The 109,476-nt window shown below is 72.3% G+C and carries 115 protein-coding genes, 1 pseudogene and 2 riboswitches (1 of these 118 only partly in view); of the genes and pseudogenes, 58 read left to right on the top strand and 58 right to left on the bottom strand.

The window, feature by feature from the left end:
* Positions 1-572, top strand: a 572-nt coding sequence (locus ACCP09_RS11225) for an AMP-binding enzyme (protein WP_433745584.1), incomplete at its 5' end; no start/stop codon positions are given.
* A gap of 41 nt (positions 573-613) precedes the next feature.
* Here the strand turns inward: ACCP09_RS11225 and ACCP09_RS11230 are convergent.
* A pseudogene (locus ACCP09_RS11230) lies at positions 614-967 on the bottom strand (GtrA family protein); the annotation flags it as partial.
* A gap of 217 nt (positions 968-1,184) precedes the next feature.
* Between ACCP09_RS11230 and ACCP09_RS11235 the strand changes: the two are divergent.
* The 10 genes from ACCP09_RS11235 to ACCP09_RS11280 are packed head-to-tail and all read left to right on the top strand — an operon-like array spanning position 1,185 to position 10,791.
* Entirely contained in the window at positions 1,185-2,378 is a 1,194-nt protein-coding gene (locus ACCP09_RS11235) for a DUF6801 domain-containing protein (protein ID WP_433745586.1), read from the top strand.
* A gap of 1 nt (position 2,379) precedes the next feature.
* A complete protein-coding gene (locus ACCP09_RS11240; RefSeq protein WP_027935402.1) occupies positions 2,380-3,162 on the top strand; it encodes an MlaE family ABC transporter permease in 783 nt (260 codons plus the stop codon).
* A gap of 37 nt (positions 3,163-3,199) precedes the next feature.
* Positions 3,200-3,994: an MlaE family ABC transporter permease gene (locus tag ACCP09_RS11245; protein ID WP_051363153.1), complete on the top strand. Its 795-nt coding sequence runs from the start codon at positions 3,200-3,202 to the stop codon at positions 3,992-3,994.
* Positions 3,991-5,172 (top strand): MCE family protein, encoded by a 1,182-nt coding sequence (locus ACCP09_RS11250; protein ID WP_433745589.1) that lies wholly within the window; start codon positions 3,991-3,993, stop codon positions 5,170-5,172. The genes ACCP09_RS11245 and ACCP09_RS11250 overlap by 4 nt, the downstream gene beginning before the upstream one ends.
* Positions 5,169-6,173: an MCE family protein gene (locus ACCP09_RS11255; protein ID WP_433745592.1), complete on the top strand. Its 1,005-nt coding sequence runs from the start codon at positions 5,169-5,171 to the stop codon at positions 6,171-6,173. Before ACCP09_RS11250 ends, ACCP09_RS11255 begins: the two co-directional genes overlap by 4 nt.
* Positions 6,161-7,162: an MCE family protein gene (locus tag ACCP09_RS11260; protein ID WP_433745595.1), complete on the top strand. Its 1,002-nt coding sequence runs from the start codon at positions 6,161-6,163 to the stop codon at positions 7,160-7,162. The genes ACCP09_RS11255 and ACCP09_RS11260 overlap by 13 nt, the downstream gene beginning before the upstream one ends.
* Positions 7,162-8,163, top strand: a complete 1,002-nt coding sequence (locus ACCP09_RS11265) for an MCE family protein (protein WP_433745598.1) — start codon at positions 7,162-7,164, stop codon at positions 8,161-8,163. The genes ACCP09_RS11260 and ACCP09_RS11265 overlap by 1 nt, the downstream gene beginning before the upstream one ends.
* Positions 8,160-9,182 (top strand): MCE family protein, encoded by a 1,023-nt coding sequence (locus tag ACCP09_RS11270; protein WP_037323124.1) that lies wholly within the window; start codon positions 8,160-8,162, stop codon positions 9,180-9,182. Before ACCP09_RS11265 ends, ACCP09_RS11270 begins: the two co-directional genes overlap by 4 nt.
* Positions 9,183-10,235 (top strand): MCE family protein, encoded by a 1,053-nt coding sequence (locus ACCP09_RS11275; RefSeq protein WP_433745601.1) that lies wholly within the window; start codon positions 9,183-9,185, stop codon positions 10,233-10,235.
* 13 nt (positions 10,236-10,248) lie between these two features.
* Complete coding sequence (locus tag ACCP09_RS11280) at positions 10,249-10,791, top strand: hypothetical protein (protein ID WP_433745604.1); 543 nt, start codon at positions 10,249-10,251, stop codon at positions 10,789-10,791.
* A gap of 38 nt (positions 10,792-10,829) precedes the next feature.
* Here ACCP09_RS11280 and ACCP09_RS11285 read toward each other — a convergent pair whose 3' ends face one another.
* Together ACCP09_RS11285 and ACCP09_RS11290 are read right to left on the bottom strand one after the other, a co-directional pair.
* Positions 10,830-12,134 carry a PucR family transcriptional regulator gene (locus tag ACCP09_RS11285; protein ID WP_123685791.1) on the bottom strand — a complete coding sequence of 435 codons (1,305 nt, stop codon included), beginning with the start codon at positions 12,132-12,134 and terminating at the stop codon, positions 10,830-10,832.
* 235 nt (positions 12,135-12,369) lie between these two features.
* Entirely contained in the window at positions 12,370-13,605 is a 1,236-nt protein-coding gene (locus tag ACCP09_RS11290; protein WP_051362993.1) for a PucR family transcriptional regulator, read from the bottom strand.
* A gap of 106 nt (positions 13,606-13,711) precedes the next feature.
* Between ACCP09_RS11290 and ACCP09_RS11295 the strand changes: the two genes are divergently transcribed.
* Entirely contained in the window at positions 13,712-14,458 is a 747-nt protein-coding gene (locus tag ACCP09_RS11295; protein ID WP_378336060.1) for an SDR family oxidoreductase, read from the top strand.
* A gap of 36 nt (positions 14,459-14,494) precedes the next feature.
* Here ACCP09_RS11295 and ACCP09_RS11300 read toward each other — a convergent pair whose 3' ends face one another.
* The 9 genes from ACCP09_RS11300 to dinB form a co-directional block, all read right to left on the bottom strand.
* Entirely contained in the window at positions 14,495-16,324 is a 1,830-nt protein-coding gene (locus ACCP09_RS11300) for a LamG-like jellyroll fold domain-containing protein (RefSeq protein ID WP_433745609.1), read from the bottom strand.
* 199 nt (positions 16,325-16,523) lie between these two features.
* Positions 16,524-16,724 carry a DUF3072 domain-containing protein gene (locus tag ACCP09_RS11305; RefSeq protein ID WP_027935413.1) on the bottom strand — a complete coding sequence of 67 codons (201 nt, stop codon included), beginning with the start codon at positions 16,722-16,724 and terminating at the stop codon, positions 16,524-16,526.
* Between the two features lie 55 nt (positions 16,725-16,779).
* A complete protein-coding gene (locus ACCP09_RS11310; protein WP_433745614.1) occupies positions 16,780-18,501 on the bottom strand; it encodes an aminotransferase class V-fold PLP-dependent enzyme in 1,722 nt (573 codons plus the stop codon).
* Positions 18,501-19,265 carry an amino acid ABC transporter ATP-binding protein gene (locus ACCP09_RS11315; RefSeq protein ID WP_123685794.1) on the bottom strand — a complete coding sequence of 255 codons (765 nt, stop codon included), beginning with the start codon at positions 19,263-19,265 and terminating at the stop codon, positions 18,501-18,503. Before ACCP09_RS11315 ends, ACCP09_RS11310 begins: the two co-directional genes overlap by 1 nt.
* Position 19,266: 1 nt before the next feature.
* A complete protein-coding gene (locus ACCP09_RS11320) occupies positions 19,267-20,178 on the bottom strand; it encodes an amino acid ABC transporter permease (RefSeq protein ID WP_051362994.1) in 912 nt (303 codons plus the stop codon).
* Entirely contained in the window at positions 20,165-21,109 is a 945-nt protein-coding gene (locus ACCP09_RS11325; RefSeq protein WP_378362378.1) for an ABC transporter substrate-binding protein, read from the bottom strand. The genes ACCP09_RS11320 and ACCP09_RS11325 overlap by 14 nt, the downstream gene beginning before the upstream one ends.
* Positions 21,110-21,193: 84 nt before the next feature.
* A complete protein-coding gene (locus ACCP09_RS11330) occupies positions 21,194-21,976 on the bottom strand; it encodes a polysaccharide deacetylase family protein (protein ID WP_433745618.1) in 783 nt (260 codons plus the stop codon).
* A gap of 91 nt (positions 21,977-22,067) precedes the next feature.
* A complete protein-coding gene (locus ACCP09_RS11335) occupies positions 22,068-23,576 on the bottom strand; it encodes a glycosyltransferase family 39 protein (protein WP_433745621.1) in 1,509 nt (502 codons plus the stop codon).
* Positions 23,577-24,005: 429 nt separating this feature from the next.
* Positions 24,006-25,196, bottom strand: coding sequence for a DNA polymerase IV (dinB, locus tag ACCP09_RS11340; RefSeq protein ID WP_084022892.1), 1,191 nt, complete (start codon positions 25,194-25,196; stop codon positions 24,006-24,008).
* A gap of 58 nt (positions 25,197-25,254) precedes the next feature.
* Between dinB and ACCP09_RS11345 the strand changes: the two genes are divergently transcribed.
* From ACCP09_RS11345 to ACCP09_RS11365, 5 genes are read left to right on the top strand one after another with little or no spacing between them, the layout of a single operon-like run.
* Positions 25,255-25,827: a DinB family protein gene (locus ACCP09_RS11345; protein ID WP_027935421.1), complete on the top strand. Its 573-nt coding sequence runs from the start codon at positions 25,255-25,257 to the stop codon at positions 25,825-25,827.
* Positions 25,828-25,856: 29 nt separating this feature from the next.
* Positions 25,857-26,255, top strand: a complete 399-nt coding sequence (locus ACCP09_RS11350) for a MerR family transcriptional regulator (RefSeq protein ID WP_020423349.1) — start codon at positions 25,857-25,859, stop codon at positions 26,253-26,255.
* Positions 26,252-26,593, top strand: coding sequence for a thioredoxin (trxA, locus tag ACCP09_RS11355; RefSeq protein WP_027935481.1), 342 nt, complete (start codon positions 26,252-26,254; stop codon positions 26,591-26,593). The genes ACCP09_RS11350 and trxA overlap by 4 nt, the downstream gene beginning before the upstream one ends.
* Before the next feature lie 49 nt (positions 26,594-26,642).
* Positions 26,643-27,053, top strand: a complete 411-nt coding sequence (locus ACCP09_RS11360) for a DUF2243 domain-containing protein (protein WP_433745981.1) — start codon at positions 26,643-26,645, stop codon at positions 27,051-27,053.
* Positions 27,031-27,558 (top strand): cytochrome c oxidase assembly protein, encoded by a 528-nt coding sequence (locus tag ACCP09_RS11365; RefSeq protein ID WP_433745983.1) that lies wholly within the window; start codon positions 27,031-27,033, stop codon positions 27,556-27,558. The genes ACCP09_RS11360 and ACCP09_RS11365 overlap by 23 nt, the downstream gene beginning before the upstream one ends.
* Here the strand turns inward: ACCP09_RS11365 and ACCP09_RS11370 are convergent.
* Together ACCP09_RS11370 and ACCP09_RS11375 are read right to left on the bottom strand one after the other, a co-directional pair.
* The gene (locus ACCP09_RS11370) at positions 27,453-27,887 is read right to left on the bottom strand and encodes a limonene-1,2-epoxide hydrolase family protein (RefSeq protein ID WP_433745626.1); all 435 of its coding nucleotides are present in this window, start codon (positions 27,885-27,887) and stop codon (positions 27,453-27,455) included. The two genes, ACCP09_RS11365 and ACCP09_RS11370, sit on opposite strands and share 106 nt — an antisense overlap.
* A 16-nt stretch (positions 27,888-27,903) precedes the next feature.
* Complete coding sequence (locus tag ACCP09_RS11375) at positions 27,904-28,839, bottom strand: TauD/TfdA dioxygenase family protein (RefSeq protein ID WP_027935424.1); 936 nt, start codon at positions 28,837-28,839, stop codon at positions 27,904-27,906.
* A gap of 144 nt (positions 28,840-28,983) precedes the next feature.
* Between ACCP09_RS11375 and ACCP09_RS11380 the strand changes: the two genes are divergently transcribed.
* Positions 28,984-30,642 (top strand): FAD-dependent oxidoreductase, encoded by a 1,659-nt coding sequence (locus ACCP09_RS11380; RefSeq protein WP_027935425.1) that lies wholly within the window; start codon positions 28,984-28,986, stop codon positions 30,640-30,642.
* Positions 30,639-32,063: an ATP-binding protein gene (locus ACCP09_RS11385; protein WP_027935426.1), complete on the top strand. Its 1,425-nt coding sequence runs from the start codon at positions 30,639-30,641 to the stop codon at positions 32,061-32,063. The genes ACCP09_RS11380 and ACCP09_RS11385 overlap by 4 nt, the downstream gene beginning before the upstream one ends.
* A gap of 324 nt (positions 32,064-32,387) precedes the next feature.
* On the opposite strand, the gene ACCP09_RS11390 is transcribed toward ACCP09_RS11385, so the two are convergent.
* The 4 genes from ACCP09_RS11390 to ACCP09_RS11405 form a co-directional block, all read right to left on the bottom strand.
* Positions 32,388-32,825 carry an ATP-binding protein gene (locus ACCP09_RS11390; RefSeq protein ID WP_027935427.1) on the bottom strand — a complete coding sequence of 146 codons (438 nt, stop codon included), beginning with the start codon at positions 32,823-32,825 and terminating at the stop codon, positions 32,388-32,390.
* An 84-nt stretch (positions 32,826-32,909) separates the two neighbouring features.
* On the bottom strand, positions 32,910-35,063 hold the full coding sequence (locus tag ACCP09_RS11395; protein ID WP_433745632.1) for an ATP-binding SpoIIE family protein phosphatase: 2,154 nt from the start codon (positions 35,061-35,063) through the stop codon (positions 32,910-32,912).
* A gap of 83 nt (positions 35,064-35,146) precedes the next feature.
* On the bottom strand, positions 35,147-36,181 hold the full coding sequence (locus ACCP09_RS11400) for an LCP family protein (protein ID WP_433745635.1): 1,035 nt from the start codon (positions 36,179-36,181) through the stop codon (positions 35,147-35,149).
* On the bottom strand, positions 36,178-36,699 hold the full coding sequence (locus tag ACCP09_RS11405) for a SigE family RNA polymerase sigma factor (protein ID WP_027935429.1): 522 nt from the start codon (positions 36,697-36,699) through the stop codon (positions 36,178-36,180). The genes ACCP09_RS11400 and ACCP09_RS11405 overlap by 4 nt, the downstream gene beginning before the upstream one ends.
* A gap of 103 nt (positions 36,700-36,802) precedes the next feature.
* Between ACCP09_RS11405 and ACCP09_RS11410 the strand changes: the two genes are divergently transcribed.
* Complete coding sequence (locus ACCP09_RS11410; protein ID WP_433745639.1) at positions 36,803-37,564, top strand: phosphodiesterase; 762 nt, start codon at positions 36,803-36,805, stop codon at positions 37,562-37,564.
* 177 nt (positions 37,565-37,741) lie between these two features.
* On the opposite strand, the gene ACCP09_RS11415 is transcribed toward ACCP09_RS11410, so the two are convergent.
* Genes ACCP09_RS11415 through ACCP09_RS11425 form a run of 3 tightly spaced genes read right to left on the bottom strand, consistent with a single transcriptional unit; the run spans position 37,742 to position 40,843 of the window.
* Positions 37,742-38,911, bottom strand: a complete 1,170-nt coding sequence (locus ACCP09_RS11415) for an acyl-CoA dehydrogenase (protein ID WP_433745642.1) — start codon at positions 38,909-38,911, stop codon at positions 37,742-37,744.
* Positions 38,908-39,888: an alpha/beta fold hydrolase gene (locus ACCP09_RS11420; RefSeq protein WP_378336042.1), complete on the bottom strand. Its 981-nt coding sequence runs from the start codon at positions 39,886-39,888 to the stop codon at positions 38,908-38,910. Before ACCP09_RS11420 ends, ACCP09_RS11415 begins: the two co-directional genes overlap by 4 nt.
* A 1-nt stretch (position 39,889) precedes the next feature.
* Positions 39,890-40,843, bottom strand: a complete 954-nt coding sequence (locus ACCP09_RS11425) for a VOC family protein (RefSeq protein ID WP_027935433.1) — start codon at positions 40,841-40,843, stop codon at positions 39,890-39,892.
* A gap of 117 nt (positions 40,844-40,960) precedes the next feature.
* Here ACCP09_RS11425 and ACCP09_RS11430 point away from each other — a divergent pair, with 117 nt between their 5' ends.
* The 4 genes from ACCP09_RS11430 (at position 40,961) to ACCP09_RS11445 (ending at position 45,805) form a co-directional block, all read left to right on the top strand.
* Positions 40,961-41,917 (top strand): helix-turn-helix domain-containing protein, encoded by a 957-nt coding sequence (locus tag ACCP09_RS11430; protein ID WP_433745646.1) that lies wholly within the window; start codon positions 40,961-40,963, stop codon positions 41,915-41,917.
* 366 nt (positions 41,918-42,283) lie between these two features.
* The gene (locus ACCP09_RS11435) at positions 42,284-44,524 is read left to right on the top strand and encodes a xanthine dehydrogenase family protein molybdopterin-binding subunit (RefSeq protein WP_433745649.1); all 2,241 of its coding nucleotides are present in this window, start codon (positions 42,284-42,286) and stop codon (positions 44,522-44,524) included.
* Between the two features lies 1 nt (position 44,525).
* Positions 44,526-44,996 carry a (2Fe-2S)-binding protein gene (locus ACCP09_RS11440; RefSeq protein ID WP_017983258.1) on the top strand — a complete coding sequence of 157 codons (471 nt, stop codon included), beginning with the start codon at positions 44,526-44,528 and terminating at the stop codon, positions 44,994-44,996.
* Entirely contained in the window at positions 44,993-45,805 is an 813-nt protein-coding gene (locus ACCP09_RS11445) for an FAD binding domain-containing protein (protein ID WP_027935436.1), read from the top strand. The genes ACCP09_RS11440 and ACCP09_RS11445 overlap by 4 nt, the downstream gene beginning before the upstream one ends.
* Before the next feature lie 33 nt (positions 45,806-45,838).
* Here ACCP09_RS11445 and rraA read toward each other — a convergent pair whose 3' ends face one another.
* Positions 45,839-46,309: a ribonuclease E activity regulator RraA gene (gene rraA, locus ACCP09_RS11450; protein ID WP_027935437.1), complete on the bottom strand. Its 471-nt coding sequence runs from the start codon at positions 46,307-46,309 to the stop codon at positions 45,839-45,841.
* On the bottom strand, positions 46,306-46,605 hold the full coding sequence (locus tag ACCP09_RS11455) for an ArsR/SmtB family transcription factor (protein ID WP_027935438.1): 300 nt from the start codon (positions 46,603-46,605) through the stop codon (positions 46,306-46,308). Before ACCP09_RS11455 ends, rraA begins: the two co-directional genes overlap by 4 nt.
* A gap of 46 nt (positions 46,606-46,651) precedes the next feature.
* Here ACCP09_RS11455 and ACCP09_RS11460 point away from each other — a divergent pair, with 46 nt between their 5' ends.
* Positions 46,652-47,257 carry an HAD family hydrolase gene (locus tag ACCP09_RS11460; protein ID WP_433745655.1) on the top strand — a complete coding sequence of 202 codons (606 nt, stop codon included), beginning with the start codon at positions 46,652-46,654 and terminating at the stop codon, positions 47,255-47,257.
* A gap of 11 nt (positions 47,258-47,268) precedes the next feature.
* Here the strand turns inward: ACCP09_RS11460 and ACCP09_RS11465 are convergent, their stop codons facing one another.
* Positions 47,269-49,068: a sigma-54-dependent Fis family transcriptional regulator gene (locus ACCP09_RS11465; protein ID WP_378362395.1), complete on the bottom strand. Its 1,800-nt coding sequence runs from the start codon at positions 49,066-49,068 to the stop codon at positions 47,269-47,271.
* A gap of 140 nt (positions 49,069-49,208) precedes the next feature.
* On the opposite strand from ACCP09_RS11465, the gene ACCP09_RS11470 reads away from it, so the two are divergent.
* From ACCP09_RS11470 to ACCP09_RS11515, 10 genes are all read left to right on the top strand, one after another.
* Entirely contained in the window at positions 49,209-49,454 is a 246-nt protein-coding gene (locus ACCP09_RS11470; protein ID WP_027935441.1) for a hypothetical protein, read from the top strand.
* Between the two features lie 67 nt (positions 49,455-49,521).
* Complete coding sequence (locus ACCP09_RS11475; RefSeq protein ID WP_123685807.1) at positions 49,522-51,171, top strand: methane monooxygenase; 1,650 nt, start codon at positions 49,522-49,524, stop codon at positions 51,169-51,171.
* A gap of 58 nt (positions 51,172-51,229) precedes the next feature.
* The gene (locus tag ACCP09_RS11480; protein WP_433745660.1) at positions 51,230-52,270 is read left to right on the top strand and encodes an NADH:ubiquinone reductase (Na(+)-transporting) subunit F; all 1,041 of its coding nucleotides are present in this window, start codon (positions 51,230-51,232) and stop codon (positions 52,268-52,270) included.
* Between the two features lie 12 nt (positions 52,271-52,282).
* Positions 52,283-53,452: a toluene hydroxylase gene (locus tag ACCP09_RS11485; protein ID WP_027935444.1), complete on the top strand. Its 1,170-nt coding sequence runs from the start codon at positions 52,283-52,285 to the stop codon at positions 53,450-53,452.
* Between the two features lie 8 nt (positions 53,453-53,460).
* The gene (gene mimD, locus ACCP09_RS11490) at positions 53,461-53,820 is read left to right on the top strand and encodes a propane 2-monooxygenase effector subunit MimD (protein WP_027935445.1); all 360 of its coding nucleotides are present in this window, start codon (positions 53,461-53,463) and stop codon (positions 53,818-53,820) included.
* Between the two features lie 33 nt (positions 53,821-53,853).
* Entirely contained in the window at positions 53,854-54,891 is a 1,038-nt protein-coding gene (locus ACCP09_RS11495; RefSeq protein WP_027935446.1) for an amidohydrolase family protein, read from the top strand.
* Positions 54,888-55,604, top strand: a complete 717-nt coding sequence (locus ACCP09_RS11500) for a metal-sulfur cluster assembly factor (protein ID WP_027935447.1) — start codon at positions 54,888-54,890, stop codon at positions 55,602-55,604. Before ACCP09_RS11495 ends, ACCP09_RS11500 begins: the two co-directional genes overlap by 4 nt.
* Positions 55,601-56,626, top strand: a complete 1,026-nt coding sequence (locus ACCP09_RS11505) for an NAD(P)-dependent alcohol dehydrogenase (RefSeq protein ID WP_027935448.1) — start codon at positions 55,601-55,603, stop codon at positions 56,624-56,626. Before ACCP09_RS11500 ends, ACCP09_RS11505 begins: the two co-directional genes overlap by 4 nt.
* A gap of 28 nt (positions 56,627-56,654) precedes the next feature.
* Complete coding sequence (groL, locus tag ACCP09_RS11510) at positions 56,655-58,346, top strand: chaperonin GroEL (RefSeq protein ID WP_433745665.1); 1,692 nt, start codon at positions 56,655-56,657, stop codon at positions 58,344-58,346.
* A 25-nt stretch (positions 58,347-58,371) separates the two neighbouring features.
* Complete coding sequence (locus ACCP09_RS11515) at positions 58,372-59,064, top strand: GPR1/FUN34/YaaH family transporter (protein WP_433745667.1); 693 nt, start codon at positions 58,372-58,374, stop codon at positions 59,062-59,064.
* Positions 59,065-59,119: 55 nt separating this feature from the next.
* Here the strand turns inward: ACCP09_RS11515 and ACCP09_RS11520 are convergent, their stop codons facing one another.
* From ACCP09_RS11520 to ACCP09_RS11530, 3 genes are read right to left on the bottom strand one after another with little or no spacing between them, the layout of a single operon-like run.
* A complete protein-coding gene (locus ACCP09_RS11520) occupies positions 59,120-59,389 on the bottom strand; it encodes a DUF6510 family protein (protein WP_017983242.1) in 270 nt (89 codons plus the stop codon).
* Between the two features lies 1 nt (position 59,390).
* Entirely contained in the window at positions 59,391-60,122 is a 732-nt protein-coding gene (locus tag ACCP09_RS11525; RefSeq protein WP_378336039.1) for a ferredoxin reductase, read from the bottom strand.
* A gap of 1 nt (position 60,123) precedes the next feature.
* On the bottom strand, positions 60,124-60,723 hold the full coding sequence (locus ACCP09_RS11530; protein ID WP_433745672.1) for a sulfite oxidase-like oxidoreductase: 600 nt from the start codon (positions 60,721-60,723) through the stop codon (positions 60,124-60,126).
* A gap of 80 nt (positions 60,724-60,803) precedes the next feature.
* On the opposite strand from ACCP09_RS11530, the gene ACCP09_RS11535 reads away from it, so the two are divergent.
* A complete protein-coding gene (locus ACCP09_RS11535) occupies positions 60,804-61,646 on the top strand; it encodes an LLM class F420-dependent oxidoreductase (protein ID WP_433745674.1) in 843 nt (280 codons plus the stop codon).
* Here the strand turns inward: ACCP09_RS11535 and ACCP09_RS11540 are convergent, their stop codons facing one another.
* Together ACCP09_RS11540 and ACCP09_RS11545 are read right to left on the bottom strand one after the other, a co-directional pair.
* Positions 61,647-62,156: a CGNR zinc finger domain-containing protein gene (locus ACCP09_RS11540; protein WP_433745677.1), complete on the bottom strand. Its 510-nt coding sequence runs from the start codon at positions 62,154-62,156 to the stop codon at positions 61,647-61,649.
* A gap of 13 nt (positions 62,157-62,169) precedes the next feature.
* A complete protein-coding gene (locus ACCP09_RS11545; RefSeq protein ID WP_400984969.1) occupies positions 62,170-62,535 on the bottom strand; it encodes a DoxX family protein in 366 nt (121 codons plus the stop codon).
* Between the two features lie 59 nt (positions 62,536-62,594).
* On the opposite strand from ACCP09_RS11545, the gene ACCP09_RS11550 reads away from it, so the two are divergent.
* The 5 genes from ACCP09_RS11550 to ACCP09_RS11570 all read left to right on the top strand — a co-directional run bounded on the left by ACCP09_RS11550 (position 62,595) and on the right by ACCP09_RS11570 (position 67,294).
* A complete protein-coding gene (locus ACCP09_RS11550; protein ID WP_027935456.1) occupies positions 62,595-63,416 on the top strand; it encodes a class I SAM-dependent methyltransferase in 822 nt (273 codons plus the stop codon).
* Between the two features lie 107 nt (positions 63,417-63,523).
* Positions 63,524-64,300 (top strand): sulfite exporter TauE/SafE family protein, encoded by a 777-nt coding sequence (locus tag ACCP09_RS11555; protein ID WP_027935457.1) that lies wholly within the window; start codon positions 63,524-63,526, stop codon positions 64,298-64,300.
* A 19-nt stretch (positions 64,301-64,319) separates the two neighbouring features.
* Positions 64,320-64,395: riboswitch (S-adenosyl-L-homocysteine riboswitch) on the top strand.
* 13 nt (positions 64,396-64,408) lie between these two features.
* Complete coding sequence (locus ACCP09_RS11560; RefSeq protein ID WP_378336036.1) at positions 64,409-65,041, top strand: MOSC domain-containing protein; 633 nt, start codon at positions 64,409-64,411, stop codon at positions 65,039-65,041.
* Positions 65,031-65,212: riboswitch (cobalamin riboswitch) on the top strand. (Overlaps the previous gene by 11 nt.)
* 64 nt (positions 65,213-65,276) lie before the next feature.
* Positions 65,277-66,260, top strand: coding sequence for an ABC transporter substrate-binding protein (locus ACCP09_RS11565; RefSeq protein WP_433745683.1), 984 nt, complete (start codon positions 65,277-65,279; stop codon positions 66,258-66,260).
* Positions 66,257-67,294: a FecCD family ABC transporter permease gene (locus ACCP09_RS11570; RefSeq protein WP_400984974.1), complete on the top strand. Its 1,038-nt coding sequence runs from the start codon at positions 66,257-66,259 to the stop codon at positions 67,292-67,294. The genes ACCP09_RS11565 and ACCP09_RS11570 overlap by 4 nt, the downstream gene beginning before the upstream one ends.
* A 76-nt stretch (positions 67,295-67,370) precedes the next feature.
* Here ACCP09_RS11570 and ACCP09_RS11575 read toward each other — a convergent pair whose 3' ends face one another.
* The 7 genes from ACCP09_RS11575 to ACCP09_RS11605 form a co-directional block, all read right to left on the bottom strand.
* Complete coding sequence (locus tag ACCP09_RS11575; RefSeq protein ID WP_027935461.1) at positions 67,371-67,604, bottom strand: hypothetical protein; 234 nt, start codon at positions 67,602-67,604, stop codon at positions 67,371-67,373.
* A gap of 369 nt (positions 67,605-67,973) precedes the next feature.
* A complete protein-coding gene (locus ACCP09_RS11580; RefSeq protein ID WP_231960810.1) occupies positions 67,974-68,927 on the bottom strand; it encodes a hypothetical protein in 954 nt (317 codons plus the stop codon).
* Between the two features lie 78 nt (positions 68,928-69,005).
* The gene (locus ACCP09_RS11585) at positions 69,006-70,394 is read right to left on the bottom strand and encodes a vWA domain-containing protein (RefSeq protein ID WP_378362404.1); all 1,389 of its coding nucleotides are present in this window, start codon (positions 70,392-70,394) and stop codon (positions 69,006-69,008) included.
* A complete protein-coding gene (locus ACCP09_RS11590) occupies positions 70,391-71,266 on the bottom strand; it encodes an AAA family ATPase (protein ID WP_433745689.1) in 876 nt (291 codons plus the stop codon). Before ACCP09_RS11590 ends, ACCP09_RS11585 begins: the two co-directional genes overlap by 4 nt.
* A 77-nt stretch (positions 71,267-71,343) precedes the next feature.
* Complete coding sequence (locus ACCP09_RS11595) at positions 71,344-72,105, bottom strand: maleylpyruvate isomerase family mycothiol-dependent enzyme (RefSeq protein ID WP_433745692.1); 762 nt, start codon at positions 72,103-72,105, stop codon at positions 71,344-71,346.
* A gap of 77 nt (positions 72,106-72,182) precedes the next feature.
* Positions 72,183-73,118, bottom strand: coding sequence for an anti-sigma factor RsbA family regulatory protein (locus tag ACCP09_RS11600; protein WP_433745695.1), 936 nt, complete (start codon positions 73,116-73,118; stop codon positions 72,183-72,185).
* Positions 73,115-73,954, bottom strand: a complete 840-nt coding sequence (locus ACCP09_RS11605; RefSeq protein ID WP_433745698.1) for an MEDS domain-containing protein — start codon at positions 73,952-73,954, stop codon at positions 73,115-73,117. Before ACCP09_RS11605 ends, ACCP09_RS11600 begins: the two co-directional genes overlap by 4 nt.
* A gap of 148 nt (positions 73,955-74,102) precedes the next feature.
* Between ACCP09_RS11605 and ACCP09_RS11610 the strand changes: the two genes are divergently transcribed.
* Complete coding sequence (locus ACCP09_RS11610) at positions 74,103-74,480, top strand: STAS domain-containing protein (RefSeq protein WP_027935467.1); 378 nt, start codon at positions 74,103-74,105, stop codon at positions 74,478-74,480.
* 12 nt (positions 74,481-74,492) lie between these two features.
* On the opposite strand, the gene ACCP09_RS11615 is transcribed toward ACCP09_RS11610, so the two are convergent.
* Positions 74,493-75,203, bottom strand: coding sequence for a TetR/AcrR family transcriptional regulator (locus ACCP09_RS11615; RefSeq protein ID WP_433745701.1), 711 nt, complete (start codon positions 75,201-75,203; stop codon positions 74,493-74,495).
* Positions 75,204-75,275: 72 nt separating this feature from the next.
* Here ACCP09_RS11615 and ACCP09_RS11620 point away from each other — a divergent pair, with 72 nt between their 5' ends.
* A complete protein-coding gene (locus ACCP09_RS11620) occupies positions 75,276-76,778 on the top strand; it encodes an FAD-dependent monooxygenase (RefSeq protein WP_433745704.1) in 1,503 nt (500 codons plus the stop codon).
* Between the two features lie 359 nt (positions 76,779-77,137).
* Here ACCP09_RS11620 and ACCP09_RS11625 read toward each other — a convergent pair whose 3' ends face one another.
* Positions 77,138-77,725: a DUF4291 domain-containing protein gene (locus ACCP09_RS11625; RefSeq protein ID WP_433745707.1), complete on the bottom strand. Its 588-nt coding sequence runs from the start codon at positions 77,723-77,725 to the stop codon at positions 77,138-77,140.
* A 37-nt stretch (positions 77,726-77,762) separates the two neighbouring features.
* Between ACCP09_RS11625 and ACCP09_RS11630 the strand changes: the two genes are divergently transcribed.
* The gene (locus tag ACCP09_RS11630; protein WP_378362412.1) at positions 77,763-78,338 is read left to right on the top strand and encodes a winged helix-turn-helix transcriptional regulator; all 576 of its coding nucleotides are present in this window, start codon (positions 77,763-77,765) and stop codon (positions 78,336-78,338) included.
* A gap of 331 nt (positions 78,339-78,669) precedes the next feature.
* On the opposite strand, the gene ACCP09_RS11635 is transcribed toward ACCP09_RS11630, so the two are convergent.
* Genes ACCP09_RS11635 through ACCP09_RS11660 form a run of 6 tightly spaced genes read right to left on the bottom strand, consistent with a single transcriptional unit; the run spans position 78,670 to position 84,732 of the window.
* Positions 78,670-79,815, bottom strand: coding sequence for a M20/M25/M40 family metallo-hydrolase (locus ACCP09_RS11635; RefSeq protein WP_433745710.1), 1,146 nt, complete (start codon positions 79,813-79,815; stop codon positions 78,670-78,672).
* Positions 79,812-80,798, bottom strand: a complete 987-nt coding sequence (locus ACCP09_RS11640; RefSeq protein WP_037322064.1) for a ketopantoate reductase family protein — start codon at positions 80,796-80,798, stop codon at positions 79,812-79,814. The genes ACCP09_RS11635 and ACCP09_RS11640 overlap by 4 nt, the downstream gene beginning before the upstream one ends.
* Positions 80,791-81,549, bottom strand: coding sequence for an SDR family NAD(P)-dependent oxidoreductase (locus tag ACCP09_RS11645; protein WP_433745714.1), 759 nt, complete (start codon positions 81,547-81,549; stop codon positions 80,791-80,793). Before ACCP09_RS11645 ends, ACCP09_RS11640 begins: the two co-directional genes overlap by 8 nt.
* On the bottom strand, positions 81,549-82,835 hold the full coding sequence (locus ACCP09_RS11650; RefSeq protein ID WP_400984989.1) for an MFS transporter: 1,287 nt from the start codon (positions 82,833-82,835) through the stop codon (positions 81,549-81,551). Before ACCP09_RS11650 ends, ACCP09_RS11645 begins: the two co-directional genes overlap by 1 nt.
* A complete protein-coding gene (locus ACCP09_RS11655) occupies positions 82,832-83,728 on the bottom strand; it encodes a polysaccharide deacetylase family protein (RefSeq protein ID WP_123685826.1) in 897 nt (298 codons plus the stop codon). The genes ACCP09_RS11650 and ACCP09_RS11655 overlap by 4 nt, the downstream gene beginning before the upstream one ends.
* Complete coding sequence (locus ACCP09_RS11660) at positions 83,725-84,732, bottom strand: Lrp/AsnC family transcriptional regulator (RefSeq protein WP_378336716.1); 1,008 nt, start codon at positions 84,730-84,732, stop codon at positions 83,725-83,727. The genes ACCP09_RS11655 and ACCP09_RS11660 overlap by 4 nt, the downstream gene beginning before the upstream one ends.
* Before the next feature lie 200 nt (positions 84,733-84,932).
* Here ACCP09_RS11660 and ACCP09_RS11665 point away from each other — a divergent pair, with 200 nt between their 5' ends.
* The 4 genes from ACCP09_RS11665 to bdeA all read left to right on the top strand — a co-directional run bounded on the left by ACCP09_RS11665 (position 84,933) and on the right by bdeA (position 90,016).
* The gene (locus ACCP09_RS11665; RefSeq protein WP_027928563.1) at positions 84,933-85,313 is read left to right on the top strand and encodes an STAS domain-containing protein; all 381 of its coding nucleotides are present in this window, start codon (positions 84,933-84,935) and stop codon (positions 85,311-85,313) included.
* A gap of 70 nt (positions 85,314-85,383) precedes the next feature.
* Positions 85,384-86,223: an SAM-dependent methyltransferase gene (locus ACCP09_RS11670; RefSeq protein WP_433745720.1), complete on the top strand. Its 840-nt coding sequence runs from the start codon at positions 85,384-85,386 to the stop codon at positions 86,221-86,223.
* A gap of 353 nt (positions 86,224-86,576) precedes the next feature.
* Positions 86,577-89,063: a LuxR C-terminal-related transcriptional regulator gene (locus ACCP09_RS11675; RefSeq protein WP_378336718.1), complete on the top strand. Its 2,487-nt coding sequence runs from the start codon at positions 86,577-86,579 to the stop codon at positions 89,061-89,063.
* An 83-nt stretch (positions 89,064-89,146) separates the two neighbouring features.
* Positions 89,147-90,016: a bis(hydroxyethyl) terephthalate hydrolase gene (bdeA, locus tag ACCP09_RS11680; protein WP_123685830.1), complete on the top strand. Its 870-nt coding sequence runs from the start codon at positions 89,147-89,149 to the stop codon at positions 90,014-90,016.
* A gap of 20 nt (positions 90,017-90,036) precedes the next feature.
* Here bdeA and ACCP09_RS11685 read toward each other — a convergent pair whose 3' ends face one another.
* The 3 genes from ACCP09_RS11685 to ACCP09_RS11695 are packed head-to-tail and all read right to left on the bottom strand — an operon-like array spanning position 90,037 to position 91,451.
* Entirely contained in the window at positions 90,037-90,207 is a 171-nt protein-coding gene (locus ACCP09_RS11685) for a hypothetical protein (protein ID WP_191248858.1), read from the bottom strand.
* Positions 90,208-90,235: 28 nt separating this feature from the next.
* The gene (locus ACCP09_RS11690) at positions 90,236-90,703 is read right to left on the bottom strand and encodes an MOSC domain-containing protein (RefSeq protein ID WP_378362419.1); all 468 of its coding nucleotides are present in this window, start codon (positions 90,701-90,703) and stop codon (positions 90,236-90,238) included.
* Between the two features lie 7 nt (positions 90,704-90,710).
* Positions 90,711-91,451 (bottom strand): IclR family transcriptional regulator, encoded by a 741-nt coding sequence (locus ACCP09_RS11695; protein WP_027928568.1) that lies wholly within the window; start codon positions 91,449-91,451, stop codon positions 90,711-90,713.
* A 106-nt stretch (positions 91,452-91,557) separates the two neighbouring features.
* On the opposite strand from ACCP09_RS11695, the gene ACCP09_RS11700 reads away from it, so the two are divergent.
* Both ACCP09_RS11700 and dhaL read left to right on the top strand, forming a co-directional pair.
* Positions 91,558-92,556 (top strand): dihydroxyacetone kinase subunit DhaK, encoded by a 999-nt coding sequence (locus ACCP09_RS11700; protein WP_123685833.1) that lies wholly within the window; start codon positions 91,558-91,560, stop codon positions 92,554-92,556.
* A gap of 11 nt (positions 92,557-92,567) precedes the next feature.
* Positions 92,568-93,164 carry a dihydroxyacetone kinase subunit DhaL gene (dhaL, locus tag ACCP09_RS11705; RefSeq protein ID WP_433745727.1) on the top strand — a complete coding sequence of 199 codons (597 nt, stop codon included), beginning with the start codon at positions 92,568-92,570 and terminating at the stop codon, positions 93,162-93,164.
* A gap of 302 nt (positions 93,165-93,466) precedes the next feature.
* Here the strand turns inward: dhaL and ACCP09_RS11710 are convergent, their stop codons facing one another.
* From ACCP09_RS11710 to ACCP09_RS11725, 4 genes are all read right to left on the bottom strand, one after another.
* The gene (locus ACCP09_RS11710; RefSeq protein WP_433745730.1) at positions 93,467-94,354 is read right to left on the bottom strand and encodes an oxygenase MpaB family protein; all 888 of its coding nucleotides are present in this window, start codon (positions 94,352-94,354) and stop codon (positions 93,467-93,469) included.
* Between the two features lie 37 nt (positions 94,355-94,391).
* The gene (locus ACCP09_RS11715; RefSeq protein WP_433745733.1) at positions 94,392-95,870 is read right to left on the bottom strand and encodes a CoA transferase; all 1,479 of its coding nucleotides are present in this window, start codon (positions 95,868-95,870) and stop codon (positions 94,392-94,394) included.
* Positions 95,857-97,626, bottom strand: coding sequence for an acyclic terpene utilization AtuA family protein (locus ACCP09_RS11720; protein ID WP_433745736.1), 1,770 nt, complete (start codon positions 97,624-97,626; stop codon positions 95,857-95,859). The genes ACCP09_RS11715 and ACCP09_RS11720 overlap by 14 nt, the downstream gene beginning before the upstream one ends.
* A 63-nt stretch (positions 97,627-97,689) precedes the next feature.
* The gene (locus ACCP09_RS11725; protein WP_400985005.1) at positions 97,690-98,310 is read right to left on the bottom strand and encodes a TetR/AcrR family transcriptional regulator; all 621 of its coding nucleotides are present in this window, start codon (positions 98,308-98,310) and stop codon (positions 97,690-97,692) included.
* Between the two features lie 76 nt (positions 98,311-98,386).
* On the opposite strand from ACCP09_RS11725, the gene ACCP09_RS11730 reads away from it, so the two are divergent.
* The gene (locus tag ACCP09_RS11730) at positions 98,387-99,205 is read left to right on the top strand and encodes an oxygenase MpaB family protein (protein WP_378336727.1); all 819 of its coding nucleotides are present in this window, start codon (positions 98,387-98,389) and stop codon (positions 99,203-99,205) included.
* Here the strand turns inward: ACCP09_RS11730 and ACCP09_RS11735 are convergent.
* Complete coding sequence (locus ACCP09_RS11735; RefSeq protein ID WP_378336728.1) at positions 99,147-99,656, bottom strand: Lrp/AsnC family transcriptional regulator; 510 nt, start codon at positions 99,654-99,656, stop codon at positions 99,147-99,149. The genes ACCP09_RS11730 and ACCP09_RS11735 overlap by 59 nt on opposite strands.
* A 93-nt stretch (positions 99,657-99,749) precedes the next feature.
* On the opposite strand from ACCP09_RS11735, the gene ACCP09_RS11740 reads away from it, so the two are divergent.
* Complete coding sequence (locus ACCP09_RS11740) at positions 99,750-100,583, top strand: LLM class flavin-dependent oxidoreductase (protein ID WP_433745740.1); 834 nt, start codon at positions 99,750-99,752, stop codon at positions 100,581-100,583.
* On the top strand, positions 100,583-101,014 hold the full coding sequence (locus ACCP09_RS11745) for a nucleoside deaminase (RefSeq protein ID WP_378336729.1): 432 nt from the start codon (positions 100,583-100,585) through the stop codon (positions 101,012-101,014). Before ACCP09_RS11740 ends, ACCP09_RS11745 begins: the two co-directional genes overlap by 1 nt.
* Here the strand turns inward: ACCP09_RS11745 and ACCP09_RS11750 are convergent.
* From ACCP09_RS11750 to ACCP09_RS11760, 3 genes are all read right to left on the bottom strand, one after another.
* Positions 101,005-102,117, bottom strand: a complete 1,113-nt coding sequence (locus ACCP09_RS11750; protein WP_433745743.1) for an MAB_1171c family putative transporter — start codon at positions 102,115-102,117, stop codon at positions 101,005-101,007. The two genes, ACCP09_RS11745 and ACCP09_RS11750, sit on opposite strands and share 10 nt — an antisense overlap.
* A gap of 145 nt (positions 102,118-102,262) precedes the next feature.
* The gene (locus ACCP09_RS11755; RefSeq protein ID WP_123685843.1) at positions 102,263-102,769 is read right to left on the bottom strand and encodes a hypothetical protein; all 507 of its coding nucleotides are present in this window, start codon (positions 102,767-102,769) and stop codon (positions 102,263-102,265) included.
* Between the two features lie 59 nt (positions 102,770-102,828).
* The gene (locus ACCP09_RS11760) at positions 102,829-103,275 is read right to left on the bottom strand and encodes a hypothetical protein (RefSeq protein ID WP_027928580.1); all 447 of its coding nucleotides are present in this window, start codon (positions 103,273-103,275) and stop codon (positions 102,829-102,831) included.
* 363 nt (positions 103,276-103,638) lie between these two features.
* On the opposite strand from ACCP09_RS11760, the gene ACCP09_RS11765 reads away from it, so the two are divergent.
* Positions 103,639-104,709, top strand: a complete 1,071-nt coding sequence (locus ACCP09_RS11765) for a Gfo/Idh/MocA family protein (protein WP_433745747.1) — start codon at positions 103,639-103,641, stop codon at positions 104,707-104,709.
* 49 nt (positions 104,710-104,758) lie between these two features.
* Positions 104,759-106,015 carry an ROK family protein gene (locus ACCP09_RS11770; protein ID WP_433745750.1) on the top strand — a complete coding sequence of 419 codons (1,257 nt, stop codon included), beginning with the start codon at positions 104,759-104,761 and terminating at the stop codon, positions 106,013-106,015.
* A gap of 317 nt (positions 106,016-106,332) precedes the next feature.
* On the opposite strand, the gene ACCP09_RS11775 is transcribed toward ACCP09_RS11770, so the two are convergent.
* From ACCP09_RS11775 to ACCP09_RS11785, 3 genes are read right to left on the bottom strand one after another with little or no spacing between them, the layout of a single operon-like run.
* Positions 106,333-106,533, bottom strand: a complete 201-nt coding sequence (locus ACCP09_RS11775; RefSeq protein WP_017983196.1) for a cold-shock protein — start codon at positions 106,531-106,533, stop codon at positions 106,333-106,335.
* A gap of 29 nt (positions 106,534-106,562) precedes the next feature.
* Positions 106,563-106,766, bottom strand: coding sequence for a hypothetical protein (locus ACCP09_RS11780; protein WP_017983195.1), 204 nt, complete (start codon positions 106,764-106,766; stop codon positions 106,563-106,565).
* On the bottom strand, positions 106,763-107,662 hold the full coding sequence (locus ACCP09_RS11785) for an acyl-CoA desaturase (protein WP_037322066.1): 900 nt from the start codon (positions 107,660-107,662) through the stop codon (positions 106,763-106,765). Before ACCP09_RS11785 ends, ACCP09_RS11780 begins: the two co-directional genes overlap by 4 nt.
* A gap of 223 nt (positions 107,663-107,885) precedes the next feature.
* Here ACCP09_RS11785 and ACCP09_RS11790 point away from each other — a divergent pair, with 223 nt between their 5' ends.
* The 3 genes from ACCP09_RS11790 to ACCP09_RS11800 all read left to right on the top strand — a co-directional run.
* Complete coding sequence (locus ACCP09_RS11790; RefSeq protein WP_433745755.1) at positions 107,886-108,980, top strand: glycosyltransferase; 1,095 nt, start codon at positions 107,886-107,888, stop codon at positions 108,978-108,980.
* Positions 108,981-109,025: 45 nt separating this feature from the next.
* Complete coding sequence (locus ACCP09_RS11795; RefSeq protein ID WP_433745758.1) at positions 109,026-109,268, top strand: DUF2630 family protein; 243 nt, start codon at positions 109,026-109,028, stop codon at positions 109,266-109,268.
* Positions 109,269-109,340: 72 nt separating this feature from the next.
* On the top strand, positions 109,341-109,476 hold the 5' end (the start) of the coding sequence (locus tag ACCP09_RS11800; RefSeq protein ID WP_433745761.1) for an FMN reductase. Its footprint extends 482 nt past the window's final position; only the first 136 of its 618 coding nucleotides appear in the window; the start codon lies at positions 109,341-109,343; its stop codon lies off the right edge, out of view.

Genomic DNA, 109,476 nt, shown 5'->3' on the forward strand with positions numbered 1-109,476 from the left:
GGCGCCCCCCCCCCCCCCCCGCCGGGCACCCGCCGTTCGGCACGCGACTGGCGGTGCTGGGTCCGGCGGGCGAACCGGTGCCGCCCGGCACGGTCGGGGCCATCTTCGTGGGCAACGACCTGCTCTTCGACGGCTACACCGACGGCACCAGCCGGGCCACCCGCCGCGAGCTGATGGACACCGGCGACCGCGGCTACCTCGACGCCGAGGGCCGGTTGTTCGTCGCGGGCCGGGACGACGACATGATCGTCTCCGGCGGGGAGAACGTGTTCCCGCGGCCGGTGGAGGAGGCGCTCACCGAGCTGCCCGGCGTCGCCGACGCGGCCGTGGTCGGCGTGCCCGACGACGAGTTCGGGCAGCGGCTGGTCGCGTTCGTGACCGTGCGGCCGGGCGCCCGGCTCGACGAGGACATCGTGCGCGCGTACCTGCGCCGCCGGGTGGCGCGGTTCGCGATCCCGCGGGAGGTCGTGTTCGTCGACGAGCTGCCGCGTACCCCGACCGGGAAGGTGCTCAAACGGCTGCTGCTGGAGGAGGAGTGGGCACCTGCCGCCGGGAACACCCACTTCCGGTAGGCCCACCAGCGGAACACCGCGCCCAGCAGGGTGCCGACGACCATGCCGCTGATGAAGTCGGCGGCCTCCTGCGTCACGAGTGGCACCTCCGGCGCCCGCAGGTCCAGCGCGTACCGGGAAACCAGCGGTGGCACCAGGTTCAGCCCGACCGCGAGCGCGTTGACGAGGAAGAACAACGCGGCCTCGGCGGGCTTCGTGCGGCCGCCGCGCGTGTCGAACGACCATTCCCGGGACAGGACATAGGAAACGGCGGTGGTCACGACCGTCGCGATCGCGAGCGCGGTCACCGGTTTGTCCGTCAGCACCGTCAGTTTCAGCGCGTAGTTGAGCGCGGTGGTCAGGACGAAGGTGGCGGCGCCGACGGTGGCGAACCGGAACAGCTGCCGCCGTCGCATCGCCACCTCCTCGTCGCGGGATGGCGAAACGCTAGTCCACCAACCGGTTTCCGCCCACCCCGAACCGGATTCTGTCGCCGGGTGGTGACAGGCGGCGGAGCGGTATTTCGTAGCCCGGTGACAAGAAACGCGGCCGGTGCGGAAGATCGAACGTGAAGCGTTGTGGCGCTGGTTGACCCGCCGGTAACGTCCTCGCGGTCCGCTACCGGAGGGTTCGATGACGCAAACCCGGTCACGTCGCGCCGCTGTCGCCGCGCTGGGACTGGCTCTCGTGGCCGCCGCGCCGGCGCCCGCCACGACGGCCGTCGCCACCGCGGCAACCCGCGGCGGCACGAGCACGTGCCAGGCCGGCGGGCCGGTCGAGGTGCCGGTGTCCTTCAGCGCCACGTTCGCCGAAACCGTTGCGCAGGGCGCGAACGTGCCGGTTTCCGACGCCGCCGTGGCCATCGTCGTGCCGGCTGCCGCGGTGGACGCGCTGCGGGATTCGGGCGGCACTTCGGTGGACGCGTCCGCCGCGGTGGAGCTGAGCGTCGCCCAGCAGGCGGGCACCCAGGAACTGACCGTCACCGGAGTGTCCACATCGGAGATCCCGCTCCCTGCCGACGGTGAGCTGCGGATCACGCTGCCGGGCCGGGTTCCGCCGATCGCGGCCGGCGCCGGTCCGGTGACGGTCTCCCTCACCTCGCTGGCCCCCAAGCTGGTCGTGCGAGGGGAGACGTTGCACGCCGACCTCGCCTGCACCACCGATCCGGCGGCGAACGGGGAGCTGGCGCGGATGGCGGTGACCGCTCCCGCGGCGCCCCCGATACCCGACGTCGTGGTGCCCGAAGTCGCGGCGGCGGTGGCGGAAGCGCCGTTGCTGACAGCGAAGTTCCTCGTCGACGGCACCTCGCACATCGCGAAGATGGGCTCGGACCTGGTGCTGGAGCAGGGCACGTTCGACGCGGGCCTGTTCACCGGCGATGTGCCGAACACGATTCGCATCGAGGGCGACCTGAACCTGCCGAAGTCGAGCAGCTACTTCGTGGCGTTCCGGTTCATGCCGGTGACCAGCGACGTCGAACTGCCGCAGGAGGGCAAGGCGACGGGCACCGCGGACATCAGCGGCGGCCTGTTCACGCCCACGATCGACATGACGATCCGGGTGAACCTGGTGGTGAGCGACGTGAAGCAGGACGGCGTGCCGATCGCGGTCGGGCCGGGTTGCCGCACGGTGTCGCCGCTGGTGATCCCGATGAAGGGGCAGACGTCGCTGGTGCCCGGCAGCAAGTCGACGATGGAGTCCACTTTCGACATCCCGGCGTTCTCCGGCTGCGGCGTGAGCGAGGACCTGGACCCGCTCCTGACGGGCCTGATCTCCGGCCCGGGCAACAGGATGACCACGACGCTGACCGCGCAGGGGGTGGGCTGAGATGACCGCCCCCGTCACCGCCGCCCGCAACGCCGTCGGCGAGTTCGGCAAGCTCTTCGGCCTCGCGCTGGACATCGTCGTCGCGATGTTCAAGCGGCCCTTCCAGTTCCGCGAGTTCGTGCAGCAGTTCTGGTTCGTCGCGAGCGTGTCGATCCTGCCCGCCGCCCTCGTCAGCATCCCGTTCGGCGCCGTCATCACGCTCCAGCTCGGCGGCCTCACCAGCCAGCTGGGCGCCGAGTCGTTCAACGGCGCAGCCAGCGTCCTCGCCGTCATCCAGCAGGCCAGCCCGATCGTCACCACCCTCGTCGTCGCCGGGGCGGGCGGCTCCGCGATCTGCGCGGAACTCGGATCCCGCACCATCCGCGAGGAGATCGACGCCATGGAGGTCCTCGGCGTCTCCCCGATCCAGCGACTCGTGGTGCCGCGGGTGCTCGCCGCGATGGCCGTCGCCGTCCTGCTGAACGGCATGGTCAGCTTCGTCGGCGTCACCGGCGGCTACGTGTTCAACGTGCTGCTGCAGGGCGGCACCCCGGGCGCGTTCCTCGCCAGCTTCTCCGCGCTGGCGCAACTGCCCGACCTGTGGGTGGGCGAGGTCAAGGCGGTGATCTTCGGGTTCCTCGCCGGGCTCGTCGCCTCCTACCGCGGTCTCCACCCGAAGGGCGGCGCCAAGGGCGTCGGCGACGTCGTCAACCAGTCCGTCGTCATCACGTTCCTGCTGCTGTTCTTCGTGAACTTCGTGATCAGCGTGATCTACCTGCGCGTCGTGCCTGCGAAGGGAGCCTGAGCCAGTGACCCACCGGTTGCTGAACCCCGAGCGCCCGATGAACGGCCTGGTGCGACTCGGCGACCAGCTCGCGTTCTACCTGCGCGCCCTCGCCTGGGCGCCGCGCACCCTCACCCGCTACGGCCGCGAGGTGGTCCGGCTGCTCGCCGAGGTCGCGTTCGGCAGCGGCGCGCTCGCCGTCATCGGCGGCACCATCGGCGTGATGGTCGGCATGTGCGTGTTCACCGGCACCGTCGTCGGCCTGCAGGGTTTCTCCGCGCTCGACCAGCTGGGCACGTCGGCGTTCGCCGGGTTCCTCTCGGCCTACTTCAACACCCGCGAGATCGCCCCGCTGGTCGCCGCGCTCGCGTTGTCCTCCACCGTCGGCTCCGGGTTCACCGCCCAGCTCGGCGCGATGCGCATCTCCGAGGAGATCGACGCGCTCGAGGTGATGGCCGTGCGCAGCATGCCCTACCTGGTGACCACCCGGATCATCGCCGGGTTCGTCGCGATCATCCCGCTGTACGTGATCGGCCTGCTCACCTCCTACCTCGCGGCCCGCACGATCACCGTCACCGTCTACGGCCAGTCCGGCGGCACCTACGACCACTACTTCAGCCTGTTCCTGCCGCCCGAGGACGTGCTCTGGTCGTTCGCGAAGGTGATGGTGTTCAGCGTCGCGATCATCCTCACCCACTGCTTCTACGGCTACCGCGCCGGCGGCGGGCCTGCCGGGGTCGGCGTCGCGGTGGGACGCTCGGTGCGCACGTCGATCGTCGTGGTCAGCGTGCTCGACTTCTTCCTCAGCCTGGCGATCTGGGGCGCCACCACGACCGTGCGGGTGGCGGGATGAGCGAGCAGCGCAGGCGCCTGGTGTTCGGCGCGCTCGGCCTGGTGTTCATCGCGCTGCTCGGCGCGATGGGGTGGTTCGCGGTCGCGATCTACGGCAAGACGTTCAGCTCCGCGGTCCCGGTGGTGCTGCGCGCCGAGCGGGCGGGCACGCAGCTGAAGGAGAACGCCGACGTCAAGGTCCGCGGGGTGCTCGTCGGGTCGGTGCGCTCGATCGACGTCCAACCCGGCTGGGTCGACGTGGAGCTGGCGATGGACCCGGACCGGATCCACGACATCCCGGCGAACGTGTCCGCCCGGCTGCTGCCGAAGACGTTGTTCGGCCAGCGTTACGTCAGCCTGGTGATCCCGCCCGCGCCCGCGCCGCGCGCGTTGTCGGCCGGCGCGGTGATCCAGGAGGACCGCAGCACGCAGGCGGTCGAGGTCGAGCAGGCGCTGCGCGATCTGCTGCCGGTGCTGCAGACCGTGCAGCCGCAGAAGCTCGCGAGCACCCTCGGCGCGGTGTCACAGGCGTTGGAGGGCCGCGGCCCCGAGCTGGGCACGACCCTGGTGTCGCTCGGCGACTACCTGGGCAGGCTCAACCCGGAGGTGCCGGAGCTGCGCACCGCGATCACCAAGCTCGCCGACACCGTGCACACCTACTCCACCGCCGCGCCGGACCTGGTGGACGCGATGGCCGACTTGCGCACCACCGCGACCACCCTGACCCGGCAGCAGCAGGACCTCGCCGCGTTGTTCACCACGGTCACCGCCGCCGGCGACGACGCGCACGGCTTCCTCGACGCCAACGACGACACACTGGTCGACCTGTCGGCGGACAGCAGGCCGGTGCTCGACCTGCTCGCCGAATACAGCCCGGAGATCCCGTGCGTCGCCGACGCGGCCGCCCGGTTGAAGCCGGTCGTCGAGCGGGCCCTGGGGGTGGGCACGGCCGAACCCGGCCTGCACGTGGACCTCACGGTGCGGCCGCCGAAACCGGGCGGCGCCCCGCCGCCCGCGGCGGACGGACCGCGGTGTCCCACGGCCGGGTCGGCCGCGCCGGGGGCGGACACCCCGGCGGCGCAGCGGTTCCTGGCCGAGCTGCTCGCCCCCGTGCTGGGGGAGCGGCCGTCCGAGATCCCCGGCTGGAGCGGACTGCTGATGAACCCGCTGCTGCGTGGCGCGGAGGTGACGCTGAAATGATCCGACCGCTGGTCAAGGGCCTGATCTTCGCGGTCGTCACGGTGCTGGCGACCGGGCTGCTGGCCGTCACGATCGCCAACCGCGGCGACGGCGGCACGGTCACCTACCGCGCCTGGTTCAGCGACGTCACGTCGCTCAACTCCGGTGACGACGTCCGCATGTCCGGCGTCCGCATCGGGCAGGTCACCGGCATCGAGATCGTCGACCGCCGCATCGCCGAGGTGTCCTTCGAGGTCGACAAGGACCGCGCGCTCAGCGCGACGGTCACCGCGGCCGTGAAGTACCGCAACCTCATCGGCCAGCGCTACATCACGCTCGACCAGGGGACAGGCACCGGACGGCTGGACCCGGGCGGGCTGATCCCGCTCGAACGCACCCGGCCCGCGCTGGACCTGACCGCGGTGTTCAACGGGTTCAAGCCGCTGTTCCAGGCGCTGTCCCCGCAGGACGTCAACCAGCTCGCCGGCGAGATCGTGCAGGTGCTGCAGGGCGAGGGCGGCACGGTGGCGGACCTGTTGCGGCACACCGCATCGCTGACGTCGTCGCTGGCCGGCCAGGACCAGGTGATCGGCCAGGTGATCACGAACCTCAACGAGGTCCTCGACCGCGTCAACGCCCGCGACGGGCAGCTCGCGCAGCTGCTCGACGCCACGCAGCAGCTGGTGTCCGGGCTCGCCGCGAACTCCGGGCCGATCGGTGAGGCGGTCGACGGTATCGCCGACCTCACCACCGCCACCGCCGGGCTCGTGCAGGACGCGCGGGAACCGCTGCGGGCCGACATCGACGCGCTGGAGGAGCTGGCGAGGACCTTGGGTGACAACACACCGGAGTTCGAGAGGTTCCTGAACAACCTGCCCGTCAAGTACGAGTCGATCGGCCGGATCGCGTCCTACGGCTCGTGGCTGAACTTCTACCTGTGCTCGGTGCGCTCCGACGCCGCCCCGGCGCCCGGCGGCGGCCCGGTCGGCGTGCCCGTGACCGAGGCGAGGTGCCGCCGGTGAAGTCGTTCCGGTCACGCAACTCCTTCCGCCTCGGCCTCGCCGGGCTGGCCCTGATGCTCGTGCTCGGCGGGCTCACCCTGTTCTGGGACCGCCTGCCCGCGCTGGGCGGCACCACCTACACGGCGGAGTTCACCGAAGCCGCCGGCCTCAAGAGCGGGGACGAGGTGCGCGTCGCGGGCGCGAAGGTCGGCGAGGTCACCGGCGTCTCGCTGGGCGGCGACCACGTCAAGGTCACCTTCCGCGTCACCGACACGTGGGTCGGCGACGAGAGCACCGTCTCGGTGCGGATCAAGACGTTGCTGGGGGCCAAGAACCTCGCGCTCGACCCGCGTGGCGAACGTGAGCAGGACCCGGACCAGCCGATCCCGCGCGACCGCACGGTCACGCCGTACGACGTCAACGACGCCTTCGCCGACCTCGCCCGCACCACCGGCGAACTGGACACCGACCAGCTGGCGGCGAGCTTCCGCACGCTCGCGCAGACCTTCGACGCCGCCACCCCGCAGGACGTGCGGTCCGCTTTGGACGGTCTGGCCGCGTTGTCGCAGACCATTTCCTCACGCGACACGGAGTTGAAGCAGTTGCTGAGCGGCACCGCCCAGCTGAGTGGCACGGTCGCCGAGCGCACCGACCAGCTCGCCCGGCTGATCACCGACGGGAACGTGCTGCTGACCGAGTTCGACCAGCGCCGGTCCGCGCTCGACCAGCTGCTGCGCGGCACCCGCGACCTCTCGCAGCAGGTGCGCGGGCTGATCGAGGAGAACAACGCGCAGCTGCAGCCCGCGCTGGAACAGCTCGACCGCGTCACCGACGTGCTGCAGCGCAACCAGAACACGCTCGACCGCAGCCTGAGCCTGTCCGGCCCGTTCTACCGGCTGCTCGGCGACGCGATCGGCAACGGCAACTGGATCGACACCTACCTGTGCGGGCTGATCGTCCCCGCCGACGGCGGCCCGTGCATGCCACCGAAACCGGGAGGGGGCGGCTGATGGCGGTATCCCGCCTTGGCAGGTGGCTGCGCTGGGGCGCGCTCGTCGTGATCATCGCGACGCTGGCCACCGCGATCGTGATCGTCGTGCGCGACAGCGGGCGCGGCAAGCACCTCACCGCGTACTTCACCGCCGCCGTCGGCATCTACCCCGGATCGGAGGTGCGGATCCTCGGGGTGCCGGTCGGCACGGTGGACACCGTCGAGCCGCAGGGGCAGCAGGTGGAGGTCGGGTTCACGGTGGACCGCGGCATCCGGGTGCCCGCCGACGCGGCCGCGCTGGTCGTGACGCCGAGCCTGGTCAGCGACCGGTACGTGCAGCTCGCGCCGGTCTACCGGGGCGGCCCGGAGATCGCCGACGGCACGGTGATCCCGGTGGCCCGCACCGCGGTGCCGGTCGAGCTGGACCAGCTGTTCGCGAGCCTGGACCGGCTGACCACCGCCCTCGGCCCGCAGGGCGCCAACGGCGACGGCGCGCTGACGGCCCTGCTCAGCAGCGCGGCGGAGGACCTCACCGGCAACGGCGCGCAGCTCGGCGAGATGATCCGGCAGCTCGGCCAGGCCGCCACCACCCTGAGCGGCTCGCGCGACGACCTGTTCGCCACCGTCGACAACCTGCAGCGGTTCACCACGATGCTCGCCGACAACGACGACCAGGTGGGCAGGCTGGCCGACCTGCTCGCGCGGGTGTCGGCGTTCCTCGCCTCGGAACGGGACGTCTTCGGCGCGTCGCTGGACGAGCTGGCCGGCGCGCTCGGGCAGATCCAGCAGTTCGTGCGGGACAACCGCGGCCGGGTCAAATCCAATGTGGACAAGCTGATGGGCACCACCCAGGTGCTGGCGAACCAGCGCGCGTCGCTGTCCGAGGCGCTGACCACCGCGCCGGACGCGCTGAACCGGCTGCTCGCCGCCTACGACCCGGCCAACTCGACGATCTACAGCCGCGCCGACCTCAACGAGTTCAGCATGGGCCCGGTCCTGCCGCTGGGAGGCGGCCGATGAAGCGCACCCCACTGGCCGCGGCCCTGCTGGCCGCGCTGGCGCTGCTGACCGGCTGCTCGTTCGGCGGGCTCTACGACACCCCGCTGCCCGGCGGCGCGGACCTCGGCGACCACCCGTACCGGGTCGTCGTCGGGTTCCGGGACGTGCTCGACCTGGTGCCGCAGTCCGCGGTCCAGGTCGACGACGTGCCGGTCGGACGGGTCGAGCGGATCGACCTGTCCGCCGACGGCCGCACCGCGCAGGTCACGCTGCTGGTCAACGGCTCGGTGCGGCTGCCGGCGAACGCGGAGGCGTGGCTGCGGCAGAGCAGCCTGCTCGGCGAGAAGTTCGTCGAGCTGGGGCCGCCCGCGGCAGGCGAACCGCAGGGCGCCCTCGCCGACGGCGCCCGGATCCCGGTCGAGCGGACCAACCGCAACCCGCAGGTCGAGGAGGTGCTCGGCGCGCTGTCGATGCTGCTCAACGGCGGCGGCGTGGGCCAGGTGCAGCAGATCAGCCGCGAGCTCAACGCCGCGCTGGGCGGCAACGAGGCGGAGATCCGCGACCTGCTGACCGAGGTGAACACCTTCGTCGCCGGGCTGGACCAGCACCGCGGCGAGATCACCAGGGCGCTCAACGGGATCGACCGGCTGTCCGCGTCGCTGTCCGCGCGCAAGGACCAGATCACCGGGGTGCTGGACGACCTCACGCCCGGCATCGACGTGCTGGCCAGGCAGCACGAGCAGCTGGTCACCATGCTCACCTCGCTGGACCACCTCTCCGGCGTCGCGGTCGACACCGTGAACCGCGGCAAGGACGACCTGATCGCGGACCTGCGGGCGCTGGAGCCGACGCTGCGGCAGCTGACCGTGGCCGGACAGCAGCTGCCGGAGGCGATGGAGATGCTGCTGACGTTCCCGTTCCCGGACGCCGCCCTCGACGCGATCAAGGGCGACTATCTCAACCTGTTCCTGGACTTCGACTCCCGAACCTCAGGGACGAGCCCGCAGTCCGCGCCGCTCCCGCTGGGTGGTGGTTCCTAGATGCTGACCCGCAAGGTGCGTGTGCAGGTCATCGTGTTCGCGTTGATCGCGCTGGCCGGGATCACCTACGTGGGCGCCCGCTACGCCGGGCTGGACCGGCTCTTCGGCGGCGGCGGGTACGTGGTGCGCGTCGAGCTGGCCGACTCCGGCGGCATCTTCGCAGGCGCCGAAGTCACCTACAACGGCGTGCCGATCGGCCGCGTCGGCGAGCTGCGGCTCACCGGCTCCGGGCTGGAGGCCGACCTGCGGATCGACGACGGCGCCCCGCCGGTGCCCGCGGACGTCGAGGCGGTGGTGACCAACCGGTCGGCGGTGGGGGAGCAGTACGTCGACCTGCGGCCGCGCAGCTCCGGCGGCGCGGTGCTGGCCGACGGCTCGGTGATCGCGTTGTCCCGCACGCGGCTGCCGCTGCCGAACGAGCAGCTGGTGCTGAACCTGGACCGGCTGGTCGCGTCGGTGCCGCTGGACGCGCTGCGGTCGGTGGTGGACGAGCTGTACGACGCGACGCTGGACACCGGACCGAGCCTGCAGGCGCTGCTCGACGCGACCTCCGGGTTCACCCAGTCGGCCTCGGCGCACCTGCCGCAGACGATCCAGCTGATCACCGACGCGGACACCGTGCTGACCACGCAGATCGAGAACTCCGGCGCGATCACGGCGTTCGGCGCGGACGCCAAGCGCGTCGCCGCGATGCTGCGCGACTCGGACGCGGACCTGTCGGCGATCCTGTCCACCGCGCCGCCCGCCGCCGGGCAGATCAGCGGGCTGCTGCGGGAGACCGGCCCGAACCTGACCACCCTGCTGACGAACCTGCTCACGACGTCCCAGGTGCTGCTGGCCCACCGGAACGGGGTCGAGCAGCTGCTGGTGGCCGCGCCGACGGCGATCGAGGCGGGCAGCACGGTCATCGCGGGCGACTCGGCCGGTTTCGGCCTGGCCACGACGTTCTTCGATCCGCTGCCGTGCACCGCCGGGTACGAGGGCACCCGGTACCGCAACGGCCTCGACACCACACCCGCGCCGCTGAACACGGCGGCCGGGTGCCGACGCTGAGGAGATGGTTCTGGTGAGAGCTGTGTTGGTCGCCGGCGCGCTGGCCGGTCTGGCGGTGCTGGCCGGCTGCGGGCCGGACAAGGCCGCGCCGGAGGAGAACGCCGCCGCGATCACCTGGTCCGACCACGTGTGCGCGGTCGTCCGCGACGGCGGCACGAAGCTGTCGCAGCTGCCCGGCGTGGACGCCTCCGACGTGGCCAAGGCGCGGGAGGGCCTGGTCACCTACCTGGCGTCGCTGTCGCAGGCGCTGACCGACCTGGGCGACGGCATCACCCGCGAGGGCCCGCCCCCGGTGACCGACGGCCCGGCCACGGTGCAGCGCGCGATGGAGACCGTGAACACGACGAAGGCCTCCGTCGACGAGGCCCGCACGGCGCTGGCGTCCGCGCCGGTCAGCGACCAGGCCACGTTCGAGCAGGCGGTCCGCGGCGCCAGCGACGCCTTCGCCAAACTCGGCAACACCACCGAAGGCCCGACCAAGGACCTCACCGACAACCCGGAACTGGCCAAGGCGTTCCAGAAGGCGCCGACCTGCCAGGCCCTCGAAGGCGCGTAGCCCGGCGTCCCGGGCGCCCGCCGCGGCGGGCACCCGGGCTACTTCTCCAGCAACTGGGCGGCCCGCAGGGCGATCTCCAGGTCCGACCGGCTCTCCGGATCGTTGAGCCGCTCCCCGAACAGCTCCTCCAGCTGCCGCATCCGGTACCGCACGGTCTGCGGGTGCACACCCAGCCGGTCCGCCATGTCCGGCGCGGTCCCGCTGGACTGCAGCCAGGCGAGCAGGGTCTGGCCCAGCCGGGTCCGCTGCTTGTCGGTCAGCCCGCTCAGCGGCGCGAGGCACCGCCGGATCAGCTCCTTCACCAGGAACTCGTCCGACAGCAGCCACAGCGTCGCCAGGTGGTCGGTCGCCCGCGCCAGCGGCGGCGCGTCGATCACCCCGCGGCGCGCCAGGTCCACGGTGCGGCGTGCCCAGCGCAGCGACATCGCCGCGTCACCCAGCTTCACCTCGGGCCCGATCACCGCGCGCCACCCGGCCAGCGCCGGCTCCAGCGACCCGGCCGTGACCAGCTGCGGATCGGCCAGCAGGCACGGCTGCGGCCCCTCCAGGTCCATGAGCACCTCGCTGTCCAGCGACGGCGGCTCGCGGTGGTGCTGGTCGGCGCGCGGTTCCAGGGCCACCGCCACGACCCGCTCCGGCAGCCGCCACCCGGCCGTCGCGGCCAGGCGGGCGATCGCCTTCGGCGACGCGGGCGGGTCGGCCAGGATCAGTTCCAGCAACTGCCGCCGCTGCCGCGCCCGGGTGCCCGCCGCCCGTTTCTGCGCGGCCGCGTACCCCTGCAGCGACAGCGCCGAGATTTCGTCGACGTAGGCGAAGATCGCCTCCGCCCCGACGCACAGGAAATCCGTCGACAGGCCCAGCGACTGGCTCACCGACGCGACGTACCGCCACGCCACCCGCCCGCCGACGCGGTAGGCGGTCTGCAGCTGGTCCAGCGTCCGGCCCTCGCTGAACTCGACCTTGCCCAGGTGCCGGAACACGCCGATCCACGCCTCCTGTGGCGCGGCCGGGTTGCCCAGGTTGTCCATGCAGTGCCGGACCGCCTGCTGGATGCTGCGCACGATGGTGCGCCCGAACGGGCCTTCCAGCGGCCGCGCGTATTCGGGCACCGCGAGCTGGATCTCCCGCAGGATCTCGGCCGTCATGGCGTCGGCGTGCGGCCGGAACGCCTTCGCCAGCTCACGGGGCAGCGAGGCCCACAGCCTGCTGGCGCGTCCGATGCCGGCGGTGACGTCCGGCGCGTTCTGGCGCTGGCGCGGGGGGAGTCCCGGCGCGCGGGGCGGTCTTCGGGAGGCGTTCTTCCGCACGGTGTTCCCGTGCCGGTAACCGGCATCGGTCGTCATGATTACCTCTGATCGCAACGAAAATTGGCGGCGCTGCCCTCGCAGCCGATCGATTCGGTCGTCCGGGTAACCTCGATTTCACTTGTCGGGAGGAACAACATCGCACCACGCCCCGTGCTTGGCAAGGATCTCTTGCGTGAGCGGAGCAACCGGGCAGCGCGATCGGACCAGCGCACCCCACCCCGGTGAGTGCCCGCCTTCCGGTTTCCCTCACCAAAGTGACAAATCCGCGTGCTCACGACGGCTCACCCCGCGCGGCGAGCCGTTGCGCGCGCAACGCCAGGTGCATGCTGAACCGGTCCTCGCTGTCGTCCAGCCGGTCGCCGAACAGCTCGCGCAACTGGTGCAGCCGCGCCCGCACGGTCTGCGGGTGCACCTGCAGCCGCTTGGCGATTTCCGGTGCGCCGCCACGGGTTTCCAGCCACGCGAGCAGTGTCTCGCCGAGACGGTCGCGTTGCTTGCCGCCCAGTTCGTCCAGCGGCCGCAACGCCTGCCGCGCCACCTCGGCGGCGAGGAAGTCCTCGCCCAGCAACCACAACGCGGACAACCGGTCGACGCACCAGGTGATCGGCTCGTCGGCCGAGCACGCGGGCAGCAGCGCGAGCGCGCGCCGGGCGGTGCGGTGCGCGGCGGGCGCGTCGGCGAGCGGGACCGTCGGCGAAACCGCCGCGCGCCAGCCGTTCCAGCGCCCGGTGAGCGGGAACAGCTGCCGTTTCGGCCGGGTCGTCAGCAGGCACGGCTGCGCGCTCTCCAGGTCCACCAGCACCTCGTCGTCCAGCAGCTCGACGGGGAAGTCGGCGGTGCCCTCGGCGCGTTCCAGCGCGACGATCGCGGCCTTGTCCGGCAGGGCCCAGCCCGCGCCCTTCGACATGTTCGCCAGCGTTTCCGGCCCGGCCGGGCGGCCGGACAGGATCAGCTCCAGCAACTGCCGCCGGCGCCGCTCGATGGTGCCGCCGGAACTGGACTGCGCCTCGTGGAACCCGTCCAGCGCGATGGCGGACAGGTCCTCCACGTAGGCGAAGATGATTTCCGCCGCGTGCGCCAGCACCTGCGGCGACGCGCCCGCCTTGCGCAGCACCGGCGCGACGTACTGCCACGCCACCCGTGCGCCGATGCGGGCCGCCGCCTGCAAGGCGTCGAGGCTGCGGCCGTCGGCGAACTCCCGCCTGCCTTGCTCGCGGAACAGCTCGATCCAGTCGTGGTGCTTGATCGCCGGGTTGCCGATGCTCTCGATGACGTGCCGGACCGCCTGCTCGACGCCCTCGGTGAACGCGCGGCCGAACGTCCCGGTGAGCGGACGCGCGTAGGCCGGCACTGACCGCCGGACCTCCTGCATGATCGCGGCCGCGATCCGCCCGGCGTGCGGGCGCAGTTCGACGGCGACCCAGCGCGGCCCGGAGGCGAGCAGCTCCGCGTTCCGGTTCTCTACCAGGACGAACGACCCCCTTCGTGACCTCGGGCAGTCGTTCATGTTACGGCCGATCACGGCAAGCGGAAGGAGCCGAACGTCATTCGGTCCGCGGGGCACGATATTTGTCACGCTGCGACGAAGTCCGGCGCCGGATAGGTTTTCCCCCGTGCGAAAGCGGATTCTGATCACCGGCGCCAGCGCCGGGCTCGGCGAGGAGATGGCGCGGCAGTTCGGGGCGCTCGGCCGGGATCTCGCCCTGTGCGCGCGGCGGGTCGAGCGGCTCGAAGCCCTGCGCGGGGAAGTGACGTCGGCGCATCCCGGTGTCACAGTAGCGGTTCGCGGTCTGGACGTCACCGACCACGACGCGGTGTTCCGGGTGTTCCGCGAACTGCGCGACGAACTGGGCGGGCTGGACCGGATCATCGTCAACGCCGGGCTGGGCAAGGGGCAGCCGCTGGGCACCGGGTACTTCGCCGCGAACCGGCAGACGGCGGAGGTGAACTTCGTCGCCGCGCTCGCCCAGTGCGAGGCCGCGATGGAGATCTTCCGCGAGCAGGGGGCCGGGCACCTGGTGGTGATCTCGTCGATGAGCGCGATGCGCGGGTTGCCGCGCAACCTCACCACCTACGCGGCGAGCAAGGCCGGGGTGGCCGCGTTGGCCGAGGGCATCCGCGCCGACACGCTCGGCACGGACATCCGGGTGACGACGATCTTCCCCGGCTACATCCGGTCCGAGATGAACGCGCGGGTGCGCAAGACGCCGCTGCTGGTCGACACCAAGCCCGGCGTGGCGTCGATGGTGAAGGCGATCGAGCGGGAACGGGCCGAGGCGTACACGCCGGCCTGGCCGTGGGCCCCGCTGCGCTTCGCCATGCGGCACCTGCCGCTGGGCTGGGTCGCGAAGCTGTCCTGAGTGGCCGGGGACCCGACGCGGGTCCCCGGCCGTCGCTCAGCGCGTCAGGAACTGGTCCGGCCGCAGGGCCCGCGACACGATGCGCGTGTCGCCCAGCCAGCCGTAGTAGCCCTGGCCGTACTTCTCGGCGAACTGGGTCCCGCCGATCGCGAACGGCTTGCCCAGGGTGGTGATGCCCTTCGAGTCCTCGGCGGCGTTGCGCGCGATGCGGGAGCCGTCGACGTAGGTCACCGTGCGGCGCCCGTCGTTGACCACCGCGACGTGCGTCCACCGGCCCACCGGCAGCGCGTGGCTCCACGACGTCGGGTCGGCGTCCCGGTCGACCGGGTACACCACGAACTGCAGAAAGCGCTCTCCGGACAGGTTGAGGCTGCACGTCGGCTCGTCCTGCGACCACCCGCTGGTCTTGCCCGCGTCGCCGCTGCGGCCCTCCCAGCTCAGGATGCCCATGAACGCGTGGTCGCCGACGAACGGGTCGGGCAGCTTGATGAACGTTTCGATGGTGTAGCCGTTCTCGAACCGCGCGCGGGCGAGCGGCGCGCTCGCGCTGGTCCGCAGCACCGCACCGCGGTCCGGGTTCTGCCCGCCGTCGAAACGCAGGCTCCCGTGCCCGGGGGCGGCGCGGTGGTGTTCGGCGGAGAAGGTGAGCACGTCGGCGGGTCCGTCGTGCAGGCGGGTGACCGTGAGGTCGTTGCCGTTGCCGGACAGGTCCCGCGCCACGGCGCCGGCCGCGACCGGGCTGCCGTCCGCGCCGGTCAGCCCCTCGCCGTCGAAGCGCCAGTACGCGACCGTGCCGGGGATGACGACCTTCGCGGCGGGCCGGGCGGGCAGCGGCGCGGGCGGGAACCGGCGGTCGAAGTCGACCTCGACGGTGAACCGGTCGGTGTCGCCGGTCAGCTCGTGGGTCTCGGCTTCCAGCGCGGTCGGGTCGCGCCGCGCCTGCAGCCAGGGGGAGAAGGTGCTGACGTCGATCACGCCGCGCGCCAGGTCGAAGGCGTAGTACCGCAGCATGCCCGCGCCGCCGTAGTAGCGGTCCTGGTAGTTGGTGATGTGCAGGTCCACGGGGTTGCCGTGGTCGTTGGTCAGCGTCGTGCGGCCGGTGGGCCAGTAGTGCCCGCCCATCGCGAGGAAGATCTGGTCGTGGCGGCGGATGACCTGGTCCCACAGCCGCTGCCCGTGGTCGGACAGGTGCGCGCCGCCGCCGTCTTCGGGGTAGACGAGGTCGTGGGTGGTGAGGATCGTCGGCAGCCCGCGGTGCGCGTCCAGGACGCCCTTCGTCCAGGCGATCCCGGCGTCCGAGACGCGCCAGTCCAGCGCGAGCAGCAGCCACTGCCGCCCGGCGGCGCGGAAGATGTGGAAGCTGTTGTACCCGTCGGGCGAGGAACCCTGGTAGGTGGCGGAGCGGGCGAAGCGCCGCGGGCCGAACGTCCGCAGGTAGGGCGTGTCGCCGCGCTGGTCGTCGCCGGAGACGTCGTGGTTGCCGCCGAGGACGCTGTAGGGCATGCGGCCGTCGATCGTGCGGAAGACGTCGTCGGCGAGGCGCATCTCGGTCGTCGTGCCGTGCTCGGTGACGTCGCCGAGGTGCGCGAGGAAGACGGTGCCGTCCTCCCGGCGCCGGTCGATGACGTGGCGGAAGGTCGCCCGGACCGGCTCCGGGTCGGAGCCGCCCTCGTCGAACAGGTACTGGGTGTCGGGCACGACCGCGAGGGTGAACCGCGGGCTCTCGGCGTCGGCCGGGCCGCCCGCGGCCTCGGCGGCCTGAACGGGCTGCGCGCCGAGCACGGCCGCCGCCGCGACGGGGGTGCCCACCGCGGCCTGCAGCAGGGTCCGGCGAGCGAGACCGGGGGATGGGGATCTGTCGGACATACCGCCTCCTGGGCTGAAAAGTCGCGCCCAGCCTGGTGATCATGTCTGACGTCCCGATGTCCCCTCGTGGAACGATCCCCGCCCGCGGAGTGAACCTTGGCGCGCCGGCGCCGCCGCTTGCCCGCAAGTCCCGCGTCACCTACCCGCGAGTCCCGCGCTCCGGCCTGCGAGTCCCCCCGTTCTCGCGCGAGTCCCGCGCTCAGGAATCCGCGCCGCGGCCGGTCTTCTCCTGCAGCCGGTCGATGAGCTGCGACGCCTCGGCCTTGGTCAGGTCCGCCGGCAGCTCCTCACCGGCCTCGCGGGCCAGTGTCTGCAGGTACGAGCGCTGCGGGCCGGTCATCTGCTCCTCGCCCGTCGTCCAGTCCTGCGGGTCCTTCTCCGGGTTCTGCGGTCCGGTCACCCCTGCCTCCGTTCGCCGGTGTGTTCGAAACCGGCTTACCCCGGAGAACGCCCGCTCATGCCTCGGCGCGGATTTCGTTCAGGTAGTTGTAGATCGTGTAGCGGGTGACCTCCAGCTCACCGGCGAGGAAGTCCACCGCGTCCTTGATGAGGAAGAACCCGGCCTCGTCGAGCTCCCGCACCACCGCGGCCTTGTGCTTCTTCTTCATCAGCCCCACCGGGATCCCGGCCTGCGCGACCGCCCGGTCGACCAGGAACCGCTGGAGGCTGTCCACGTCCGGCGGGAAGCTCTCGGCCCGCACCTCGCTCGCCGGCCCCTGCGTCACCTCGCTGTTCACGCACAGGCAGCCGATCGCCACGCCGTCCGGATCGCGCAGGAAGATCGTCGACGAGCGGATCGGCCTGCCGTCCGGGCCGTGGGTCTCGTAGTTGGTCAGGTCGTGCGTCGTGCCGCGGCGGACCAGCCCGAGCAGCAGGTCCGTCATCGGCCCGCCGGGTTCGCGGCCGGTGATGCCGCCCGCGATGGCGACGATCGAGTCGGGCAGCTTGGACAGGTCGTGCAGCACGACCTCGTTGCCGGGGCCGAGCATCGCGGCCAGGCCGCTCACCGCCGGGACCAGCGCGGACAGCACCGAATCGGTGGCGGCCGCGGAGGGCACCCGGCTGGCGGGCAGCGGGCGGGACAGGTGCTCCAGCGCGGTGCGGACGGCCTCGACGGCCGACACCGGCGTGGACGCGTGCGGGGAGAGCCGCACGTGCTCGGTGCGCACGGTCGCCGCGATGCCCTCCGTGGCCAGCACCGCCCCGACCCGCTCCGCCGGGTGCCCGGGCAGGCTGAACGCGAGGATCCCGGCGCGCCGGTCGGTCGCCGACACGATCTCCGCGCCGAGCGAGCGCAGCATCTCCTCGAGCTCGCCAACGCGCTCGGCGATGCGCGACTCGATGGCCGCCACCCCGGCCTCCTCGACCAGTTCCAGCGCCGCGGCGAACGCGCCCGACGTCACCGGGCTCAGGTTGCTCACCGACCACGACGCCGCGAACTCCGCGGGCGGGTGGATCTCGTCGTCGAACAGCCCGGCGTCGTGTGCGCCGGTCCAGCCCGACAGCACGGGCCGCATCCGCTCCAGCGCCCGGTCCGACAGCACCGCGAACCCGGTGCCCCAGCCCGCGCGCAGCCACTTCTGGCCGCCGACGACCAGCACGTCCGCCGCGTCCCATGGCGCGTCGACCACCCCGAAGCCCTGGATGCCGTCGACCACGAGCAGCCGGTCGCCCACGGTTTCCCGCAGCGCGGCGAGGTCCGCGCGGTAGCCGGTGCGGAAGTCGACCGCGCTGACCGACACCACCGCCGTGTCCGGGCCCAGTTCCGTCGTCACGACCTCCGGGGTCACGTGGCGGCAGCGCATCCGCCGCAGCGTGATCCGCCCGGCCTCCTCGGCCCGCGCCCACGGGTAGGTGTTGGCCGGGAACTCCGCGGCCGACACCAGCACCTCGCCCGCCGGGGCGTTGAACGCGGCCTGGAACAGGCCCTGGCTGGTGTTGGGCAGCAGGACGACGTGGTCGGTGTCGGTGCCGCACAACCGCGCCACGGCCGCCTTCGCGCGGATCTCCTGCCGCATCAGGTCGTCCACTGTGGACGGGCCGGCCTTGGCCGAGGCGTGCAGCAGGCGCGCGGTGGTGTCCACGACGGCGTGCGAGGGCGGGCCGTAGCGGGCGAAGTCCAGGTAGCCGGCGGGCTCGTCGAACTGGAGCAGGTAGCTGGGCGAGATCCTGGCCATCAGAGGATGCGCGCCAGGAACTGACGGGTGCGCTCGTGCTCCGGCGCGCCCAGGACCTGCGCGGGCGGCCCGGTCTCCACGACCGCACCGTCGGCCATGAAGACGACCTCGTCGGCCACCTCCCGCGCGAACCCCATTTCGTGTGTCACGACGACCATTGTCATCCCTTCGGCCGCGAGCGAGGTCATCACCTCCAGGACCTCGCCGACCAGTTCCGGGTCCAGCGCCGAGGTCGGCTCGTCGAACAGCATCAGCTTCGGTTTCATGGCCAGCGCCCGCGCGATCGCGACGCGCTGCTGCTGGCCGCCGGAGAGCTGGTCGGGGTGGGCGTCGGCGCGGTGCGCGAGGCCGACCCGGTCCAGCAGGTCCAGCGCGGTGCGGCGGGCCTCGGCGGGGGACAGTCCGCGCACCCGGACCGGGCCCTCGGTGACGTTCTGCAGCACGGTGCGGTGCGCGAACAGGTTGAACCGCTGGAACACCATGCCGATGTCCCGCCGCTGCCGGGCGACCTCGCGCTCGCGCAGCTCGTGCAGCTTCCCGCCGCGCAGGCGGAAACCGACCGGCTCGCCGTCCACCCACACCTGGCCGCCGTCGATGGTCTCCAGGTGGTTGACGCAGCGCAGGAACGTGCTCTTGCCCGCGCCGGACGGGCCGAGCAGGCAGACCACCTGTCCCTTGTGGACGGACAGGTCGACCCCGCGCAGCACTTCCGTGCCGGCGAAGTGCTTGCGCACGCCGACCGCGCGCAGCAGGGGTTCGGTCATGTCAGGCCCTCCGCAGCGTGGTCAGGGCGCGGCCGACGCGCGACCAAGGCCGCGCGGACCGCTGGTCGCCCGCGAACGCGCGTTCCAGGTAGTGCTGGCCGACGCTGGCGACGGTGACCACGACCATGTACCAGATCGCGGCCGCCAGCAGCGTCTCCATGACCAGCAGGTTGTTGGACGAGATGTTGTTGGCCGCGTGGATCAGCTCGGTCACGCCGATCACCGACGCCATCGAGGTGCCCTTGAGCATGTTGATGAAGTCGTTGCCGGTCGGCGGGATGATCACCCGCATCGCCTGCGGCAGCACGATCCGCCGCAGCGTCATGGCCGGGGTCATGCCGATCGACTTCGCCGCCTCGGTCTGCCCGCGGTCGACGCTGTTCAGGCCGGCGCGCACGATCTCGGCCATGTAGGCGCTTTCGTTGAGCGCGAGGCCGAGCAGCGCGGCGACGAACGCGCTGACGACGACGTTGGTCGGCTCGTGCACCAGGTAGCCGCCGCCGAACGGCAGCGGGATCGAGACGAACTCGAACACCAGCGCCAGGTTGAACCAGATCAGGATCTGCAGCAGCACCGGCAGCCCGCGGAACAGCCAGATGTAGACCGCGGCTACGACGCGCGCGACCGGGTTGGCCGACCGGCGCATCAGCGCGATCACCACGCCGATGACGATCGCCACGGCCTGCGCGATCACCGCGAGCAGGACGGTGTTGAGCAGGCCGACCAGCATCACGTGGTACCACAGGAACTCCGGCACCGTGTCGTACTGGATCTGCGCCTGCGCGAGCACCACGCCGAGCCCGGCGAGCAGGGCGACGATGACCACCGCCGACACCCAGCGACCCCAGTGCCGCAGGCGCACGATGGGCAGTTCGGCCTGCGGCGCCCGGGTGGTCAGGTCAGCTTCCGGCATTGACGGTCACCTTCGTGATCGCGCCCTGCTTGACCCCCCACGCGTCGAGGATCCGGCCGTACGTGCCGTCGTCGACGAGCGCGGTCAGTGCGGCGGCGACGGCGTCCCGCAGCTGCGGGTTGGCCTTGTTGACGCCGATGCCGTACGGCCCGCCGTTGATCGGCTCGCCCGGCACGACCTCGAAGAACTCGCCGCCGCCCGCGTTCTTGCTGACGTAGGCCGCGGTCGGCAGGTCGTTGAGGATGGCGGCGACGCGGCCGGTGCGCAGCTGGTTCTGGTTCTGCGAGTCGCTGTCCGTGGCCGTCGTGGTGACCTCCGGCTTGCCTGCCTGGACGCACTTGGCGCTCTGCTCGGCGGCGAAGGTCTGGTGGCTGGTGCCCTGCACGACCGCGACGGTCTTGCCGCACAGCGAGTCCGGGCCGGTGATGCCGTCCGGGTTGCCCTTGCGGACCATGATCGTGATGCCGGAGGTGAAGTAGTCCACGAAGTCGATCTGCTGCTGGCGGGCCTGGGTGTCGTTCATCCCGGCCATGGTCAGGTCGAGGCGACCGGACTGCAGGCTGGTGATCAGCGAGCCGAAGGCCATGTCGGTGTGCTGGACCGTCAGGCCCAGCTTGGCCGCGACGGCCTTGGCGATGTCCACCTCGAACCCGACCGGCGTCTTGCCGTCGGCGGAGTAGAAGTTGTTCGGCGCGGACTGCATGTTCGAGCCGATGTTGAGCTTGCCTGCCTGGGCGACCGGAGCAGGCAGGCCCGCGGCGAGCTGCGGGTCTTTCGTGACGCCCTGCAGGATCGCCGCGGTGTCCGGCACGCCCGATCCGGTGGTGGTGGCGTTCCCGGCGCCGTCGGACCCGCCACCGCAGGCTGCCGTGAGCAGCAGGCAGCCGACGACCACCGCGCCCCAGCGCGTCACCCGTGACCTCGCAGACATCGCATCTCCTCACCCGATCGAACGATGAGCAGGGACGCTACAACTGCGTGTTGAAGACGTCAACTGTGAGTTGAAATCCGTCGGTCAGGTGGCCGGGAAGTCGAACTGGTACCCCTGCGCCACGAGCCAGGGCAGCAGCTCGGCGAGGGCGGCGACGGTCTGCCGCCGCTGTCCGCCGCCGTCGTGGAGCAGGATCACCGCGCCGGGGTGCACGGCCTGCCGCACCGTCGCCACGATCGCGGGTGACCCCGGAAGCGTCCAATCACGCGAATCGACCGACCAGCCCAACGGCGCCATCCCTTCGCGGGAAGCGATCGCGATGATCGTTTCCGACCAGTTGCCGCCGGGCGCGCGGAAATAGGGAACCGGAACGTCACCGTCGGCCGCGAGCCGCAGATCCGACAGCGCTCCGGTGATGTCCGCGGAAATGCGCGCCTCGTTGCGTTTCGGCAGTTCTTCGTCGTGGCTGACCGTGTGGTCGCACAGGCGCATTCCGCGCCGCACGACCAGCTCCACCAATTCGGGGTGGCGGCGCACCTGGGTGCCTACCATGCAGAAGGTGGCCACCGCGCCGTGCTGGGCGAGCAGGTCGAGGATCTGCGGTGTGTAGGCGGGATCGGGGCCGTCGTCGAAGGTCAGCGCCACGAACCGGCCCTGTCTGGCGGTCGTCCGGACGGGCGCGCCGGGCGCGGGCGGCGGGGTGGACGTGGCGGGGATCGGTTGTCCGGGTTCGGGGTGAGATGCGACGGGACTGCCTTCGGCGCCGGACCAGGACAGCGAAATGATCAGCGAGATCGTCACGAGCACCACGGAGATCAGGACGGCCCAGCGGTAGCAGTACGGCGGGCGCAGCACCTGATAACGCATGGGCACCTCCACGAATCGCGGCGTCGCCCGCGCACCATAGAGTGAAAAGTGCCTCGATCGGGGGAATTCCGGGCGTGTCCGAAAAGGCGGATCAGTAGAAGTGCCGTAGTTGCGGCCAGAGTTCCGACCACGGCCGGGTGAGCACGCCGCACACGGTGACGACGGTGCCCTGCTCGTCGTTGTCGAGGCCGAGCCCGTTGTCGTGTTCCGCGGCGACGCGGCAGTCTGCGACGCCGGCCATGGTGGTCGCGCCGACCAGGACGACCGGGCCGGTGTGGCTGTCCGGCGGCGGGCCCCAGTCGGCGTAGGACATGTGGCCGGAATAGGGCCGCGGCAGCCCGAGGTCCGTGCCGTAGCGCTCGATGGCCCCGGCCTGGCCGTAGTTGCGCGTCAGGATCACCGCCGTGGCCCGCCGCGGCTCCGGGATCTGCTGCCAGACCGCGGCGACCGTCGCGGTGAACTCGGGCCAGCCGACCTGCTCGCCCTGTTCCTTGTTCATCGCCAGCACCGGGTTCAGCCCGTCCGGCGGCAGCACCGGCAGCGCCACGACGAGCGACATCGCGGCCCCGAGCACCACGAGGGCACCGGCCAGGGCCCGCCGGGCCGCGCGCCGTCCGCGGGCGAGCCAGCGCACGGTGGGTTCGGCGCCCGCGGCCATCAGCAGCACCAGTAGCGGGATCGAGTAGTACGGCTTGCCGCCGAGGACCAGCAGTTCCACGCACACCACGAAGTAGGCCACGACGAGCGCGCGGGCCCAGCGCAGCCGCGGGTCGCGCCACAGCCGCGCCATCCCGGCGATCCACACCGGCACCAGCACCGGCGACAGGTAGACCAGCTGGAGCGGGACGAACAGGATGCGGTTCTCCGCGCCGTCGTCCTCGCTGATGCCGCCCGCGACGGTGAGCAGCGGCCAGCCGTGCGTCGCCTGCCACCACACGACCGGCGCGGCGAGCACCGCGGCGACGAGGATGCCCGCGGGCAGCCACGCGCTGCGGAACACGTGCCGCGGCCCGGTGATCAGCACGGCGATGCCGAGCGCGGAGAGGAGCAGCAGGACCAGCCACTTGTTGGCCAGGCCCACGCCGGCGACCGCGCCGATCGCGAGCCACCACCGGCCGTCGCCCGTGCGCAGTAGTCGTAGCGCCAGCAGTCCGATCGCCACCCACACCAGCAGGTCGAAGGTCGCGGTGCCGAGCATGTGGCCGACGACGAGGACGAAGGCGGACAGCGCCGCCGCGCCCGCCGCGAGGGTCTGCGCGCTGCGCCCGCCGCCCAGTTCGCGGGCGACGAGCGCGACGAGGAGGACGGTGGCGAGCGCCGCGACCGTGGCCAGCGCGCGGACACCGGCCGGGCTGTCGCCGAACATGGCGGCTCCGGCCCTGGCGAGCAACGGTGTGACCGGCGGCTGGTCGACATATCCCCAGTCGAGCCGCTTCCCCGCGGCGAGGAAGTACAGCTCGTCGCGGTGGAACCCGTACCGCCCGGACAACAGGCTGAGCACGAGGGCCTGCACCACGAGCACGACGCCCACCGGCCCGGCGGCGAACTGGGGTAGCGGATGGATGGCCGGCGCGGCGGCCCGCGCCGCGGTCCCGGTCATCGCGCGGCCCGCGTAGGTGCGTGGGGCGGGCGCGCGGCGGTGCCGCCCCCGTCAGGGGGCGTGCGCGGCGGGTAGCCGCCGGACAGGGCGATCGACGGTCGCCGCCCCGGCCTCGGAACCCGATCCACCCCGGGCGGGACGATCCGAAGTGGCCGCTCCAGGCCACGGCCCACCACAGGCAAGCCGTCCGGAAGGTCCAACCCTCCGCTGAGCGGACGAGCCGGGAGCGCTCCCACTTCTCTGCCCAACCTGCTCGCTGCCTTGGTCATGCCGCACTCCCGCCCCCGGCGGGCACCTGCCCGCAAGCCCCACCGTGGCCCCCCATCCGGGGCCGCGCAAGGCTCCAAACGGTCGCACCTGCCGCAACTCCTAGCCATGCGCCTCCGCTCCACCACCGACACCCGGGTACGTGTCGTGATCGGACGGTCACTAGTCGGGCAGCAGGGGCACCGTCGGGCCGTCGTCGCGGCCCAGGAGCATCGCCCGGGTGACCGCTTTCGACCCGTAGCGGTCGCGGACCTGGTCGAGCGCGGCGTCGAGCGCGTCGGGCTGGTGTTCGCCGAAGGGCAGCTCCAGTTGCAGCGGCGTGTCGTTGTCCAGGTTGGACAGTGCGAGGCCGATCAGCGTGATCCCCCGCTCGCGGATCATCGGCATCGCGGCGGCGAGCAGGCCCCGCGCGGTGGCCAGGACGTCCTCGGTGTGCGCCGTCGGGTGCGGCACCGTCTGCGACCGCGTCGCGCGGGTGTAGTCGGCGAACCGCATCCGCAGCACCACCGTCCGGCACACCCGGTGCGCGGCCCGCAGCCGCCGCGCCAGCCGGTCGGTCAGCGCGGCCAGGATCTCGTCCAGCTCGTCCGGCGACCGCGCCCGCCGCCCCAACGCCCGCTGCGCCCCGATCGACCGCCGCCGCCGTCCGACGACCACCGGGCGCGGATCCCGGTTGTGCGCCAGCGCGAACAGGTGCCGCCCGCCGGCCCGCCCCAGCAGCGCCACCAGTTCCGCCTCGCCCCGCTCGGCGACCTGCCCCACCGTCCGGATGCCGCGCGCGTGCAGCTTCTCCGCCGTCACCTTCCCCACGCCCCACAACCGCTCGACCGGCAGCGGGTGCAGGAACTCCAGCTCGCGGTCGTGCGGCACCACGAGCAGCCCGTCCGGCTTCGCCACCCCGCTGGCCACCTTCGCGAGGAACTTCGTGCGCGCCACCCCGACCGTGATCGGCAGCCCGACCCGCTCCGCCACCGCGCGGCGCAGATCGGCCGCGATCCGGCTGGGCGTGCCGGAAATCCGGGCCAGCCCGCCGACGTCGAGGAACGCCTCGTCGATCGAGAGCCCTTCCACCAGCGGCGTGGTGTCCTCGAACACCGCGAACACCGCCTTGCTCGCCGCGCTGTAGGCCGCCATCCGCGGCGGCACCACCACCGCCGCCGGGCACAGCCGCAGCGCCTGCGCGCACCCCATCGCCGTGCGCACCCCGCGCGCCTTGGCCTCGTAGCTCGCCGCGAGCACCACCCCGCCGCCGACGATCACCGGCCGCCCGCGCAGCGACGGGTCGTCACGCTGCTCGACCGACGCGTAGAACGCGTCCAGGTCGGCGTGCAGGATCGGGCCCTCGTTCGTCACGAACACATGTTCGCACCCGCCACCGACATTTTCCGGTCCGCGGTGGAAGGCTGTCCGCATGACCGAGACCGATCCGAAGGACGATCTGCACCGGTACCTCCAGCAGGCGCGCGAGGTGATGCTCTGGAAGCTCGACGGCCTCTCCGAGTACGACCTGCGCCGCCCCATGACGCCGACCGGCACCAACCTGCTCGGGCTGGTCAAGCACCTGATCGGCTGCGAGCTCGGGTACTTCGGCGCCACCTTCGGACGCCCGTTCGGCCGCGAACTGCCCTGGCTCGCCGACGACGAGCCCAACGCCGACATGTGGGCGCGCGCGGACGAGTCCACCGCGGAGATCGTCGCGCTCTACCGCCAGGCCTGGGCGCACGCCGACGCCACCATCGGCGCGCTCGCGCTGGACGCCGTCGGGCACATCCCGGGCCGGGAACCCGTCACGCTGCACCGGGTCCTCGTGCACATGATCGCCGAGACCTCCCGCCACGCCGGGCACGCGGACATCATCCGCGAACTCGTCGACGGCGCCGCCGGGATGCGCCGCGACACCGGCAACCTGCCGGACGCCGACGCGCAGTGGTGGGCGGACTACCGGGAGCGCCTGGAGCGGGTCGCGCGCGAATCCTTGCCTTGACGTCAGCGGCAACCTTTACGCTCGATCACATGCGAATCGGGGAGCTGGCGCAGCGGGCCGGGACCACCACACGCGCGCTGCGGTTCTACGAGTCACAGGGGCTGCTGTCCGCGCGGCGCGCGGCCAACGGCTACCGCGAGTACGGCGAGGACGACTTCCGGCTCGTCCGCGAGATCCAGACGCTCCAGGCGGTCGGGTTCAGCCTCGACGACACCCGGCCGTTCGTGGAGTGCCTGCGGGCGGGTCACGAGACCGGGGACTCGTGCGCCGACTCGATCGAGGTGTACGAGCGCAAGCTCGCCGAGGTCGAGGCCTGCCTGGACCGGTTGCAGGCCGTGCGCGACGACCTGCGCGCCAAGCTCACCGAAGCGCTCGACCGAGAGCCCGGCCCGTGCCGGGTCACCACGTCCTTCGAGGAGTCCCGATGACCACCACCACCGGCGCCGTGCTCGCCGTGACCGACGAGACCTTCGAGGCGGAGGTGCTGCGCCACGACGGGCCCGTGCTGGTCGATTTCTGGGCGCAGTGGTGCCCGCCGTGCCACATGATCGCGCCGGTGCTCGCCGAGATCGCCGCCGAGCGTGCCGGCGACCTGACCATCCGCAAGATCAACTCCGACGAGAACCCCCGCACCGCGCGTGACCTGCAGGTGATGTCGCTGCCGACGCTGGTGCTGTTCCGCGACGGCGAGCGGGTGGCGCAGTGGGTGGGCGCGCGGCCGAAGGCCCGGTTGCTCGCCGAACTCGACGCGGCACTGAACGCATAACCCGCGCGCCCCAGGGTAGCCGCGGCCCGGAGGTGCGCCGGGCGCCGCGATCGGCGTCGGGATCGCGGCGTTCGCCGACGAGACGGTGTTCCACCAGTTGCTGCACTGGCACCACTTCCACGACAGGTCCACTTCGGACGCCGGGCTGGTGTCCGACGGGCTGTTCCACGCGTTCGGCTGGTTCGCCACCGTGCTCGGCCTGGTGCTGGTGGCCGGCCTGCGGCGGCGCGCGGCGCTGTCCGGCCGAACGCTGCTGGGCGGCATCCTCGCCGGGGCGGGCGCGTTCCAGCTCTACGACGGGACGGTCCAGCACAAGCTGCTGACGCTGCACCAGATCCGCTACCACGTCGACCTCGTGCCCTGCGACTGGGCGTGGAACGTGATCGCGGTGGCGTTGCCGGCCGCGGGCGTGGCGCTGTTGGTGCGGGAGCGCGCGCCTGACCACACCACCGGCACCTGACCGATGGCACTGGCGGTGGCCGTCGCGCTGGTGGGTTACCTGTGCGCGGCGCACCGCCTCGTTCACGGTGGGCGCGCTCGCGGTCGTCGTGGCGCTGCCGTTCCCGGCGGACACGTTCAGCGCCCACCTGGCGCAACACCTCGTGGTCGGCATGGCCGGTCCGCTGCTGCTGGTGCTCGGCAGGCCGGTCACGCTCGCGTTGCGGGCCTGGCGTGGCCGCCGCGCGCTGGTGCGGGCGCTGCGCGGCGCGACGCTCGTGCTGGCCGGCGCGGCGCACGGCATCCTCGCCAAGACCCTGTACGCGGACGGCTTCCGCGCCGGGGCACAGGTCCTGTACTACGACGGCGACGCCGTCGAAATCGCGCTCGCGCTGGTGGTCTGCCTGCAGTGGTACCGGCGTCAGTCCCGCAGGCGCGCGCGGGCGACCAGCGTCGACACCCCGGTCACGGCGGCCCTCCCGGCGCCGCGCACGCTCGAGGCGAGCACGGTCGCCCAGTCGAAGTAGTCCCGCCACAACACGATCCGGCCGTCGCGCACCTCGAACGTGCCGCACACCCAGAACCGCGTGTCCCAGGACCCGACGCGCAGCACGTCGGTCCGCTCGGTCAGCACGATCGGGCCGTCCGCGGCGATGTGGTGCACGCGCGCCTCGAAGCCGATGTGGTAGCGGCTGAGCAGGCGCAGCTGCTTCCCCACGGCCGCGATGCCGCGCGCCGGGGGCAGCGGGACGTTCTGGTACACCACCTCCGGGGCGGCGAAGCTCAGCGCGCCTTCCACGTCGTCGCGTTCGAGGGCCGTCAGGAACGAGGTGACCGTGCTCTTCGGGTCCGCCATGGCCCCAGGCTAACGGTCAGAACGGACGATCACCGGCGATCGCGACGCGCTCCGCGATCCGCGCGTGCGGGTGGTAGTCGTTGACGGCGTAGTGCTGCGTCGCGCGGTTGTCCCAGAACGCGACCGTGTCCGGGCGCCAGGAGAACCGCACCTGGTACTCGGGCACGTGCGCCTGCGCGAACAGCAACCGCAGCAGGCGATCGCTCTCCGCGCGGTCCATGCCGACGATGTGCGTGGTGAAGGCCTGGTTGACGAACAGCGTCTTCCGCCCGGTCTCCGGGTGCACGCGCACGACCGGGTGCTCGACCGGCGGGAAGCGGTCCTGCCAGCGCGCCAGCAGGTCGTGGTCGGCGAAGCGGGCGAAGCCGGGCACGAAGTCGTGCACCGCGCGCAGGCCGTCGATCCGTTCGCGGACGCCGGCGGGCAGGTTGTCGTAGGCCGCGGCCATGTCGGCCCACAGCGTGTCCCCGCCCAGCGGCGGCACCTCGACCAGGCGCAGGACCGACCCGAGCGCCGGCTCCGGGCGCCAGGTGGTGTCGGCGTGCCAGATGTTCTCGAAACCCGGCATCCCCGCGCCGCGCGCGAAACGGGTGACCTCGCCGGAGTCGCCGGCAGGCAGGAACGGGTTGGTCTCCAGCGGGCCCCAGTTGCGCGCGAACGCCCGCTGCTGCTCCGGGGTGATGCGCTGGTCGCGGAAGAACAGCACCTTCCACTCCAGCAGCGCGCGGTTCAGCTCGTCGCGCAGCCGCGGGGTGAGGGGCCTGCTGAGGTCCACGCCGGTGATCTCGGCGCCGATCAGGCGTCCCAGCGGGCGCGAGGTGAACATCTCGTACTCGCGCGACTGTGCATCTTCGTGAAGTCGCGAGAGGTGCCGCGGACCCTCCAGGATGCCGTCCGCGGGGACCTCGGCGGAGCGCAGGGCACGGACCCGTTCGGGCAGCTCGACGGACATTTTCGCGGACCTCCCGCAGCGATCGTGGACGGGCTCCGATGATCACCGCGGAGGGCCGCGAGCGGCAAGGTGGGTCCAGTATGTGGTCTCCTCGTGCGGGAAAGTTCTGACCCTGGAACGCTGCCAGGCCGTAGTGTTTGCGGCGTGAGCCTGCCCATCCTCATGACCGTCGACGACGACCCGGCCGTGTCCCGGTCGGTCGCCCGTGACCTCCGCCGTCGTTACGGCCAGGATTACCGCGTCGTGCGCGCCGCCTCCGGGGCGGACGCGCTCGAAGCCCTGCGCGAGATCAAGCTGCGCGGGGACGCCGTCGCGGCCATCCTCGCCGACTACCGCATGCCGCAGATGGACGGCATCACCTTCCTGGAGCAGGCGATGGACCTGTTCCCGTACGCGCGGCGCGCCCTGCTGACCGCCTACGCCGACACCGACGCGGCGATCCAGGCGATCAACGTCGTCGACGTCGACCACTACCTCCTCAAGCCGTGGGACCCGCCGGAGGAGAAGCTGTACCCGGTGGTCGACGCGCTGGTGGACGCGTGGCGCGCGGCCGGCGACCGGCCGGTCGAGGAGACGAAGGTGATCGGGCACCGCTGGTCCTCGCCGTCCTACAAGGTGCGCGACTTCCTGGCCCGCAACTCCGTGCCCTACCGCTGGTACTCCGTCGAGGAGCCGGAGGCCTGCCGCCTGCTCGAAGCGGCGGACTGCGCCGCCGACGACATCCCGGTGCTGATCACCCCGGACGGGACGGTGCTGCGCAAGCCGGACGGCGAGCAGATCGCCGACGCCGTCGGGTTGTCGACGCGGCCCGCCTCGGAGTTCTACGACCTGGTGGTGATCGGCGGCGGCCCGGCCGGGCTCGGCGCGGCCGTCTACGGCGCCTCCGAAGGGCTGCGCACGGTCCTGGTCGAGCGCCGGGCGACCGGCGGGCAGGCCGGGCAGAGCTCCCGGATCGAGAACTACCTCGGCTTCCCGGACGGGGTTTCCGGGGCGCAGCTGACCGACCGGGCCCGCAGGCAGGCGCAGAAGTTCGGCGCGGAGGTGCTGACCGCGCGGGACGTGACCGGCCTGGAGGCCCGCGGTTCGGCGCGGGTGGTGCGGTTCGGGGACGGCAGCGAGATCGCGGCGCACGCCGTCGTGCTCGCCACCGGCGTGTCCTACCGGGCGCTGGAGGCCGAGGGCGTGGCCGAGCTGACCGGCCGCGGCGTGTTCTACGGCTCGGCCGCCACCGAGGCGCCCGAGTGCGAGGGCGAGCACGTCTACATCGTCGGCGGCGCCAACTCCGCCGGGCAGGCCGCCGTGTTCTTCTCCCGCTACGCCAAGGAGGTCTCGATCCTGGTTCGGGGGCCGTCGCTGCAGGCGTCCATGTCGCACTACCTCATCGAGCAGATCGAGGCGATCGGCAACATCCACGTCCGCACCCGCACCACCGTGGTGCGCGCGCACGGCACCGACCACCTCGAAGAGCTGACCCTGTGCGACGAGGAGCAGGGCATCACCGAGACGGTGCCGACCGGGCACCTGTTCGTGTTCATCGGCGCGGCGCCGCGCACCGAGTGGCTGGGTGACGACGTGCTGCGCGACGACCACGGTTTCGTGTGCACGGGCCCGGACCTGATGGTCGACGGCAAGCGACCGCCGGGGTGGACGCTCGACCGGGACCCGCACCACCTGGAGTCGTCCATCCCGGGTGTGTTCGTGGCCGGCGACGTCCGCTCGCAGTCGGTCAAGCGCGTCGCCTCGGCCGTCGGCGAGGGCGCGATGGCCGTCTCGCTCGTGCACCGCTACCTGGAGGCACGATGAGCGAGACGCAGCTGACCCGCGAGTTCCTGCGGGAGTTGTTCCTGTTCACCGATCTGTCGGACGCCCAGCTCGACTGGATCCTCGACCACGCCAAGCTCGAGCAGTACGCCGCGGACACCGCGATCATCAGCGAGGGCGACCCGGCGACGTGCTTCTACGTGCTGCTGTCCGGCGCGCTCCGGATGACGCGGCTGGTGGGCGGCAGCGAGGTGGAGACCGTCCGCTCCGACCAGCGCGGCGCCTACTGCGGGGCGACGCAGTTCTTCTACGGGCAACAGCAGCAACGCTACGGCGCCTCGGTGTACGCGGTCACCGACCTGATGTTCCTGACGTTGCCGGCCAAGGAGTTCGCCGACCAGTTCCGCAGCTGGTTCCCGATGGCCACGCACCTGCTGGAGGGTTCGTACCTGGGCTGGCGCAACACCGACGCGCTGATCGGGCAGCGGCGGCGGCTGCTCGCACTCGGCGAGATGTCGGCGGGGCTGACCCACGAGCTGAACAACCCGGCGGCCGCGGCGGTCCGCGCCACCGCGGCGCTGCGTGAACGGGTCGCCGGGATGCGGCACAAGCTGGCGATACTGGCGAAGCGGGACATCGAGCCCGATCTGCTGGAGCTGCTGCTCGACGTGCAGGAGCGGCTGGTCAAGCAGGTGGCCGACGCGCCACCGCTGACCGCGATGCAGCAGGCCGACCGCGAGGACGAGATCGGCGACTGGCTCGAAGAGCGCGACATCGAGCAGGGCTGGGACCTGGCCCCGATCTTCGTCGCGGCCGGGCTGTCCGCCGAGAGTCTCGACCACGTCCTGGAGTCCGTCGGCGACGGCCTGCTGGACGGCGCCCTGCGGTGGCTGGCGTACGCGCTGGAGACCGAGATGCTGATGGGGGAGATCGAGGACTCGACGACTCGCATTTCGGCGCTGGTCGGCGCGGCGAAGCAGTACTCGCAGATGGACCGCGCGCCGCACCAGTGGATCGACGTGCACGACGGGCTGGATTCGACGCTGGTGATGCTGGCGGGCAAGATCGGCACCGGGGTCAAGGTCGTCAAGGAGTACGACCGGTCGCTGCCGACGGTGCCGGCTTACGCGGGCGAGCTGAACCAGGTGTGGACGAACATCATCGACAACGCGGTCAGCGCCATGGACGGCACGGGCACGCTGACGCTGCGCACCAGCCGCGACGGCGACCGGGTGGTGGTCGAGATCGGCGACACCGGCCCTGGCATCTCGGCGGAGACCAAGCAGCGGATCTTCGAACCGTTCTTCACGACGAAGCCGGTGGGGGAGGGCACGGGCCTCGGGCTGGACATCTCGTGGCGCATCGTGGTGGACCGCCACCGAGGCGACCTGCGAGTCGAGTCCGAACCGGGCGACACCCGTTTCCGCGTCTACCTCCCGACGACGGAACAAGCCTCCGAGTGACGGCGAGCCGCTCCGCCCCGCCGGCGGAGCGGCACCCCGTCCGGGGGCCCGGTCGGCCCATCGGCCATCACATCTGAACGAGAGGGTGCCGCGCGGGCGGCACCACTGACGCGCCCGCCCTACTTCGATCCGCAAGCGAACCGGGGTGGGGCAGCGCAAGTGCCCCGTCGTGGCTCTCGGGCCCGATCGGCTCGTGTGTCCGGTGCCGCTTCCACGTCGTGGCTCTGGGGGCGATCGGCTCGTGTGTGCGGTGCCGCTTCCACGTCGTGGCTCTGGGGCCCGATCGGCTCGTGTGTCCGGTGCCGCTTCCACCGGCAGTCGCGGCTACTGGGCCTGCGCGACGTCCATCCGCAGCCGTGTCGGGGTGGCCGGCACCGGCCAGCGCATCCGCACCGTCGTGCCCTCCGGGCCCGGCGCGATCTCCGCCCGGTCGGACAGCGCCTGGATCAGCGGCAGCCCCCGGCCGTGCAGGGGGCCGGGGTCCGCGGCGGGCGGCTGCCACCGCCCCTGGTCGCTCACCGTGACGTCCACCGCGTTGCCGCGCAGCTCCGCGGACAGCTCCAGCGGGCCCTCGGCCTGGGCGGGGTACGCGTGGGTCACCACGTTGATCATGGCCTCGTACGCCGCGAGCGCCATCGCGTCGGTGGTGGCGTCGGGTAGCTCCACGGCGTTCGCCCACTGGGTGAGGACGTGCCTCAAAGTCGTCGCGTTGCGCGAGCGCGCCGTCACCAGTCGGTGGAGGCGTTGGTCTCCGGCGTGCATCGAAGTCCCCTCGGCGTGTTCCTCGTCGCCCGGGGGTTACCCCCCGTGCACGGTTTACACACCTGTTGTTCCCCGGATCCGGGGTCACCTCGTCGTGAGCTCCGCCCACACGACCTTGCCGTGGGGCGTGGTGCGCGTGCCCCACCTCGCCGCGGCCGCGTCGATCATCCGCAGCCCGTCGTGTTCGATCCCGCCGGTCGCGAGGATGTGCGGCAGCGCCCCCGTGCGGTCGGCGACGTCCACCGTCAGCCGCGTGCCGTCGTGGAACAGGCGCAGCGTCAGCGGCGCCGAAGCGTGCCGCATCGCGTTCGTCACCAGCTCGGTGGCGACCTTCACCGCGCGGTCGGCCACCTCCGCCAGCCCCCACCGCGCCATCCGCCCGGCCACGAACTCGTGCACGGCGTCCAGCGGCACCTCCGGGACCAGCGCCATCGACGCGACCCGGCGGTCCGCGCCCCGGTGCTCGACGTACAGCAGGGCGACGTCGTCGTCGTGCCTGCCGCCGGTCAGCCGCCCGATCAGCTCGTCGCACGCCGCGCCAAGGTCACCGTCACGAGGCAGCGACGTGAGCTCCGCCAGCAGCGCGTCGATGCCCACACCGAGCTCCCGCTCCCGGCTCTCCACCAGCCCGTCGGTGTACAGCACGAGCCGCATCCCGGGCGGGAACGGCGTCTGCTCCTGCGGGTACTGCTCCCCGACGCCCAGCGGCATGCCGAGCGCCTCCGCGATCTGCCGGGTCGACCCGTCGGCCGCGATCAGCACCGCGGGCAGGTGACCGGCGTTGGCGTAGGTGAGGGAGTCGTCGATCGGGTCGTGCACCGCGTACAGGCACGTGATGAACTTGGCGCCGGGCGTGGTCCGCGCCAGCTGGGACACGTTGTGCAGCACGTCGGACGGTGGCAGGTCCAGCAGCGCGTACGACCGGATCGCGGTGCGCATCTGACCCATCACCGCCGCCGCGGGCACGCCACGCCCCACCACGTCGCCGATCACGAACGCCGTCCGCCCGCCGGGCAGCTCGATCACGTCGAACCAGTCCCCGCCGACCTCGGCCCCGGCCGACGCGGGCAGGTACCGCGACACGATCCGCAGGCCGGGGATCTCCGGCACCACGGGCAGCATGCTGCGCGCCAGCTCGGTCGCCATCGACCGGTGCCGCGCGAACATCCGCGCGTTGTCCAGCGCGATCGCGGTGTAGCTCGCGATCCCGGCCGCCACCTGCTCGTGCCGCGCGGTGAACCGCCCCGGCTCGGGGTGGGCGAAGAAGAACCCGCCCAGCACCTCTCGCGTGATCGGCGTGATCACCGGGACGGCCAGGTAGCTGCGCACCGGCAGGTGCCCCTCCGGCATGCCGTGGTGCGGCTCGTTGTGCCCGTAGCGCGGGTCCTTGGTGATGTCGTCGCTGCGGACGATCCCGCTGCCGTTGAACGTGGGCGCGAAAACCGCCGTGTTGCGCGGCATCGGGAACCCGTCGAAAGCCTCCTTCGGAACCCCGGACAGCGTGTAGAGCGTGTAGGACTCGCCGAACTCGTCGATCAGGTTGTAGAAGAACGCCCCGAACCCCGCGCCGGTGCCGCGCGTGGCCGCGTCCGTGGCGTCCTGGACGAGGGTGTCGATGTCGAGCTGCGCGGTCAGCCGCTGCCCGATCGCCTGCAGCGAGTCGCCGAGCTCGACCTTGGCGCCCGCCCGGCCCGCCGCGTCCTCCAGCGCCGCGCCCTCCACCCGTGAGGTGCGCTCCAGCAGCTCGGCGTAGTCCCGGAGCGCCTCCGCGCGGTCCTCGGCCGGACCGTGCGCCAGCAGCCCGGCGCGGACACTCACCGCGATCGAGCGGGCCGTCGCGGCCGGCAGCGCGGCCGACGAGGGCAGCACGATCCAGAACGCGCGGCCCCCGGCGAGCGGCCCGCCGAACGCCAGCGCGCCGGGCAACGGGACCACCGGAAAGCGTTCGCCCGCCGGCGCCGCGGCCGGCGCGCCACCGGTTCGCGGCTCCCCGGCCGCCGCGACGAGCACCGGGGAACCGCCTTCGTCCACTGTGTACAACTCGGCCGACATCGGCCGTCCCGCGACGGCGAACCCGTCCCGCAGCCGCCGGACGAGGGCCCGCGCTGCGGCGGTGAAATCGGGGGCGTTCTCGGCTTCGGCGCGCAGCACCGCGGCGACCCGGACGGTGTCCGACAGGCCGAAGGCCGCGGGGCTGGTGGGCCCCGCGGCCGCGTTCTCGGCTCGCGGTCCGGTCATCGGACGCGTCCCCTTCCCGTCGGCGGTTGCCAGCCTAACCCCGCGGGAGCGACCGTGACCCGGTTTGCGCGCGATTCCGGTGTTCAGTTCACGCAGGAATCCGGTGCTGACGTGCCCGAGTGCGGCAGGTCCGCCACGAACGTGCGGACTTCCCCGGGGGCGAGACCGATCACCGCGCCGTACGGCGTGTCGAGGTCCGAGCCCGTGATCGGCACGGTCCCGATCCGCAGGTCGGCCGGGCGGGTGTCCCGCACCAGCGCGGCGAAGGACAGCAGGTCCCAGCCGGGGTCGGTGCGCACGTTGCGCTGCACGGTGCTGATCAGCGCGGACACGAAGGCCGGGTCGGCGAGCCTGCCCCCGCCGATCACCTCGTTCGCGGCCGAGCGCAGGTACGCCTGGAGCCGGGCGATCCGGTCGAGATCGCCGTTGGGCAGCCCGGTGCGCTGCCGGAGGAAGGCCAGCGCCTTCGTCTCGTCCAGGACCTGCTCACCGGCGGGGAACGAGGCACCGGCCCGCGAGTCGTGCGTGGCCGCGCGCAGGCAGACGGGGATGCCCTGCAGGACGTGGGCGAGCTGGCCGAACGCCGCCATGCCGACCACGGCGTAGTGGTCCACGTGCGTCCCGGTGAGCTGCTGCACGGTGTCGACGAGCGTGCGGGCGCCCGCCTCGGCCGCGGCGTTCTCGTCGCGGCCCTGCTGCTGGGCGGCTTCCTTGCCGCGGCTGTACGCGCTGTTCAGCTTGCCCTGGCCGAAGCCGGGGATGTCGACCAGCGAGTCGCGGGGGATCGAGGCCAGCGCGGCGGTGCCGTCCCGTCCGAAGCGGCCGAGCACGACCGAGTCGGTGGTGTCGTGGTCGTCCAGACCGGCCAGCAGGACGGTCTGGTCGGTGGCCGGCGCCGTGCCCACGACGGGGGCGCTGCGCTGGAGCATCCGCGGCACCAGGACTGCCGCGACGGCCACCGCGACGACCGCCGCGGCCGCGACGACCAGGAGTGGCGTCCGGCTGCGGCGCGGCTGCGCCTGCCGCAGCCCGGCGAGCACCACCCGCGGGTCGGGGCGGCGGTCGGCCTCGGCGTGCAGCGCCGAGCGGATGAGCTGTTCGGTGGGGTCGGTGGTCATGACAGCGCCTCCGTGACGGGCAGGCCCCGGCGGCGGCCGCCCTCGGCGGCGCGCAGCGTGCTCAGGGCGCGGGAGATGTGGCTGCGGACGGTGCCCGCCGAGCAGCCGAGCGCCTCGGCGATCTCGGCGTCGGTGCAGTCCTCGTAGAACCGGAGCACGATCGCGGCGCGCTGTTTGCGGGGCAGCGCGGCGATGCGGGCGCGCATGGCGTCCCGTTCGGCGTAGTGCTCGGCGGGGTCCGCGGTGGGCGTCCCGATGGCGTCGAGCGTGCTGTGGGCGGCGGTGACGTTGCGCGAGGCCTTCCGGCGCCGCCACGACAGGAACTCGTTGGTGATCATCTTGCGCACGTAGCTCTCGGGCGCCTGCAGCCCGGCGATGCGGGCCCAGCGGTGCTGGGCGCGCAGCAGGGTCTCCTGCACGATGTCCTGCGCGAGGTGGGGGTCGCAGGTCAGGGCCGTGGCGTAGCGGAGGAGGCGGTCGAGGCGCTGCGCCACGAAATCGTCGAAGCGGTCCCGCACCGGTGTTCCTTTCGGTTTTCGGTTGACGGGCCTTCAACGCGCCGGGGCCCCCAGGTTGTTGAATCCGGCCGGGAGGAATTTTCGCAGCCGGTAGGGTCGGGCCATGACGGTCCTCGCGCACCTGTCCGATCTGCACCTCGACGGCGGTTCGCGGAACGCGGACCGGGCCGCGCGGGTGGTGGGCCACCTGCGCGAGCTGCCGCGGCCGGTGGACGCGGTGCTGGTGACCGGGGACCTGGCCGATCACGGCGAGCCGGCCGAGTACGCCGAGGTCGCGAAGCTGCTGGACACGTTGCCGTACCCGGTGTTCCACTGCCCCGGCAACCACGATTCGCGGGCCGCCTACCGTTCGGTCCTGCTCGGCGAGGAGCCGTCGGACGGGCCGGTCAACCAGGTCGGCGAGGCGGCCGGGGCGGTGTTCGCGCTGTGCGACACGAGCATCCCGGGAAGCGGCTCGGGGCGGATGGACGACTCGACGATCGCCTGGCTGGACGAGGTGCTGGCGGAGGCGGCGGGGCGGCCGGCGTTCGTGGCGTTCCACCACCCGCCGTCGGTGCTGCACCACCCGCTGCTGGACGAGATCCGGCAGCATGAAGCGGCCCGGCTGGCGGAGGTGGTGGCGCGGCACCCGGACGTGGTGGGGTTGTTCTGCGGGCACGCGCACACGCCCGCGGTGACGACCTTCGCCGGGCGGCCGCTGGTGGTGGCGCCCGGGGTGGTCTCGGCGCTGGCCATGCCGTGGGAACCGGGCGGGGACGCCGGCTGGGCGGAGGGCGGACCGCTCGACTACGACCGGCCGCCCGGGCTGGCCTTCCACGTGGTGGAGGACCGTCGCCTGACCACGCACTTCCGGTTCTGCCCGTAGCGGCCACAGGCGCCCGAAGGTGATGCGGCCCCTGGTGTAGCGGGCATTCCGCGGGTGCCGAGGACGGTGTGGTGCCGCCCGGAGGGGCATGCCGCCGGAGTTGTTCGCCGGAGTGGGCGCCGTGCCGGCCCACGTCGCGGCCAGACAGCGCGCCGCGACGTGGCGCACCCTCTGGCGTCAGCCCTTCAGCTCCAGGAATTCCCAGTGCGCCTCCGGCGCCAGGCCGGCCATCCAGCGGCCGCAGTTCTGCAGCACGACCGGCCCCGACGTGATGTGCTGCGTCCCCGCGTGGAGGTCTCTGAAGAAGCGCTGCAGGTCGCCCCTTCGCAGCGCCGCCGTGGCCGCCCACTTGTACACCGCCTGGCCCGCCGCGTGCACCGACCACGTCGTGTTGTTCAGCATCAGCCGGGTCAGCGTCTCCTGCTCCGTGGTCAGCAGCGACCCACCGTCCAGGGTCGCCTCGTTGGCCTCCCACACCTCCATCGCCCACGCCCGCGCCGAGCGCACCGCGGCCTCTGCCTGCGCGTACTCCGCGTGGAACTGCCCGGTGTCGACCGACGCGCCCGGCGCCCCGGACTTCCGCGTGGCCAGCGCCCGCATCTCGTCGAGCATCCGGCGCCCCACCCCGAGCGCCCAGCCGGTGTGGCACACGCCGGCCATGTTCGCCAGGCCCATCCGGTAGATCGCGCCGCCGTGGCGCGCCGCCATCGTGGTGATCTCGTACACGTGCGTCGATGGCACGAACACGTCCTCGCACACGTAGTCGATGCTGCTGGTCGCCTTCAGGCCCATCACGTCCCAGTTGTCGACGAGAGTCGCCTGCTCCTTGGGGAACGTGAAGATCAGCGCCTGCCCGGTCTCCTCGCACAACGCCGCGGTGTGGATGTGGGTGGCCATCGAGATCCCGGACGCGAAGCTCCACTGCCCGTTGATCACGTACCCGCCGTCGACCCGCCGGGCGGCGCCCAGCCGCGTGCCCTGCCCCGCCATCAGCGCGTACCGGTTGCCGGCCACGTCCGGGAACAACTCCGCCGCCGCCTCGTCGCCGAGGTAGGCGGCCGTGGTGCCGGTGACCATCTGCAACGCCATGAACGACCACCCGGCGGAGGCGTCCGAGTAGGAGATCTTCGCGATCGTCTCGATGACCTGGCGCGGCGAGAACTCGTACCCGCCCAGGTCGCGCGGGATGCCGATCTTCAGCGCGCCCGTCTCGTGCAGCACCTGCGCGACCTCGTCGGTGAGCCGCCCCAGTTCCTCGCCCTTCTCGGCGTTCGCGGCGAGCACCGGCGCGGCCTCGTCCAGGCGCGCCATCAACCCGTCGAACTCGTCGCTGACGTGCAGGCTCATGCGTCCGTCCCCTCCAGTCCGCGGATCCAGTCGATGACCGGCCGCACCGTCTCGTCGGAATTGGCTTCGAAGATCAGTCCGTGCCCGTTGCCCTTGACGCCGTGGTCGGGCAGGTGCAGCCGCGCCGCGTCGGCGCCCGCGTCGCGCAGGAAGTCCACGACCTGCGGCGCGAAGTCCGCGAACGCCGACGCGCCACCGGTCACGACCACGACGGGTTTGCCCGCCAGCGCGGGGATCCGCATCCCCTCGCGCACCTCGGCCGGGCCGGAAACCGGCGGTTCGTAGGTGATCGGCGCCGACGTCAGCCCCCAGTCCAGCGAACCCATCCCGGGGATCTCGGCGAAGGCCGGGCCGACCGGTTCGACCGCCACGATCGCGACCACCGCATCCGGGCGCGCGTCCGCCGCGAGCCATCCGACCGGGCCGCCCGCGGAGTGGGTCACCAGCACCGCGGGCCCGGTGCGGTCCAGCAACCGGCCCAGCCGGTCGGCGTCCATCCGCTGCGACTCCGCGAGATCAGCGGGCAGCGGGCCCATCGGGCACAGCAGCTGGTCGACCTCCGCCTCGCCGTAGGTCCACTGGACCTGCTCGCCGCGCCGCTCCTCGGGCAGGAACAACGCCCGCGCCGCCTCGTAGGGGAACGGCGGGCCCATCGGCGCCACGACGTCCGGGTGGTACGGCGAACGCCCGTGGCCGCAGCGGTCCACCACGTACACGGCGAACCCGGCCTCCACGAAGCGCGTCGCCCAGCCCGGCCGCCCGTCCGGGGTGCCGGTCCAGTCGGTGCCCTGCCCGCCGCCGCCGTGCACCAGCACCAGCGGGTAGGGCCGGGTCACCTGCGGTGGCGCCTCCCACTGCACGAACATCGGCGCCCGCTGCACGGTCACGCCGCCGGCTGCCACCCGCTCGCCCGGGATCCAGAACTGCCCGCGCCGCACGGTGATCTCGTGGCCGCCGGTCACATGTGGTGCGGCCATCTCAGATCTCGATCGGCTCGAGCCGGGCGAGGATCTCCTCGCGGCGGTGCTCGAACTGCTCGGGCAGCTGGAACCGCGTGCCGAGCTCCTTCGGCGACTCGTCGCACGTCCAGCCGCCTTCGGGGTGCGTCACGGCCAGCTCGAACAACGCGCCGCCGGGCGTGCGGACGTACACGCTCTTGAAGTACTTGCGGTCCTTCAGTTCGGAGATGTCGGTGTAGCCGCGGCCTTCGATGTCGAACTTGACCTCGTCCTGGTTGCGCAGGTTGCCGACGTTCCACGCGAAGTGGTGGTAGGTGCCGGCGCCGTAGCCCCAGGTGCCCTGGTCGTCGGTGCGGTTGACCGTCAGCTCGAGGTGGTTGCCGTACTTGGCGTTGCCGATCTGCAGCGCGGCGCGGTCGCCCTCCTCGGCCAGGCGGCCCTGGGAGAAGAACGATTCCTCGGCGAACTCGACCATCCGGTCCGGCGTCGCGACGTGGACGCCCACGCCGTGGATGCCGTGGATCGCGCACTCCGGCGGCACGCCGTAGCCGGCGTGCCCGACGCGGTCGTCACCGGTGTTGCCGACGAAGACGTACTCGATGCCGGACGGGTGCCGGAACGCCAGCCGCCGCTGCCCGAACACCTCGATGTTGCCGACCTCGACCTCGTGCTCGGTCAGGCGCCGGTGCCAGAAGTCCAGCGAATCGTGCGGCACCGAGAGCAGCACCTCGCGCGCCTGGTTCGTGCCGCGTTTGCCGAAGAACCCGGCCTGCGCCCACGGGAACGTGGTGACCACGCTGCTGGGGTCGCCCGCGGCGTTGGAGTAGTAGAGGTGGTAGATCGGCAGGGAGCCGTCGAACAGCACGGTGCGCTTGATCAGGCGCATGCCCAGCACCTTGACGTGGAAGTCCACGTCCTCCTGTGCGCCCGCGACGGACAACGTGACGTGGTGGGAACCTTCGACGAACGCCATGAAACGCCTCCACACTGAGGTTTTCCGCGGTGGTGTCGCAACGGTAGATTCGGCGGACGGCGCCCGTCATGAACGACGAGCGCACACCGCTGTCGAATGCGCGCACAACCGGTGGGGATGACGATGACGTCACTCGCGGACGTGGTGGCCGTGGCGCCCCCGGCCTCCGGGCCGAAGGTCGAGTTCGGCTCGTGGACGCACCAGGTGGAGCGCAGCGTGCTGCGGTTCCACTTCGACTGCGAGCGCCCGCGCGCGTTCGCCGGCGTCGTCAGCAACCGTCCGCTCGCCGACGTCAACTTCGTCGACATGGAGAGCGGGCGCCACGCCGCCTACCGCGACGCGGCCACGATCTCGCCGGACGAGCAGGACTTCTACGTGATGACCCTGCAGCTGTCCGGGCAGCTGCGCCTGGCGCAGGACGGGCGGATCGCGGTCCTGAAGCCGGGGCACTTCGCCATCTACGACTCCGCGAAACCGGCCACGATCGTCTCCAGCGACGACTACCGCAGCACCTGCGTCCGGTTCCCCAAGCGGTACCTGCCCGCGCCGCCGCCCGGGATCACCGCGACCGCCTTCGAGTGCGAGCCGGGCCTGCCGTCGACGGTGTGGGGCATGCTGCTCAGCCTCAACCGGAACGTGGAGTCCCTGGGCTCGCACGGCCCGCGCGCGGTGCGCACGGTGATGGACCTGGTGACCGTGATGCTGCACGGCACGCGCTTGCTGCCCGGACGGCGCGAGGTGCTGCTGGAGCAGGTGCGCGAGTGGATCGACGCGCATCTGGGCGATCCGGACCTGGACCCGAACGCGGTCGCCGCCGCGCACTACATCTCGCCCCGGCACCTGCACAACCTGTTCGCGGGCACCGGGTTCACGGTTTCGTCGTGGATCCGCGCCCGCCGGGTCGAGGGCTGCCGCCGCGACCTGGCGGACCCGCGACTGGCCGCGACGCCGGTCGCCGCGATCGCCGCGCGCTGGGGGTTCAAGGGCGCGTCCCACTTCGGCCAGGTCTTCAAGCGCGAGACGGGCCGCACCCCCGCGGAGTTCCGCGCGGAGTCGCTGGCGGACCTGCGGTAGCGCGGTGGAGTCCGGGGCACCAGCCGGACCGGGACGTGCTGTGGCGGCCGCGCGGTGGCACCACGTTCCCGTGCAGTCCGCCGTCCGCGGACCAGTGCAGGAACTCCTCTTCCCACGGCCGGTTTTCCAGGTCGCGGCGCTCGGCGAGCTCGATCTGCGTGGCAGCGAACTCCCGTAGCCCGGCGAGGATTCGGCTGATCTTTCCCACACCTGGAGCGTGCTCCAGCCGGCCCGGCGACACGAGTGGCAGAACCGTACGTGTTCGCCAAGATCCTGCCAAAGCCTTCTTCCGTGGGGCGAACCCGAGGGTGACTTCCGTCGCTCCAGGAGGCATGATCGCGAAGTATCCGTAGTGGGAGGCCAGTTTTGAGCATCGTCGGCACCAGGGTGGTCCGCATCGAGGACCAGCAGCTGATCACGCAGGGCGGGACCTACGTCGAGGATCTACGGGTGGAGGCGCTGACCGGCGCGGTGCACGCGATGTTCGTGCGCAGCCCGATCGCGCACGCCCGCATCGCCTCGATCGACACGTCGGCCGCGCTGGAGGCGCCCGGCGTCGTCGCGGTCTACACGGCCGCCGACATCGATCTCGCCCCGCACAAGGCGGGCCCGGTCGTCGAACCGTGGCTCGCCGACGGCGTGGTCCGCTACGTCGGTGAGCCGGTCGCGCTCGTGCTCACCGAGGAGCGCTACCAGCTCGCGGACGCCGCCGAACTCGTGGACATCGACTACGACCCGCTGGACGTGGTCGCGAGCATCGACAGCGCGCTCAGCGACGAGACCATGCTGTTCGAGGACCAGGGCACGAACGTGCTGCAGACCACCGGCGGCGAGTTCGACGACAAGGCTTTCGACGACTGCGAGGTCGTGGTCACGCAGACGATCCTGAACCAGCGCGTCGCCCCGGCGCCGCTGGAGGTGCGCGGCGCGGCCTGCGCGTGGGGCGAGGACGGCCGCCTGACGCTGTGGCTGTCCACGCAGAACGCGCAGATCTCGCGGTCCACCGTGGCGAAGGGGCTTGGCGTCGAGTCGAAGGACGTCCGCGTCATCACCCCGGACGTCGGCGGCGGGTTCGGCGCGAAGATCGGCTCCGACCCGGAGGCGGTCGTGCTCGGCTGGGCGTCGAAGCGGTCCGGGCGGCCGGTCCGCTGGGTGGAGACCCGCAGCGAGAACCTGGTTTCGATGACGCACGGCCGCGCGCAGCAGAACACCGTCACCATCGGCGGCCGCCGCGACGGCACGGTGCTCGCGTTCCGGCTGGAGGTCGTGCAGGACGCGGGCGCCTACCCGCGCACGATGTTCCTGCCGACGCTCACCGAGCTGATGGGCACCGGCGTCTACCACTTCCCGAAGGTGGAGACGAGCAGCCGGGCCGTGGTCACCAACACGACGCCGATCGCGGCCTACCGGGGCGCGGGCCGTCCCGAGGCGACCGCCGCGATCGAGCGCGCGATGGACCTGTTCGCCACCGAGATCGGCATGGACCCGGCCGAGGTCCGGCGGGTCAACTTCATCCGGCCGGAGGAGTTCCCGTACTCCTCGCCGACCGGCGCCACCTACGACACCGGCGAGTACGCCAAGGCGCTGGACAAGGTCCTGGAGGCCGGCGGGTACGCGGACCTGCGCGCCGAGCAGGCGCGCCGCCGCGAGGCCGGCGACCCGGTGGCGCTCGGGCTCGGCATCGCCGCCTACGTCGAGATCACCGGCGGCGACTCCGGCGGCGAGAGCGGGCGACTGCTGATCAACCCGGACGGCTCGGTCACCGCCTACACCGGGTCCTCGCCGCACGGCCAGGGCCTGGACACGACGCTGACCATGCTGCTGTCCGACCAGCTCGGCGTCCCGATGGATAAGATCACCATCCGGCACGGCGATACCGACGAGGTGCCCAAGGCGATCGGCACGTTCGGGTCGCGGTCGCTGCAGCTGGGCGGTTCCGCCCTGCGCCAGGCCGCCGACCAGGTCATCGAGCAGGCCCGCGCGCTGGCCGCGGACCGGCTGGAGGCGTCCCCGGACGATGTCGAACTGTCCGAGGGGGCGTTCCAGGTGCGGGGCGCGCCCGCCAGCGGCTCGGTGACCTGGGCGCAGCTGGCCGAACAGGCCGAGCTGACCGCGGACGTGTGGTTCGGCGACGGCACCCCGACGTTCCCGTTCGGTGCGCACCTCGCCGTCGTCGAGGTCGACACGCTCACCGGGAAGGTCGAGCTGAAGCGGATCATCGCGTGCGACGACGCGGGCCCGATCGTCAACCCGCTCGCCTTCCAGGGCCAGCGGCACGGCGGGCTCGGCCAGGGCGCGGCACAGGCGCTGCTGGAGGTCATGAACTACGACGCCGACGGCAACCCGACCACAGCAACCCTGGCGGACTACTCGTTCATCACGGCGACCGAGCTGCCCGACTTCGAGCTGGTCGACTCCGAGACCCCGACGACGCGGAACCTGCTTGGCGTCAAGGGGATCGGCGAGGCGGCGACCATCGGCTCGACCCCCGCGGTGCACAACGCGGTCGTCGACGCGCTGTCCCACCTGGGCGTGCGTCATCTCGACATGCCCACCACCCCGCTGCGGGTCTGGCAGGCTCTCACCGACGCGAGGAAGGCGAACTGAAGTGAAGGTCTCGATCGAGATCAACGGCACGACGGTCTCCGAGGAGGTCGAGGACCGCACCCTGCTGGTCCACTTCGTGCGGGAGCAGGCCGGGCTGACGGCGACGAACATCGGCTGCGACACCACGTCCTGCGGCGCGTGCACGGTGCTGCTCGACGGTGAGTCCGTGAAGTCGTGCACTGTCCTGGCCGCGCAGGCCGACGGGCACTCGGTCACCACGCTGGAAGGCCTGCACGGCGAGGACGGCGACCTGCACCCGGTGCAGCGCGCGTTCCGCGAGGAGCACGGCCTGCAGTGCGGGTTCTGCACGCCCGGGATGATCATGGCGTCGGTGTCGCTGCTGGACCACAACCCGAAGCCGACGCGCCAGGAGGTGCGCGCGGGGCTGGAGGGGAACCTGTGCCGCTGCACGGGTTACCACAACATCGTCAACGCGGTGATGAACGCGTCCGGGCAGGAGGTCCAGCGGTGATCCCGGCCCAGTTCACCTACCGGCGGGTGTCCTCTGTGGACGAGGCGCTGGCCGCGGTCGCCGAGCACGGTGACGACGCCAAGCTGCTGGCGGGCGGGCAGTCCCTGCTGCCGCTGATGAAACTGCGCTTCGCCGCGCCCGAGGTGGTCATCGACATCGGCCCGCTCGACGAGCTGCGGTACGTGCGGGCCGAGGGCGGCGAGATCGCGATCGGTGCCATGTCGCGCTACCACGACCTGCACCGCGACCCGGTGCTGGCCGAGCACGCGCCGCTGCTCGCGCACGTCGCGGGCGAGGTGGGGGACCAGCAGGTGCGCCACCGCGGCACGATCGGCGGCTCGCTGGTCCACGCCGACCCGGCCGCCGACCTGCCCGCGGCGGTCCTCGCCGTGGACGGGGTCCTGGTCGCGCGCGGCCCGGACGGCGAGCGGCGGATTCCGGCGGCCGAGTTCTTCCAGGGGCCGTTCGAGACGCCGCTCGCGCCGGAGGAGCTGCTGACCGAGGTGCGGATCCCGGCGCAGGGCGGCGCCGGGTGGGGGTTCGAGAAGTTCACGCGGCGGTCGATCGACTGGGCGATCGTCGGGGTCGTCGTCGCCGGGAGCGCCGTGTCCTTGATCAACATGGGCGGCACCCCGCTGCGGGCTTCGGCGACCGAGGCGGCACTGGCCGACGGCGCTTCGGCCGCCGAGGCCGCCGCGCTGGCCGCGGAGGGCACCTCCCCCGCCGACGAGGCCCACGCGACGGCCGAGTACCGGCAGCACCTGGCGCGGGTGCTCACCGAGCGGGCGCTGGTTTCCGCAGGTCGTTGAGTCCGGGGCGGGCCGGTTGGGCCCGCCCCTCGCTCAGCTCTCCAGCAGCACGATGCCGTCGTCGTCGGCGTAGAGCATGTCGCCGGGGTGGAAGGTGATCCCGCCGAAGCCGACCGGCACGTCGACCGCGCCGTTGCCCGCCTTGCTGCTCTTGCGCGGGTTGGTGCCCAGCGCCTTGATGCCGATCGGCAGGCCGGCGAGCACCGCGCTGTCCCGCACCGCCCCGTTGATCACCAGGCCGGCCCAGCCGTTCTCCACCGCCGAGCCCGCGATGAGGTCGCCGGTGAGCGCGGTGTGCAGCGAGCCGCGCCCGTCGACCACCAGCACCGCGCCCTCGCCCGGTGTCGCGAGCACCTGCTTGACCAGGCCGTTGTCCTGGTAGCACGAGACGGTCCGGACCCGGCCGGAGAACACCCGCTGCCCGCCGAACTGGCGGAACTGCGTGTCGCACACCCGGAGCTTGTCGCCGTGCTCGTCGACCAGGTCGGCGGTGGAGGAGGTCACTCGGATCGCCTTTCGTCGTGGTGGGCCTGCCGGATGGAGTCCAGGAGGCCGGGGAACCGCGCGCTGACCTCGTCCCGGCGCAGCCGCACGAAACTGCCGTTGCCGGCGTCCCGCTGGTGGATGAGCCCGGCCTGCCGCAGCACGCGCCAGTGGTGGGTGCGGGTCGACTTGGCGACCGGCAGGTCGAACGAGGCGCACGCGTGCTCGCCGTCCGGCCGGTCCAGCAGGTCGACGACCACCCCGCGCCGGTGCGGGTCGGCCAGCGCCGACAGCACGGTGCCGAGATCGAGGTCCATCGCGTCCCCTTGTCGTAGGTACGAAGATGATAGTACCTTGCCCGGCATGCTCATGGTCTTCGACATCAACGAAACCCTGCTCGACCTCGCGCCGCTGGACGACGTCCTCGGCGGCGCGGAGGTCCGCGCGCGGTGGTTCGACCTGCTCATCCACACCGCGCTGGTGGTCACCGCGAGTGGCCGGTACCAGGACTTCGCGCAGCTCGCCGGCGCCTGCGCCCGGACCGTCGCCCCCGAGGCGGACGTGCCACGGCTCGCGGCGACGCTGCGATCCCTGCCGCCGCACCCGGATGTGGAGCCCGCGCTGGCCGAGCTGCGCGACCAGGGGCACCGGCTGGTGGCGCTGGGGAACTCGCCGCAGGCGGTGATCGAGGCGCAACTCGGGGACCTCGGTTTCGACGCGATCTACTCGGCCGAGTCGGCGGGCGCGCTCAAGCCGTCCCCGGCGGCCTACGCGCTGGTCGAACACGCCGGCGAGCCGCCGGTGATGATCGCCGCGCACGACTGGGACATCGCCGGCGCGCAAGCCGCGGGAATGCGCACGGCCTTCGTCACCCGCGACGGCCGCCGTCCGCTGCCCGCCCACCCGAATCCGGATTGGACGGTCACCGACCTCGCCGAGTGGGCCCGCTCCCTGCGCGCCACCAGCTGAGTCCGCAGGTGTCAGTGGACCGGCGTGACGATTCCGTACTCGTGGATCTTGCGGTAGATCGTCGCGCGGGAGATGCCCAGCAGTTGTGCCGCGCGGGCCTTGTTGCCGCCCGCGTCCTCCAGGCTGCGCACGATCGCGTCGCGCTCCACGGCCTCGAAACGGTTCAGTGGGCGGCGCGCGATGGTGTGGTACTCGGCCGGCAGGTCGGTCGGGCGGATGGTGCCCGTGCGGCGCCGCTGGGTGATCTCCCGCAGCACCTGGTGCAGCTGCGCCGTGTTGCCCGGCCACGAGGCGCGCATCAGCAGGTGCATCGCCTCCGGTGAGCAGGTCACCTGCCCGCCGTGTGACAGCTTGCTGAGGAACAGCGGCACCAGCTCGGCCAGGTCCTCCACGTGCCGCCGCAGCGACGGCACCCCCACCGTCCGCGGGAAGAACGCGAGCAGCTCCGCCAGCCGCGGGCTGCTCTCGGCCTCCGGCGTCAGCGTCAGCGCCACCCACGGCCCGTCCGGCCGCGGCACCTGCCGCAGCGCGGCGACCAGCGCACGCAGGTCCTCGTCGCCCAGCCGGTCGGCGTGCCGGATCACCAGCGTGTCCACCGGGTCGTCGAGCAGCTCGTGCCGCACGTCGGCGGCCCAGTCCGGTCCGGCTTCGGCCGCGTCGAGCGTGTGCAGCCGCCCGGCCGGGTTGCGCCGCCGGTGCACGCCCTGCGCCAGCGTGTGCTTCCCGACCCCGGGCTCGCCGGCCAGCACCAGCCACTCGCCGCTGGTGAAGCTGCTGTCGACGGCGTGGCAGCTGCGCGACCACGTCGGCGCCGACCCGGCCACGCCGGGCAGGAACATCGGCACGGCGGGCAGCGTGACGCCCGCGCCCCCGTCGTCGGTGTCGACGAGCTGCACCGACAGCACCCCGCCGGCGATCTCGCCGGTCCGCTCGCCCGCCACGCGACGGCAGTACATGCGCACCTTGCCGCCGCTGGACAACACGATCGTCTCGGTGGCGCGCCGGGCCGCGGCCAGCGCCTGCTTGGCGTGCCCGAGCACGAGCGACTGGTCGGCCGGGTCGAGGAGCTGGCGGGCGGCGTCGTTCATCATCACCACGTCGTCGTTGAACGCGATCACGATCCCGGTGGTGCGACGGCAGGCCTGCAGGTAGGTCTGGAACAGCACCAGTTCGCGCATGGTGCTGTGGGTCAGCAGCGCCTGCCGGATCTGCTCGGCGGTCGACCTGGCGAGCGCGACGAGCAGCCCGCCGGCGTCCTTGCGCCAGCAGGTCAGGTCGACGGCGCCGATCGTCTTGCCGGAGATCGGGTGCTGGATCGGCACGCCGGCGCACGCCAGGTTCTCCAGGTTTTCCGCGTAGTGCTCGTGCCCGAACACCTGCGTCGGCCGCCCGTCGGCGAGCGCGGTGCCGATCCCGTTGGTGCCGACGAACCTCTCGCCGTAGCTGAACCCGGGCGCCAGCTCCACGCTCTGCAGGTGCCGGTGCAGGTCGTGGTCGCCGGTGCGCTGCGTGAGCACGACCCCGGACTGGTCGGTGAGGATCATGCTGATCGGCTGGCCCTCGAGCTGGTCGCCGAGCCGTTCGAGCACCGGTTGCGCGCCGCGGATCAGCGGGGTGTCCAGGTCCTGGTCGCCGGTGTAGGGCAGGTCGATGCGGTCGGCGGGCACCTGGAACTCGCGGGAGCGCCACCAGGACGCGAGGATCGCTTCGCGGACCTGCCCGGGCTCGACCGCCTCGGCGGTGAGGAACCGCAAACGGGTGCGCGCCAGCGTGACGTCGTCGAGCACCGCGCTGCCCCGGTCGTGGTCCACCCTGACCTCCTGCCGCTGCCCCGAACAGGGTAGTCGAACTCCGCCGTTGTGTCCCGGGTCACAAGGTAACCCTCCACGGCGGTCGCACCGCGTCTCAAATTGAGACACGCCCCCGTCCGGGGCAGGCGTGGGATGGGTCCATGCCCGAGGAAACGTACAACCCGTGGACGGTCGTGAACGTCGTGTTCCACCACCTCGTCGACCAGGGCCTGCACCCCACCTTCGGGGACGGGCACCCCGGCGATCCGGCGGCGGAACTGTTGCGCGCCCTCGGTATCACGCCGGAAGCGGAGGGCGACGCCCGGCAGAAGACCGCGGTGCACGACCACCTCGCCGAGCTGCGCCGATCCGTGTTCGGCGAACCTGAACCGCCTGTCTCATATTGAGACCCGCACGCGCCGGCGCGCGGCCTCCAATAGACGGTGTAGGACTTGTGCCCACCTAGGAGTGATCATGAGCCGCCAAAGTGTGGCGAGAGCCCATCAGAAGATCCAGGAACTGTCCTGGGAACCGGCCTACCACGAGCCGGTGTCGCAGTACGGGACGGACTACACGTTCCGCAAGGCGAAGAAGAAGGATCCGCTCAAGCAGGTCCTGCGGTCCTATTTCCCGATGCAGGAGGAGAAGGACCACCGCGTGTACGGCGCCGAGGACGGCGCGATCCGCGGCAACATGTTCCGCCAGGTCCAGGAGCGCTGGCTGGAGTGGCAGAAGTTGTTCCTGAGCATCATCCCGCTGCCGGAGATCTCGGCGGCGCGCGCGATGCCGCTGCTGTTCCGCACCGTGCCGAACCCCGAGCTGCACAACGGCCAGGCGATCCAGATGATCGACGAGGTCCGGCACTCGACGATCCAGCAGAACCTCAAGCGCCTCTACATGAACAACTACATCGACCCGGCCGGCTTCAACTCGAGCCTGCGCAACTTCCAGAACGACTACTGCGGCACCATCGGCCGCCAGTTCGCGGAAGGCTTCATCACCGGTGACGCCATCACCGCGGCGAGCATCTACCTGACGATCGTCGCCGAGACCGCGTTCACCAACACGCTGTTCGTGGCCATGCCGGCGGAGGCCGCGGCGAACGGCGACTACCTGCTGCCGACGGTCTTCCACTCGGTGCAGTCCGACGAGTCCCGGCACATCAGCAACGGTTACGCCACGCTGCTGATGGCGCTGTCCGACGAAAGCAACCACCAGCTGCTCGAACGCGACCTGCGCTACGCGTGGTGGAACAACCACGCCGTGGTCGACGCCGCGATCGGCACGTTCATCGAGTACGGCACCAAGGACCGCCGCAAGGACCGCGAGTCCTACGCCGAGATGTGGCGCCGCTGGATCTACGACGACTACTACCGCAGCTACCTCGTGCCGCTGGAGAAGTACGGCCTGGTCATCCCGCACGACCTGATCGAGGAGGCCTGGAACCGCATCTGGAACAAGGGCTACGTGCACGAGGTCGCGCAGTTCTTCGCCACCGGGTGGCTCGCCAACTACTGGCGCATCGACCCGATGACCGACGAGGACTTCGAGTGGTTCGAGCACAAGTACCCCGGCTGGTACGACAAGTACGGGAAGTGGTGGGAGAACTACAACCGGCTGTCCGTGCCGAACGGGCACCACCCGATCGTCGCCGAGGACGTCGACTACGTGTACCCGCACCGGTGCTGGACCTGCATGGTGCCGTGCCTCATCCGCGAGGACACCGTGATCGACAAGGTCGACGGGCAGTGGCGCACCTACTGCTCGGAGCCGTGCCGCTGGACCGACGCGGAAGCGTTCCGCCCGGTCTACCAGGGCAGGCAGACGCCGAACATGGGCCAGCTGGTCGGCTCCCGCGAGTGGGAGACCCTCTACCACGGCTGGAACTGGGCCGACGTCGTTTCCGACATGGGTTTCGTGCGCGACGACGGCAAGACGATGGTCGCGCAGCCGCACCTGAACCTCGACCCGAAGAAGATGTGGACGCTGGACCACCTGCGGCGCATGCCGGAGGTGCAGAGCCCCAACGTGCTGCTCAACCAGATGACCGACGACGAGCGGTCGGCCTTCATCGCCGACTACAACCGCCAGGGACCGGCCGGGCGGCCGGCTCCGGCGAACTGATCGCACCGCGGGCCCCGGGCGAACCGGGGCCCGCGCGCCGGGACACGAAGGGGTGTCGATGGGCGACAAGCACGTGGTGCGCTTCGAGCCGGTGGGGATCGAGATCGAGGTCGACGAGGACCAGACCGTCCTCCGGGCCGCCGCCGAGCAGGGCGTGATGCTCATGCACGGCTGCAAGGAGGGGCAGTGCGCCTCGTGCAAGTCGTTCATCCTCGAGGGCGACGACGTGGAGCTCGAAAGGTACTCCACGTTCGCGCTGCCGGATTTCGAGAAGGAGGAAGGGTTCACGCTGCTGTGCCGGGCGCACGCGTACGAGGACCTGACCATCGAACTGCTCAACTACGACGAGGAGATGATCCACTCCGGACTGCCGATCCAGACCGCGGTGGCCGAGGTCGTGGCCAACGAGCCGGTCACGCACGACATGCGCCACCTCGTGCTGAAGCTGGTCGAACCGGCCGCGCTGAAGTACTTCCCCGGCCAGTACCTGGACTTCGCGGTGCCCGGCACGGACGAGACGCGCTCGTTCTCCATGGCCGGCCTGCCGACCGACGGGCACCTCGAGTTCGTGGTCAAGATCTACCCCGGCGGCCTGTTCTCGCAGTTCCTGGACACCGGTGTCGCGGTCGGTGACCGGCTGGAGGTGACCGGGCCGTTCGGGGTGTTCACCCTGCGCGACGCGCCCGGCGCGCCATTGGTGTTCGTCGGCGGCGGCGCGGGCATGGCGCCGATCCTGTCGCTGCTGCGGTCGATGGCCGCCCGCGGCGGCGAGGTGGCCGCGCGCCCGACCACGTTCTACTACGGCGCCCGCCGCAAGCAGGACCTCTGCTTCGAGGCGGAGCTCCACGGGCTGGAGCAGGCCCTGCCCGCGTTCACCTACGTGCCCGCGCTGTCCGAGCCCGGCGACGACGACTGGGACGGCGAGACCGGGCTGATCACCGACGTCGTGCGCCGCCACGAGACGGACCTCGCCGGCGCCGACGCCTACGTGTGCGGGCCGCCGCCGATGGTCGAGGCGGCCCTGGAACTGCTGCCCGCGCTCGGGGTCGCGGACCGGCGGATCTTCTACGACAAGTTCACCACCACCGGCGACGAGTGAAGGAACAAGCCCATGACAGCGACGCAGGAACGCAGCGTGCCCAAGCCCGTCTTCACCGACGCCGAAGCGGGCGCCAAGGTCTTCCCGGACTCCGGGGCGCGCCGGTTCAACTACTTCAACCCGGCCAAGCGCAAGCAGAGCCACTACGAGGACGTCACCGTCGAGGTGCAGCCCGACCCGCGGCACTACCTGTCCCAGGGCTGGTTGTACGCCTTCGCCGACGGGCGCGGCGGCTACCCGCTCGAATGGACGGCGCTCAAGGCGTGGGGCTCGGACCGGCCGGTGCCGGAACGCGGGCCGGGCTCGGGCGGCAAGGGCTACGACTGGCCCGCGCTGGGCTGGCACGAGTTCCGCGACCCGAACGAGGAGTGGGAGCTCACGCTCTACCGCTACAACGCCAACGTGGTGCGCCAGCTCAACCAGAACGTCGAGGCGGCCCGCCAGTCGAACGCCTTCGACCAGTGGAACCGCAACTGGACCCAGTTCGTGGCGCAGCACGTCGGGGCGTGGATGCACGTCGACCACGGGCTGGGCCTGTACCTGTTCGCCAACGCCAACCGGCGCGCCCCGACGAACATGCACAACAACGCGATCTCGGTCAACAGCATGCACAAGATCCGGGCCGCCCAGGACCTGGCGCTGTACAACCTCACCCTCACCGAGGAGATCGAGGGCTTCGACGGCACCGCGCACTTGGCGACGTGGAACGACGACCCGGCCTGGCAGGGTGTCCGCGAGGTCGCCGAGCAGCTGACCGCGATCGACGACTGGTGCGAGGCCGTCTTCGCGGCCAACGTCGTGTTCGAGCCGCTGGTGGGGGAGCTGTTCCGCAGCAACCTCGTGCAGCAGGCGGCGCCGGCCAACGGCGACTTCGTGACCCCGACCCTCATCGGGGCCGAGGAGTACGACTACGCCGAACGCGACCTGCGCTACACGCGCGCCATGTTCGAGCTGCTCGTGAACGACCGCGAGTTCGCCGAGCACAACACGAAGATCATGCAGGACTGGCTGAGCACCTGGGTGCCCCGCTGCATCAGCGCCGCCAGGACGCTGCAGCCGCTCTGGTCGCAGCCCGACGCCAAACCGTCCCGCTTCGAGGACGGACTCGACCGCGTGAAGAGCCGCTTCAGCGGCATCCTGTCCGACCTGCGTCTGCAAGCACCGAAGGAGCTGGCCCAGTGACTACCCAAGTGCGCGCCGAGAGCCCGTTCAAGTCCGACAACACCGCGTCCAACATGTGCGGCTTCACCTTGATGAACAACCAGGTCGGCGTGATCGTGGCCGAGGTGATGGGCGCCAAGGACAACGTGCAGATCACCCACCTGCCGTCGATGATCCGCGTGGACGCCCGCAACCGGATGGACGTGGTCTACAGCGAGATCGACGAGGCCGCCGGCGAGGAGGAGGGCTGGTTCAACTCCGCCGAGTTCGAGGAGAGCATGTCCACCCACTACGGCCGGATGGTGCACCTGGACGACCGCACGATCATGTTCGCCAACCCCGAGGACGCGGCCGAGTACCTCGACTTCGACCTCAAACCGATTCGCTGACGCCGACCACCACAACGGAGTGAGGGCAGGAGAATGTACGAAAAGGACGGCGAGAAGTACTTCGTGGTCGATGGGCACACCCACTTCTGGGACGCCAGCCCGGAGAACTGGGTCGAGGGGCAGGAGGAGTACGCCAAGGGCTGGATCGAATGTTTCCACGCCTACCAGGGCCTCGGCCCGGCGGACACGCACTGGCCGATCGACCGGTTCCAGAAGTACTCCGAGGAACTGATGATGCACGACCTGTTCGAGGCCGGGCACGTCGACGTCGCGATCTTCCAGCCGACGAACCTGCGGCAGTGGTACAAGAACGGCTTCAACACGACCGAAGTCGACGCGGCGCTGGCCGAGAAGCACCCTGGCAAGTTCCTCGTCAACACCTACTTCGACCCGCGTGAGGGCGACGCGGGCATGAAGGCGTTCGAGGAACGCGTCAAGCGCTACGGCTGCAAGGGCGTCAAGCTCTACACCGCCGAGTGGCTGGGCGACTCCCGCGGCTGGAGCCTGAAGGACCCGGAGGCGTTCCGCTACCTGGAGAAGTGCGAGGAGCTGGGCGTCAAGAACATCCACGTGCACAAGGGCCCGACGATCTGGCCGCTGGACAAGGACGCGTTCGACATGTCCGATGTGGACCGCGCATCGACCAGCTTCCAGGGGCTCAACTTCATCGTCGAGCACGTCGGTCTCCCGCGCATCGAGGACTTCTGCTTCATGGCCACGCAGGAGCGCAACGTCTACGCCGGCCTCGCGGTCGTCGTCGGCGGGCTCATGCACGCCCGGCCGAAGTTCTTCGCGAAGGTGATGGGCGAGCTGATGTTCTGGCTCGGCGAGGACAAGCTGATCTTCGGCGCCGACTACGCGATCTGGGAGCCGAAGTGGCAGGTCGAAGGCTTCGTCGACTGGCAGATGCCCGCCGACGAGGAGCTGTCCGACTTCGCGCCGCTGACGGTGGAGCAGAAGAAGAAGATCCTCGGACTCAACGCCGCCCGGCTCTACGACATCGACGTGCCCGCGGAGCTCCGGCTCGAGGCGCCGAAGGTGGTCGAGCCCGTCGGCGTGCCGAACCCGTGACCGCCATCGAGGAGGTCCGCGCGTGCCACGCCGCGGTGTGGCACGCGCTCGGCACGGTCCGCGATCCCGAGCTGGACGAGCCGCTCACCGACCTCGGGTTCGTCGCGCGATGCGAGGTGGACGGCGGCCGGGCGGCGGTGGAGCTGCGGTTGCCGACCTACTTCTGCGCGCCGAACTTCGCGTTCCTGATGGTCGCCGACGCCTACGACGCCGTGTCCGCGGTGCCCGGCGTCCGGAGCGTCGAGGTGCGCCTGGTCGACCACTTCGCGGCCGAGGCGATCAACCGGGGCGTCGCGGCGCGGGCGGGGTTCGTCGCCTCCTTCGCGGGCGAGGCGGTGAACGAGCTGGACGAGCTGCGGGCCACGTTCGTCCGCAAGGCGGTGCTGGCCGGCACCGACCGGGTCTGCCGGGCGCTGATGAAGTCCGGAGTGGACGGTGACCGGCTGGCACGGATGACGCTGGGCGAGGTACCCGCGAGCCAGGACCGGGAACGGCTCCGGGCCAGGCGCCGGGAACTCGGGCTGCCGTGCGGGGACGGTGACCCGCTGCTGGTCGACCCGGAGACCGGCGAGGCGGTGCCACCGTCGGACGCGGCGCGGCACCTGGGATTCGCGCGGCTGACGCGGGCCGGCCAGGAGGCCAACTCCGGGGTCTGCCGGGACATGCTGCGCGTGCGGTACCCGCACATCGGAGAACAGGAGGGCGCACGATGAAAGCGGTGCGGCTGCACGCCTACCACCAGCAGCCGGTGATCGAGGACGTTCCGGAGCCGCAGGCCAAGGAGCCCTTCGACGTCGTGGTGAAGATCGGTGGCGCGGGCGTGTGCCGGACCGATCTGCACATCATCGAGGAGCAGTGGGCGGAGAAGTCCGGTGTCACGCTGCCCTACACGATCGGGCACGAGAACGCGGGCTGGGTGCACGAGATCGGGCCGGGCGTGACCAACGTGGCGGTCGGCGACACGGTGATCCTGCACCCGACGCCGACCTGCGGGCTGTGCCACGCCTGCCGCGCGGGCAACGACATGCACTGCGAGAACTCGGTCTTCCCCGGCATCGACTCCGACGGCGGGATGGCCGAGTACCTGCTCACCTCCGCGCGGGCGTGCATCAAGCTCGACCCCAGCACGCAGCCCGCGGACGTCGCGGCGCTCGCGGACGCCGGCATCACCGCCTACCACGCGGTGCGCAAGGCGGTGCCGCAGCTGTACCCGGGCACGGTGTGCGTCGTCAACGGCGCCGGCGGGCTGGGGCACATCGGCATCCAGTCGCTGCGCGCGCTGACCGCGGCCACCGTGGTGGTCGTCGACCGCAACGCCGAAGCGCTCGAGCTCGCGGCCGAGCTCGGCGCGGACCACACGGTGCAGGCCGACGGCAAGCAGGTCGACGCTGTGCTGGACCTGACCGGCGGCAACGGCGCCGAGGTCGTGCTCGACTTCGTCGCCGAGCAGGGCGCCCAGCAGGACGCCTTCGCGATGACCCGGCGCAACGGCTCGCACTTCGTCATCGGATACGGCAGCAACATCGACATCCCGACGATCGACATCATCTCCACCGAGCGCAACGTGATCGGCAACCTGGTCGGCACCTACAACGACCTGGTGGAGCTGATGGTGCTGGCGCAGGCCGGGAAGGTCACGCTGCACACGAAGAAGTACCCGCTGGACGCGGCACTCGACGCGCTGGCCGATCTGGACGCCGGCCGCGTGCGGGGCCGGGCGATCCTCACCCCCTGACCACTCGCAGCGGAGGAGTGACGAAACGATGGCGAAGGAACTGCGGTTCGGCGCGGACGCCCGGGACCTGCTGCTGTCCGGTGTGGACAAGCTGGCCGAGGCGGTGAAGTCGACGCTGGGCCCCAAGGGGCGCAACGTGATCATCGAGAAGATCACCGGTTCGCCGGTGGTCACCAACGACGGCGTCACCATCGCCCGGGAGATCCACCTGAAGAACCAGTTCGAGAACATGGGCGCGCAGCTGGTCAAGGAAGCCGCGATCAAGACCAACGACGTGGTCGGCGACGGGACCACCACGGCGACGGTGCTCGCCCAGGCCATCGTGCGGGAGGGCATGGCGGCGATCGCGCGCGGCGGCAACCCGGTGCTGGTCAAGCGCGGCATCGACCACGCCGTCGGCCGTCTCGTCGAGCACCTGGAGAAGGTCGCGCACCCGGTGGTCACCGAGCACGACTACGCCCGGGTCGCGGCCATCTCCGCCAACGACGACGACGCAGTCGGCGCGGTCATCGCGAAGGCGCTGCACACCGTCGGCGACACCGGCGTGGTCACCGTCGAGGAGGCCCCGCGGATCGGGATGACCGTCGACTTCGTGGAGGGGTTCGAGTTCGACAACGGCTACCTCTCGCCGTACCTGGTCACCGACCCCGGGCGGCTGGAGGCGGTGCTCGACGAGCCCTACATCCTCATGTGCAGCGAGAAGATCACCAAGGTGCAGCAGCTGATGCCGTTGCTGGACAAGGTGATGCGCGCGCCGCGGCCCCTGGTGGTGATCGCCGAGACGGTCGAGGGCACCGCGCTGAGCATGCTCGTGCACAACCACGTCAACGGCACCTTCCAGGCGTGCGCGATCCGGGCGCCCGGTTTCGGTGACCGGCGGCTGCACAAGCTGGAGGACCTCGCCGCGGTCGTCGGGGGCGCGGTGCTGTCCCGGCAGTCCGGGTTCACGCTGGAGACGATGACGCTGGAGCACCTCGGGCGGGCCCGGCAGGTGCGGGTGACCGAGAACAAGACCACCATCGTCGGCGGGGCGGGGTCCGCCGACGACGTCGAGTTCCGCGTCACCCAGCTGCGGGCGGAGCTGGAGCGCGCCCAGTTCGGGGTGGACGAGGACGTCCTGACCGAACGCATCGGCGCGCTGACCGGGAAGGTCGCGATGATCCACGTCGGCGCGGCCACCCCGGCCGAGCTGAAGGAGTTGCAGCATCGGGTCGAGGACGCGTTGTCCGCGACCAGGGCGGCGATGGCGGAGGGCATCGTCGCCGGTGGCGGGGCGGCGTTGCTGCACGCCGAGAAGGTGCTGGCCGACACCGGCCTGGCCGGTGACTACGCCACCGGGGCGGAGATCGTGCGGCGGACGCTGGCCGAACCGGCGCGGCTGATCGCGGCCAACGCCGGCTACCCGGCCGACGAGGTGGTGGCGCGCACGCGCGACCTCGGCCAGGACGAGGGTTTCGACGCGTTGCTCGACCGCTACGGCAACATGATCGAGATGGGGATCATCGATCCCCTGCGGGTGTGCCGCTCGGCGCTGCAGAACGGCGCCTCGGTGGCCGGGCTGCTGCTCACGACCAACTCGCTGGTCGCCGAGGAGCAGACCCCGTGGGGCGGCAGCCCCGCGCTGATGACCGAGTTCGGTCCGCTGGACGAGGGGCTGCACCAGCCCTCGCCCGATTCCTCTACGCCGCAGTCGCTCGGGATGGGCCCGTCGGTGGGCTGATCCCGTGCCCGTGAGGTGGAACGTCATGTCAGAGACAACGCACAGCACCAACGTCCATCCGGAATCCGTTCCCCACGTCCAGGACCTGCGGGCGATCGTCGAAGCTCCCGGTCACCCGGCGAGCGTCGTGGTCGGCGCGGGCGGAGATCCGCTGATCCTGGCCCTGCCGATCTTCGCGGTCGGGTCGCTGGCACTGGGCATCGCGCTGACCGGGGTGATGCTCCCGCTGGCCGCGCTCGGCGCGGTGCTGCCGATCGTGCTCTTCGCGACCGGCGTCGGGCTGATCATCTCAACGGTGTGGGCGGTGCTGCTGGGGCAGACGATGGTCGCCGGCATCACCGGCACGTTCGGCGGGTTCTGGCTGAGCCTGGGCGGGTTGCTGCTCGGCCTGACGCACAACTGGTTCGGGCTGCGGCCCGAGGTGGCGGTCCAGACGCAGGAGATGTTCTTCATCTGCTGGGCGTGCCTGTTCGTGTTCCTCCTCGTGCCGTGCCTGCGGTTGCCCGCGGTCTACCCGCTGATCGTCGGGCTCGTGGTGGCCGCGCTGGCACTGGGCGCGACGGCGCTGCACGTGGGCGACGCGTCCCTGTTCAAGTTCTCCGGATACGTGGTCCTGGCGTTCGCCGCGCTGGGGTTCTACGCCTTCGTCAACGTCGGGCTCACCGCGATGGGAGCCCGCAAACCCTTCCCGCCGCTGGGCAGGCCGCTGCTGTCCTGACGGTGGTCGCGAGCGTGCGCCGGGAGCCGGCCGCGACTCCCGGCACACGCGCCCATCAGGCTCCGGGCAGCGGCACCCGCAGGCTGGACGTCCCGGTGAGGTCCAGCCACGCCGCGTCCGGGCCGCGCACCAGCTTCAGCACCACCGCGTCGCAGCCGGCGCAACGGGCCACCAGGCCCGGCGCGTGCCGGTAGACGCGCAGCGACGCGACCGCGTCGACGCGGCCGCAGGCCACGCAGCGGGTCGTGGCGGCGGTGATGTCCACGGCGAAAATCTCGCCGGCCGGGCCGGCCAGGACGTTGCCGTCTTCGAAGGGCTCGCTCATGTCAGCTCCCGCTGGGCCCGAAGCGTTCGGTCTTGACGCGCCGCGGATCGTGGCCGAGCGCGACGAGCACGTTGGCCACCGCCTCGACGAACCCGGTGGGCCCGCAGACGAAGCACTGCGGCGCGAACTCCGCGGGCCAGCCGGCGGTGTTGACGTCGGCCACCCCGATCCGGTGCGGCTCGCCCGGCCAGTCCGCCGGGCCCTTGCGCGAGTAGACGAACGTGACGTCCAGCCCGGCCTCCGGGCGGCGCAGCTCGCCGGCGTAGTACACGTCCTCCGGGGTGCGCACCGAGTACAGCAGCTTGAACGGCGCCCTGCTGCCTGCCTGGCGCCGGGCCCGGACCATCGCCATCAGCGGCACGATCCCGGCGCCGCCCGCGACCAGCAGCACCGGATCGGGTGACGCCGGCCGCCACACGAACCACCCGCCCACCGGGCCGCGCAGCTCGACGGGGTCGCCGGGCGCGAACACCTCGGTCAGGAACGGCGACACCTCGCCACCGGGCACCCGCTGCACGGTGATCTCGACGCGCTCGCCGTCGGCCGGCGCGGCGATCGAGTACGTGCGTGTGGTGCTGTAGCCGTCCTCGGCGGTGAGCCGGACGTCGACGTGCTGCCCGGCCAGGTGCCCCGGCCAGCCGGGCACGTCCAGCACGAGGGTGCGCGCGGTGGGCGTCTCGTCGCGCACCTCGGCGAGCCGTCCCACCCGCCACGCCAGCTTGCCCTGGACCACGTCAGTCCCCCTGGTAGCGCTGCTCGCGCCACGGGTCGCCGTAGCTGTGGTAGCCCGCGGCCTCCCAGAAGCCCAGGTCGTCGTCCAGCATCAGCCGCAGGCCCTTGACCCACTTCGCCGACTTCCAGAAGTACAGGTGCGGCACCAGCAGCCGGGCCGGGCCGCCGTGCTCGGCCGGCAGGTCCTCGCCCTCGAACTCGTAGGCGATCCACGCCTGGCCGTCGAGCAGGTCCTCCAGCGGCAGGTTCGTCGTGTACCCGCCGTGGGATTCGGCCATCACGTAGTCGGCGGCCGTGTCCACGTCCGCCAGCAGGGTGTCCAGCGAGACGCCGCGCCACCTGGTGCCGAACTTCGACCACCGCGTCACGCAGTGGATGTCCACCGTCGGCGTCTCCGACGGCAGCGCCTTGAGGTCCGCCCACGTCCACTCGTGCTTCTGCCCGGTCTCGGTGGTGACCGTGAAGCGCCAGTTCTCCAGCCGCACCCGGGGCGTCGGCCCGGCGGAGAGGACGGGGAAGTCCTCCACCAGGTACTGCCCCGGCGGCAGCTTCTCGTCCGCCGACCGCGCCCGGCCCTGGAACCCGGGTGTCACAATCCCCATCCGCTTCCCCTTCCTCGTCCCGCGAGTCTATGCCGTGCTTTACTAGAACGTGTTCTAGTCGTCGGGGACGGGAGGCTGTCGTGCGGTTCGGGGTCGTGTTGTTCACCAGTGACCGCGGGATCACGCCCGCCGCGGCGGCGAAGGCGGCCGAGGACGCCGGGTTCGACTCGTTCGCGGTGCCGGAGCACACGCACATCCCGGTCCGGCGGGAGGCGGCGCACCCGGGCACCGGCACCGCCGAGCTGCCCGACGACCGGTACCTGCGCACCCTGGACCCGTGGGTCGCCCTCGCCACGGCGGCCTCGGTGACGACGCGGATCACTCTGTCGACCGCGGTCGCGCTGCCCGCCGAGCACGACCCGATCACCCTGGCCAAGACGATCGCCTCGCTCGACCACCTGTCCGGCGGCCGGGTCGTGCTCGGCGCCGGGTTCGGGTGGAACGTCGACGAGCTGACCGACCACGGCGTCCCGGCCGGGCAGCGGCGCGCGGTGGTGCGCGAGTACCTGGAGGCGATGCGGGCGCTGTGGACCGACGAGGAGGCCGCCTACGAGGGCGCGCACGTCCGGTTCGGCCCGTCCTGGGCGTGGCCGAAACCGGCCGGGGAGGTGCCGGTGGTGATCGGCGCGGGCGGCACCGAGCGGACGTTCGCCTGGATCGCGCGCTCCGCCGACGGCTGGCTCACCACGCCCCGGGACCACGAGCTGGACGACAAGGTGCGGCTGCTGCGCAAGATCTGGCAGGACGCGGGCCGGGCGGGCGAGCCGCGGGTGGTCGCGCTCGCCGGGCGGCCCGACGCGGAGGTGCTCGCGCACTGGCGCTCGCTCGGGGTCACCGAGGTGCTGTTCGGGCTGCCGGACCGGGACGCCGACCAGGTCGCGGCCTACATCGCGAAGCTGGGGGAGCGGCTGCGGCCGGGCTGATCAGGCGCGGGACCGGTAGGCCCGCATCTTGTGCCGCGCCCCGCAGATGTCCATGCTGCACCAGACGCTGTTGCCGGCCGGGGAGCGGTCGTAGAACAGCCACCGGCACTCCGGCGCGCGGCACGGCTTCAGCCGCCGCGCGCGGCCGGTCACCTCGGCGCGGAACAGCACGTCGAGCAGCCGCGCGATGAGGCCGTCGACGCCCTCGCCCGCCGGGGCCAGCGCGGGACCCGGCCAGCGCGGCCCGGCGACGGTCGAGGCTGCGAATTCGTTCAGCTCGCCGGCGACGTCCGCGCCGTCCAGGTGGTCGCGCAGCGTCTCGCGGAACCGGACCAGCCGCGCCAGATCCCGCTCGTCCAGGGTCAGCTCGCCCAGTTGGTGCTCGGCCAGCCAGCCGCGGGCCGACCCGGGCGTGCCGAAGTGGTCCTCGCCGTGGAGGAAACGCGCCGAGTTGCCGAACACCTCGAGCGGACGCAGATCGTCCGGCGCGGCGGGGCGCGAGTAGGCCATACGGGCAGGTTACCTAGCCCGCCAGCCGCCCCACCGCCACGAACACGCAGACCGCCAGCACCAGCAGGTTGACCGCGCTCGTGCGGTACTCGCCCAGCTTCGCGTGGCTGATCGCCGCCCCGGTCATCACGACGGCGAGCCCGATCGCGGCTGCCGGCGTGAGCACGGGCGCGATGCCGGTCGCCCCGGGCAGGACCAGCCCGAGCGCCGCGGCCAGCTCCGCGGCGGCGACCGCCCGGATGACGGGCAGCGGGAAGAACACCACCCCGGTCTGGCCGGTGTCGAGCATCCGCTGCTTCGACTGGGTGGACTTGAGCACTCCGGACACCAGGAACAGCGCCGCGAGCAGCCCCTGGCAGATCCACAACACGACGTTCACCTGACACGCCTCCTTTCGTCTCACCCACCGGACGAGGCCGCCCGGGCTAACGTGACGGCATGGCCAACGAGGACGAGGCACGCGACTGGAACGGCGACACCGGCCGCTACTGGGCCGACCACGCCGAGCACTACGACGCGATGCTCGCGCACCTGACCCCGCACCTCCTCGACGCCGCCCGCATCGAGCCGGGCGAGCGGGTCCTCGACATCGGCTGCGGGTGCGGCACCACCACGCTGCTCGCGGCCGGGCGGGGCGCGGCCGTCCTCGGCGCGGACCTGTCCGGCCCGATGCTCGCCGTGGCGCGGGAGCGCGCCGCCGGGGTCGACGGGGTGCGGTTCGAGCAGGCCGACGTGCAGGTCCACGACTTCGGCGCCGGCTCGTTCGACCTCGCGCTCAGCCGGTTCGGGGTGATGTTCTTCGACGACCCGCTCGCCGCCTTCACCAACGTCACGCGGGCGCTGCGGCCGGGCGGGCGGCTGGCGTTCCTGTGCTGGCAGGACCTGCGCGAGAACGAGCACCGCGTGCTGGCGCTGGATGCGATCGCCCCGCACGTCGACACCGCCGATGCCGTCCCGCCCGGCCCCGGCCCGTTCTCGTTCGCCCAGCCGGGCTACCTGCGCGAGCTGCTCACCGGCGCGGGGCTGACCGGCATCGCCGTGGACGACGTCCGGGCGCCGGTCCGGCTCGGCGCCGATGCCGCGGCGGCGGCCGATTTCCTGCGCCGCGGCGCGATGCTGCGGACGATCTTCGGGCGCTACCCGGCGGAGACGGTCGAGCGGGCGGTCGCCGCGCTGACCGAGGCGCTCGTCCCGCACGAGACGCCCGACGGCGTGCTGCTCGGCGCGGCCACCTGGCTGGTCACCGCGCGCCGGCCGTGACGGCGGAGGAATCCCTTCTGGACACCGCACGCTGACTCCACAGTGGAGGAGTGGGGTTCGTCTCGCGGGCCCGGAAAACGATTGCTCCTGCGGTAAATTGGGGCAACGTGCCCGCTGATCCGCTGCTCACCCTCGGCCCGTGGCAACTGCTGTTCCTCGTGGTGGCCGGTGTCGGGGCGGGTCTGACCGGTTCGATCGCCGGGCTCGCCTCGCTGGTGTCCTACCCGGCGCTGCTGGCGATCGGGGTGCCGCCGGTCACGGCGAACGTGACCAACACCGTCGCGTTGATGGGCAACACGGTCGGCTCGGCGGCCGGTTCGCGTCCCGAGTTGCGCGGGCAGCGCGCCCGGTTGCTGCGGCTGTGCGCGATCACGGCGGTCGGCGGCGCGGCCGGCAGCGCGTTGCTGCTGCTCACCCCGGAAGGCACGTTCGCCTACATCGTCCCGTTCCTGATCGGCGGCGCGTCGATCCTGCTGCTGTTCTCCCCGCGGCTGGCCGAACGCGCCGGCCGCGGCGACGGCGGGCTGACCGCGGGCACCGCGACGGGCGCGTTCCTGGTCGCGATCTACGGCGGCTACTTCGGCGCGGCGGCCGGGGTGATCATGCTCGCGTTGCTGTCCGCCGCCTGGGCGCAGCCGCTGGCCAGGACGAACGCGGCGAAGAACATCGTGACCGGCGCGGCCAACCTGGTGGCCGCCGTGGTGTTCGCGTTCACCGGCTCGGTGCTCTGGCCCGCGGCGGCGGCCCTGTGCCTCGGTCTGGTCGCCGGCTCCTTCGTGGGACCCGCGGTGGTCCGCCGCCTGCCCGCGGCCCCGCTCCGGGTCGCGATCGCGCTGGCGGGCATGGGCCTGGCCGTCACGCTGGCCTGGCAGGCCTGGAGCTAGAAGTGCTACCTTCGCGGGCGGTGCCGAGAGGCGCTGCGACGGGCCCGGCCCGCCACGCTCGGCACCGTCTCCCGCAGCAAGGGCGCCTTCTCACCCGAGGAGGCGCAGATGCTCGTCGGACACCTCGCCGCGATCTTCCGCTACCCCGTCAAGTCCATGGCCGCGCAAGCACTGGACGAGGCCGCCGTCTCCTGGCACGGCCTCGACGGTGACCGGCGCTGGGCGTTCGTCCGGCCGGGCCAGGAGTCGAACGGCTTCCCCTGGCTCACCATCCGCAGGCGCAACGACCTCGTCCGCTACCAGGTCGTCGGCGAGTCCCAGGTTCGCACCCCGGACGGCAGGCTGCACGACGTCACCGATCCCGCGCTCGCCGCGGAACTGGGCGCCGCGCGCGTCCAGAAACTCGACCGCGGCACGTTCGACAGCGCGCCGTTGTCCCTGATCACCACCCGCAGCGCCGGTGCCGAGCCGCTGCGCTTCCGCCCCAACCTCCTGATCGACACCGACGTGCCCGAGGAGGACTGGATCGGCCGCACGCTCCGCATCGGCACCACCCGCATCCGGGTCGACCGCCGCGACCGGCGCTGCGTGGTCGTCAACGTCGATCCGCGCACCGGCCGGCGCGACCCGGCCGTCCTGCGCCGCATCGCCCGCGAGCACGACATGTGCCTCGGCGTCTACGGGTCCACTGTGGAACCGGGCACGGTCGGGGCCGGGGACGAGGTTGTCGTGCTAGCGTGAGCGCGCCAGTCGTGCCCCGCGAGGGGCCAGGGAATCCGGTGCGAATCCGGAACTGACGCGCAGCGGTGAGCGGCGACGGGCGGGACAACGGCCACTGGACCACGCGGTCCGGGAAGGCGTTCCGCCCGGACGACCCCGAGTCCGAAGACCTGCTGGCACCCCCGCCACGGGGGAGACCGCCGGACCGGGCTCCGCGCATGAGCCCTCGACGCTAGGGGCCGCTGTGCGCCGATCGATGACCTTCCCACTGCTCGCCGCCGTGCTGGCGCTGTCCGGGTGCGCGAGCACCACCCCCTCCGGGGCCACCGCGGCGGTGGTCGTGGACAACTGCGGCCACCAGGTCCGCGTGCCGGAACCGCCGCGGCGGGCGGTCGCGCTCAACCAGGGCGCGGCGGAGATCATGCTGTCCCTCGGCCTCGCCGACCGCATGGCGGGCACCGCCACCTGGACCGATCCCGTGCTGCCGCACCTGGCCGCGGACAACGCCAAGGTGCCCCGGCTCGCCGAGAACTACCCGTCGTTCGAGACCGTGCTCGCCGCCGAGCCGGACTTCGTCGCCGCCTCGTTCGGCGCCATCCTCGGCAAGGGCGGCGTCGCGACCCGCGAGCAGTTCGAGCAGCTCGGGGTGCCCGCCTACCTGTCGCCGACCGAGTGCGCGAAGGACACCAGCGGCGGCGGCGACGGCAGGCGCACCGAAACGCTGACCATGGACGCCGTCTACACCGAGATCCGGGACCTCGCGCGGATCTTCGGCGTCGAGGACCGCGGCGAACAGCTGGTCACCAGCCTGCAGGAACGGATGCGGGCGGTCGCGGGCGCCGGTGCGAACGCCCGGCTGATGTTCTGGTTCGCCAACTCCGAAGCCCCCTACCTGGCGGGTTGCTGCGGCGCGCCCGGCATCATCACGACGACCGTGGGCGCCCGCAACGTCTTCGACGACACGCGCGAGGAGTGGCCGCAGATCAACTGGGAGACGGTCGCCGAGCGCGACCCGGACGTGATCGTCCTCGGCGACCTCACCCGCCGTTCGCAGACCGCGGAGAACGCCGCCGCCAAGATCGCGTTCCTGGAGTCGCACCCGGTGACCCGCGACCTGGCCGCGGTGCGGAACAAGCGGTACGTGCTGTTGTCCGGGCAGGCGATGAACCCGACGCTGCGCACCGTGGACGGCGCCGAGCAGGTCGCCGCGGCGCTGCGCGGGTTCGGGTTCGCCAGGTGACGCGCACCGCGCGAGTCCTGCCGCTGTGCGCCGGGGGTCTCGCGCTGCTCGTGGTGTCGGTGGCCGTCGCGGTGACGATCGGCCCGGCCGGGATCGGTGTGGGCGACGTGTATGCCACCGTCCTGGCCCACCTCGGCTTCGGCGAGCCGGTGCTCTCGCCGGTTCGCGACGGGATCGTGTGGCACCTGCGGATCCCGCGCGCCCTGCTGGCCGCCGTGTGCGGGGCGGGTTTGGCGGTGTGCGGGGCGGTCATGCAGTCGCTGCTGCGCAACCCGCTCGCCGACCCGTTCGTGCTCGGGGTGTCCTCGGGCGCGTCGACCGGCGCCGTGCTGGTCGTGGTGCTCGGGGTCGGCGGGGGAGTGGTGTCGTTGTCGGCGGGGGCGTTCGCCGGGGCGGTGCTGTCGTTCGGGCTCGTGCTGTTGCTCAGCCAGACGCTGGGCGGCACCACCGAGCGCGTGGTGCTGTCCGGGGTCGCGGCGATGCAGCTGTTCTCCGCGCTGACGTCGTTCGTCGTGCTGACGGCCGGGGACGCGGAAACGACGCGGGGCGTGTTGTTCTGGCTGCTCGGTTCGTTCAGCAGCGCGTCGTGGTCCGAGGTCGGCGTGTGTGCGGCGGTGCTGGTCGTCGCGCTGCTGGTGTGCTTCGGCCACGCCCGCACGCTCGACGTGCTCGCCTACGGCCAGGACCTCGCCGCGGCGCTCGGGGTCGCGCTGACGCGAACCCGGATCGTGCTGATGTGCGTCACCGCGCTGCTGACGGCCGCGCTGGTGAGCGCCTGCGGGGCGGTCGGGTTCGTCGGGCTGGTGCTCCCGCACGCGGCCCGTGCGCTGGTCGGCCCTGGCCACGGACGCCTGCTGCCGGTCACCGCCGTGGCCGGCGCGGTGTTCCTGGTGTGGGTGGACACGCTGGCGCGCACGATGCTCGATCCGCAGGAGGTGCCGGTCGGCGTGGTCACGTCGATCATCGGCGTGCCCGCGTTCGTGGCCGTGCTGTACCGCAGCCGTCCACAATGGACGCGGCGGGTGGCAGCCTAGATTTTTTCACCACCCGAGCAGCTTGCGCCGCCTCAGGTTCCGCTACTCGCACCGCTAAGCAAGCAGCCGCCACTGGTCACCTGATCGCGTCGCGGCCGGCGTCGGTGAGTTTGGCGGGGATGCGGGCACCGGTGCCGGGGACGCGGCGGACCAGGCCGGCGTGGATGAGCAGTCGCGCGCCGAACTGGTCGCAGCAGGAGAGTCCGTCGACGTACACGTGCGGCTCGCTGCTCGCGGTCAGTTCCACGCGGCCGTCGGCAACCGCTTTCAGGAACTCGACGTCGCGGTGGCTGAGGGTGGACGCGGTCATCGCTGGCACCTTTCCGAGAACGGTGTGGTGCGCCACAGAATAGAGGATCGTTGAACAATCGAGCAACCGGGTTGACGGATCGTTCAACAATCGCTAGCGTTGCTGAGCATGCGACCCAGCTCACAGGACACCCGGCAGACCCTCATCGGCGGCGACCCCGACGACATCTCCTGGATTCCCTGAAATTGTTGAAGACCTGCCAGTAACACGCCCTGCTTTCGCCTCGATTCACTGTTAAGGCCCGCGCGGAGGGTGGGCGCGACACCTCCGGCACCGCCGTCTTGCCCGCGCTCGAACTCCCCCTCGGAGCGTTGTGGCAGGCGAGTGGCCCCCGAGTGCGGACTCCCAACTGCCCCGCGCTCGGGGGCCCTATTCGTACACCACGTAGACCGGTTGCGGCTGCAGCCCGACCACCTGCTCGGGCGTCATCAGCGGTTCCCCGTCGCGGGTGTCCTCCTGGTAGAAGAGCTTGAACCCGGCCTTGACGTGCGGCGGCTTGCGCTTCATCACCTGGTCCCAGGTGGCCTTCTTCGCCTCGGCGCTGCCGATGCCGTCCACCACGTTGATCACCGCGACCCCGTTGTGCCGCTTCAGCCCGGCGATGTCCCGCACGACCGTCACCGCCACCTGGTGGTAGACCATGATCTTCGCCGGCAGCCGGTGCCGCGCCACCAGCGAAGCGAGGTAAGCGGCCACACCGTCGAGCTCCTCGCCGGTCGTCACGCCGAACTCCTCGCCCGGCACGACGCCCGGTTCCACCGCCCACTCCGGGTCCAGTGCGACACCGACGTCCGGCTCGGTCAGCCAGTGCTCGAACGCCTTCACCTCGGGCAGGAAGTCCGCGCGCCCCGGCTGGATGTTGAGCAGCAGCTGCCCGTCGAGCGCCCGCGCGGCGTCGAGGTAGCGCTGGATGGTGCTGTCGTTCGCCCGGCTGCGGTACATGCCGTCCGGGCCCGGCGTCGGGTTCACCGTCGTCGCGATCAGCTCGACCACCGGGATCACCGGCCGGTTCCGCGGATAGGTGCCGATCAGCTCGCGCAGCTGCGCGGAGGCCTCCTGCAGATCACCGGTCATCCGCCCCAGCGCCGGGCTGCCCGGCGCGCCGCAGTAGCCGACCAGCAGGTGGTCCTCGACCACGCTGTGCGCGGCGACCTGCGCCGGGAACCCGCGCAACCCCGCCGCGGGCGCGTCCAGTGGCGCCGGCCGCCCGGAAAGCGCCTGCCTGGAAAAGAAACCCTCACCACCGCTGCTGCAGGCGACGCTCGCCGCGCCCGCCAGGGCCGCGGTGAGGAACGCCCGCCTGCCGACCGTGCTCCCCGCCATGACCACGGGATGCCCTGGTCTCGACCACTTACACACAGCAGCCGGAAAATCACTCCCCGCGAGACGGCTTCGTTACCGTCAGCCGGGCAGCAGCTCGGTCACCAGCTGGGTGAGTTGACGCAGGTTGCGGCACTCGTGCATCGGCACCACGCGGGCGTACCGCAGCGCGGCGGAATCGCCCGTGCCCCAAGCTGATCGCGCCTCCGGGTTGAGCCAGTGGACGTGCTTGGCCCGCTCCGCGATCCGGCGCACCGCGTCCAGGTTCGGGTCGCCGCCGTTGGTGCGGCCGTCGCCGAGGATCAGCACCGACGTGCGCGGCCCGACCGCGTCCGGCCACCCGTCCACGAAGCTCGCCAGCGAACCGCCGTAGTCGCTGCTCATGCCCCAGCGGGTGAGCTTCGCCTGCGTGAGGATGCGCCGCGCGAGCCCCTCCGGGTCCGCCGCGCCCGCGGTGACCAGGCCGGTGATCTCGTCGGTCAGCTCGACGAACGCGAACGTGCGGATCTTGCTGAACTGGTCCGACAGCGCCTGCACCAGCAGCAGCGTGAACTGCGCGAACCCGGCCACCGACCCGGACATGTCGCACAGCAGCACCAGTTCCGGGCGGCCGGGACGGCGGTCGCGCATCGCAGGCCGCATCGGCACCCCGCCGGTGGCCAGCGACCGGCGCAGCGTGCGGCGCAGGTCGATCTGCCCGCGCCGGGCGCGGCGCCGCCGGGTCGCCAGCCGGGTGGCGAGCTTGCGCGACAACGGCTGGATGGTGCGGCGCAGCTCGGCGAGCTGGGCGCGGGTGGCGTTGGTGAAGCTGACCAGGTCGGTCTGCGGCGGCACCGCGTACTGCGCGATCCGCTCGCGCCCGCGCAGCTCGGCGGTGCGACGGCGGGCCTCGGCCTGCACCGCCTCCCGGTAGGCGCCGATCCGGGACCGCGCCTCGCTGCGGGCGACCGCGTCGCCGAAAGCGCTGTCGTCCGTGCGGATCGCGGCGAGCACCCGGTTCAGCAGCGCGTCGGGCCGCACTCGGTCCAGCGCCTGGTAGGCCGACCAGCCGCGCATCCCGTTCGCCCCGCCGCCGCCGGACCCGCCGTCGCCGAACGAGCCGTACCGGCCGAACTGGTCGACCGCGGCCGAAGCCAGCGCCCGCAGGCGTTCCCCGTCGCCCTCGGCGAGCGCGGCGACCAGCGCCTCCCGCAGCTCCGCCGCGTCCGCGGGCGCCTCCCCGGCCGTTTCCGCCGCGCCGACCGCGACCGGGAAGTACAGGTCGAACAACGCGTCGAAGGTGCCCCGCTGTCCCGAGCGGCGCAGCACGGTCGCCGCCAGCGCGGCCCGCAGCTGCTCGCGGTCGGCCAGCCCGAGCACGTCCACCGCGGCGGCCGCGTCGACCGTTTCGCCGGGGCCGACCGGGATGCCGTGCTCGCGCAGCGAGCCGACGAACTCGACCAGCCGCTGCGCCAGCGCCGGGGAGGTCATGACAGCAGCGAGTCGAGCCGCAGCTCGGCCGCGGCCTTCCGGTGGTCGCTCTGGTACTTCAGGATCACGCCGAGGCTCGTCTCGACCACCTGCTCGTCGAGCGTGTCGGCGCCCAGCGCGAGCAGCGTGCGCGCCCAGTCGACGGTCTCGGCGATCGAGGGCGCCTTGCGCAGTTCCATCGTCCGCAGCGCGGCGACCACCCGCACCACCGAGTCCGCCAGGCGCGCGTCCAGCCCGGGCACCTTGAGGGTGACGATGTCGCGCTCCAGCTCCGGCGTGGGGAAGTTCAGGTGCAGGAACAGGCAGCGCCGCTTGAGCGCCTCCGACAGCTCACGCGTCGCGTTCGAGGTGAGCAGCACGAACGGGCGGCGCTGCGCGGTGATCGTGCCCAGCTCGGGCACGGTCACCTGGAAGTCGCCGAGGACCTCCAGCAGCAGGCCCTCCATCTCGACGTCGGCCTTGTCGGTCTCGTCGATCAGCAGGACCGTGGGGTCCGGGTTGCGGATCGCCTTGAGCAGCGGGCGGGGGAGGAGGAACTCCTCGCTGAACACCTCGTCGCGCGCCTGCTCCCAGCCCTCGTCGCGACCGGCGGTGATGCGCAGCAGCTGCTTGGCGTGGTTCCACTCGTACAGCGCGCGGGCCTCGTCGATGCCCTCGTAGCACTGCAACCGCACCAGCTCGCTGCCGGTGGCCTGCGCCAGCGCCCGCGCCAGCTCGGTCTTGCCGACCCCGGCCGGGCCCTCGACCAGCAGCGGCTTGCCGAGGCGGTCGGCGAGGAAGACGGTGGTGGCGACGGCGGTGGACGCCAGGTAGCCCGCGCCGGCCAGGCGCTCGACGACCTCGTCGACCGAGCCGAACAACGGCTCCTGCATCGGCCCTCCCTGGGTTGGTGCGCAACCCACCTATTCTGGGCCCTCGGGACCCGGCCGCGCGGCCGTCGTGCCCAATCTCACGCCGCGTAGCGGGTGACGGCCGCCAGCGCCGCGCGCAGTCCGGAGACGTCCCCGGTCACCGCCAGCGGGTCGGCAGGCCCGCGCCCCCACAGCCACAGGTACACGTCCTCCGGCGCGCCGGACACCCGCCCGTCGGCGCTGTCCGCGGATTCCGGTCGCACCACGGGATTTCCGGTGCCCGACGGCATCCGCACCGTCCACACGCGACCGGCGCACCGCACCTCGAACACCTCGCCCGAGGCGTCCACCGAGACCGTCTCCTCGGGCGCAGGCCGGTTGCCCTCCGCCAGCCACACCGTCAGCACCTCGTCCACCCCGTCGGCGGCGAGCGCCGGATCGACCACCGGCGGCAGACCGAGCGCCTGCTCCAGGTCGACCCGGTGCACGGTGAACTCGTGGGCCATCCGGCGGCGCCAGAACCCGTAGGTGCGGTCGGCGGGAACCCAGGTCTGGCAGGGGAAACTCGGCGGGCGGCTGGCGAGACTGCGGAACAGCCCGTCGGACGCGGCGCGGAACCAGCCCAGCACGTCCTGCCCCGCGGGCGGTTCCCGTTCCCACTCCAGCGGCAGGGTCTGGCTGTCCACCCAGGCGGTCACGCGGTGCGCGACCCCGCCGAGGTGGCGGACCAGCGCGCCCGCCGTCCACCCCGGACACGCGGGCACCGGGAGGTCCGGATCGGCCGGTGCGGCGAGGACCCCGATGCCGTGGATCTCGGCGCGCAGGGTGTCGAGGAGGAACGGCTGGTCGGGTTTCGTCATGACCCGCTGAACATACCGGGTGGGTGATCGTCGTGGGGGCCGGATCGGTTCCGAAGTGGACATCGCGGCCCGTCCTGTCACAAGGGCTTTCCGTCCAGCCGCATGCGCACCTGGATCGTCGTGCCGTGCGGCGCGCGGTGGGTGCGGACCAGGTCGGCCAGGTCGTTGACGAGCAGCAGGCCGCGCCCGGACAGCTGACCGCGAGCGGGCGGGCGGCGTCCGGCGAGCGGGTCGGTCAGCCGCCCGCCGTCGGTGGCGGAGCAGACCAGTTCCGCGCCTTCGCGCCACAGGCTCAGCTCGCACGGGGTGCCTGCGTGCAGCAGGCTGTTCGTCGCCAGCTCGGTGACGATCAGCTTGAGGTCCTCGGTGCGTGCCTCGCTCAGCCCGAACTCCAGCGCGTACGCGGCGACGGACCGGCGCGCGACGGACAGGTGATCCGGCACCTGGACGCGGAAGGTCACCGCACCCGCGGCCGGTTTCAGCTCGTCGTTGTACCGGGCGACCAGGTCGTCCCACGCGTAGGTGTCGCTGCCGCGCCGCACACCACGCTCGGTGACCAGTGGATGCGTCATGTGCGCGTCCGCGATCGCGTCCGGGTCGAGCGCCTTGGTGTCGTACGGGCACACGATCGTCACATCGCGGCCCGCGAAGGCCGGGTTGATGAGGGCCTCGTGCTGGGCGCACGCCGGGTACTCGACGACGGACCGCCCGTCCCAGATGGGCTCGCCGATGATGCGCACACGCGCGGCGTCGCGGTGCCGGTCGGCGAAGCCGCGCAGCACCTGGGGGATGATCCGGCCCGGGTTGCGGCCCGCGACACTCATGTCCAGCAGGTGCACGCGGCTCGCGTCGTCGCCGAGCGCCTCGCGCAGCAGGGACAGGTTGGGCTCCGGCACGGCGGCCGCCACCGGGTCGCCCGCCGCCAGGCCCTCGGCCAGGAACGGCACCAGCCCGTCCAGGTACTCCTCCGGTGAGCCGTAGAACAGGGCCTCGTGCACGAATCCGGTGCTCATCGCGGCGCCTCCACGCGGATGTCCTCGAGTTTCAGGACCTCCACGACGCTCGCCGGCCCCGGGCGGGGAGCGCGCAGAACCACCTCGGCCGCGTGCCGCCTGGCGTGCTCGGCCAGGGTCATCAGGTTGCGGTGGTCGATGAAGTCCAGGGTGGTCACGTCGAGCACGAGCCGTCCGCCCACGGGCCGGGGGTCGACGTGACCGAGTGCGCGGGGGAACAACTCGGCCGAAGCGAGGTCGAGTTCGCCGCCGAGGCTCGCGCAGCAGCCGCCGCGGGCCGAGGCGTGCAACCGGAAACCCGCGCCGTTTTCGTTGGCGCTCGGGTGGAGCGCGCACAGCAGCGCCAGGGTGGGCCGGTCCAGCTTCCGGCGGTCGTAGCCGCACAGCGCGGAAAACGGGTGCACCGCGGAGTAACCGTCCGCGAGGTGCTCGAACCGCGCCAGCGAATTCAACCGCGTGGGTGACTGCAAAAGGCCGGTGACGTTGGCCGCCACCCGCAGGCCCCGGTAGCCGTCGGCCAGCGCCGACTCGGTGGCCTTCGCGTAGAGCCGCAAGCGCACGTGCGGATCGCCGAGCGCGCCGAGGTCGTCGAGCGAGAGCACCCGCAGATCGCCGCGGCGGCGGGCCTCGTCGCCGTCCACGAGGCCGTCCAGATCCGTCATCAGGCGCGGAACCGGGCCGGTCCCGGCGTAGCAGACCCGGTGGCCCAGGGCCAGACCCTCGGCCAGGAACTCCCGAACCCGGGACCGGAACTCGGCCGGGTCGTCGTAGCCCCAGCACAGGTGGTCGTGGCAGCCGAGGCCGCGGGCGTCCACCAGGATTCCGGACCGTCTCATCGCATCGAGCGTACCGCTCCGGGGCCGGCCGGACAGTGTCCGTGGCGCCCGGCGGTGGTGCGGCCGGAGGCGCGTCGACTACGCTGGGTTGGACGCGGTTCAGAGCACAGCCGCAGAATGCTGTCGCCGAAGGGTAGGCGAGCGCGTCATGTCACGGGCTCCGCGTGTTCCGGAGGAATCCGCCGGACTCACCACATCCACACCGCTGCACGTCTCGGTCCGCTGGCCGGGCCGCGACGTCGCCGTGCTCGCGGTCGGCGGCGAACTCGACCTGGCCACCGCGGGCAGGCTGGAGGCCGCGTTCCGGCGGCTGGTGGCGCGACGGCCGCGCGTGGTCGTGGTCGACCTGAGCGGGGTCGCGTTCCTCGGCTCGTCCGGGCTGGCCGCGATCACCGCCGCGCTCACGTCGGGTGTCGTGCTGCGGATCGTCGCGCCGGGCTCGCTGGCCCGGATCTTCGCGCTCACCGCGCTGGACAAGGTGCTCGATCTCTACGGAACCGTCGACGAGGCGCTGGCCGCGGGCTGACCGCCCGGGAGTTCACGCACGCACGGCCGCTTCGATCCCGGTGAGCAGGCATTCCAGGCCGAACTCGAAGCGGGTCGCGGGATCGACGTCGTCGGCCTCCAGCACCCGCCGGTTGAAATGCGGGTACCGGCCGGACTCGACGACCTGCCGGACGTAGGCGCCCACCCAGTTCCGCCACTCGTCCTCGGTCATACCCGTGCGGCGCTGCACCTCCAGCTCGGCCAGCTCGGCGGACACCGCCCCCAGCACGTGCGTGTTGATCGTGTCCACGACCATCGTCGCGAGCGTCGGGTCGCTGGTCATCCTGGAGACGATGCCGAGGTGGTGGTCGGCGCGCGCGATCACGTTGGGGCCGAGCGTGGGGTGGCGGGCCGCCTGCTGGGCGAGCCAGGGGTGCAGCAGCATGACGGCGCGCTGGCGGCGGGCCAGCTGGGCCAGCTCCGCGCGCCAGTCGTCGCCGGGCTCGGGCAGCGGCTCCTCGCCGATGATCGTGTCGACCATCAGCTCGAACAGCTCGTCCTTGCTGGCCACGTGCCGGTAGAGGGACGTGGTGCCGGTGCCCATTTCCGCCGCCAGGCGGCGCATGGACAGCGCGTCCAGTCCCTCGGCGTCGGCGATCGCGATGGCCGTCCGGACGATCTTCTCCTCGGTGACGACCGGCCGCGTCTTCGTGGTCCGGTCGCGCATCCAGACCATCGTCGGCGGGTTCTTCGCGGGCGGCATGGGCACAGCGTACTTCTCGGGTACAGTGTTCCCAAGAACGGGAACAGTGTTCCCACTGGGAGGAGGAAGCTCATGTCGGATGTGGTGATCGCCGGTGGTGGGTCGGTCGGCCTGGCCGCCGCGGTGTTCCTGGCGCACCACGGCGTGCACGCGCACGTGGTGGAGCGCCGCGCGGGTCTGTCGGAGCACCCGCGGGCGCTCGGCCTCAGCCCGCGCACGCTGGAGTTCTTCCGCGAGGCGGGGCTGGGGGCGGAACTCGACGCCGTCGCCGTGCGGTCGACCGAGATGTGGAAGGCGGACGCGCGCACGGTCGCCGAGATCGACCGGGCGAACGCGCCGCGCCGGACGCCGTTCACGCAGCCGGAAATTTCCCCGGAGAAGCCCGCCGGACACTACCCGCAGGACCGGCTGGACGCCGCGCTGCTGCCCGCCGCGCGCGAGCGGGGTGCGACGGTGGAGTTCGGCGTGGCCGTCGCCGGGGTTTCGCAGGACGCGGACGGGGTGTCGGTCGAGCTGTCCGACGGGCGGGTCCTGCGGACGCGGTACCTCATCGGCGCGGACGGGGTGAAGACCGCCGTGCGGCCGGCGCTCGGGATCGGCACGACCGGGCCGGGCGAGGTGGGGGAGCCGGTGCTGAACATCCTGTTCGAGGCGGATCTGACCGGGGTCTTCGGTGCGCTGCCGACGATGGTGGAGATCGGCCACCCGGACGTGCGGGGCATGTTGCTCAGCGTCGGCGAACGGCGGTGGGTCCTGCACACCGGCGCGCCGGGGACCCCGGAGGAACTCATCCGGACGGCGCTCGGCGCGGAGGTGCCGGTGCGGGTCATCGCCGCGAAGTGGTGGCGCGCGACGCTGCGGATGGCCGAGGAGTTCCGGGCCGGGCGGGCGTTCCTGGCCGGTGATGCCGCGCGGTCGGTCTCGCCGCTCGGGGCGTTCGGGCTCAACACGGGGCTGGCGGATGCCCACAACCTGGCGTGGAAGCTGGCGCTGGTGCTGGCCGGCCAGGCCGGCGAGGGCCTGCTGGACACCTACCACGACGAGCGGCACGCGGTGGCCGAGCTCGTGACGCGGCAGGCGGTGCTGCGCTGGGAGAACCCGCGGCTGCACTGGGACCCGGCCGCGGTGGCCGAGCGGGCGGCCGTCGGGGCGTGGAACGCGCCGCTGGTGACGATGGGCTACCGGTACGACTCGGCGGCGGTGATCGACGCGGTCGTGCAGCCACCGTCCACAGAGGATCTGATGGTGGCGCTGGACGGGGCCCCGGGATCGCGGTTGCCGCACCGGTGGGTTTCGCCCGGTGTGTCCACTCTGGACCTGGTGCGCTCCAGGTTCGCGGTGTTCGCGGGTGATCCGTCCTGGCGCGAGGCGGCGGAGAAGGCCGCCGCCCGGCTGGACGTCCCGATGGGTGCGGCGGTCGTGCCGGACGCGGACTGGTTGTCGGCGACCGGCATCGAGCACGGCGGCGCCCTGCTGGTGCGCCCGGACGGCTTCGTCGCCTGGCGATCGCCGGTCGCCGTGGCGGGCGCGGACGCGGTGCTGGAGTCGGTGATGTCGCGCGTGCTGGACCGTTAGCCCCCCCGCCGGTTTCGTCGCCTGGCGATTGCTGTTGCCGCGACGAGCGGGGACGTCGTGGTGGGGCGGGCGCTGGACTGTCAGCCGGCGCCGAGGGGGCGGCGGGTTTCGTGCCGACCGGGTGGGGCTGCTCGGCCGGGAGGAGCGCGGATGTCGGGTGGTGCGGGGCTGAACTGTCAGGCCGTTGGGGGCGGCGTTTTCCGCCCCTGGGGTGGGGCTACTCGGTCGGGATGAGCGCGGGTGTGGTGGTGGTGCGGGTGCTGGACCGTTAGCCGGTGCCGTGGGGGCGGCGGGTTCCGCCCATCGGGTGGGCTCGGCCGGGAGGAGCGCGGGTGCCGTGTGGCGCGGGTGCCGGACCGTCAGCCCGCACCGATGCGGGCGGCGAGTTCCGCGCTGACCGGGTAGGGGCGCTCGGCCGGGAGGAGCGCGCGGGCCTCGTCGAGGCGGCGGTCGCGCACCAGTGCTTCGATCTCGTGGGCGCGTTCCGTCTCGTCGGTCAGGCCGGTGATCCACTCGCCGACGTAGCGGTCGGACGCCTCGCCCGCCAGGCCGATCTGGATGGCGCGCCGCGGGAGCGGCCGCAGGTGCAGGTTCTTGTCCGGGTCCCACTGGATGCGCACCGGGCTGGTGGCGAGTTGCCGTCGCCAGGCTTCGTCGCTGGCGTGGTGGCTCGGGTCGAACGCCGACAGGCACGAGTGCACCAGCGCCCATTCGAAGCCGGCGCGGGTGATGGTCACCGCGAGGACCCGTTCCTGTCCGGGCTTGCGGGCCCAGCCGCTGCGGTAGGCCATCCAGAGGAAGGACGGTTTGATCCAGGTCATGCGGCCGCGCTTGAACGGCGCCACGAACGTGCCGGCGCGCAGGGCGGGCTCGGCGATCTCGGGGGAGTAGGCCTGGTACACGACGATCGTGTCGTCGTCGTACCGGGCGCGGATCTCGTTGCTCATGTGGGTGATCTTCGGGCATGGGCGCAAGCGGTTTTGCGTGCGAGACTGGGGCATGCTCTTCGACCGCGCGGCGATCGAGGGACTGGCGGCGGGTCGCGTCACGGTGGCCTTCCGCAGGTGGGACGCGCCCCGCGTGCGCCCCGGTTCGCGGATGCGCACCGCGGCCGGGGTGGTCGAGGTGACCTCGGTGGCGGAGGTCGCGACGGTGACCGACGAGGACGCCAGGGCGGCGGGCTACGAGTCGGCAGCGCAGATGCCCGACCGCGGCTCGGGGCGGCTGTACCGGATCGGACTGCGCGTGGCGGGCCCGGACCCGCGGATCGCACTGCGCGAAACCGCCGACCTGACGGACGACGACCGCGCCGCGATCGGCGCCGCGTTGTGGCGGATGGACCGGGTGGCGGAGGTCCCGTGGACCGGCGCGTTCCTGAGGCTGATCGCGGACAACGAGGCCGTGCGGGCCGTGGAGCTGGCCGAGCGGGTCGGCCTGGCGCGCGACGTGTTCAAACGCCGCGTACGGCGGCTGAAGGAGCTCGGCCTGACGGAAAGCCTGGAGGTGGGGTACCGCCTCTCGCCGCGGGGAAGGGCGTTCCTCGAAGGCGGCGACGCCTGATCCGCCCGGCACGGTGCCGCCGCGGCCATCGCCCGGTGCGGTGACGGCCGAGATGCGCGGCGACCGGACTCGGCGCTCAGGAGGGGCTGCCGACCCAGGAACGGCATCCCCTCAGCAGGGGAAAAAGTCGCCTCCCGGCCAGCGGCCAGCCACGGCCAGCGGCCAGTGGCCGGTCGGCAGTGTCTGGTCGCCCGCCGCCCGCCGCCCGCCGCCCGCCGCCCCCCGCCAGCCGCCGCCGCCAGCCGCCGCCGCCCGCGGCCAGCGGCCCGTCGGCACCGGCCCGCCGCCAGCGGCCGGCCGCCCGCCGCCAGCGGCAAGGCGCGAACAGGGCTCAGGCCAGCGACGTGAGCACCGCGGCGGCGAGGGCGCTCCGTTCCACCATGCCGCTCACCGAGACGTGTTCGTGGCGTGCGTGGGCGCCGTCGCCGGTGGCGCCGAAACCGTCGAGCACCGGGACGCCCAGTGCGGCCACGAAGTTGCCGTCGCTGGCGCCGCCCACCGCGCATTCCCGCAGCGTCACCCCCATTTCCGCGGCCAGGTCCCGCGCCCGCGAGAACAACGCCGCGATCCCGGCCGACCGTTCCATCACCGGGCGGTTCCAGCCGCCCTCCACGGTCACCGTCGCGCGGGGGTCGGCCGCCGTCAGCCCGGCCAGCGCCTCCTCGATCCGCGCCGCCTCGGCCGCGCTCGACACGCGCACGTCCACCTCGCCCCAGGCGGAGCCCGCGATCACGTTCCCCCGCGAACCGCCGCCGACCACGCCGACGTTCACCGTCGTCCCGGCCGCCAGATCCGTCAGCCCGTGCAGCGCCAGCACCACCCGCGCGATCTCGTCCACCGCGCTCGCGCCCTTGCCCGGGTCGAGCCCCGCGTGCGCCTCCACCCCGGTCGCGGACACCCGATATATGCCGACCCCCTTGCGCGCGGTCTTCACCGCCCCGTCGGCCGCGGCCTCGAACACCAGCGCCGCCTGCACGCCGGCCGCCGACTTCTCGATCACCGGCCGCGACACCGGGCTGCCGATCTCCTCGTCGCCGTTGAGTACCAGCCGCACCGGCGGCCGCGGCAGCCCCGCCGCCTCCAGCGCCCGCACCGCCCACACCGCCTGCACCAGCCCGGCCTTCATGTCGAACACACCCGGCCCGGTCGCGATGTCACCGTCCACTGTGAACGGCCATCCGGCGAGTGTCCCTTGTGGCCACACTGTGTCGTAGTGGCACAGCAACAGAACCGGCGTGGCATCCGACCCCGCGTAGTCGTACACCCGGACGTCGCCGAACTCGCCGCCCTCGGTCACGCCCACCGACGCCGGCTCGCCGAGCCGCGCGCGCAGCCAGCCGTCCAGCCAGGACAGCCCGGCCTCCAGCAACAGCCGGTCGGTGCTCGGCGTCTCCAGCCCGGTGTACCGGCCCAGGTCGTCGACCATCTCCTCGCGGTGCGCCCGCACCCACTCGTGCAACGCCCGGACATCGGTCACAGCATCCGCTCCAGTTCGCTCAGGTGATCTTCCGACATCAGCCTGCGTCCGCTCTCGACGTCCCGCAAGAGGGCGAGCACCGCCGCCAGCAGCGGCACCCCACCGAGCGCCAGCACCGGCCGGTAGTGGTGGTGCACCTCGACCGGCCGCCGCCGCACCGCGATGTCCCGCCAGATGCCGCTGCGGTCCTTCGGCTGGGTCCGCAGCCACGCCACCAGCCGGTCGGTCGCCGCTTCCCGTTCCGCGGACGACGCGGACGGCAGGTACGCGCCCGGGTCGAACTGGTCGAACGGCTCCAGCACCCGGTCACCAGCGGCGGCCAGCACCTCCGCCGTGATCGCGTGCATCAGCGGGCGGTGCCGGTCGATCAGGTCCGCCATCGGCGCGTCGGCCAGCGCCGTCGTGGTCAGCATCGCCCCGAAACCCAGCTTCGACCACAGGAACCCCTCGACGTTCGCGGTCGCCTTCGCCGGGCCCCAGGCCTGCAGGTCGGCCACGATCCGCTCGACCCGCGGCGTGATCCGCCCGTCCGGCTCACCCACCACCAGCGCGCCCGCGCCGCCGTCCTGGACCACGCCGGGCTCGACCACATCGGCGAACAGGTTCACGAACGCCCCCACCGTCCGCTCGGCGCCCACCGCCGCCGCGATCGCCTGCTCGTTCAACCCGTTCTGCAACGACACCACGAACCCGTCCGGCGCCAGCCGCGGCGCGAGCCACGGCAGGACCTGCTCGGTCGCCTGCGCCTTCACCGCCAGCAGCACCCGGCCCACAACCGCCGGTGCCTCCTCGGGTGAACACGCCTCCACCGGCACGCTCGCGTCACCGCCGGGACCCCGCAGCACCAGCCCGCGGCGCCGGATCGCGGCGACGTGCGCGGCGTCGGTGTCGACGATCCGCACCGGGTGCCCGGCCCGCGCCAGGTGGAACGCCAGCGTGCCGCCGATCGCCCCGCCGCCAACGACCGTGTACGGCTCAGACATGCGAACTCCCCTCCTGGACGGCGGTCGCGCCGTCCCAGTGCAACGGCAACCCGGGCGCGCCAGCGGTCGACCCGCCGTCCACGCGCAGCACCGCCCCGGTGATCCACGCCGCCTGCTCACCGGCCAGCCAGTGCACCGCCTCGGCGATGTCGGCCGGCCGGCCGCGCCGCCCGAGCGGGTTGACCGACACGGCGGCCGCGTACTCCTCGGTGACCGGGTTCGCCGAGCTGTCCACGGTCACGAACCCCGGGCTGACCGCGTTGACCCGGATGCCATGCGGGCCCAGCTCGACCGCGCACGCCTTGGTCAGCATCTCCAGCGCCGCCTTGGACGTCGCGTAGTGGGCCGCGCCTGGACGGGCTCGCGTGGCCGCGCCCGACGAGATGTTCACCACCACGCCGGAGCGTCCGGCCACGGCACACCTCCGTCCGAACGCGACGGTCGTGAGCATCGCGGCGCGCACGTTGACGTCCTGCACCCGGTCCCACGCCGCGGCCGTCATCTCCAGCAGCGGCGTCGCCGGATAGATCCCGGCGGCGTTGACCAGCACATCGACGTCGGAGTCCACAAGCGACTCCGCGAACCGGGCCTCGGCCAGGTCGCCGACCCGGCGCTCGGCGCCCAGCCCGGCAGCCACCGCGGCCAGCCGGTCACCGTCCACATCGGCCAGAGTCAGCCGGTCACCCCCGAACCGGGCGGCGATCGCGGCGCCGATCCCGCTCGCGGCGCCGGTGACGAGCACGTGCCGCACTACAGCTCCTTACCCTTCGTCTCCGGCATCGTCGTGTAGACGGCCAGGCCGATCACCGCGGCGATCGCCACGTACAGCCACACCAGGTGCCCGAACCCCTCGGCGTTCATCCAGGTCGTCACGTACGGCGCGGTGCCGCCGAACACGGCGACCGCCAGCGCGTACGGCAACCCGATGCCGGTCGTGCGCACCTCGGGCGGGAACTGCTCGGCCATGATCACCGCGCAGTTGGCCGAGTACCCGACGATCAGCACCATGCCGACGATCTCGATGAGCAGCAGCGTCCAGAAGTCCGCCGCCAGGAAGTGGAACGCCGGCCAGGAGAAGAGCAGAAACCCGGCGGCGAACGCGGCCATCGTCGGCTTGCGGCCGATCCGGTCGGACAGCAGCCCGCCGAAAGGCAGCAGGATCAGGAACACCACGATCGCGAGCGTGTTGGCCAGCAGCGCCTGCCGCAACGGGATGCCGGTCGCCAGGTGCGCGTAGGTCGGCATGTAGGTGACCCACACGTAGTAGATGAGCGTGCCGGCGATGGTCACGCCGGCGACCCGCAGCGCGGCCTTCGGGTGGTCGCGGAACATCGCCACCAGCGGGTTGCCACGCGGCCGGTCCTTGATGCGGGTGAACGCCTCCGTCTCGTGCACCGAGCGGCGCAGCCACAGCCCTACCAGGCCGAGCAGCCCGGCGACGCCGAACGCCACCCGCCAGCCCCAGCTCTGCAGCTGCGCTTCGGACAGCGTCGAGTTCAGCACGGTTCCCATCAGGGACGCGATCAGCGCTCCCGCGCCGACCGAAACCTGCTGCCAGGACCCGGCGAACGCGCGCCGCCCGCGGGCCGCGGACTCGATGAGGAACGCCGAGGACGACCCGAACTCGCCACCGGCGGAGAAGCCCTGCACCAGCCGGGCCAGCAGCAGCACGATCGGCGCGAGCACCCCGATCTTCGAGTAGGTCGGGCACACCGCGATCACCAGCGACGCGCCTGCCATCAGCGAGATGGTGAGCGTCAGGCCCTTCTTGCGGCCGTGCCGGTCGGCGTAGGCGCCGAGCACCGCGCCGCCGATGGGCCGCATCACGAACCCGACCGCGAACACGGCCAAAGTGGACAGCAGCGCGGTGGTTTCGTTGCCCGGCGTGAAGAACTGCTTGGCGAACACCGGGGCGAAGGTCGCGTACACGGCCCAGTCGACCCATTCGACGGTGTTGCCGACCGCGCCGGCGACGATCGCCTTGCGCTGGGCCGGCGAGAGCCGGTGCTCCTGGGCGGTCGCGGCGTGGGTGGTCACGGTGCCTCCTGCTCGGCGAGGACGTGGGCGACGACCTGGGCGTGGGTGGCGAACCAGACGTCGTGGCCGCTGATGTGCTCCAGCAGCTCGGTCAGCACGGCCATCCGCGAGCGGTGGCCGATGATGTGCGGGTGCAGGGTCAGCTGGAACAGCCCGCCCTCGGCGTGTGCGGCGTCGAACTCGTCGCGCCAGATGGGCAGCACCCCGCGCGGCGGCGTGTACGGGCGCAGCGACGCGAAGCGCTCCATCATGAAGTACGGCGCGTCGTCGCGGATCCACTCCACCGGCAGCTCGACGACCCCGGTCGGTTCGCCGTCGGCCAGCAGCTCGTAGCAGTCGTCGTCGGCCATCAGCGACGAGTCGTAGGCCAGCCCCAGCTCACGGGTGATGGCGAGCGTGGCCGCCGAGAAGTCCCAGGACGGCGTGCGGATACCGACCGGACGGGTGCCGGCCAGCCGCTCCAGCGTGTCCGCGGCGCGGAAGGCGAGGTCACGCTCGGCCTCCGGCGGCAGCGACGTGTTGCGCTCGTGGATCCAGCCGTGCAGGGCGACCTCGTGCCCGCCGTCCACATAGGACTTCACCTCGCCGTCGTGCAGCAGGGCCGACACCGCGGGCATGAAGAACGTCGCGGGCGCGGAGAACCGCTCCAGCAACCGCAGGATCCGCGGCACGCCGACGCGCGCGCCGTACTCGCCCTGCGCGAGCTTGCCGGGCAGCACCTCGCCGTCGCGCAGGGCGGGCGTCTCGTGGTCGGAGTCGAACGACAGCGCGACCGCCACACGCGCGCCGCCGGGCCACGACGACGGCCGCAGGGGCCGTCCGGCCCGCACCCGTCCGACGTGCCCGCGCCAGGTGGGCTCGTCCCACTGCCAGGGGTGGAGCTGGTCGTTCACGCGTCCTCCAGGATGGTCCGGGGAGTGGGGGTCCAGGCGCGCTTGAGGGTCGACACCTGGAGCGTGACGTCGGCGGCCTGCAGCCCGGGCAACGCGCCCACGACGTCGGTGGTGTGCCGGTACAGCTCGCCGTAGTGCCGCAGCACGACCTGGCCGACCAGGTTGAACCGGCCGGTCGTGGCGGACAGATACCGCGTGCCGGGGTGGGCGGCCAGCTGCTGCCCGGCGGCGTCGAGGTGGCCGGGCAGCACCGACAGCCACAGCATGAACTCGACGGTGAAGCCGAGGATGCCCGGCTCGGCGAGGGTGCGGAAGCGCAGGCAGCCTCGTTTGACCAGCGAGTCCACCCGCCGCGCCGCGGTCGATTCGCTGCTGCCGACCTGGCGGGACAGCTCCTTGAACGACATCCGGCCGTCCTCGCCGAGCGCCGCGATGATCGCCAGGTCCAGCTCGTCGAGCTTCTCCGGCGGCCGCTCCCACAGCTGTTCCTCGAACGGCCGCACGTCCTCGCCACGCAGGCCCGCGACGGCGTCCGGGCCGAGGACGCCGGAGTCCCAGTCGTGGTTGGACGTGAAGGTCCGCATCACGGCGAGCGTCTCGGTCTCCAGGACGTCGCCGCCGCCGGGCAGGCCGTCCAGCTGCAGCCGTGCCACGTCGGAGTGCGTGGGCAGCACCAGCTCGGCGGTGCAGTCGGCGCTGCCGGTGAGGACGCTGGCGTAGCGGGTCTCGGGGCGCGCCGCGACCGCCTCGGCGACCGCGCCCGCGGTGCCGGGACGGCAGCGGAACCGGACCAGGACCGGCACGCCGAGCCCGCAGCGCAGCACGTCCACCACGCCGATGACGCGCAGCTGCCCGCTCTCGGTGAGCTGCGCGGCGCGGCGCAGGACGGTCGACTCGCTGGTGCCCGCGTACTTGGCCACGGCGCCCCACGACGCCCGGCCGTTGAGCTGCAACGCGGCGACGATCCGGCGGTCCAGCTCGCCAACCTTGACGTCATTCTGCATACCGGCGATCGTCGATGCAGGAAACCGTCATGTCAAGAGAAAATATGGCGGAAATCTGCGCGCAACGCGGCTGTCGACAGCGCTGCGACGAGGCCAACGGGGACGAAGTGCCAGGTCGGGGCTGTTGAATCGGTGGACACCCCGCACCTCCCGTGATAGGACAACCGCACCGGGCCTCGTCTGCAGGGGAGGGCAGCGGCATGTCACGAAGCACCTCCGCCGACGGTCTGCTCACCACCCGACGGGAGGTCCGTGGTTCCGCTGTCGTGGTGCACGTCGCCGGCGAAGTGGACTTCAGCTCGCTCGGGCACCTCCAGGAGGAGCTCAGCACCGCGGTGACCGTCGCGACCCCGCCCGCACCCGTCGTGCTCGACCTGCGGGACGTCGAGTTCTTCGGGTGGTGCGGGCTGACGCTGCTGATCAACTCCGACGACCGGTGCACCCGCAACCACACGCCCCTGCGAGTGGTGGCGGCGAGCGGGACCGTGCTGCAGCCGCTGATGCTTGCCGGACTGGACCAGGTGCTGCCGGTGTACTCGAACCTGACCGACGCGCTGGCCCAGTCCACGCCGGTCGCGTGAGGGCGGTTCCACGGGGCGAACGCGGAGCACTACTGTGTGTTCACCCACCAGCTCGCGAGAAGGTGTTGTGATGGCTTCTTCGCCCAGCCAGGTGCCGGTCGGCGTCGACCCGAGCCGGCCGAGCATCGCCCGCATCTACGACGGATTCCTCGGCGGCAAGGACCACTACGAGGTCGACCGCATGGTGATGCGGAAGATCAACGAAGCGGTCCCGGAGGCGGTGGACATCGCCCGCGGCAACCGCGGTTTCCTCAACCGCGCCTGCCGCTTCCTGGCCGGCCAGACCACCGTGGCCCAGTACCTCGACTGCGGTTCCGGCCTGCCGACCGCCGAGAACACGCACCAGATCGTGCAGCGCGCCAACCCCGAGGCGATGGTCGTCTACGTCGACAACGACCCGGTGGTCCTCGCGCACGGCCGCGCGCTGCTCGAGGAGAACGACTTCGTGCACATGACCGAGGCGGACATCTTCGAGCCGTCCGAGGTGCTCGGCAACGAGGTCGTGCGGCGCCACCTCGACTTCAGCGAGCCGCTGGTGCTGCTGCACGTCGGCACGTTGCACCACTACGAGGGCGACGGCGCCGCCGACATCATGCGCGCGTACATCGACGCGCTGCCCTCCGGCTCCTACGTGGTGTTCTCGCACTTCTTCGACCCGGAGGTGCCGGAGCTGACCGAGGTGGCGAAGCGGATCGAGAACATCCTCGTCAACGGCCCGATGGGCGCGGGGCGGTTCCGCACCCACGCCGAGGTCATGGCGATGCTGGACGGCCTGGAGCTGATCAAGCCGAACGCGCTGTCCGAGCCCGGGCTCGCCGTCTGCGACGAGTGGTGGCCGGACGGCCCGCGGCTGGCGCCACTGAGCCTCGCGGCGCGGTGCATCGTCGGGGCGGTTGGGCGCAAGCCGTAGCGGCCCGCCGGACCGGTCCGCGGGTGACCGGCCTACGGGCTTGCTGTCCCGTGCGGGTGGCCGGGCGGGCTGGCGGGGAAGTGCTGGCCAGGGTTGCCGGGGAAGTGCTGGCCCGGGTTGCCGGATGGCCCGCGCGCTGTGCGTCTGGCGGCGCTCACGTCAGCGACGGGTGGTGTCGGACCGGCCTGGGAGAACCGTGGTGGCCGGACGGCCCGCGGCTTGGCCCCCTGAGCCTCGCGGCGCCGAAAAATTTGTCATCCGCGTGCGTGTTCCTGGCTCAAAAAGCGGCGAGCGCGTGAGTTCCCCACGACGGTCCCTTACGGACGGCCGGGGACGCGGGGCACCATGACGGCATGGGCGCCGTTGACCAGGTGGTTCTGCGTGGTCGCGATCGTGAGCTGACGGTGCTCCGCCGCGCGCTCGGGGAGGCCAGGGACGGCCGCGGCGGCGGTCTCGTCGTGCTCGGTGAGCCGGGCTCGGGCCGGACCGCTCTGCTCGCGGCGGCCCGCGCCGAGGCCGCCGGGTTCGGCGTCCGCGAGGCCAGGGGCGTGGCCGCCGAACGCCACCTCGCGCACTGCGGGCTGCTCCAGCTCCTGCCGGAGCTGACCGACCTCCCCGCGGAACCGCTCGCGCTCGGCCGTGCCGTGCACGCGGCCCTGACCGCTGCCGCGCCGCTGTTGTGCCTGGTCGACGACGCCGACCTGCTCGACCCCGAATCACGCGACGCGCTGGCGTTCGCGGCCCGCCGGCTGTCCGGCGCGAGCGTGCTCGTGGTGTTCACGGCCGGGACGCCCCTCGACGGAGTTCCCGCGGTGTGGCTGGAACCGCTCGGCGCGGAGGACAGCGCGCAGGTGCTCGCCGACCACGGCGTCCCGGAACCGGTCCCGGACCTGCTCGACCTGGCCTCCGGCAACCCGCTCGCCCTCACCGAGCTGGCCGCCGAGGGACGGATCCCGCCGCACAGCCGCCTGCGCCGCGCGGTCCGCGAGCGGCTCGCCGCCCTGGATCGGGGCGCCCGCGAGATCGCCCTGATGGCGGCGCTCGACGACTGGCTGGACGTGGACACCCTGGTGCGCGCCACGGAACGGTCCGGTGTGGACCTCCGCGCGCTGGAGGAGGCCCGGGCGGCCGGGTTCGTCCGGCTGGACGGCGACCACGTCCTCACCGCAGGCCCGCTGCTGCAGGCGCTGATCCGCGAGGAGGCGCCGCTGGCCGACCGGCGCGCCACCCACACACTCCTGCTGTCCGTGCTGGACCCGGACCGGCACCGGCTGCGCTGCACCTGGCACCGGGCCGCGCTCGCCGGCGGCGCCGACCCGCGGCTGGCGGGCGAGCTGCTGGAGTCGGCGTCGGAGTTCTGGCTCGCCGGGCGGCCCCGGCGGGCGCGGGCGCTGCTGCGCCAGGCCCGCCCGCTGGCGCGGGGCACGTCCGTGCGCGGCGTCGCCGACCTGCTGCAGGGCAGCCTCGAAATGCGCGAGGGCATGCCCGCGGTCGCCAGTCAGACACTGCTCGTCGCGGCGAACCAGCTCGCCGGCTCCCAGCGCGACCACGCGCTCACCGCGCTGATGCTGGCCGGCGAGGCGAGCTGCCTGGCCGGCGACTACGTGCGCTACTACGCGATCGCCGACCGCGCGCAGCAGCTGCGCCGCCCCGACGACTCGCCACGCACCCGGCTGATCCTGGACCACTTCGCCGGCATGAGCGACGCCTTCCGCGGGCGGCACGACCGCGCGGCCGCGCCCCTGCGCCGGGTCGTCGGGCTCGGCGGGGTGCTGGACGAGCCGGTGGCGAAGATCTGGGCGAGCCAGGCCGCCTACACGCTCGGCGACGCGGCCCGCGCGCACGAACTGGCCGTCGGCGCGGTGACCTCGGCGGGCAGCCGCGGCACCACCGCGGTCGTGCCGTGGGCGCTGGTGTACGTGGCGGTGTCGGAGCTGCTGCTCGACCGGCACTCGGCGGCGCTGTCCAGCGCGCTGGAGGGGCTGCGGATGGCTCGCGCGATCGGCCAGCCGAACTCGGCGGTCGACCACCTGACGATCCTCGCGCTGGAGGCGTCGCTGCGCGGCGACCGGGAGACCGCGCAGGCCCGGCTGGACGCGGCCGGGCACGAGGTCGCCACCCGCGGGCTCGGACGGCCCGGCGCGCTGAGCACGTGGGCCTCGGCCTGCGTCGACCTCGCCGAGGACCGGCCGGAGGACGCGCTGGACCGGTTCCGCCTGATGGCGGCCGGCACCGGCCGGGTACACCCGGGGATCCGGGCGATGGCGACGCCGCACTTCGTCGAGGCCGCGGCGCGCTGCGGGCAGACCGTGAAGGCCGCCAAGGCGCTGGCCCCCTACGAGGACTGGGCGCGCAGCACCGGCAGCGACGTCCGGATGGCCCTGTCGCACCGCTGCCGCGCGCTGCTCGGCGACCCGGACGCCGACGAGCACTTCGAGACCGCGATCGAGCTGCACCGCGCCAGCCAGACCGCGCTGGAACTGGCCAAGACCGAGTTGTTCTACGCGCACCGGCTGCGCCGCAACCGCAAGGCGCGGGCCGCGCGGGAGCTGCTGCGGGACGCGCTGAAGATCTTCCAGCGCTACGACGCGCCGCGCTGGGCCGAGCGCACGACGGCCGAGCTGCGGGCGGCGGGGGAGTCGGTGCCCGGCTGCGCCCGGCCCGCCGACCTGACGCCGCAGCAACTGCAGATCGCCCGGCTGGTCGCGGAGGGCGCGACGAACCGGGAGATCGCGGCGCAGCTGGTCATCAGCCACCGCACGGTCGACCACCACCTGCGCAACATCTTCGCGCGGCTCGGCATCCGGTCCCGCGTGGAGCTGGCCGCCCGCTTCCGCTGACTGGTGATTTCACCGATGCGCGTGGTTGGCGGCCTTTGTCAGAGTTCCCTGGTTCCCCTCTCACGGAAAGGGAGTTCGAACGCATGCGACGTTCACCAAGAAACCTGGCCCGGCTGGTCACGGCGCTGGCCCTGGTCGCGGGCGCTGCCACCGCGACCGCCTCCGCCCAGGCCGCCGACAACCCGTACGAGCGCGGGCCCGACCCCACCGAGTCGAGCATCGAGGCCAGCCGCGGCCCGTTCGCGGTCTCGCAGACCACGGTTTCGTCGCTGGTGGTCAGCGGCTTCGGCGGGGGCACCATCTACTACCCGACCGACACGAGCCAAGGCACCTTCGGCGCGGTCGCGATCTCGCCGGGCTACACGGCGGACCAGACCAGCATCGCCTGGATCGGGCCGCGCCTGGCCTCGCAGGGGTTCGTCGTGTTCACCATCGACACGATCACCCGCTACGACCAGCCGGCCAGCCGGGGTGACCAGCTGCTCGCGGCGCTGGACTACCTGACTCAGCGAAGCTCGGTGGCCAGCCGCATCGACAGCAGCCGCCTCGGCGTCGCGGGCCACTCGATGGGCGGCGGCGGCACGCTGGAGGCGGCCGACGAACGGCCCAGCCTGCAGGCGGCCGTCCCGCTCGCGCCGTGGAACCTGCGGAAGAACTTCTCCAGCGTGCAGGTGCCGACGTTCATCATCGGCGGCGAGTCCGACACGGTCGCGCCGGTCGCCACGCACTCCGAACCGTTCTACACGTCGCTGCCCAGCTCGCTGGACAAGGCGTACATGGAGCTGAACAACGCGTCGCACTTCTTCCCGAACACGTCCAACACCACGATGGCGAAGTACATGATTTCGTGGTTCAAGCGGTTCATCGACAACGACACGCGGTACGACCAGTTCCTCTGCCCGAACCCGAGCGGCCTGGCGATCGAGGAGTACCGGTCGACCTGCCCGTACTGATCCGTCTAGTGAGCGGCGGATCAGGAGTCTTCGCGCTCCTGGTCCGCCGTTTCGCCGCGGTGCTCGTCCTCCTCGTCGCCGCCGCGGGGGCCGAACCCGGGGGCCGGCTCGGGCGCGCCGGGACCGGGATCCGCGGCGGCGATGCGCTCTTCGCCCAGGTACGGGTCGGGTTCGAACGGTGAGGTCGTCATGCCGGCCGGATACCCGGCGGGGCCGCGATCATGCGGGCACTATGCGGTCGCCGGGCCGGATCGTGCCGCCGGTGACGATGCGGCAGTTGAGCCCCGACCGGTTGGCCAGCGGCGCGAACACCGGCTTCCCGAGCAGGTTTTCCAGGTAGCGGCACGGCACGTTGAGCCGTCCGCCGAACAGCACGGCGCCGCCCACGCGGAAGTGCTTGCCCACCAAGTGGTTCAGCGGCACGTCGCGGGTGAGCAGGTTGCGGCGGGTCTCCCCGGGTTCGAGGATGAGGTCGTGGTCCCGGGCGAGGGCGACCAGGGTCTCCTCCTCGATCAGAGTTACCTGCCGGTCCTCGTGCGGGCGCGTGGAGTAGAGGCCGCGGCCGGTGGCGTACCGGTCGCCCTCGATGCCGTGGCCCGCGACGAGGACCGCCTCGTCCAGTTCCACCATCGCGGCCCCGGCGGTCTCGGCGGTGAAGATCCGCAGCAGCTCGCCCGTCCAGGTCATGGTGCCTTCACCCCGCCGGCGGCCAAGACGGCGCGCCCAGTTCGCGGGAGATCGCGCGAGCCGCCTCGCGGACCGCGCCGGGTACCGCGGGTCCGGCCGGCCAGTCGGTCATCGGCACCACCACGCCGATCGCCCCGGCGATGTCCTGCCCGGCGTCGAAGATCGGCGCGGCCACGCAGCATTCGCCGATCACCGCCTCCTCCACCTCGGTCGCCAGCGCCTCGCCGCGCACCTGCTCCAGGTGCGCGGCCAGGTCCGCCGGGTCGGTGATGGTGTCCCGGGTCATGCTGCGCAGCGGTTCCGGCGCCAGGCCGGGCGACCACGCCAGCATCGCCTTGCCGAGCGCGCTGGCGTGCGCCGGGATCACGATCCCGACCTCCGGCATCTGGCGGGAGCCGTCCGGGCGCGGCTCGTGGTGCACGATCATCACCTCGCCCGGCAGCAGCACCCCGGTCCGCACCGCGCACCCGGTCGTGCGCGCCAGCTCGGCCGCCCAGGTGAGCGCGCGGGACCGCAGTTCGAGGGTGTCGAGGTAGACGTTGCCCAGCTTGAGCACGGCGGGCCCGAGCCGGTAGCGGGCGGAGTCGCGGTCCTGCAGCACCAGGCCGTGGGCCTGCAGGGTCTTGATGATGCCGTGCACTGTGGACGGCGCCAGCCCCAGCCGGGCCGCGATCTCGGACAGGCTCAGCCGCCGTTCCGCCTGCAGCACGCCGAGCACGCGGACCGCCCGGTCGACGGACTGGATCATCGGCGCACCCTCCTGCCAGCCGCACTTTACAACAGTCCCGCGCCGTTCTATGTTCGGAAGACATTCGATAATGTCGAATGGCAGTCGACGATGACGGAGGGGTGGCATGGCGGCACGCCAGCTCGTGAACGATCCGGACGACTTCGTGCGGGAGGCCCTGGAGGGGCTCCAGCGTGCGCATCCGGACCTCGTCCGCTACCACGAGGACCCGGCGTACGTGGTCCGCGCGCGGCAGGCGGACAAGGTCGCGCTGGTCTCCGGCGGTGGCTCCGGGCACGAGCCGCTGCACACCGGTTTCGTCGGCAGCGGCATGCTGGACGCCGCGGTGCCGGGCGCGGTGTTCGCCAGCCCGACCGCGTTCCAGATCCGCGCCGCCATCGCGGCCGCCGACCGGGGCCGCGGGGTGCTGCTGATCGTCAAGAACTACACCGGTGACGTGCTGAACTTCCGCATCGCCGCCGAGCTGGCCGCGGACGACGGCATCGAGACGCGCACCGTCCTGGTCGACGACGATCTCGCCACCGACGGCCAGGAGGACGGCGCGCCGGGTCGTCGTGGGACCGCGGCGGTCGTCGCGGTGGAGAAGATCTGCGGCGCGGCGGCGGAGAACGGCGCGTCGCTGGACGAGCTGGCCGCGCTGGGGGAGCGGATCGTGTCGTCGGCGCGCACGCTGGCGCTGGCGCTGGAGGCGTGCACGCAGCCGGGGCAGGACCGGCCGTCGTTCGACCTGCCCGACGGCGAGATCGAGTTCGGGGTCGGCATCCACGGCGAACACGGCGTCGGGCGGCGCCCGTACGCGCCGGTGCGGGAGCTGGTGGGCGATCTGACGAAGCCGCTGGTGGCCGCGCTCGGCCTGGACCGGGGTGACGAGGTGATCGCGATCGTCAACGGCCTCGGCGCGACGCACGGTCTGGAGTTGTCGGTGGTGCACCGCGAGCTGGGCGGGTTCCTGGACGGGCTGGGGGTGCGCATCGGGCGCGCGCTGGTGGGCTCGTACGTGACCGCGCTGGACATGCGGGGCTGCTCGATCACGCTACTGCGCGCCGACGACGAACTGCTGGCCCTGTGGGACGCGCCGGTCCGCACGCCGGCCCTGACCTGGTGAAGGAGACCATTGTGGACACTCGTGCCTGGATCGAGCGGTTCGCCGCCGTCATCGACGAGCGCGGCGCCGAGCTGACGGAGCTGGACCGGCGCGCCGGTGACGGCGACTACGGCACCAACCTCCGGTCCGCGCTGGCGAAGGTGCGGGCGAACCTGGCCGCGGACGACCCGCGCACCGCGGGGGAGGTGTTCACCGCGGTGTCGAACGCGTTCCTGCACACGGGCGGCACCAGCGGTCCGTTGTTCGGCATGTGGTTCCGCGAGTTCGCCAAGGGCCTTGGGGACGAAGTGTCCGCGGGGAGCCTGGCGCGCGCCGCGGGCGAAGCGGAAGCGACGGTGCGTCGACTCGGTGGCGCGGAGGTGGGCCACAAGACGATGGTCGACGCGATGGTGCCGGCGGCGGAGGCACTGGCTGCCGCGGCCGAGCGGAACGCCGACGTGGAAACCGCGCTGAAGGAGGCCGCCGCCGCGGCCGACGCCGGAGCCCGCTCGACCGAGGAGCTGCTGGCGAAGCGCGGCCGGGCGAGCTACGTCGGCGAGCACGCGCGGGGCGTCACGGACCCGGGCGCGCTGACGGTCGCATGGTTCTTCGAGGCGGCGACCAAGTAGACCCGGGACGGCGCGACCACAGGGGTGCGGCCGCGCCGTCCCGCAACCACCCGAGCGACGTGCCGAGCCAGGAAACCGCCACCCGGCAACGAAAGCCCGAATCCCCCGAGCCACCCCTCTCCCGCAACCCGATCCCCAGCCCAATCGGTTGCCGAGCCACCGGGTCAAGCCACGCTTTCCCGGCTTGACGCGGTGTCCCGTCAACCGGACACTGAAAGATCGGGTTCGGGAGGGCACTTCTCATCCGGGCGTAGCGAAGCGCAGCCCGGCGCAGTAGAAACCCGCGTGGCGGCTCCCCGGAGCTATCGAGATCGGCGCCGCAGCAGGGCTGGGTCGATGCCGGCCGGCGGCTCCGGCGCGCCGAGGTCCGAGGGCGAGTACCCCTTCGGGTAGCCGGGGTAGCTGCGCACCTTCGAGTTCAGCAGCTTCGACTTCCGTCGTGGCGGGAGCAGCCGCACCACCGCCGATCGCGCGTGCAGGCCGGCGCGCGCCGCGCGGCCCACCCACGCCGGGCTCGGCCGGAACCCGAACGCCGCCAGCATCCGGTCGTCGAGCAGGCTCTTGGCGCCCACGGCGACCGCGGGCCGCAGCGGTTTCGGGTACCACGCGCAGAACAGGTCCAATGTGTACCGGCCGATCCGGTTGTTGTCCGCCGAGTACACGAAGTTCGCCTCTTCATAGGCGTCCTTGAACTTGCGGAACGAGTCGAAGTCGCCGGGGATGTCCTTGATGCCCATGCGCTTGCCGACCTCTCGGAAGTAGAAGTACGCGGCCTGCCGCTCGTTCTCGTGCAGCGGCCGCCAGCCGAACTGGTCGATCCAGTCGATGGGGTCGTAGACGAACGTCGACAGCACGTACAGCATGTCGTCGTTGCTGATGCGGTACCGGCCGTGCATCCGGTTGACCGTGCTGAGCGCCTCCCGCCCGCGCGGCGAGTCGTACCCGTTCTCGGCCAGCTCCGCCATCAGCAGGGCCGTGTCGTCGTAGCGTTTCTGCGGCCGCTTCTCGAATTCGCCCGTCGCGGCGAGCAGCCGCGATATGCTCGGCACGCAATACGTGCGGAACAGGGCGAACTCCAGCGCCCGCTGGTAGTCCCAGGGGAACTCGAAGCCGATGGAGATGCGGTAGATCTCCTGGTGGTCCCGCTCGGGGTCGCACCGCTCGATCCGGCGCAGCCAGTATCCGGTCATCGCCGGCCTCCTCCTCGTTCGATGTCGACCAGTGGTGCTACCCCAGCCACTCCGCGCGTGACGAACCCCGCGGCACCAGCACCGTCCGGTAGTGGCCTGGCGTCGCCGACATGTGGACCTGCTCGGTGACGCCCTGGTAGTGCCCGAGCGGCGTCTCGGCGGTGAACGTCTGCGGGTCCAGGTACGCGTGCTCCTCGCCGCGGCCCGCGGTCTCCGTCGCGTACGCCTTGTCGAACACGCCCAGGCTCAGGATCCACAGCGCGGCCCGCGTCAGGGACACGTGCACCCGGTAGCTGCCGCCGTCCCGGGCGCGCCGCGTCAGCGCCTCCACGATCCCCGCCGTCAGCAGCCACGACACGATGTAGTCGTTGACCACCAGGATCGGCGGCAGCGCCGGCCGCACCCCGTCGCCCTCCAGGTGCATCATCCCGACCAGGCTGCCCGCGCTCTGGTCGAAGCCCACGCGGTCCGCCCACGGGCCCTGTTCCCCGTTCAGCGACGCGGTCGCGTGGATGATGCCAGGCCGCACCGCCGCGGCCTCCTCCGCCGAGAACCCGATCTTCGCCAGGTACCCCGGCCGCCGGTTGGCGTAGAAGACATCCGCCTCCCGCAGCAGCGACCGCAACAGCCCGGCGCCCTCGGACTCGTACGGGCTGACCGTCGCCGACCGCACCCCCACGTTCGCCGTGATGTAAGTGACGTCGTGCTCCAGTTCGTCGGGCCGCCACACGTTCAGCACGTCCGCGCCGTGCAGCGCGAGCGCCCGGCCCACCCCGGCACCCGCGATGACGTGCCCCATCCCGAGCGCCCGCACCCCGGCCAGCGGATCCGCCGCCGGGCCGAGCGGTTCCGGCGCGCTGTCGCCGATCTTCGTGATCTCCACCAGCGGCAGGTCCGCCAGCACCTCGCGGTAGTGCGGCTCGGCCATCAGTTCCGCGGGCGTGCGCAGCATCGGCAGCACCGCGCCCGCCGTGACCGCCGCGTTCTCCAGGTCCCGGCCCCGCCACTTCGCGATCGCCGCGGCGACCGCCTCGGTGTCGTCGGGCACGCCGAGCAGTTTCTGCGCCGCCAGCTTGATCTTCGGGTAGGGGTTGAGCGGCATCACCCACTTCTCGTCCGCGGTGCGGTAGAAGCGGAAACCCAATGCCTGCGACGGGTTCGCCGGGGTGCTCGCCGGATAACCGTTGAGCAGCTCCCACTTCCGGTCGTAGAACGGGCACAGCCGGTGCGGCGCCACCCGCAGGTCGACCGCGATGTCCTGCCCGTCACCGCCACGCAGCCGCCACAGCTTCGCGATCGCGGCGGACTTCGCGGCCAGCGCGATCGCCGCCGACCCGCCCAGCCGCAACGTGCTCGGCACCACCGGGTCCGCCCCGCGGAACGTGATCGCGCCGCCGGTGTCGGCCGGGCTCATCCCGATGCCGGCCAGCACCTCGGTCAGCTCGGCGTGCGGGTCGAACTCGTCGCTCGTGGCCGGCTCGGCCACGGCGGCGGTGATGCGGTCAGTGAGCGACATCGTCGAGCAGCTCCTCGGGGATCGGGACGTGCTTGGCGCGCAGGTACTCGCCGACGGCCTTGCCGACCTGGTCGGCACGCAGGTTCGCGGACCCGCCGGTGCCGAGCAGGCCACGCAGGACGAAGTGAACGGCCCGCAGGTGCGGGAACTCGTGCCGGACGATGTCCAGTTCCGCCGCCTCGGGCAGCAGCTTCCGCAGCTCCGCCGTGGACAGCGCTTGCCGCAGCCACGGCCAGGCGCGCTCGTCCGGCACCCACACCCCGACGTTGCTGTTGCCGCCCTTGTCGCCGCTGCGGGCGTAGGCGACCGCGCCCAGCGGCGCCTTCCGGACCCGGTCCGGCAGCGGCCGCTCGGCGGGTTCGGGGTGCACCGGCTGCGGCTGGACCGGCGCCGAGGGCGGCGGGGCGATCGGCAGCGTGTGGCCGTCGTCGAGGACGACGCGGTGCGCCACCTCCGACATCGGCAGCAGCGCGGGCCAGTAGTCGATGCGGGGCCTGCTGCGGCCGGTCAGCCCGGCGCCGCCGTCGTGGTAGAAGCCCGGGATGCTCTGTAGGTACAGCGATCCCAGCCGCGCGGGCAGGTTCAGCTTGGCCAGCGGTTCCGGTGTCGCGGCGACGGCCATCACCCGCAACGCGACCGTCGCGTCCCACTGCGTCTCGGGGTCGGTGGCCGCGGTGCCCAGGCGCGTGATGTCCAGCTCGACACCCTCGGGCAGGTCCCGCGTGATCTGGGCGCGCAGCAGGGCGACCTTCGCGTCCACGTCCGGCGCGGTGACGTAGACCGTGTTGACGAGCGTGTGGCCGATCGCGGCGAACACCGCGACCTTCGTCGTCGGCGGGGGCGGGGAGCCGGTGGCGCCGGTGACCGCGACCCGGTCCGGCCCCGCCGCGGTCAGCCGCACCGTGTCCAGGTGCACCGTGACGTCCGGGTTGAGGTAGTGCGGGCCCTGGATCTCGTAGACCAGTTGCGCCGTCACGGTGTCGACGGTGACCGCGCCGCCGTGCCCGGCGTGCTTGGTGATCACGCTGCTGCCGTCCGCGGCGACCTCGGCGATCGGGAAACCCGGCACCAGCATGTCCGGGATGCGGGTGAAGCCGGAGAAGTTGCCGCCCACCGCCTGCGAACCGCACTCGATGACGTGGCCCGCGGTGACCGCGCCGGCGAGCGCGTCCCAGTCGTCGATCGCCCAGCCGTGCCACCACGCGGCGGGTCCGGTGACCAGGGACGCGTCCGCGACCCGTCCGCACACCACGATGTCCGCGCCCTCGGCGAGCGCGGCCGCGATGCCCCAGCCGCCCAGGTAGGCGTTCGCGGCCAGCGGCTCGTGCCCCCAGGACGCCAGCGGCTCGCCGGTGTCCAGGTTCTCCAGCCGGTGCCCGGCGTCGGCGTACTCACCCAGCCGCGACAACACGTTGTCGCCCTCCACGTGCGCGATCCGCAACGCCACACCCTCGTCGGCGGCGACCTTGCGCAGCTTCTCCGCGAGCGCGGCGGGGTGGAAACCGCCCGCGTTGGTCACGACCTTCACGCCGCGCCGTGCGATCGCGGCCAGGTGCGGGCGGATCTGGTCGACGAAGTACTCGACGTACCCGCGTTCGGGGTCCCGCCGGTAGCCGGTCGCGAGGGCGGCCAGCGTGACCTCGGCGAGGTAGTCGCCGATCAGGACGTCGACCGGGTCACCGCTCATCGCCTCGTCGATCGCCGTGTAGCGGTCCCCGAGATAGCCCGAGAAGTTCGCGATCCGGACAGCGGTCATCGGCGGCACCTCCTGTGGTCCGGTCCCGACGATAGCCCATTAGCGATCGTTAGGTAATGGCTCTCAGGCGATCTTCGACACGGCGAGGAAGACCTCGGTGCAGTGCTCCACGAGGTCCTCTTCGGACAGTTCGAGGTTGCCGTCCAGCCACGAGGTCAGCGCTTGGGAGAGCCCGCCGACCAGCATCTCGGCCAGCAGGTCCAGCCGCGCCGTGGAGGGCATTCCGTAGAACTCGCGGGCCTGCAGCCCGAGCAGTCCGGCGAACCACCGCGCGGACGCGGCGCGCCGCTCGGCCAGCACGGTGTTGTCCAGGCTGGGGGAGAAGAGCAGGAAGCCCTTGCGCGGGTCCTCGGCGATCGTGCGGACCAGGCGGCTCAGCCCGGCGTGGGTCTTGGCGCGCGCGTCGCCGGGGGCGGACTGGACGGCCTCCAGGGTTCTGGCCGCGATGCCCTCGACCACGGAGTCGTACACCGCGACCGCCAGCGCGTCCCGGTCGGCGAAGTTCTCGTAGAAGTATCGCGCCGCCAGCCCGGCCTGGCGGCATACGCCTCGCACGGTCAGGTTCCGGTCGCCATCGCGCGCGCCGAGGAGTTCCAGGCCGGCCTCGACGAGCTGGGCGCGGCGCTCGGCCTGCCGGTCCTGGCCGGCGACGCCGCCGTAGGTGCGCAGCGATGTCGATTCCATGCCCCCATCTTGACAGGTGCGCACCGGTGGCGCTCCAATATCTGCGAACGCCCGTGAGCAGAATTGGAGTCCAACGATGGCCCAGGCTGCCGCCACCCGCCTCGATGACGCGATGATCGGGGCCGGCCTGCTGGCCGGGGCCGCGAACGTGATCATGCAGCTCGCGCACCCCTCCGTCGGCTACGGCGTGTACGAGAGCCGGGTGGACAGCGGGAACCTGTTCAAGCACCCGGTCAAGCGGAGCCGGACCACGGTCACCTACCTGGCCGTCGCCGCGCTGGGCACCGACGCGGAGCGCAAGGCCTACCGCAAGGCCGTCAACGCCTCGCACGCGCAGGTCCGCTCGACGCCGTCCAGCCCGGTGTCCTACAACGCCTTCGACCCGAAGCTGCAACTGTGGGTCGCGGCGTGCCTGTACCGCGGGTTCGAGGACATCTACGAGGCGTTCATCGGGCCGCTGACGCCCGAGCAGACCGAGGAGATCTACCGGAACTCCGCACGCCTGGGCACGACGCTGCAGGTCAAGGAGGACATGTGGCCCGCCGACCGGCAGGCCTTCGAGGAGTACTGGAACAAGGCGCTGGCCGAGATCTCGATCGACGACACCGTCCGGCAGCACCTGCTCGACATCGCCGACCTGAAGTTCCTGCCCGGCTTCGTCAGCCGCACGCTGGGGCCGGTCAACCGGTTCGTCACCACCGGGTTCCTGCCCAGCCGCTTCCGCGAGGAGATGAAGCTCGACTGGACGCCGCGCGACCAGCGCCGGTTCGAGCGGGTGCTCAAGGCGGTCGGCCTGGGGGTGCGCCTGTCGCCGAAGCCGTTGCGGGAGTTCCCGTTCAACGCCTACCTCTGGGACCTCCGCCGCCGCCTGCGTTCGGGGCGGCCGCTGGTCTGACCGGCGGCGGGCCGGCGGGACCGCGCGCGGGCAGCGTCCGCCGGTACACCACGCTCGTCGTCGTGCTGCCGAACTGCGCCAGCTGGTCCGCGACCTCCTCCAGGTGCTCCATCGAGGCGGCCGCGACCTTCAGCGTGTAGCAGTCGTCGCCGGTGGTGCGCAGGCACTCCAGGATTTCGCAGCGCTCGGCGAGCAGCCGGTGCAGCGGCTCGTGCCTGCTGCCCGGGTACTTCAGCCGCACCACGGCGAGCACCGGGTACCCGACCTTGCCGAGGTCGACCTCCGCGCGGTACCCGGTGATCACCCCCGACGCTTCGAGCCGCTTGACCCGCTCGGTCGTCGCGGAGGCGCTGAGGTTGACCCGGCGGGCCAGCTCGGTCAGCGGCACGCGGCCGTCCCGCTGCAGCTCGGTGAGGATCGCCCAGTCGGTCGCGTCGAGAGTCTCGGTCATACGCCGAAAATACCGGGAGATCCACGGTAGACGGCCGGGAAGACCGGAAGGAATCGGTGTGCGGGCCGGTGATCGCTGCCTAACCTGGATCCCGTGCGAATCGGTGTGAATGTTCCGAACTTCGGCCCCGGCACGGATCCGGGGGTGCTGCGCGACTGGGGCCGGACGGTCGAAGGGCTGGGTTACGACCTGCTGATGGTGTCCGACCACGTGGCGCTCACGGCGGACGTGGTCGAGCAGTACCCGGCGCCGTTCTACGAGCCGTTCACGACGTTGTCCTGGCTGGCCGGTGTGACCGAGCGGATCCGGCTCGGCACCACGGTGCTCGTTCTGCCCTACCGGCACCCGTTGCTGACCGCGCGCATGGCCGCGAACCTGAACGCACTCAGCGGCGGGCGGCTGGTGCTCGGCGTCGGGGTCGGCTGGGCGCGCCAGGAGTTCGCGGCGCTGGGCGTGCCGTTCGAGCGGCGCGGCGCGCTGACCGACGAGTACCTGGACGCGCTGCGCGAGGCGTGGGCCGATCCCGGTTACCGCACCGCGCAGATCCCGTTGTGGATCGGCGGGAACAGCCCGGCGGCCATGCGGCGGGCGGGGCGGCGGGGCGAGCCCTGGCACCCGCTGCGGTTCGCGCCCGAGTGGTTCCGGTCGGCGACCGGGACGCTCAAGGCCTTGGCCGACGAGGCGGGACAGCCGGTGCCCCCGTTGGTGCCGCGGATCGTGCTGCGCCTGACCAGCCGGCCGGTCACCGGGGAGCGGCTGGCCGGTGAGGGCACCATCGAGCAGATCGTGGCCGACATCGAAGAGTTGCGGGTGCTGGGCGCGGAGACCGTGGTGCTCGACCCGTTCAGTGGTGACCCGGCGGAGACGTTGCGGCCGCAGGCCGCCTGGCAGGCGCTGGCGACCGTCCGCGCCCATCTGGAGGGCTGATGTCCGACGACGAGAAGTACCTGCGGCGCGCGATCGAGCTGGCCGGCGAGGCCCGGGCGTCGGGCAACCCGCCGTTCGGCTCGCTGCTGGTCGGTCCCGACGGGCGGATCCTCGCCGAGGACCGCAACACGACGATCACCGACCGGGACATCTCCGCCCACCCCGAGCAGAAACTCGCTCGCTGGGCGGCGCGCGAGCTGGACCCGGAGACGGCGGCGGGCACCACGATGTACACCAGCTGCCAGCCGTGCGGGATGTGCACGGGCGCGCTGGCGCGGTCCGGGCTGGGGCGCGTGGTGTTCGCGTTGTCCGGTGAGCAGCTGGAGAGCCTGAAGGAGCCGACCGCGCCCGTCGTGGCGAAGCCGGTGCCGCAGGAGGGCCCGTTCCTGTTCGAGGAGGCGCGCGTGCCGGTGGAGGGCTACTACCGCTGAGTGAGCTCGGCGCCCGGCCGGAAGGACCGCACCAGGGCGGAGTCCTGGTGCTCGGCGAGGGTGAGCGCGAACCCGACCTCGTCGGCCCACTCCTCGCCCGAGCAGTCCTCGCCCGGCGGCGTCGCCGTGCGCGGGCGCGTGCCGCGTAGTTTCGCCGCCTCCGCCAGCGGGAGCCAGCAGGCCGTGGCGAGGGCTTCGGAGCCGGCGTGGGCGCGGGCCGCCTCGAGTGTGGCCGGGGCGACGTAGTCCCGCAGGACCAGGACCGCGTCGCGGATCTCGATGACCCGGCGGTACAGCCGCAGGTCGCTGGCCCAGCGGCCGTTCTCCGGCAGGTGGACCTGCGGCACGGCCGCCACCAGCCGCCGCCACAACGGCTCCAGCCTGCGCAGGGTGCGGTGGTCGTTCACGGACCGGTGCAGCCGCAGCAGTTGCGGCAGGGCCGTGCCGAGCGCCATCACCCACGCGGTGATCGCGACGTTGAGCGGGAACGTCGCCGCCACCCACGGTGAGCGCGTGACCAGGTAGGCGGGCGCGACCAGGCCCCAGAACACGGTCGAGGACGCGAAGCCGGTGGCGAGCACGTACAGGCCGGCGCGCAGGGGGCGGGTCGTGGCCCGGCGGCCGTAGCGGGCGCACACGACCGCGGCGGGGCCGGTGCCCAGCACGTGCGCGAGGCAGAGCAGCAGCCAGAACAGGTCGAACCACGGCGCGTCCGCCGGGGTGACGCAGGCGGCCGTGGCGCCGGTGTTGAGCAGCAGCAAGGCGGCGCTCACCAGGGCGGCCGCGCCGTAGACCAGCAGCGGACGGCGGCGGGAGGCGGCGGCGAGGACGAAGTCGAGGATGAGCGCGGAGCTGACCACACCCCAGACGTTGACCACGATGCCGCACGTGTCGCCGAGCCGGAGCGCGCGGTTGACCAGGCCGGTCACCGGATCGAGGGCGACCGTGATCGAGGTGGCGAGGCTGGCGATCGCGATGAGCATGCGCCGCCGCGGAGGCGAGCGCCGGGCGGCCGGGGCGCGGATCAGCAGCGCGGCCCAGAGGAGGAGGGTGCCCGCGACGAGGAGGTCGGTGCCGGCGCCCTGCACGAGTGCCGGGTTCACGGGCTGCCTCCCCGGCGCGGGGCTGAGGGTCGCGGGCAGCTCCGTGCAGTGCCGGCCCGTGAGGCCGGGCCGACGTGCTGCTGCCGCCTGCTGCGCCCGTGACTTCGCACAGCACACCCTCGGTCCGGGAGAACCGCCGCCCGGGTCACTCCCACGTCCCGCGCAGGCCGAGCGCCGTTTCGAACTCGCGGAGTGCTCCGGTCGTCGTCCAGGTCGCGCGGGCCTGTGCGGCGGTCCGGATGAGGCTCGCGACCAGTTCCGCCTCCTGTTCCTCCTCCGTCGAGTACCCGGTGCGGGTCAGCAGCCGCTCGATCAGCTCCGGCGACAGGTCCGGCAGCACCCGCGCCAACGGGTGCGCCCCGCCACCGGCGCCGGTGTGGTCGCACAGCAGGTGGCCGATCTCGTGCAACACGATGTGCTCGCGGTGCACCCGGCTCGTCTTCTCCTCGACGTAGATCACGTCCGCCGTCGCCAGCCGGATCCACGCCCCGCACGCGGACCCGCCGGACCCGGGCGGCAGCGTGCGCACGTGGATCGGGCGGCCGCGCCGCGCCGCGAGGGCGTCCACCAGCGCGGGCACCGAGAACGGCTGGGGCAGCGGCAGGCCGGCCACCAGGGCCTGGCACCGCCTCAGGTCGCGTCGCGTCACCATCGCGCTGCCGTCACCTCCGCTCGCGCGTCGTCCGCGAGCCGGCGCGGCGCCTGCCCGGTCTACGCGCCCGGCTCGTCCTCCGGCTGCTCGGCAGGCGGCCCGAGCCGCTCGATCTTGCGGGCCTCGGTGACCATGGCCAGCAGCGCGTCCAGGGTATCGTCGGACAGCCCGTCCGCGCGCAACGCGATGGACCGGACCTTCTGGTTGCGCAGCGCCTGCGCCAGCTCGAGCTGGGCGTCGACGCGGGAGGTCACCGCGTCGTCCAGGAAGTACTCCGCGGGCACGCCGAAGAACGCGGCGAGCGTGCCCAGCGTTTCCTGCGTCAGGTTGCGCTTGCGGCCGCTGGCCAGTTCCCACAGGTACGTGCTCGACAGCGTCGCCCCCGTGCGCTCGCGGATCTGCGCCGCGAGCTTCGCGTACCCGGGCCTGCCCTCGGGGTAGAGGGTGGTGATCAGGTGCGTGATCTTGGCGGCGAGTGAGCCGCCCTCCTGCCCGCCCTGGTCCATGGGGTTCCTCGTGCTCGAAGGGAGCGTCCGCTGAGGCGGACGGCCGGTGGTCGGCAGCCATTCTGAGTCAGCTGTGAGCCGTTGACAAACCGAGGTGTCCAGCCCCTATTCTGGCCCACGTCATCCGCTGAAGCGGATGTGCGGCCGGCGGGGCCTGGGGGCTCGCCGGCCTTTTTCGTGTCCGGATCCGTTCACCCTGCACGCCCCGCCCGGAAGCGGTTATGATGGTGGAGGCGTCGTTCTCCCAGTGACCCCCAGGCTGGTCGAGGACGACGCCCCTTTTTGCGGCTTGACTTTTGTTCACGGTATGCATTAGATGATTTCAGTAGTGCAGAAGACCTGTCGACAGGGGGAGAAGTGAGCATGCCGCTGCGGGCCGGGATCATCGGTGCCGGGTTCATCGGAGCCGTGCACGCCCGTGCGGTGCACACGCTGGGGCAGGACCTGGCCGCGGTGGCGGCGTCCACGCCCGCCCGCTCCCGGGAAGCCGCGGCAGAGCTGGGCGCGCGAGCCGCCGTCGACAGCGCCGAGGAACTGGCCGCCGCCCCGGACATCGACGTCGTCCACATCTGCACCCCGAACGCGCTGCACGCGCCGCTGACCCGCATCGCGCTCGACGCGGGCAAGCACGTCGTGCTGGAGAAGCCGGTCGGCACCAGCAGCGCCGAGGTCGCCGACCTCGTCCGGCGGTGGCGGGACACCGACCGGGTGGTCGCCGTCCCGTTCGCCTACCGCTTCTACCCGGTGGTGCGCGAGGTGCGGGACCGCGTGCGCGGCGGGCCGGTCCGGCTGATCCACGGCGTCTACCTGCAGGACTGGCTTTCCCGGGACAGCGACACGAACTGGCGCGTGCGGTCCGGGCTCGGCGGGCCGTCGCGCGCGTTCGGCGACATCGGGGTGCACTGGTGCGACCTGGCGGAGTTCGTCACCGGGCAGCGGATCGCGCGGGTGCACGCGGTGCTGCCCCGGGTCGTGCCGGTGCGGGCGGGCGTCGAGGTCGACACCGAGGACGCGGCGCTGCTGCAGTTCGAGACCGAGCAGGGCGTGTTCGGGTCGGCGGTGATCAGCCAGATCTCGCCGGGGCGGCGCAACCAGCTGCAGTTGCGGATCGACACGCCGGACACCGAGTACGCGTTCGACCAGCAGGAGCCGGAGGTTCTGTGGATGGGCGGGCGCGAGGAGACGCGGGTCCTGCACCGCGGCGACCCCGCACTCGGCCCGGACGCGACCTCTCGCAACCTCGTCCCGGCCGGCCACCCGCAGGGCTACCTGGACTCCTTCACCGGCTTCATCGCCGACGCCTACGCCGCGATGCGCGGCGAAAAGCCCGACGGCCTCCCGACACTGGCCGACGGCGCCCGCGCGACGGCGATCACCGAGGCGGTCCTGGACTCCGCCGCCCGCCGCGACTGGGTGGAGGTCACGCCCGGCTGAGCGCCGGGCCTGGTACGAATTTCCGGGTAGTGCGAGCGAAGGGACCCCCGTGACCGCAACCATCCCGTCCGACCAGCTCGACGATCTGGTCCTGGTGCTCGACCTGGTGCGCTCCGGCGCCGCGCGGACCCGGCCGGAGCTGGGCAGGCGGTCGGGCCTCGGGCGGACCGTCATCAGCCAGCGCGTCGGTCACCTGATGCGCGCCGGGCTGCTGGAGGACGGCGAGCTGGGGCCCTCCAGCGGCGGGCGCGCGCCGCGGGAGCTGCGGTTCCGCTCCGGCGCCGGGGTGATCCTCACCGCCGAGCTGGGCGCGACCAGCATCAGCGCCGGCCTCACCGACCTCGCCGGGAACCTGCTCGCGCAGCGCACCGAGGCCTCCGACGTCGCCCGCGGTCCGGAACCCGTGCTCGCCCAGGTCGGCGCCCTCTTCGACGACCTGCTGGCCACCCGGCCGGACGCCCAGGTGTGGGGGGTGGGCATCGGGCTGCCGGGGCCGGTCGAGTTCGCCACCGGGCGGCCCAGCGCCCCGCCGATCATGCCGGGCTGGGACGGCTACCCGGTGCGCGACCACTTCGCCCGGCGGCACAACGCGCCGGTGTGGGTGGACAACGAGGTGAACGCGATGACGCTCGGCGAGTTCCGCGCGGGCGCGGCGGCCGGGGCGCGCGACTACCTCTACGTCAAGATCGGCACCGGGATCGGCGCCGGGCTCATCTCCGGCGGCCACCTGCACCGCGGCAGCCAGGGATGCGCCGGCGACATCGGGCACACGGCGGCCCGCGCCGACACCTCCGTCGTGTGCCGGTGCGGCAACATCGGCTGCCTGGAAGCGCTCGCCGGTGGCGCCGCGCTGGCCAGGGACGGCGAGGCCGCGGCGAAGGACGGCGGCAGCCCCATCCTGGCCGAGCGCCTCGCGGAGAACAGCGTGGTCACCGCGGAGGACGTGGCGTGGGCGGCGCAGAACGGCGACCGCGCGGCACTGGAGCTGATCCAGCGCGCGGGACGGCTGATCGGCGACCAGCTGGCGATGCTGGTGAGCTTCTTCAACCCGTCGCTGCTGCTGATCGGCGGTGGCGTGGCCGGCGCGGGCGACCACCTGCTGGCCACGATCCGTGAAGTGATCTACGGGCGGTCCCTGCCGCTGGCGACCCGGGACCTGCGCATCGTGCGCTCGTCGCTGGGCGACCAGGCCGGGGTGGTGGGCGCCGCGTTCATGGTGCTGGACGAGCTGTTCACCCGCGACCGGCTGGCGAAGTGGATCGACGCGGGCACGCCGGCGGGGCTGCCGGACCTGACGGCCGCCTGACCGCCGCGGTGGTGAGCCCGCCGGACGCGGCGGCGGGCCGGCGGAGCGGGTCTGGTGGCGGGCGGTGCTGCGCGAGTGGCGTGCCGGAGGCTGGTGCGCCTGCCGGACCGCGGGGCGGGTTGCGGGTGTGGCAGATGGTGGTCCGCTGGGGCGGGTGGGCTGCGGCGCGCGGGTGGCTGCGCCGGCTTGGCCGCGCGCGGGGTTGCCAGGCGGCGCTGGTGATCATTCTGCGCGAGCGGCAATGGACCGAGCGCCCCGCCAACGGCAACGGGCCGGTCCCCCGTGGGGAACCGGCCCGTTGAACAGTCGCGCGAAGGTCAGATGATGCTGACGCGGCTCGCCTGCGGGCCCTTGGCGCCCTGCGTGATCTCGAAGGTCACCTGCTGGTTCTCTTCAAGGCTGCGGAAGCCGTTGCCGTCGATCTCCGAGTAGTGGACGAAGACGTCTGGTCCGCTCTCCTGCGCGATGAAGCCGAAGCCCTTTTCGGCGTTGAACCATTTGACGGTGCCCTGTGCCATGTGTTTCTCCTTGATATTTTCTCTAACAATCAGAGCGCGGAGGCCGCGCTCTTCGTGGTCAGCCCGAGCATGGCGAGCAGCTCGCGGCAGTCGTGGACGTCCAGCGCGTGGTCGGCGACCGTGCGCGCGGCGCGGTGGTTGGCGATCGCCTCGTCCTGCGCCATCCGGGCCCGTGCCTCGGCGATCGGGCCGGTCTCGGGTTGCTGTTCGGAAGCGTGGCGAGCCCAGGTCATGACGATCCCTTCGACGGTGCGGACGACTTCACGGCCAGCCGGGCCAGCCGTTGCTCGGTGGGCCAGCGCACCTGCCAGGCCCAGCCGAGACGTTCGAATGCCCAGATGACCCGGGCGGACACGTCGATCTGCCCGCGGCGCACGCCGTGGCGGGCGCAGGTCGGGTCGGCGTGGTGGGAGTTGTGCCACGACTCGCCCATCGACAGGATCGCCAGCGGCCAGAAGTTGGCCGAGCGGTCGCGACTGGCGAACGGGCGGTCGCCGATCATGTGGCAGATCGAGTTCACCGACCACGTGACGTGATGCTGGAACGCCACCCGCGCGAGCCCGGCCCACAGGAACCCGGTGAGCGCGCCCCACCAGGACATCGTGGCGAGCCCGCCGATCAACGCAGGCAGCAGCACCGACAGCGAGACCCACAGCGGGAAAAGCCGGTCCACCGCACGGATGTCGGGGTCCGCGGCCAGATCCGGCGCGAACCGGTCCACATTGGTCCGGTCGCGGCCGAACAGCCAGCCCATGTGCGCGTGCCAGAAACCCTTGGCCAGCGCGGCAGGCGAGGTGCCGAACAGCCACGGCGAGTGCGGATCGCCCGCACGGTCGGAAAACGCGTGGTGGCGGCGGTGGTCGGCGACCCAGCCGATCACCGGTCCCTGCGCCGCCATGCTGCCCGCGATCGCCAGTGCGATCCGGAGTGGACGGTTCGCGCGGAACGCGCCGTGCGTGAAGTACCGGTGGTAGCCGATCGTGATGCCCAAAGTGGACACCGTGTAGAACGCGGCGGCGACGGCGAGGTCGAGCCAGCTCAGTCCCCAGCCCCAGAGCAGGGGAACGGCCGCGATCAGCGCGGCGAACGGGATGATCAGGAACGCCCGGATGACCACCATCTCGGTCATCGACGCTTGTTCCGACAGCAGGGGCTTTGGGCTCTTCCGGTCCGGGACGACGGAAGTGGGAGAGGTCAAAAAGGAAACTTCTCTCGTGGAGGATCAACCACGAAGGGCCAACCGAAGGGAACGAAACCGGCCCGGTTGCCAGCCTGCGAAAAACTCCCGACGAGAACGACCTTACCCCATCGGATCCGGTACGTCACGATTCCCGGGTGGGAAGCTGTTTTTCATGATCATCGTCGGCGTGGTCGCGCTGGTGGCCTGGCTGTGGCTGGCCGCCACCCGGTTCTGGCGCACTGACCAGCGGTTACCGCCCCGGCGGACGCCCGCCACGTGGCCCTCCGTGGCGGTCGTCGTGCCCGCCCGCGACGAGGCCGGGATCCTGCCGGAAACGCTGCCCGCGCTGCTCGCCCAGCGCTACTCCGGGCCGCTGCGGCTGATCCTCGTCGACGACGGCAGCGGCGACGGCACCGCCGACGTCGCACGCGCCCTGGGCGGCGGCCGCCTCACCGTCACCGCGCCGGGTGACCGGCCGCCCGGCTGGACCGGCAAGCTGTGGGCGCTCGCCCACGGCGTCGAGCAGGCCGGTGAGCCGGACTTCCTGCTGTTCACCGACGCCGACATCGCGCACGGCCCGGACTCGGTCACCGCGCTGGTCGAGGCCGCGGGGGAGCGCGATCTCGTGTCCCAGATGGCGCGCCTGCGCACCCGCACCGGCTGGGAGCGGCTGGTCGTTCCCGCTTTCGTGTACTTCTTCGCGATGCTCTACCCGTTCCGCCGGGTGAACGGTCCCGGCCGCACGGCCGCGGCGGCCGGCGGGTGCTGCCTCGTCCGGCGTGCCGCGCTGGAGCGGGCCGGGGGAGTGGCCGCGATCCGGGACGCGGTGATCGACGACGTCGCCCTCGGCAGGCTGCTCAAACGCGCCGGGGGCCGGATCTGGCTCGGCCTGGCCGGCGACGTGCGCAGCGTCCGGCCGTACCCGTCCCTGCGCTCGCTGTGGGACATGGTCGCGCGCAGCGCCTACACCCAGCTGCGGCACTCCCCGGCGCTGCTCGCCGGCACCGTGCTCGGCCTCGCGTTGGTGTTCCTCGCGCCCCCGGTCCTGACCCTCGCCGGTGCCGGCCCCGCACGTCTCCCCGCCCTCGCCGCGTGGCTGCTGATGACCCTCACCTACGTCCCGATGCTGCGCTACTACCGGCAGCCGTGGCCCGCGGCGCTGCTGCTGCCCGTCACGGCGACGCTGTACCTGCTGATGACCGTCGACTCGGCCGTGCGGCACCGGCGCGGGCACGGCGCGGCCTGGAAGGGCCGCAGTTACGGGTGATCGCGGGTACGGTCTGAAGCGGTTACCGGAACGAGGAGACACACCATGGCCGACCAGGACATCATCGCCAACATCGACAAGCTGATCGCGGAGGAGCACGAGCTGCGATCGCGTTCGGTCGGCGACGGCCTGAGCGACGACGACCGCACCCGCATGCGCCGGGTCGAGGAGCAGCTGGACCAGTGCTGGGACCTGCTCCGCCGGCGCCGGGCCGCGCGCGAGTTCGGGGAGAACCCGGACCAGGCGCAGGCCCGCCCGGTCAGCGAGGTCGAGTCCTACCGCCAGTGATGGAATACCCACCCTGCCCAGGCTGTTGTGCCGACTAGTTGAACGCACAACTACCTGAGCAGGGTGAGGTCCATGTCCCGCACACTCGTGGTCGTCTCGGCCGGCCTGAGCAGCCCTTCCTCGACGCGGCTGCTGGGTGACCGCCTGGCGCAGGCCGCCGCACGCGAGACCGGCGCCGCGATCGAGGTCGTCGAGCTGCGCGACCTCG

Origin of the sequence: Amycolatopsis sp. 3B14, from assembly GCF_050958625.1 — a bacterium.
GTDB lineage: Bacteria > Actinomycetota > Actinomycetes > Mycobacteriales > Pseudonocardiaceae > Amycolatopsis_E > Amycolatopsis_E thermoflava.

Bases quoted from the DNA above. Each gene is read 5' to 3' on its own strand.
- ACCP09_RS11235 (WP_433745586.1), top strand. From the start codon at position 1,185: ATGACGCAAACCCGGTCACGTCGCGCCGCTGTCGCCGCGCTGGGACTG.
- ACCP09_RS11240 (WP_027935402.1), top strand. From the start codon at position 2,380: ATGACCGCCCCCGTCACCGCCGCCCGCAACGCCGTCGGCGAGTTCGGC.
- ACCP09_RS11245 (WP_051363153.1), top strand. From the start codon at position 3,200: ATGAACGGCCTGGTGCGACTCGGCGACCAGCTCGCGTTCTACCTGCGC.
- ACCP09_RS11250 (WP_433745589.1), top strand. From the start codon at position 3,991: ATGAGCGAGCAGCGCAGGCGCCTGGTGTTCGGCGCGCTCGGCCTGGTG.
- ACCP09_RS11255 (WP_433745592.1), top strand. From the start codon at position 5,169: ATGATCCGACCGCTGGTCAAGGGCCTGATCTTCGCGGTCGTCACGGTG.
- ACCP09_RS11265 (WP_433745598.1), top strand. From the start codon at position 7,162: ATGGCGGTATCCCGCCTTGGCAGGTGGCTGCGCTGGGGCGCGCTCGTC.
- ACCP09_RS11270 (WP_037323124.1), top strand. From the start codon at position 8,160: ATGAAGCGCACCCCACTGGCCGCGGCCCTGCTGGCCGCGCTGGCGCTG.
- ACCP09_RS11275 (WP_433745601.1), top strand. From the start codon at position 9,183: ATGCTGACCCGCAAGGTGCGTGTGCAGGTCATCGTGTTCGCGTTGATC.
- ACCP09_RS11285 (WP_123685791.1), bottom strand. From the start codon at position 12,134: ATGACGACCGATGCCGGTTACCGGCACGGGAACACCGTGCGGAAGAAC.
- ACCP09_RS11290 (WP_051362993.1), bottom strand. From the start codon at position 13,605: ATGAACGACTGCCCGAGGTCACGAAGGGGGTCGTTCGTCCTGGTAGAG.
- ACCP09_RS11300 (WP_433745609.1), bottom strand. From the start codon at position 16,324: ATGTCCGACAGATCCCCATCCCCCGGTCTCGCTCGCCGGACCCTGCTG.
- ACCP09_RS11310 (WP_433745614.1), bottom strand. From the start codon at position 18,501: ATGGCCAGGATCTCGCCCAGCTACCTGCTCCAGTTCGACGAGCCCGCC.
- ACCP09_RS11315 (WP_123685794.1), bottom strand. From the start codon at position 19,265: ATGACCGAACCCCTGCTGCGCGCGGTCGGCGTGCGCAAGCACTTCGCC.
- ACCP09_RS11320 (WP_051362994.1), bottom strand. From the start codon at position 20,178: ATGCCGGAAGCTGACCTGACCACCCGGGCGCCGCAGGCCGAACTGCCC.
- ACCP09_RS11325 (WP_378362378.1), bottom strand. From the start codon at position 21,109: ATGTCTGCGAGGTCACGGGTGACGCGCTGGGGCGCGGTGGTCGTCGGC.
- ACCP09_RS11330 (WP_433745618.1), bottom strand. From the start codon at position 21,976: ATGCGTTATCAGGTGCTGCGCCCGCCGTACTGCTACCGCTGGGCCGTC.
- ACCP09_RS11335 (WP_433745621.1), bottom strand. From the start codon at position 23,576: ATGACCGGGACCGCGGCGCGGGCCGCCGCGCCGGCCATCCATCCGCTA.
- ACCP09_RS11345 (WP_027935421.1), top strand. From the start codon at position 25,255: ATGACCGAGACCGATCCGAAGGACGATCTGCACCGGTACCTCCAGCAG.
- ACCP09_RS11350 (WP_020423349.1), top strand. From the start codon at position 25,857: ATGCGAATCGGGGAGCTGGCGCAGCGGGCCGGGACCACCACACGCGCG.
- trxA (WP_027935481.1), top strand. From the start codon at position 26,252: ATGACCACCACCACCGGCGCCGTGCTCGCCGTGACCGACGAGACCTTC.
- ACCP09_RS11370 (WP_433745626.1), bottom strand. From the start codon at position 27,887: ATGGCGGACCCGAAGAGCACGGTCACCTCGTTCCTGACGGCCCTCGAA.
- ACCP09_RS11375 (WP_027935424.1), bottom strand. From the start codon at position 28,839: ATGTCCGTCGAGCTGCCCGAACGGGTCCGTGCCCTGCGCTCCGCCGAG.
- ACCP09_RS11385 (WP_027935426.1), top strand. From the start codon at position 30,639: ATGAGCGAGACGCAGCTGACCCGCGAGTTCCTGCGGGAGTTGTTCCTG.
- ACCP09_RS11390 (WP_027935427.1), bottom strand. From the start codon at position 32,825: ATGCACGCCGGAGACCAACGCCTCCACCGACTGGTGACGGCGCGCTCG.
- ACCP09_RS11395 (WP_433745632.1), bottom strand. From the start codon at position 35,063: ATGACCGGACCGCGAGCCGAGAACGCGGCCGCGGGGCCCACCAGCCCC.
- ACCP09_RS11400 (WP_433745635.1), bottom strand. From the start codon at position 36,181: ATGACCACCGACCCCACCGAACAGCTCATCCGCTCGGCGCTGCACGCC.
- ACCP09_RS11410 (WP_433745639.1), top strand. From the start codon at position 36,803: ATGACGGTCCTCGCGCACCTGTCCGATCTGCACCTCGACGGCGGTTCG.
- ACCP09_RS11415 (WP_433745642.1), bottom strand. From the start codon at position 38,911: ATGAGCCTGCACGTCAGCGACGAGTTCGACGGGTTGATGGCGCGCCTG.
- ACCP09_RS11420 (WP_378336042.1), bottom strand. From the start codon at position 39,888: ATGGCCGCACCACATGTGACCGGCGGCCACGAGATCACCGTGCGGCGC.
- ACCP09_RS11425 (WP_027935433.1), bottom strand. From the start codon at position 40,843: ATGGCGTTCGTCGAAGGTTCCCACCACGTCACGTTGTCCGTCGCGGGC.
- ACCP09_RS11430 (WP_433745646.1), top strand. From the start codon at position 40,961: ATGACGATGACGTCACTCGCGGACGTGGTGGCCGTGGCGCCCCCGGCC.
- ACCP09_RS11455 (WP_027935438.1), bottom strand. From the start codon at position 46,605: ATGGACCTCGATCTCGGCACCGTGCTGTCGGCGCTGGCCGACCCGCAC.
- ACCP09_RS11460 (WP_433745655.1), top strand. From the start codon at position 46,652: ATGCTCATGGTCTTCGACATCAACGAAACCCTGCTCGACCTCGCGCCG.
- ACCP09_RS11470 (WP_027935441.1), top strand. From the start codon at position 49,209: ATGCCCGAGGAAACGTACAACCCGTGGACGGTCGTGAACGTCGTGTTC.
- ACCP09_RS11475 (WP_123685807.1), top strand. From the start codon at position 49,522: ATGAGCCGCCAAAGTGTGGCGAGAGCCCATCAGAAGATCCAGGAACTG.
- ACCP09_RS11480 (WP_433745660.1), top strand. From the start codon at position 51,230: ATGGGCGACAAGCACGTGGTGCGCTTCGAGCCGGTGGGGATCGAGATC.
- ACCP09_RS11485 (WP_027935444.1), top strand. From the start codon at position 52,283: ATGACAGCGACGCAGGAACGCAGCGTGCCCAAGCCCGTCTTCACCGAC.
- ACCP09_RS11495 (WP_027935446.1), top strand. From the start codon at position 53,854: ATGTACGAAAAGGACGGCGAGAAGTACTTCGTGGTCGATGGGCACACC.
- ACCP09_RS11505 (WP_027935448.1), top strand. From the start codon at position 55,601: ATGAAAGCGGTGCGGCTGCACGCCTACCACCAGCAGCCGGTGATCGAG.
- groL (WP_433745665.1), top strand. From the start codon at position 56,655: ATGGCGAAGGAACTGCGGTTCGGCGCGGACGCCCGGGACCTGCTGCTG.
- ACCP09_RS11515 (WP_433745667.1), top strand. From the start codon at position 58,372: ATGTCAGAGACAACGCACAGCACCAACGTCCATCCGGAATCCGTTCCC.
- ACCP09_RS11520 (WP_017983242.1), bottom strand. From the start codon at position 59,389: ATGAGCGAGCCCTTCGAAGACGGCAACGTCCTGGCCGGCCCGGCCGGC.
- ACCP09_RS11530 (WP_433745672.1), bottom strand. From the start codon at position 60,723: ATGGGGATTGTGACACCCGGGTTCCAGGGCCGGGCGCGGTCGGCGGAC.
- ACCP09_RS11540 (WP_433745677.1), bottom strand. From the start codon at position 62,156: ATGGCCTACTCGCGCCCCGCCGCGCCGGACGATCTGCGTCCGCTCGAG.
- ACCP09_RS11550 (WP_027935456.1), top strand. From the start codon at position 62,595: ATGGCCAACGAGGACGAGGCACGCGACTGGAACGGCGACACCGGCCGC.
- ACCP09_RS11560 (WP_378336036.1), top strand. From the start codon at position 64,409: ATGCTCGTCGGACACCTCGCCGCGATCTTCCGCTACCCCGTCAAGTCC.
- ACCP09_RS11565 (WP_433745683.1), top strand. From the start codon at position 65,277: ATGACCTTCCCACTGCTCGCCGCCGTGCTGGCGCTGTCCGGGTGCGCG.
- ACCP09_RS11575 (WP_027935461.1), bottom strand. From the start codon at position 67,604: ATGACCGCGTCCACCCTCAGCCACCGCGACGTCGAGTTCCTGAAAGCG.
- ACCP09_RS11580 (WP_231960810.1), bottom strand. From the start codon at position 68,927: ATGGCGGGGAGCACGGTCGGCAGGCGGGCGTTCCTCACCGCGGCCCTG.
- ACCP09_RS11585 (WP_378362404.1), bottom strand. From the start codon at position 70,394: ATGACCTCCCCGGCGCTGGCGCAGCGGCTGGTCGAGTTCGTCGGCTCG.
- ACCP09_RS11590 (WP_433745689.1), bottom strand. From the start codon at position 71,266: ATGCAGGAGCCGTTGTTCGGCTCGGTCGACGAGGTCGTCGAGCGCCTG.
- ACCP09_RS11595 (WP_433745692.1), bottom strand. From the start codon at position 72,105: ATGACGAAACCCGACCAGCCGTTCCTCCTCGACACCCTGCGCGCCGAG.
- ACCP09_RS11600 (WP_433745695.1), bottom strand. From the start codon at position 73,118: ATGAGCACCGGATTCGTGCACGAGGCCCTGTTCTACGGCTCACCGGAG.
- ACCP09_RS11605 (WP_433745698.1), bottom strand. From the start codon at position 73,954: ATGAGACGGTCCGGAATCCTGGTGGACGCCCGCGGCCTCGGCTGCCAC.
- ACCP09_RS11610 (WP_027935467.1), top strand. From the start codon at position 74,103: ATGTCACGGGCTCCGCGTGTTCCGGAGGAATCCGCCGGACTCACCACA.
- ACCP09_RS11615 (WP_433745701.1), bottom strand. From the start codon at position 75,203: ATGCCGCCCGCGAAGAACCCGCCGACGATGGTCTGGATGCGCGACCGG.
- ACCP09_RS11620 (WP_433745704.1), top strand. From the start codon at position 75,276: ATGTCGGATGTGGTGATCGCCGGTGGTGGGTCGGTCGGCCTGGCCGCC.
- ACCP09_RS11625 (WP_433745707.1), bottom strand. From the start codon at position 77,725: ATGAGCAACGAGATCCGCGCCCGGTACGACGACGACACGATCGTCGTG.
- ACCP09_RS11640 (WP_037322064.1), bottom strand. From the start codon at position 80,798: ATGTCTGAGCCGTACACGGTCGTTGGCGGCGGGGCGATCGGCGGCACG.
- ACCP09_RS11660 (WP_378336716.1), bottom strand. From the start codon at position 84,732: ATGCAGAATGACGTCAAGGTTGGCGAGCTGGACCGCCGGATCGTCGCC.
- ACCP09_RS11665 (WP_027928563.1), top strand. From the start codon at position 84,933: ATGTCACGAAGCACCTCCGCCGACGGTCTGCTCACCACCCGACGGGAG.
- ACCP09_RS11670 (WP_433745720.1), top strand. From the start codon at position 85,384: ATGGCTTCTTCGCCCAGCCAGGTGCCGGTCGGCGTCGACCCGAGCCGG.
- ACCP09_RS11675 (WP_378336718.1), top strand. From the start codon at position 86,577: ATGGGCGCCGTTGACCAGGTGGTTCTGCGTGGTCGCGATCGTGAGCTG.
- bdeA (WP_123685830.1), top strand. From the start codon at position 89,147: ATGCGACGTTCACCAAGAAACCTGGCCCGGCTGGTCACGGCGCTGGCC.
- ACCP09_RS11685 (WP_191248858.1), bottom strand. From the start codon at position 90,207: ATGACGACCTCACCGTTCGAACCCGACCCGTACCTGGGCGAAGAGCGC.
- ACCP09_RS11690 (WP_378362419.1), bottom strand. From the start codon at position 90,703: ATGACCTGGACGGGCGAGCTGCTGCGGATCTTCACCGCCGAGACCGCC.
- ACCP09_RS11695 (WP_027928568.1), bottom strand. From the start codon at position 91,451: ATGATCCAGTCCGTCGACCGGGCGGTCCGCGTGCTCGGCGTGCTGCAG.
- ACCP09_RS11700 (WP_123685833.1), top strand. From the start codon at position 91,558: ATGGCGGCACGCCAGCTCGTGAACGATCCGGACGACTTCGTGCGGGAG.
- ACCP09_RS11710 (WP_433745730.1), bottom strand. From the start codon at position 94,354: ATGACCGGATACTGGCTGCGCCGGATCGAGCGGTGCGACCCCGAGCGG.
- ACCP09_RS11715 (WP_433745733.1), bottom strand. From the start codon at position 95,870: ATGTCGCTCACTGACCGCATCACCGCCGCCGTGGCCGAGCCGGCCACG.
- ACCP09_RS11720 (WP_433745736.1), bottom strand. From the start codon at position 97,626: ATGACCGCTGTCCGGATCGCGAACTTCTCGGGCTATCTCGGGGACCGC.
- ACCP09_RS11725 (WP_400985005.1), bottom strand. From the start codon at position 98,310: ATGGAATCGACATCGCTGCGCACCTACGGCGGCGTCGCCGGCCAGGAC.
- ACCP09_RS11730 (WP_378336727.1), top strand. From the start codon at position 98,387: ATGGCCCAGGCTGCCGCCACCCGCCTCGATGACGCGATGATCGGGGCC.
- ACCP09_RS11735 (WP_378336728.1), bottom strand. From the start codon at position 99,656: ATGACCGAGACTCTCGACGCGACCGACTGGGCGATCCTCACCGAGCTG.
- ACCP09_RS11745 (WP_378336729.1), top strand. From the start codon at position 100,583: ATGTCCGACGACGAGAAGTACCTGCGGCGCGCGATCGAGCTGGCCGGC.
- ACCP09_RS11755 (WP_123685843.1), bottom strand. From the start codon at position 102,769: ATGGTGACGCGACGCGACCTGAGGCGGTGCCAGGCCCTGGTGGCCGGC.
- ACCP09_RS11760 (WP_027928580.1), bottom strand. From the start codon at position 103,275: ATGGACCAGGGCGGGCAGGAGGGCGGCTCACTCGCCGCCAAGATCACG.
- ACCP09_RS11765 (WP_433745747.1), top strand. From the start codon at position 103,639: ATGCCGCTGCGGGCCGGGATCATCGGTGCCGGGTTCATCGGAGCCGTG.
- ACCP09_RS11775 (WP_017983196.1), bottom strand. From the start codon at position 106,533: ATGGCACAGGGCACCGTCAAATGGTTCAACGCCGAAAAGGGCTTCGGC.
- ACCP09_RS11780 (WP_017983195.1), bottom strand. From the start codon at position 106,766: ATGACCTGGGCTCGCCACGCTTCCGAACAGCAACCCGAGACCGGCCCG.
- ACCP09_RS11785 (WP_037322066.1), bottom strand. From the start codon at position 107,662: ATGACCGAGATGGTGGTCATCCGGGCGTTCCTGATCATCCCGTTCGCC.
- ACCP09_RS11790 (WP_433745755.1), top strand. From the start codon at position 107,886: ATGATCATCGTCGGCGTGGTCGCGCTGGTGGCCTGGCTGTGGCTGGCC.
- ACCP09_RS11795 (WP_433745758.1), top strand. From the start codon at position 109,026: ATGGCCGACCAGGACATCATCGCCAACATCGACAAGCTGATCGCGGAG.